Origin of the sequence: Calidifontimicrobium sp. SYSU G02091 (genome assembly GCF_022631395.1) — a bacterium.
Lineage (GTDB): Bacteria > Pseudomonadota > Gammaproteobacteria > Burkholderiales > Burkholderiaceae_C > Calidifontimicrobium > Calidifontimicrobium sediminis.
The window spans coordinates 1-97,465 of sequence record NZ_JALBGB010000013.1; the positions used below are offsets into that span (position 1 = coordinate 1).

The following is a 97,465-nucleotide window of genomic DNA, read 5'->3' on the forward strand; positions in this document are numbered from 1 at the left end:
TGGCGGGACGGCACCCACCGCCGCCAGCGCGGGCATGGGCGCGGGCGCCCGCGCCGCGACATCGGCGCGCAGCGCGCGCGCGATCAGCGCGAGCCACTGCGCCTGCAGTGCGGCGTCGGCCGTCTCGAGGCGCACCGTGCCGGTGGCCGCGCTCACCGTCCAGCGGGCCTCGCGCGGCGGATGCAGCCGCGCCGCGAGCACGTCGTTGCGCAGCAGTCCGCGCACGCGCACGCGCACCCAACCCCGGCCGCGCCCGACCTCGACGATGTCGATCCGCTCCTCTCCCATCTGACCCCTCAAGGTAGGGAGACATGATGACGGTTCCGTGACAGCGGACCCCGCCGCTGTGCCGCCGTCTGCCGTCGCCGCGCACGCAGAATCGGCGCGACCGCCCACTGCCTGGAGCACGCCCGATGGCGTCGATCGAGTCCACCGGCGCGCACCTCGACGTCGCCGCCGCCCACATCGAGCCGCCGTGGCTCGTCGCCACGGTCGACGAGTCGGTCGGCGCCGTGCGCGCGCGAGCGCGCGAGGCGGCGCTGCCGCCCGGCGAAATCGTCTGCATCGTCGACGACACCGGGCGGCTCGTCGGCAGCGTCGAGACCGCACGGCTGTTCGCCAGCGCCGACGACGCACGCGTGCGCACGCTCGCGCGGCTCGACCTGCCGGTCGTGCGCGCCGATGCCGACCGCGAGCAGATGGTGTCGCTGGCGATCGAGCACGGCCTGTCGGCGGTGCCGGTGGTCGATGCGGCCGGCCACCTGCTCGGCGTGGCCGGTGCGACCGCGCTGATGGACATCCTGCGCCGCGAGCACGTCGAGGACCTGCACCGGCTGGCCGGCATCTCGCGCGAGACCGAACGCGCTGTCGAGGCACTCGAGGAGCCGCCGCTGCGCCGCGCGCGCCACCGGCTGCCGTGGCTGCTGGTGGGCTTCGGCGGCAGCGTCGTCGCGACCTTCGTCGTCAGCCGCTTCGAGGCCGCGCTGGCCGCGGTGCCGGCGATCGCGTTCTTCGTGCCGGCGCTGGTCTACCTGGCCGACGCGATCGGCACGCAAAGCGAGGCGGTGGTCGTGCGCGGGCTGTCGCTCAGCCGCATCGGCGTCGCGCGGCTGCTCGGCGGCGAGCTGCGCACCGGGCTGCTGATCGGCCTCGTGCTGGCGCTCGCGGCGTGGCCGCTGGTGTGGCTCGCGTTCGGCGACGCGCGGCTGGCCGCGGCGGTCGGGCTGGCGCTGGCCGGCGCGAGCGCGCTGGCCACCGTGCTCGGGCTGATGCTGCCGTGGGCGCTCGCGCGGCTGGGCACCGACCCGGCCTACGGCAGCGGGCCGCTGGCGACCATCGTGCAGGACGTGCTGAGCCTGGTCATCTACTTCGCGTGCGTGTCGGCGGTGGTGCTGTAGCGCGTCCGAAGCCTGCCGTCCGGGTCGTGCAATTCCGCACGTACCGTGTGGTCACTTTTAGACCAGTTAGTTCTGATACTGAACTCTTCGGTAACTTCCGCATCCGAGCAGTTGAGCTCGATCAAGGAGTCACCGATGTACCGCTGGCTGAAGTACCTGATGGCCACTTCCTGCGTCGCGTTCCTGGCCGCCTGTGGCGGTGGCGACGACGACGATCCTCCCGCAACGCCGACGACCATTGCCTCGGTCGCCACGGCCAGCGGCTTCTCCGCCCTGGTCGCGGCCGCCGACAAGGCGGGGCTGGTCGACGAACTGAGCGACACCAGCGCCAACCTGACCGTCTTCGCCCCGACCGACGCGGCCTTCGACGCGCTCGCGACGACGCTCGGCTTCGCCGACGCGACGGCGATGGTCGCGGCCCTCGACGGCCCGACGCTCGCCAAGATCCTGAGCTACCACGTGCTGCCGGCGCGCAAGACCGCCGCGCAGCTGACCGCCGGCGACGAGCCGACGCTGTACGAGTTCGAGGGCACCCCGGCGACGCTGGCCATCGGCACGACCGGTGGCGTGACGGTCACCGACGAGGTGCTCGTGGCGGCCAGTGTCACGACGCCGGACGTCGACGCCGGCAACGGCGTGATCCACGTGATCGACAAGGTGCTCGTGCCGCCCGGTGTGCTGACCGTCGTGCAGATGGCCACGCTGAATCCGGCCTTCTCGACGCTGGTGGCCGCCGTGACGACGGCCGGTCTGGACAGCCCCGTCGATGGCCTGCAGAGCGCCGGTCCGTTCACCGTGTTCGCGCCGACGAACGACGCCTTCACTGCGCTGCTGGCTCGCCTCGGCATCAGCGCCAACGACCTGCTGGGGTCGCCAAACCTCGGGAACATCCTGCGCTACCACGTGGCCTCGGGCGCCTTCCGCGCGGCCGACGTGCTCGGACTCCCGAAGCCGGCCAGCGTGCCCACGCTGCTGAGCGGCAGCAACTTGACCGTGCCGAGCAACACGCTGCCGCTGACGCTGATCGACGACGACGCCGGCAGCCCCGATGCCACGATCGCCGCCACCGACGTGCGCGCCAGCAACGGCGTGATCCACGTCATCACGCAGGTCCTGATCCCTGCACCGAACTGACGGCCCCCGCACGCCCGGCCCGACGCACCGGGCTGCTGTCTCCTCCCCGCGTCAACCGACCTCTTCACCCAGGAGTCCCCATGAAGAAGCTCATCGCCCGCACCACCCTCGTCGCTGCCGTGTCGTTGGCCGCGCTGTCGGCGCACGCCAAGGACATCGTCGACACCGCCGTCGCCGCCGGCCAGTTCAAGACGCTGGCCACTGCGTTGCAGGCTGCAGGCCTCGTCGACACGCTCAAGGGCAAGGGCCCGTTCACTGTCTTCGCGCCGACCGACGAGGCGTTCGCGAAGATCCCGAAGGCGCAGCTCGACGCGCTGCTGGCCGACAAGGCCAAGCTGACCGCGGTGCTGACCTACCACGTCGTGCCGGGCAAGGTGATGGCCGCCGACGTCAAGGCCGGTGCCGTCAAGACGGTGCAGGGCGCGGCGATCAACGTCTCGACCACGGGCGGCGTGAAGGTCAACGACGCCAACGTCGTCAAGACCGACATCGCGGCCGACAACGGTGTGATCCACGTGATCGACACCGTGATCCTGCCGCCGATGTGAGCGGCCGCAACGGCCCGTGATCGCAAGGGGTGGCGCGAGCCGCCCCTCTTTCATTGCCGTCCCGCCGCCGTGGCAGGATGCGCGGCCATGCACTTGTCGATCCTCGACCAGTCGGTGGCCTGCGCCGGGCGTGGCGAAGACGACGCGCTGCGCGACACTGTCGAGCTCGCCGCGCACGCCGAAGCGCTCGGCTACCGCCGCTTCTGGGCGAGCGAGCACCACGCGCTGCCCACCATCGTCGGCACCGCGCCCGAGATCGTGATGGCGGCCATCGCGGCGCGCACGCGGCGCATCCGCATCGGCAGCGCCGGCGTGATGCTGCCGCACTACAGCGCCTTCAAGGTCGCCGAGCAGTTCCGCGTGCTCGACGCGCTCGCGCCCGGGCGCATCGACCTCGGCGTCGGCCGCGCACCGGGCGGCGACATGCGCACCGCGCTGGCGCTGAACCCCAATGCGCACCACGCCGCCGACGCGTTCCCGCAGCAGGTGCACGACCTGCTGCGCTGGGTGGCCGGCGAGCGCCACCAGGGCACCGTCGCGCACCCGCGCCCGCCCGAGGGCAGCGGCGTCGAGCGCGCGCCCGAGGTCTGGATACTCGGCAGCTCCGACTACGGCGCGCAGCTCGCCGCGCACTTCGGGCTGCCGTACGCATTCGCCTACTTCTTCATGGACGGGCGCGGCGTCGAGGAGGCGCTGCACCTGTACCGCACGCTGTACCGGCCGAGCGAGCGCCATCCCAGGCCGCGGGCCACGATCTGCGTGTGGGCGCTCGCCGCCAACAGCGACGACGAAGCCCGCCACCACGCGCTGTCGCGCGAGCGCTGGCGGCTCGACCGCGCGCGCGGCGTGCTGCAGCCGATCGCACCGCCCGACGAGGTCGCGCGCCGCGGCTTCACGGCCGACGAGCTCGCGCAGCTCGAGCCGATGCGCCGCAAGGCCTTCGTCGGCCGCGCCGACCGCGTCGCCGAGGCGCTGCGTGCGCTCGCGGCCGAGCTGCAGCTCGACGAACTCGTCGTCAACACCTGGGCGCACGACCCGGCGGTGCGCCGGCACTCGTATGCGCTGCTCGCGCGCGAGTTCGGGCTGAGCACCGGCGACGCTACAGCTTCATCTCCAGCCGCAGCTGCCAGCTGACGACGCCGCGCGTGACGGTGGTGGCCGTCTGCCGCACGTCGTCGTAGGCGACGGCGCGCAGCGACTCCGTGTCGCGCGGCCACGCATTGCCCACCGACAGCCGCCACGCCAGCGCCGGGCTCACGGTCCACAGCGCGTAGGCGTCGAACACGCGCCGTGTGTCGACCTCGACCCACTCGGTGGCCGACAGCCGCGTGCGGTAGCCCGGCGTCCAGTTCAGGTTGCCGCCCAGTGTCAGCGGCCAGCCGGCCACGCGCCAGTCGGCGCCGACGTTGGCCGTGACGCCCGGCTGCTCGTCGAGCCGGTTGTCGGGGCCGGGCACGCCGTCGACGCGCGAGCGGTACACGCTCGCGTTGGCGCGCAGGTCCACGCGCGGCGCCGCGTCGGCGTCGCCGCCCCAGGCCGCGACGAGGTCGCGCCAGCGGCCCTTGGCCTCGAGCTCGAGGCCCTGCGTCGTCGCGTCGCCGACGTTGGCCGGGCGGCTGACCCAGCGCGGCGCGTCGGCCCACGGCACCGTCTCGAGCGTCGTGCGCGTGCGGATCAGGTCGGCGATACGGCGGTGGAACACGCCCGCGCTGAGCACGCCGCCGCCGGCAGGGTAGCGCTCGAACGCGACGTCGACGCCGGTGGCCAGCTCAGGGCGCAGCGCCGGGTTGCCGACGCGGTCGGGGCGCGTCGGGTCGTTGGTGCCGGGCGGCGGGAACGTGGTGTCGATCGCGGGCAGCGCGACGAGCTGCGCGAGCGACGGCGTGCGGTAGCTGCGCGTGACGCTCACGCGCACCTGGTCGCGCGCCTTCGGGTCGGGCTTCCACACCGCGTGCAGCAGCGGCGTCAGCACGACGCTGCGCTGTCGCGGCGCCGGCTCGTCGCCGGCGGCGGCGCCGCGCACCGTGATCGCCTCCCAGCGCAGCCCGGCGTTGAAGGCCCACTGCGGCGTGGCCTGCCACTCGTCCTGCACGTAGACGGCGCGGCGCGACAGCCGCGCGTCGAGCCCACCGCTGACGTCGGCCGCCAGCGGCACGCCGTCGAGCCGCAGCGTGCGCGACTCGCGCCGCTGCTGCGCCTCGGCCTCGGCGCCGGCCACGAGCTGGTGGCCGTTGTCGAGCAGGCGCTGCGCCTTCACCGACGCCGTCAGCGTGCGCTGCATCGCGTCGCTCGCGTCGTCGCGCGTGCGCAGCGGCACGCCGTCGGCATCGAACTCGACGCGACGGCCCTCGGCGGTCGAACGCGTGTGCCAGCCGTTGAGGTTCCACTCCAGGCGCGTGCCGTCGCCGAGCAGGTGCCGCCACTGCGTGTTCAGCCGCGTCAGCGCGAACGTGCCTTCGCCGTCGCTCGCGCTCGTCGCGTACGGCGCCGGCTCGGCGCCGACGTCGCGCACCAGCGTCGAGCGCGACGCGCTGTCGCTCGCGGAGCGGACCAGGAACGGCGCGAGCACGAGCGAGGTGCCGTCGCCGAGCCGCCACTGCGCCCGGGCCCCCAGCCGCAGCCCCTGGCGCTCGCTGTGGCTCGTCGACGTCTCGCGGTCCAGCCGCAGCAGCTCGCCGTCGTCGAGCGCCTCGACGGTGGTCGTCGTCACGCTGCGCCCGGCGCCCTGGCTGCGGAACAGCGCGCCAAACAGGTTGTAGGTCAGGTCGCCCGCGCTGTCGTTGCGCGCGAAGTTCAGCTCGGGCTGCGCGCCGGCGCCCACGGTGCCGACGCTCAGCTTCACCTCGTTGAGCCGGCGCCGCAAGCCCTCGCGCGTGACGATGTTGACGGTGCCGGCGATCGCGCGCGCGCCGGTCTCGGCGGTCGGTGCACGGTAGACCTCGATGCGCTCGATCTGCTCGGGGCTCAGCGCGTCGAGCGAGAAGCCGCGCGGCAGCCGCTCGCCGTCGAGCAGGATCTGCGTGTAGCCGCTGCCGAGCCCGCGCATGCGCGGGCTGCCGCCGCTGCCGGCGGTCACGCCGGGCAGGCGCTTGAGCAGGTCGCCCACCGTCGCGTCGCCGTAGCGCTCGATCTCGTCGCGGCCGACGACGATCTTCGCCGCCGTCGACTCGCGGCGCTCCTGCTCGTCGCCGGCGCGCGCGCCGGTGATCTCGACGCGCTGCGGCGCCGGCTGCGGCGGCAGGGGCGGCGCAGTGCCGGTCTGCGCGCGCACGGCCCCGGCGCCAGCGAGCGCGGCGCCCAGCGTGGCCACCATCGCGAAGTGCCGCAGCACCTTCATCAGAACACCAGCGCGACGACGAACAGACCGATCATCGCGAACGCGATCACCACCTTGGCCACCAGCCCGGCCATGATGCCGAGCCACGTCGCCGCACCGACGTGCGCCGCACGGCGGTGGTCGCGCCCGGCCAGGTACTCGCCGAGCGCCGCGCCCACCAGCGGCATGAACAGCACGCCGACCAGCCCCATGAACACCCCGGCGACGGTGCCCACCGCCGCGCCGGCCACCGCCTGCCGGCTGGCGCCCACCTTCTTCGCGCCGAGCAGCCCGGCGACGTAGTCGAGCACGAAGGCCAGCGCCGCCAGCACGGCGCACGCGGCCACCGTGACCGCGCCGACGCGCGTGAAGCCGTCGATCCACGCGCCGAGCACGATGCCCGCGAGCACGAAAGCCGTGCCCGGCAGCGCCGGCAGCACGGTGCCGGCGACGCCGACACCGATCAGCGCCACCGCCAGCACCCACCACAGCCCATCGACCAAGACCGCCTCCCGCCGCACCAACCGGGGGCGGATGATGCCCGAGCGCCGAGTCCGCACGGCGGCGGCGGGAACTTCCGCGCGCTGCCGCGCATCCGAACCGTGGCGGCCACAATCCGCGCCGCTGTCCCCGGCCCGCCCGGGGTTCGCCGACCCGACCACGACACACCGAGGAAACGACGACGATGAAGAACTGGCTGATCGCCGCCACCGTGGCCGGCCTGGCCGCCGTGTTCACCCCGATCGAGGCCGAAGCCAAGCGCTTCGGCGGCGGGAAGTCCAGCGGCATGCAGCGCGACATGCCCGCGCAGCGCAACGCCACGCCCGACGCGCCCACGACGGCGCCCACCGCCGCCGCGCCGGCCGCCGCTGGCGCCACCGGTGCGGCGGGGGCGGCCGCCGCCAGCCGCCCGGGCTGGATGGCGCCGGTCGCCGGCCTGGCCGCCGGCCTGGGCATCGCCGCGCTCGCGAGCTACCTGGGCTTCGGCGAGGAACTGGCGAACTTTCTGATGATCGCGCTGCTGGCGGTGGCTGCCCTCGTCGTCGTGCGGCTGCTGATGCGCCGCTTCGCCGGCGGCTCGCCGCAGCTCGCCACGGCTGCTGCCGGCCCGGCCGGCGGTGCGCAGGGCGCGATGGCGCGCAGCAGCCTGCAGGGCGCGCCGACGCCGGCGTGGAACCCCGCGCCGGTGCAGCCCGGCGCCGCCGCCGACCCGGTGATGCCCGTGGCCGGCGCACGCGCAGCGGCCGCGTCGGTGCCGGCCGACTTCGACCGCGACGGTTTCGAGCGCATCGCGAAGATGATCTTCATCCGCATGCAGGCCGCCCACGACGCCGCCGACCTGAACGACCTGCGCCAGTTCACGACGCCCGAACTGTTCGCGTCGGTGCGGCTGGACCTGCAGGAGCGCGGCGCCGCGCCGAACCACACCGACGTCGTGCGCGTCGACGCCGAAGTGCTCGACGTCGCGCAGGAGGCCGAGCGCCAGGTCGTGAGCGTTCGCTTCCACGGCCTGATCCGCGAGGAACAGGGCGCCGACGCGCAGCCGTTCGACGAGGTCTGGCACCTCGTCAAGGCCGACGGTGCGAACTGGGCCATCGCCGGCATCCAGCAGCGGCACTGACGCGCCGCGCCGGATGCGGCGCGCGACGGCGACCGGGCGGGGGCTGCGGCCCCCGTCGTCATTGCCGAGCCGCTATCGCCTGCGTGCCCAAGAAAAAAACCGCGGCCTCGGCCGCGGTTTTCGTGTCCCGGTGCGAGACGGTACTTACAGCGGGCGAATGTTCGCGGCCTGCAGGCCCTTCTGGCCCTGCTTGACTTCGAACTCGACGCGCTGGTTGTCCTGCAGGCTCTTGAAGCCGTCGGCGCGGATCTCGCTGAAGTGGGCGAACAGGTCCTTGCCGCCGCCGTCGGGCGTGATGAAGCCGTAGCCCTTGCCGTCGTCGAACCATTTGACGATGCCGGTTTGCGTGGTGCTCATGGAGTTTTCCTCGAGTGAAAGTGGATGACGAAACCCCGCTCCTGTGCGCGACGCGAACACGCGAGCACGCCCCGAGCGAGGACAGAAACACTCAAGAAACGCCAGGCGGGAGATTCAAACCAGGCCGGCCGTCGGGGACAGCGCCCCGGGGCGGTAAAGCTGAAAAGACCTTGTGGAAACGGTCTTGGTATGTCTGTGCCCGTAATGTAGCCGATCCGCGGGCCGCGTGCCGGCCCGCGGTTAGAGGGCGCACCTCAGACGGCGCACCGGCCTGCCCGAAGACGGGTTGGCCCCACGGGGATCCTCATGGCACCGGCCGCGCCACGCGCAGCGCCTCGCGCAGCACGTCGCGATCGCCGACGTGGTTGGCCAGCACGAGCACGAGGCGCGCGTTCATCAGCGCGCACTGCTCGTCGTCGAGGTCGCGCTGGCTGGCGATCAGTTCCTCGTAGAAGCCGTCGGGGTCGGCGATATGGGGCTCGCGGATCAGGGGCATCGTCGTCTCCGTGGGTGGGGCGAATCAGGCCGCGTGGCCGAGCGCGCGCGCGAGCGCGGCCTCGATGTCGGTGGTGTCGAAGCCGCGCCAGCGCGCGGCCACGTGCTGGTCGGGGCGGATCAGCACGACGGTGCCGGGGCGGCCGTCGTAGCGCTCGGCGAGCACGCCGTCGACGTCGTGCACGTCGCTGCCCACGTGCAGCACGCGCGCCTCGACGCCGCCGCAGCGCACCGCGTCGGTGGCCGGGCGGCGGCCGAACGCCAGCAGCGTGAAGCCCTCGCCCAGGTGCTCGAGCAGCCAGCCGCGGCGCCCGCCGGCCTGGACCGGCGCGTCGGCGCACACGCTGCCCGGCCGCAGCGTGCCGCCGAAGTGGGCCTCGTCGGGCGTGTTCAGCGGCGAGTGCAGGTACGGCGTCGGCGTCGACAGCCGCCCGCTGTTGACGAGCGGGCGCGCGAACGGCTCGGTCTTGGCCAGCCCGAGCACGGCGTCGCGGTACAGGCGGCTCGCGCGGCTCTTCGGCGTGATGAAGTCGGTCGAGCGTGTCGAGGCGCGCAGGTTGTCGTCGGCCGCCCACGCGCGCTCGTCGTGGTAGCTGTCGAGCAGCGACTCGGGCGCGAGGCCCTGGATCACGTAGGCCAGCTTCCACGCGAGGTTGTCGACGTCCTGCACGCCGGTGTTGGCGCCGCGCGCGCCGAACGGCGACACCTGGTGCGCCGCGTCGCCGGCGAACAGCACGCGGCCGTGGCGGAAGCGGTCGATGCGCCGGCACGCGAACTGGTAGACCGAGACCCACTCGAGCTCGAACTCGACGTCGTCGCCGAGCGCGGCGCGCACACGCTGGCGCACGCGCTCGGGCTGCTTCTCGACCTCGGGGTCGGCGTCCCAGCCGAGCTGGAAGTCGACACGCCAGACGTCGTCGGGCTGCTTGTGCAGCAGCACGCTCTGGCCGCGGTGGAACGGCGGGTCGAACCAGAAGCGGCGCTCGGCGGGCATGTCGCGCTTCATCACGATGTCGGCGATCAGGAAGCGGTCCTGGAAGAACTGGCCGCTGAAGCCGGCGCCGACCATGCGGCGCAGCTCGCTGTTGGCGCCGTCGCACGCGACGACCCACTGCGCCTCGGTGCGGAAGATGCCGTCGGGCGTCTCGACCTGCAGCACGACGTGGTCGGGGTGCTGCGCGAGGCTCAGCACGCGGTGCTTCCAGCGCAGGTCGATGCGCGGGTGCGCGTCGCACGCGGCCACCAGCATCTCCTCGAGGTGGTACTGCTGCAGGTTGATCATCGCGGGCATCTTGTGATGCGCCTCGGGCAGCAGGTCGAACGTGTAGACGAGCTCGTCGCGGAAGTACACGCGCCCGAGCTTCCAGCTCACGCCGCGCTCGACGAAGCGCTCGCCGAGCGTCGGTGCGCCGCTCCCGTCGCGGCCGATGCGGTCCCAGATCTCGAGCGGGCGCTTGGCGTAGCACACGGCGCGCGAGCCGACGCTGACGGTGTCGTTGTCGTCGAGCACGACCACGTCGAGCCCGCGCTTGGCGCAGTCGAGCGCGGCCGTCAGCCCGATCGGCCCCGCGCCGACGACGACCACCGGGTGGCGCTGCGGCCGCCCGCTCTTCTGCTCGTCGCTTTGCCGGTACGCGAACTTGGGCCAGGTGTAGGTCTTGAGCATCGCGCGCCCTCCGCGTCAGTCGGCAGCCACATCGGCGAACTCGCCCTCGTGCAACCACGCGGCGTGGCGCGGCGCGCGCTTCGTGCGGCTCCACTCGTCGATCATCGCGTGCTTGACCTCGTCGAGGCGCCGGTACATCTCGGGCGTGCCGGTGGGCGCGGCGAGTTCGAGGCGGTGGCCGTTGGGGTCGAAGAAGTAGATCGACTTGAAGATCACGTGGTCGGTGATGCCCACCACGTCGATGCCGGCAGCCTCGAGCCTGGCCTTCGTCTTCTCGAGCGTCTCGACGCTGTCGACCTCGAACGCGATGTGCTGCACCCAGTCGGGCGTGTTCGGATCGCGGCCCATCGGTGGCGAGTTCGGCAGCTCGAAGAACGCGAGCACGTTGCCGCCGCCGGCGTCGAGGAACAGGTGCATGTACGGGTCGGGCGCCTTCGTCGACGGCACGCGGTCCTCGGCGATCGCGAGGATCAGCTCCATGCCCAGGTGCTCGCGGTACCAGTCGACGGTCTGCTTGGCGTCGCGGCAGCGGTACGCGACGTGGTGGATCTTGCGGATCAGCATCGGGGTCTCCTCAGTCGGCGCGCAATCGTAACGCTTGTGACGATCTTGGTGATGGCACGACGATACCAGGGCCCGCATTGCAGATAACAAAGTTTGCGCTGGATCAAATGCACGTCAGCGCGGGCCTTTCCGTCACTTTCGTTACCATCGGCGCATGGACCTGCAGCAGTTCTTCCCCTACCGGCTCGCGGTGCTGGCCGAGGCCGTCAGCCGCGCGATCGCCGACGTCTACGGCGAGCGCTTCGACCTCACGCGCGACGAGTGGCGCGTGCTCGCGGCGCTGGCCGGCGGCCCGATGAGGACGGGCGACGTGATCGCGCACACGACGCTCGACAAGATGCAGGTCAGCCGCGCCGTCAACCGGCTCGAGGCCCACGGGCTCGTCGGGCGCGAGCAGGTCGCGGGCGACCGGCGCGCGCGCGTGCTGCGGCTGACGCCGGCCGGGCGCGCGCTCTTCCGCCGTATCGCGCCGCTGGCGCGCGCGCGCGAGGCCTTCCTGCTCGACGCGCTCGACGCCGACGAGCGCCGCGTGCTCGACCGCGCGATCGACAAGCTGCGCGAGCGTGCGCGGCTGCTCGCACAGACGGGCTGACGGTGATCGTCCACGCCGACGACGCGCTCGTCGTCGCCGACAAGCCCGCCGGGCTGCTCGCGGTGCCCGGCCGCGGCGAGCACAAGGCCGACTGCCTGTGGGCGCGCGTGCGCGAGCGCTTCGCCGACGCGCTCGTCGTGCACCGGCTCGACCAGGCCACGTCGGGCCTCGTCGTGTTCGCGCGCGGCGCGGCGGCGCAGCGCGCGCTGTCGCGCGCGTTCGCGGCGCGCGAGGTCGCCAAGGTCTACGTGGCCGTGGTCGCCGGCGAGATGGCCGGCGAGGCCGGCGAGATCGACCTGCCGCTGGCCGCCGACTGGCCGAACCGGCCGCGCCAGGTCGTCGACCGCGAACGTGGCAAGCCGTCGCTGACGCGCTGGCGCGTGCTGGCGCACCGCGTGGGCACGACGCGACTCGCGCTCGAACCCGTGACCGGCCGCTCGCACCAGCTGCGCGTGCATCTCCAGGCGCTCGGCCACCCGATCGTCGGCGACATGCTGTACGCGCCGCCGGGCGTCGCCACCGCGGCGCCGCGGCTGCTGCTGCACGCCACGCGCCTCGCGTTCGCGCACCCGGCCAGTGGCGGCGCGGTCGCGTTCGAGTCGCCGCCGCCGTTCTGACCCCGCGCGGAACCGGACGCCGGCCCGCGGCTCACAATGGCCGTTCAAGGCCACCGGGAGCCGTCGATGCGTACCGAAATCCCCCGCCGCCGCGTGCTGCACCTGGCCGCCGGTGCCGCGCTGATCGGCGCGCCAGCCGTCTGGCCCGGCGCGCTCGCGCAGTCGCGCCCGCTGCGGCCGACGCCGTCGCAGACCGAAGGCCCGTTCTACCCGCTCGACATCCCCGACGACCACGACGCCGACCTGCTGCGCCACGGCGCGCTCGTGACGACGCGCGGCACGCCGGCCACGGTGGAGGGCAGCGTCGTCGACCTCGACGGACGTGCGGTGCGCGGCGCGGTCGTCGAGATCTGGCAGTGCGACGTCGATGGCGTCTACAACCACCCCGGCGACCCGCGTCGCCACGACCCGGCGTTCCAGGGCTTCGGGCGCACCCCGGTCGACGCCGACGGGCGCTGGCGCTTCCGCACGCTGCGCCCCGTGCCCTACAGCGGACGCACGCCGCACATCCACGTCAAGGTCCGGCTCGGTGCCCGCGAGCTGCTGACGACGCAGCTCTACGTCGAGGGCGACCCCGGCAACGAGCGCGACTTCCTGTGGCGGCGGCTGCGCGACGACGAGCGCGCGCTGATCACGGTGCCGTTCCGCCCCGCCGCCGACGGCGTGCGCGCGACCTTCCCGATCGTCGTGCGCGCCTGACGCCCCGCGTCAGCCGCCGGCGCGCAGGCGCTGCCGCCCCGCGCGCGACCGCACCCCCATGAGCAGCGCCAGCGCGAGCGCCAGGATGACCGCCATCGACGGCTCGGGCACCACGGTCAGCACGACGCGCCCGTCGTCGAAGACAACCGCGAAGCGGTAGGCGACGTCGTCGAACCACGCGTCGACCCATGCGCCCGAGCCGAAGGCGCCGACGAGCGGGCCGCCGGCGGTCAGGATCTCGAACGCGTCGCCGACCGTCGGCGCCGACAGCAGCGTGACCAGCAGCCGGCCGAACAGCCGGGCCTCGCCGTCGACGACGAGCCGGTCCGCGAGGCCGGCCGCGCCGTCGACGTCGATCGCGAGCACGCCGTCGACCTCGAGGTCAAGCGCGCCGACGCCGAACGTGCCGATGCGCCCGTCCTCGCCGGGCGCGAGCGTGCCGCCGGCGGCGACGACGACCTTGCCGCCGACGGCGCCATCGCCACCGAGCGTCGCGCCCGCTTCGACCGTCGTCGTGCCCAGCGCCGTGCTGATGCCCGACAGCACCGTCGTGCCCGACGCGATCCGCACGACGTCGAACGCCGACAGCACGCCGTCGTAGGCGAAGCGGTGGCCGGCGCCGAGGTCGAACACCAGCGTGTTGCGTCCGGTGCCACCGTGCACGTCGCCGACGATCGCCGCCTGCGGACCGACGACGTGCAGCGTGTCGTCGCCGGCGCCGAGGTCGATCGCCTTGCCGCCGTTGCCGTGGATGCGCCCGGCGTTGACGACGACGTCGTCGCCGCCGCCGGTCTGCACCGCGGCGTCGCTGCCGCCTCCGCGCAGGAGGCCGGTGACGCCGTTGACGATGCGGTCGGCGAAGTTGCCGATGGCCTTGAAGGCGTAGCCGGTGACCCCGCGCACGAGACCGTCGTTGATCAGCTCAGTGGCTGCGAACGCGTTGCCGCCGCTCGAGTCGTCGACGAGGATGCCGTTGCCCCTGGCCGCAGTGCCGCTGGCGGCCGGGTTCTCGCCGGTGATCTCGGCACCGACGCGGTTGACGATGCGACCGCCGCCGATCGAGATGCCCTCGGCGTTGTTCGGCTGCCCGTCGGAGCCATTGCCGCCGGCGCCGATGCCGCGGATCACGCCGGCGTTGTCGATGTGGGCGATGCCGTCGACGTCGATGCCGTCGCCGTCGCCGACGTCGAAACGTGCCCAGTCGAAGCGCCCGACGATGGCGCCGCGGTTGACGATCGTCGCGACCGACGCGGCGTTGTCGATGTTGATCCCCGAGCCGTTGACGCCGGTGATGCTGCCGCCGGCCTCGTTGGTGACGGTGATCGTGATGGCGGCCGACCCGCTGCCGCCGGTGATGCCGTGACGTCCCGAGATCGACCCCGCGTTGGTGACCGTCACGCCCGACCGCGTCTGCGTGTCGATGCCGTCGCTGCCGCTGGCGCTACGGTTCGGTGCCGTGCCTTCGAGGGCGGGCAGCGCCTCGATCGTGCCGGCATTGACGATGATGCCGTTGGCGCCCGGACGCACCGCGTCGGCGGCGGTGGCGCGGATCAGGCCGCCGGCGTGGTTGCGCAGCGTGTTGCTGCCGGTCGTGATCGCGTTCCAGTCGATCGCCTGGTTGCCGCCGCCCGACGGGTTCAGCGAGACGATGCGGCCGAAGTTGTCGAGCACGACGCTGTTGGCCGCCTGGTTCATCTGGAACGCATCGGCATCGGCCGCCTGGATCAGTGCACCCACGTCGTTGGTGACCGTGATCGTGAACGTGCTGCCGTTGTTGTTGCGCAGCGCACGCCCGGTCGACGAGTTCAGGATCGTGCCGCGGTTGACGAGCGTCGCGGTACCGCTGAGGTTGATCGACTGCGACGTGTTGGCCACGTCGAGCGTCGCGCCGGCGGTGACGGTGCCCGTGCCCGAGGCCAGCGTCTGCGCCGTGCTCACCGTGCCGGTGATCGGGTTCGGACCGGGTTTGAACTGGGCGTGCAAGGTCATCGGTGCGGCCAGCGACGACAGCAGCAAGGCTCGCCACAGGGGCGACAGGCAGGGGTTCGACACGGATTTCCTCTTCATCGGTTGCAATGACGCAACGCCGACGCACGCACGAAGCTCGCGCGATCGGCGCAGGTCTCCTCGTCTGCAACGCATGTGCCAAGCGCGCGCGACGTCGTGATCACCGAGCGCGCGACGCTGGCGCATCAAGCACTTGCCATGCGCCCCGCCGTCGCTGTCATGCAACGGTCACATGTGCCGCAGCCGCCGTCGCGCGACTGTCAAGACCTCCGACAGATCGACACGCACGGACCGCCACGCAGCCGGCCCGCTGTCACATCACGGTCACGCGCATGCGCTAGGCGGCGTGGGACATCATGGCGCCGCGTTCTTCAGCGGCATGCGCAGCCGCGCGTCGAACTCGGCCGGCGCGACGTACTGCAGCACCTCGCGCCCCTCGGCGTCGATCGTCACCGCGAGGCCGCGTTCGGGGTACAGCCAGTGCTCGAGCCGCGTGCCGGTGCGCACGCGCTCGGCCGGCTCGCCGAAGCGCTGCGCGACGGCCGCCGCGTCGAGCTGCGCGGCGGGGATGAAGGTCAGCCCGGTGATCGGCGCCTGCCGCGCCGCAGCCAGATCGGTGGGGGCGAGGCGGTGCCGCCACGTGCCTTCGCCGCCCGGGTCGCGCTGCGTCGAGCGCGCGCGCCACGCGCGGCGCTGCGCCTCGTCGGCGGCCGCGGCGATCACGAGGCGGCCTTCGACGAAGCCGGCCTGGAAACGCTCGACGTAGCCCTCGAGCACGCCGGGCTCGTCGCCACGCGCGACGAGCGCGAGCTGCAGGTCATCGTCGCGCCGGCTCGCGGCGGCGAGCGGGCTCGCGCCGAGCGTGAGCCCGAACACGCGCGTCGCGCCGCCCGGCAGCACCTCGACCTGCCACGGCAGGCCGTGCGCGTCGGCCGGTGCGGCCGTCGTCGCAGCCGGCGCCTGCGTCGCGCGCCAGGCCTGCCACAGCGGCGGCAGCAGCGCGGCGGCGAGGACCGCGACACCGGCGGCCAGCGCGACGAGCCACGGGCGGGTCCACCATGCCTTCATCGCGCCATTGTCCCGCCCGGCGACGGCGTGCCACCGTGCCCGCGCGCCGCTATGCTGTGCCGATGAGCATGCACCTGACCGTGATCACCGGCGCCTCGCGCGGCCTCGGCCGCGCGATGGCCGCGCAGCGGCTGCACGAAGGCCACCACGTGCTGACGATCGCGCGCCACCCCGACGCGACGCTGGCCGCACCCGCCGGCGCCGTGCTCGAGCAGTGGGCGGCCGACCTCGCGCAGCCGCTGGCCGTCGCGCAGCGTCTCGAGGCCTGGCTCGGCACGCTCGACGGCGCGCGCTTCGCCAGCGCCGCGCTCGTCAATAACGCCGCGCTGCTGACGCCGCCGGGGCCGATCGGCGCGACGCCGGCCGAGGCGCTGTCGGCGGCGATGCGCGTCGGGCTCGAAGCGCCGGTGCTGCTCGCGCAGGCCTTCCTGCGCGCGACCGCCGCATGGCCCGGCGCGCGCAAGCTGCTGAACATCTCGTCGGGGCTCGGCCGCTTCGCGATGGCCGGCAGCGCACCGTACTGCGCCGTCAAGGCCGGGCTCGACCACTTCAGCCGCGCGCTCGCGCTCGACGAGGCGCTGAATGCCCACGGCGCCAAGGTCGTGTCGCTCGCCCCCGGCGTGATCGACACCGACATGCAGGTGCAGCTGCGCAGCGCCGACGCGGCCGTGTTCACCGAACGCGAGCGCTTCGCGCAGCTGCACGCGCGCGGCCAACTCGACAGCCCCGCGGCCGCCGCCGCGAAGGTGCTGGCCTGCCTCGACCGCGCCGACTTCGGCGCGCAGCCGGTGGCCGACGTGCGCGACGCCTGAAACGCCACGCCAGCGCGGCGCTCAGCGCGCGCCGCCCGGGCGCTGCGCGCGCTGCTCGTCCTCGTGCATGTGCGAGACGAAGAAGCGCACGTAGAACACGCCCATGCCGAGCATGAAGGCGATCACGCCGGCGCTCATCAGGCCGTAGTCGGTGGAGAAGAAGTCGATCAGCGCGTGCATTGCGAACTCCGGTCCGTGAACCACGGACGGCATCTGAACCCCCATCGCCGCCAGCGGGTTTGATCCAGACCAAGGCCGGTCCGCAATGTCGGCGCCATCTGATCGTCGTCAAACCCGTGGCGGCCCGCGTGCCTCGCCAGCGACGGCGCGGCTGGCGTCGCCCCGCCCGACGCCGTGGCGAGGCAGGCCCGTACACTGCGTGGCCCACCAGCCGTTCGCGCCGATCGTGGCGACCTCGATCGAGGCCCCGACCGACGGCGCGGCCACCCCGAGGGCTTCGACGCGATGACGACCACCCCCCGGCTCGAGTCGGTGCTGACGTGTCCCGTGTGCGGCCACGCCCGGCGCGAGGTCATGCCGACCGACGCCTGCCAGTTCTTCTACGAGTGCGCGCACTGCAAGACCGTGCTGCGGCCGAAGCCGGGCGACTGCTGCGTGTTCTGCTCGTACGGCTCGGTGCCGTGCCCGCCGGTGCAGCAGCAGCGCGGCGGCACCGGTTGCGGCGCCGGCTGCTGCGGCTGAACGGCGCCGCAGTCGCCGCCGCTGCGCCGGCGGGCACCGTTCAGCGCGACAGCGCCGACCGCCGCGCCCGCGCCGCCTTGCGGCCCCAGACGACCACGTAGTCAGCGCCCGACCACACGATCGTCGCGAGCGTCACGACGAGCAGCGCGTCGAGCCACGCACCGTCGGGCACGAGGCCGGCACCCGCGGCCAGCACGCCGAGCAGCAGCGCGAATTCGAGCCCGGTGTTGAGCTTGGACACGCGGCTCGGCGCCACCTCGAACGCGCCGTGCCGCAGGTGGTACGTGAGCGCGCCGCCGACGATCAGCACGTCGCGCGCGACCACCGCGAGCGCGAACCACCACGGCAGCGCCCCCTGCCCCGCGAGCAGCACCGCGACGACGAACATCGTCAGCTTGTCGGCCAGCGGGTCGGCGACGGCGCCGAAGCGCGTGCGCAGGTTCCAGCGTCGGGCGATGAAGCCGTCGGCGACGTCCGACAGCGCCGAGACGACGAACAGCGCGCACGCGCGCGCCCACGCGTCGGTGAGCAGCGCGTGCGCGATCGCCGGCACGAGCGCGAAGCGCACGAGCGTGATCGCGTTGGGCACGTTGAGCGCGGCGGGCATGGACGCAAGCCTACGCCAACGCGGCGTGCCGCGGCGCGCGGCTAGCATCGCGCCACGATGGACGAGGTGTGGAGCGGGCTGCGCGCGCTGGTGCTGCTCGGTGCGGCCAACGCGGCGCCGGTGGTGGCCAAGCGGCTGCTCGGCACGCGCTGGAGCGCGCCACTGGACGGCGGACTGCGCTTCGTCGACGGCCGGCCGCTGCTCGGGGCGGCGAAGACGGCGCGCGGCGTCGTCGCCGCCGTGCTCGCAACGACGCTGGCCGCCGCGCTGTTCGGCCTGCCGGCGGCGCTCGGTGCAACCGTCGGCGCGGCGGCGATGGCCGGCGACGCGCTGTCGAGCTTCGTCAAGCGGCGCTTGGGCGTCGCGCCCAGCGGCCGCGCGACGGGGCTCGACCAGGTGCCCGAGGCGCTGCTGCCACTGCTCGTGGCGCGCGGCGCGCTCGACCTGTCGTGGCTGCAGGTCGCGGCGGTGACGGCGGCGTTCTTCGTGCTGCAGCAGCCGGTCGCGTGGCTCGCGCACCGGCTCGGGCTGCACGAGCGGCCGTACTGACGGCCGTGTCGGGCGCCCGGTGTCAGGCGCGGCGCAGCCGGTGCAGCGTGACCTCGGGCGGACAGTTCAGCCGCACGTCGACCACCGACGCGCCGCAGCCCACCGACGTGTAGCCGCGCATGCCGTGGTGCTGCCAGGGCCCGCGCGCGAGTGCGCGCGGCGCGTCGGAGTCGGTGAGGATCGGCACGCCGCCGGGCAGGCAGATCTGGCCGCCGTGCGTGTGGCCGCTGAGCATCAGCGCGAAGCCGGCGTGCGCGGCCTGGCGGTACGGCTCGGGCGTGTGCGACAGCAGGATCGCGCAATCGCCGGCGTGCAGGTCGGCCGCGGCCGCGTGCAGGTTGTGCGTGCGGAAGTAGTGCGCGTCGTCGATGCCGGCCAGCACGATCGACGCGCCGCCGCGCTCGAGGCGCACCGACTCGTTCATCAGCACGCGGATGCCCAGCGCCTCGATGCCCGGCACCATGCGGATCGTGTCGTGGTTGCCGAGCACGGCCCACACGCGCTCGCCCAGGTGCGGGCGCAGGCGCGCCAGCGCCGCGAGCGCGGGCGCGTAGGGGCCGAAGGTGCGGAAGCGGAAGTCGCCGGTGAGCACGCACGCGTCGTGCGCGAGGCCGCGCACGCGCGCGATCAGGTGGTCGACGAAGGCGTCGCTCAGGTCCAGGTGCAGGTCGCTCAGGTGCAGCAGCGTGAAGCCGTCGAACGGCGCCGGCAGGCCCGGCAGCGGCACGTCGTGCTCGCGGCGGCGGATGTCGAGCACGTTGCGCCGCCCGCGCCCGTGCAGCCCGGCCAGCGTCAGCACGCCGCGGATCAGCCCGTGCACCGAGTACCAGTTCTCGAGGTGGAAGAAGTGCGTGCCGGGCCGCACGACGTGCGCCTCGTGCTCGCCCTCGAGGCCCAGGCGCTGGCGCAGGTGCGTGCGGCCGATGCGCGCCTCCAGGCGTGCGAGCCCCGCCTGCTCCTCCTCGCTGCAGTCCGACAGTTGCATCGTGCGTCGCCGCGGCGTCGCGGCCGCGGCTGGCGTGCGACTCTACCGGAGCGCGACAGCGCGCCGGCCGGATGGCGCGGGCATCATCGCCACATCGCCAGCCACCCCGCCGCGTCGCCATGCGCCAGTCGCACACCACGCTCGAGATCGCCACGCCGGGCCGCGGCCTGACCGACATCACGCCGGCGGTGGCGCGCTGGGTCGCCGCCACCGGGATCGCGACCGGGCTGCTGACCCTGTTCATCCGCCACACGTCGGCCAGCCTGCTGATCCAGGAGAACGCCGACCCCGACGTGCAGGCCGACCTCGAGCGCTTCCTCGCGCGCCTCGCGCCCGACGGCGACGCGCTGTGGCGCCACCGCAGCGAAGGCCCCGACGACATGCCGGCGCACGTGCGCGCCGCGCTGACGGCCACCCAGCTCGCGGTGCCCGTCGTCGCGGGGCGGATGGCGCTCGGGACCTGGCAGGCGGTCTACGTCTTCGAGCACCGGCGGCGCGCACACGTGCGGCAGGTGGTGCTGCACCTGATCGGCGAGTGAGACGCCGAGCGCCGGTCGGCGGCCGTGGTCAGCCGCCCTGCCCCTCGAAGCGCAGGCACTGCCGGCGCACGACTTCGGGCAGGTAGTGCTCGTCGGCCTGGATCGCGCGCAGCCAGTTGGCGTCGGTGCCGTGGTGGCTCGCGAGCTGGTCGCGGATCAGCGCCAGCCCGCGCTCGGCGCGCAGCTCGATCGCGTGCATCTCGACGTCGCGCAGCGTCTGCGCGATCAGCGTGCGCAGCGTCTGGTGCTCGGCGGTGCGCGGGTCGACGACTTCGCCGTCGAGGCCGAAGCGGCAGGCCTGGAAGCGGTTGTAGGTGTAGGCGAGGTAGTCGTCCTCGTGCGGCTCGAACGGGCGCTCGAGCACCAGCCAGCGCGCGACGCACTGCAGGTACACCGCGATCGCGGCGGCCTTCTCGACCGTCAGCGGCGTGTCCATCACACGCACCTCGATCGTGCCGAACTCGGGCTTCGGGCGGATGTCCCAGTAGAAGTCCTTCATCGACTCGACGACGCCGGTGCGCGTCATCTTCTCGAAGTAGGCCTTGAAGCCGTCCCAGGTCAGCACGTACGGCGCGCGGCCCGACATCGGGAACGCGAACACCGAATTGAGCCGCGCCGAGTGGAAGCCGGTGTCGTAGCCCTGCACGTACGGCGACGACGCCGACAGCGCGATCACGTGCGGCACGAAACGGCTCATCGCGTGCAGCAGCCACAGCGCCTGGTCGGGGCTCGGGCAGCCGATGTGCACGTGCTGGCCGAACACGGTGAACTGCTTCGACAGGTAGCCGTACAGCTGCGAGACGTGGTGGAAGCGCGGCGTGTCGAAGATGCGGCGGCGGCTCCAGTCCTGGAACGCGTGCGTGCCGCCGCCACACAGGCGCAGGTTCTGCTGGCCAGCGCATTCGACGAGCACGTCGCGCACCTCGCGCAGCTGCTCGATGACCTGCGGGTGGCGCTCGCACACGCCGGTCGACAGCTCGATCATGCTGCTCGTGATCTCGGGCTTCACGTCGGCGGCCATCTTGTGGCGCTCGACGAGGCGCAGCAGGTCGGCGGCGCCGGGCGTCAGGTCGTAGTCGTGGCGGTTGACGATCTGCAGCTCGAGCTCGACGCCGAGCGTGAATGCCTTCGAGGCCGCGAACTCGCCGAGGCTCATGCGGCCCTCCGCGGCGCAGCGACGTCGGGGGTGTCGGTCAGGTCGAGCTCGCCGGCGGCGCGCAGCGCGTACCACAGCACCAGCGGGCCGACGAGCTCGACGAGGACCAGTACGGTCAGCAGCAGCGGCATCACGACGGCGCCGGTCTCGGGGTGCGCGGCGCTGAAGTCGATCGCCAGCACCCACGCGGTGGCCGACATCGGCAGCAGCCCGGCGCTCAGGCTCGCCGCCTGCCGCCACGCGAGCCCCGAAGGCCGCGCGAGCACGAACACCGCGGCCGCCTTGGCCACCCAGCGCGCCGCGAGCAGCGCCGCCGCCAGCCCGACGAGCGCCGGCGCGTCGGCCGGCGACCACGCCGAACCGACCGCGACGAACAGCGCCAGCACGAGCACGCCGCCGGCGCTGCCGAAGTGCCGCGGCCACACCCACGGGCGGTCGGTGCGGTTGCGCAGCCACAGACCCGCGAGCAGCGGCACCAGCAGCGTCGACAGGTGCAGCGCCTTCGCGGCGACGATGGCCAGCAGCACGAAGCCCAGCAGCAGCACCACCGCGTTCTCGTTGCGCAGGTCGAGCCGGCGTGCGATCCACGCGATCGCCGAGCCGAGCGCGACGCCGAGCAGGAACGAGCCGGCCAGAGAGATCGTCACCGCCGGCAGTGCGGCCTGCCACGTGTCGGGCCGGCTGAGCAGCAGACCGGCATTGAGCGCCTTCATCGCCAGCACCGCGAGCAGCGTGTTCAGCGCCGTCAGCGCGAGCAGGCGCTCGGTGACCTGCCCGGCGGCGCCGCACTCGCCGACGACGCGCTGCACCACGGCCGGCGACACGCTCATCGCGATCAGCGCCAGCACGGCCGAGACCTGCAGGCCGAGCCCGAACGCGCGCGCCGTCAGATACACCGCCACCGCCGACAGCACCGCCTCGAGCAGCCCGCTGGCCAGCAGCCACGGGTTGCGCACCAGCCAGCGCAGGTTCAGCCGCGCGCCGGTCTCGAACAGCAGCAGCGCCAGCGCGACGTCGATCACCAGCCGCACCGCCGGCTCGTCGGGGTCGGCGCGCACGCCAGCCAGCGCCAGCACGACGCCGACGGCGACGTAACCCATCAGCCGCGGCCAGCGCAGCGCGCGCCACAGCAGCTCACCGAGCAGCGCCGCGAGCACGAGCAACAGCGCCGCGCCGAGCAGCGTGTCGGGGCGCAGCGACCACGGGCTCGCGACCCACGACGACCACAGCTCGGCCGGCGTCATCGCAGGCGCTCGCGGCACGGGCCGCGCGGTGGCGTGGATCGACAGTGAGGCGGTGGCATCGGGGGCGGTGGAGCTCGTCGGTGAGGCGGGGGTGCGACCATACACCGCATCGGCACCGCTGCGCACGATGCCCCCGCATCGCGTTCGGGCCGGCATCGTGCAGACAACGGCGCTCTTCTGGCGCCAATTCGTTTCGCACCGCGCGCATCCGCGTGGCCGCGCGGCGCGCCGGGGCACGGGCGCCGCGGCAGCGGGTTCGCATAATCGGCCGCCTTGCCGCCGCCCGCCGCCCACGCCCGCGAGGACGCACCATGACCGCCAGCACGCGCACCCTGCTTCGCATCTTCGCCACCGGCCTGCTCGCCGCGCTCCCGCTGGCCGCGACGATCCTCATCTTCGTGTGGGCCGCCAGGCTGCTGCTGGGCTGGCTCGGCCCGGGCAGCCTGTTCGGGCAGGTGCTCAAGGCGATCGGCTTCGGCGTCACCGGCTCGGAACTGATCGGCTACCTGGTCGGCGTGGGCATCGTCGCGGCCGCGATCTTCGGCCTCGGCCTGCTCGTCGAGGCCGGCCTGCAGCGCGGGCTGGCACGACTGGTCGACGCGCTCGTCACGCGCATCCCGCTCGTCAACACGGTCTACGGGCTGATCCGCCGCATGGTCGAGCTGGTGTCGCAGCGCGGCAACGCGGCCGAAGGCGGCCTGAAGTCGATGCGTCCGGTGTGGTGCCACTTCGGCGGGCCGGGCGGCGCGATCGCGCTGGCGCTGCTGTCCAACGCCGAGCCGGTGCTGATCGACGGGCGACGCTGCATCGCCGTGCTCGTGCCGACCGCGCCGGTGCCGGTCGGCGGCGGGCTGCTGTGGGTGCCCGAGCACTGGGTGACGCCGGCCGAGGTCGGCATCGAGGCGCTGACGAGCATCTACGTCTCGATGGGCGTCACGTCGTCGCAGTACCTGCCGCGCGCGACGCAGCCGGCCGACCGGCCGGCCTGAGCGAGCGGGCCTGCGCCGGCGCCGCCATCGGGCGCGGGAGGCGTGACGAGTAGAGAGCCCTCTCGGCGCGCAGCGCCGATCGCACGGCGCGCGCCGCGGTCAAATCGCGCGTGTTTGGACGGATCTCGATGAACGCCACCGCTTGCTCCGCGGACCTGCTCGAGTGGGTCGACTTCAAGTGGCTGATGGCCGCAGCGGGCCACCCGGTACACCTGGAGCGCCTGCAGGCCGACCGCGACTATGCGCGCCACTGCCTGCAGCTCGGCATCGCGTCGCCCTGCGCGACGCTGCGCGAGCGCGCGCGCCGGCTGCTGGCCACGCTGCCGGCCTGAACGCCGGCGGGCGCGCGCGCCGCGTCAGTGACCCTCGGGTCCCTGGAAGCCGCCGGCGCGGCAGGTCAGCACGAGCGTGTCGCGAAAGCCGGGCCGCGCCGCGTCGAGCGGCTGGATCGGCGTCGTCTCGTGGATCACGCGCGCGTCGTCGAGCCACAGCACGCTCCACGGCTCGGCGAGCGTGAAGCGTTCGCCGCGCGGGCCGTCGGCGTCGAACACGCGCGTCTCGCCACCCTTGACGCCGACGCGGCGCACGAGGATCACCGCGACCAGGTCGACGCCGTCGCGGTGCGCGCCCTCGGGCGTCGGGCGCCCGATGCCGGAGGCGGTGTCGATGCGAAACGGGTGCGCCTCGACGTGCCAGCGCCGTGCGCCGCGCAGCGCGCTCGCGCGCGCGGCCGTCACCGCGAGCAGACGCGTCCACAGCGGGTCGGCAACCAGCGCCGGCTCGATCGGCTCGAACCAGCGCTCGATGCCGCCGTGCAGCGCGTTGTACTCGACCGGCTGCCAGTGCGCGCGGTGCGGCACCGGCTCGACGACGTCGCCGTCGACGACGAAGCACGAGTGGCGGCGAAAGCGGTAGCGCCCGCCGTCGCGAAGGTGCGTGTCGGGCGGCAGGCGGTCCCAGAACGGCCACCACGCCTCGAGCCGCGCCGGGCCCACGTCGGGCCCGAGCAGCGCGCACAGCCCGGCGGCGTCGAGCACGGCGAAGCCGCGCTCGCGCAAGACGGCGTCGACCTGCGACGGCGCGACCACGCGCAGCGGCAGCAGCGCGTTCATCGGCTGACCAGCCGCTCGCGCGCCAGCGCCGCGCCTTGCACGAGCGCGCGCAGCTTGGCCTCGGCCACGGCGCGGTCCATCGGCGCCATGCCGCAGTTCGTGCACGCGATCAGGCGCTGCGCCGGCACGTGGCGCAGTGCGGTGGCGATCGTCGCGGCGACCTCCTCGGGCGTCTCGACCGTGTCGCTGGCGACGTCGATCACGCCGACCATCACGTCCTTGCCGGCCAGCAGCGCCATCAGCTCGGGCGGCACGTGCGAGTGGATGCACTCGAGGCTGACCTGGTCGATCGTGCTCTTCGCGAGCGCCGGGAACACGCGCTCGTACTGGCGCCACTCGTCGCCGAGCGTCTTCTTCCACTGCACGTTGGCCTCGATGCCGTAGCCGTAGCAGATGTGCACCGCAGTCTTGCACGTCAGCCCCTGCGCCGCGCGCTCGAGCGCCTTGATGCCCCAGTCGGCCGCCTCGGCGAGGTAGACGTTGAACGCGGGCTCGTCGAACTGGATCACGTCGATGCCGTCGGCCTGCAGCGCGAGCGCCTCCTGGTTCAGCAGCTCGGCGAACGCGAACGCCATCGTCACGCGGTCGCCGTAGAAGCGGTCGGCCACCGTGTCGACGATCGTCATCGGCCCGGGCAGCGTGAACTTGGTCTTGCGCGTCGTGTGCGCGCGCAGCAGCCGCGCCTCGACGGCGTGCACGCGCCCCTTCAGGCGCAGCGGCGCGACAACCTGCGGCACCATCGCCTTGTAGCGGTCGGCGCGGATGCCCATCTCGACCTTGTGCTCGAAGTCGATGCCCTCGACGTGCTCGAGGAAGCCGTGCACGAAGTGCTGGCGCGCCTGCTCGCCGTCGCCGATCACCGTCAGCCCGGCGTCTTCCTGCCGCTTGATCCACAGCAGCGTCGCGTCGAGCTGCGCCTCGGCCAGCGCGTCGCCTTCGAGGCGCCACTGGGGCCACAGCTTGTGGGTCTCGGCCAGCCAGCCGGGCTTGGGCAGGCTGCCGGCGATCGCGGTGTCGAACATCGTCGGGTCTCCTCGGGGGCCCGCAGCATAGCCGGTGCCGGCGCGTGACCCAGCGCACGGCCGTGCGCGCGTCGGCCGCGCCGCACGGCGCGACGGCTAGGCGCGCACGCAGCGCCTCGGTAGACTGACCGCGCGCCGAGCCGGCGTGCCCGCCGTTCCAGTCCTCGCGCGATGACCGCTCCCGATGCCTCGACGTCGCCCTGGCGCGACGCCATCGACGCATGGCTGACGCTGCCCGACTGCGCCGTCGCGCTGCTCGACGCGCAGGCGCGGGTGCAGTGGCTGAGCCCCGGCGCGGCGGCACTGGCCGGCGTCGAGGCCGACTCCGCCCGCGGGCGGCCGCTGCCCGAGCTGCTCGGCTGGTCGCAGCCGCGCGCGCTGCTTGAGGCACTGGCCGGTGACGGCCGCCTCGACGCCGCGGTGTTCGAGACCGCCGACGGCCGCGGCGGCGCGCGTGCGTACCGCGTGCACCTGCGCCCGCTGGCGGGTGCGGGCGAGCGGCGCTTCGTCGCGTCGCTGGCCGACGTGAGCGAGCAGCGCCAGCTCGCCGACCGGCTCGACCTCGTGCAGGAGTTCGGCCGCATCGGCATCTGGGAGCGCGACGTGCGCACGCTCGCGGGCCGGTGGGACCGGCACATGTTCCGCTTCTGGGACATGGAGCCGACCGAGGGGACGCCGAACTTCGCCGCGGCGATCGCCCGTGTGCCGCCCGAGGACCGGCTCGACGAGACGTTCCGCGCGTCGCTGCAGCGCGCCGGCACCTACAGCGCGCGCTTTCGCGTGCGGCGCGCCGACGGCGGCGTGCGCCGGCTGCGCTCGCAGTGGCACGTGATCGACGGCGCCGACGGCCGGCCCGAGCGCGTCGTCGGCATGTTGATGGACGACACCGAGACGTTCGAGCTCGCGCGTTCGGTCGAAAGTGCGCAGCAGCAGTTGCGCCTCGCGCTCGACGTGGCTCGCATCGGCGTGTGGCGGCACGACCTGCGCACCGACCGCGCGTACTACGACGCGCGCGCGTTCCAGATCCTGGGCCTGCCGATCCGCCCCGAGGGCATCGACCTGGCCGAGGTGCGCTCGTGGATCCACCCCGACGACCTGCCGGCCGTCATCGCATCGTCCAAGCGCACGTACGCCACCGGTGAACCGAGCGACGAGCAGGCGCGCTTCCGTCACGTCGACGGGCGCTGGCGCTACCTGTTCATGCGCCGCGTGCTCGAGCGCGACGCCACGGGCCAGCCGGTGGCCTTCGTCGGCGTCGCGCTCGACATGACCGAGCAGGTCGAGCGCACCGCGCGCTCGCTCGAGCTGGCCACGCGGCTCGACGCCGCCGCGCGCGCAGCGCGCGTGGGCATCTGGTCGACGACGGTCACGACCGAGGAGACCGACTGGAACGCACAGATGTACGAGCTCTTCGACATGGTCGGCGAGCCGCGGCCGCCGTCGCTGTCCGAATGGGTCGGCCGCTGCGTGCACCCCGACGACCGCGAGCAGGTGCTCGCACGCGCGAAGGCCTACCTGAAGGGCGGCGACGAGCCGCTCGAGGTTGAGCTGCGCACGCTGCGCCGCGACGGCAGCACACGCTGGATCGTGCTGCGCGCCGACGTCGACCGCCAGCGCACCGACTGCCGGCGGCTGTTCGGGGTCGCGCTCGACGTCACCGAGCAGCACGAGGCGATGCAGGCGCTGCGCCGCGCCCACGAGCGCGCCGACCTGATCACGCGCGGCGTGGGTATCGGCACCTGGGAGGTCGACCTCGACACCGGCGAGGCGACGTGGGACGCGCAGATGTTCGCACTGCGCGGGCTGCCGCCCAGTGCGCGCGCGCTCAGCGACGCCGAGCGGCTCGCGCTCGTGCACCCCGACGACCTGCCGCGCGTGCAGGGGCTGTATGCGCGCGCCAACCTCGCGCAGCTGCCGACGCAGGTCGAGTTCCGCGTGCGCTGGCCCGACGGCAGCTGGCGCTGGCTGGCGTCGCGCTCGGTGCTGGTGCCGGCCGCCGAAGGGCGCGGCGCGAGGCGCATCGGCATCAACTGGGACGTCACCGAGGTCAAGACCGCCGAGGCCGCGCTGCGCGAGAAGCTCATCGCCCAGCGCGAAAGCGAGGCCAAGAGCCGCTTCCTCGCGCGCATGAGCCACGAGCTGCGCACGCCGCTGAACGCCGTGCTCGGCTTCACGCAGCTGCTGATCCACGACGCCGGCCGCGGCGACGTCGCGTCGCAGCTCGGACGCCTGCGTCACATCGAGTCGGCCGGGCGCCACCTGCTGTCGCTGATCAACGACGTGCTCGACCTGTCGCGCGTCGACAGCGGCGAGCTGCGGCTCGAGCCCGGCGCCGTCGTGCTCGAACGCCTCGTCGTCGAGACGCTGCCGCTGGTCGAGCAGACCGCACGCGCACGCGACGTGAAGATCGAGCTCGGCGCGCTCGCCGTGCGCGTGCACGCCGACGCGACGCGGCTGCGGCAGATCCTCGTGAACCTGCTGTCCAACGCGATCAAGTACAACCGCGCCGGCGGCTGGGTGCGCGTCGAGGCCACGATCACCGGCGCCGAGCCGCGGCGCCGCGTGCGCATCACCGTGGCCGACAGCGGCCGCGGCCTGACCGCCGCGCAGCGCCGCCACCTGTTCGAGCCGTTCAACCGCCTCGGCGCCGAACGCGAGGGCATCGAGGGTACCGGCATCGGGCTGGCGATCGTCAAGGCGCTGGTCGAGCGCATGGACGGGCGCATCGGCGTGAGCAGCGAACCCGGCGTGGGCAGCCGCTTCGAGGTCGAGCTGCCGGCCGCCACGGCCGACGAGCCCGAAACGGTGCCGGCGCCGCTGTTCCAGGATACGCCGACGACCGCGGCGCCGGCCGGGGCGCGCCGCAAGCGGCTGCTCTACATCGAGGACAACCCGGTCAACCTGATGATCGTGCAGGAGCTGATCGCGCGCCGGCCCGATCTGCGCCTGGACAGCGCCGCCGACGGCGAGGGCGGCGTGCGCGCGGCGCAGGCACAGCACCCCGACCTGATCCTCATCGACATGCAGCTGCCCGACTTCGACGGCCACGAAGTGCTGCGCCGGCTGCGTGCCGACCCGCGCACCGCCGACATCCCGTGCATCGCGCTGTCGGCCAACGCAATGCCGCAGGACATCGAGCGCGCGCTGGCCGCCGGCTTCGCCGACTACTGGACCAAACCGCTGGACTTCCGCGCGTTCATGAAGTCGCTCGACCTGCTGTTCGGCCCCGCGACGCCGGACTGACGCGCGATGCCGCCGGCGCGGGCCACGGCGCTGTGGCACAGTGCGCGCGCCCGCCCCTCACCGCGATGACGCCTGCCATGCCGCCGACCGCCAAGCCGCACCCCCACGGCCGCGACCGGGTGCGCCGGCCCGCCGGCACGCTCACGGGTCACCGATGGCGCTGAAGTCGACCGTCTACAAGGCGCAGGTCGCGATCGCCGACATGGACCGCGCGCTGTACGCCGACCATGCGCTGACGCTGGCGCGCCACCCGTCGGAAACCGACGAGCGGCTGATGGCGCGGCTGCTCGCGTTCGCGCTGCACGTGCCGGCCGACGAAGCGCGCGGGCGGCTCGAGATGGCGCGCGGCCTGTCCGACACCGACGAGCCGGACCTGTGGCAGCACGACCTCACCGGTGCGATCGTGCACTGGATCGAGGTCGGCCAGCCCGACGAACGCCGGCTGCTGAAGGCGTGCGGGCGCGCCGAGCGCGTCACGGTGCTGGCCTACAGCGCGTCGGTGACGCTGTGGTGGGCGCCGCTGGCCGCGCGCGTCGCGCGCTGCACGAACCTCGAGGTCTGGCAGCTGGCCAGCGGCGCGTCGCGCGTGCTCGCCACCCTCGCGCAGCGCTCGATGCAGCTGCAAGTCACGGTGCAGGACGGCCACGTGTGGGTCGGCGACGGCGAGCGTGCCGTCGAGCTGGTGCCGCGGCGGCTGTTCCCGGCCTGAACGTCACGGACCCGACGACGATGGACATCGTGCACCGCCCCGAGCGCTCGCGCTTCGAGATCCTCTCGGACGGCCATCTCAGCGTGTGTGCCTACCGCCGCCAGGGCGACGTGCTGCTGATGACGCACACCGAAGTGCCGCCCGAATTGCAGGGCCGCGGCATCGCCGCCCGGCTCGTCCAGGCCGCGCTCGACTGGGCGCGCGCCGAGGGCCTGCGCGTGCGGCCGCTGTGCAGCTACGTCGCCGTCTACATGCGGCGACATCCCGAGACGCAGGACCTGCTCGACAGGTGACGGCAGCCCGGCGCGGCCGCCGCCGGCAGCCGCGCCACACCCCCGAGACGGCACGGGTCGCGCCGCCCAGCTTCGACCTAATCGCCGCCCTCGTCGAGTTCGCGCAGCTTGCGGTACAGCGTGCGCACGCTCACCCCGAGCTGGCGCGCGAGGTCCTGCCGGCTGCCGCGGTGCGCGGCGACGGCGGCGCGAAGCGCCTCGCGCTCGGCATCGCGCAGCCGCGCCGGGCGAGCCAGCGGCGCCGCTGCCGAAGGCGGCGGCGCCGGCCGCGAAGCGGTCGGTGGCGCGCCGATCACCAGTGCGCGCGCGACCGTCTCGGCGCCGATGACGTCGCCGTCGGCGAGCAGTGCCGCACGCTCGAGCACATTGCGCAGCTCGCGCACGTTGCCCGGGAAGTCGTGTGCGGCCAGCCGCTGCAGCGCCACCGGCGCCAGCGCGAGGCGACGCTGCGGGGCCACCCGCTCGAGCAGCGCCTTCGCCAGCAGCGGGATGTCCTCGCGCCGCTCGCGCAGCGGCGGCAGGCGGATCGGGAAGGTCGACAGCCGGTAGAACAGGTCCTCGCGAAAGCGCCCCTCGGCCACCATCGTCGGCAGGTCGCGGTGCGTGGCCGACACCAGGCGCACGTCGGCGCGGCGCAGCTCGGTGCTGCCGACGCGGCGGTAGGTGCCGCTCTCGAGCAGGCGCAGCAGCTTGACCTGCATCGGCAGCGGGATGTCGCCGACCTCGTCGAGGAACAGCGTGCCGCCGCTCGCGGCCTCGACCAGCCCTGGCTTGGCGGCGTGCGCGCCGGTGAAAGCGCCCTTCTCGTGGCCGAAGACTTCGCTCTCGAACAGCGTCTCGGGCAGGCTCGCGCAGTCGACGACGACGAGGGGGTGCGCTGCGCGCGGGCTCGCCTCGTGCACCGCCCGGGCGACGAGTTCCTTGCCGGTGCCCGACTCGCCGAGCAGCAACACGCTCGCCTGCGACGGGCCGACGCGCGCGACGAGGTCGAGCATCGCCTGGAACGCCGGCGAGCGCCCGATCAGCCCCTCGGCCGCGGGCTCGCCCTGCGCGACGCGCAGCGGCTCCATCTTCTCGACGAAGTACGCCGCGTCACCCCGGGCGTCGCGCAGCGGCACGAGCTCGATGTTGACGTAAGCCTCGCCGTGCGGCGTGTGGTGCAGGTGCAGCACGCGCTCGCGCTGGCCGCTGGCGCGCGAGCGCGCGAGTGGGCAACTCTCGCCGGCGCGGTCGCACGGCACGTCGAAGCGGTGCGAGACCTCGTAGCAGGTGCGCCCGACCACCGACGCGCGCGGGCTGAACTGCGCGCGGTACGCCGCGTTGGCCGCGACGATGCGGTAGTGGCGGTCGAACACGATGTGCGGCTCGGGCAGGCCTTCGAGGTACGAGACCAGTTCGGGCAGCACCACCGGATCGCGGTCGGCGACAGGGGCAGGCGTGGCGGTCATGCTGCCAGACATGCTGCCACAAATGACACTCCACGCCAATGCTGCCAGCGGTCAGGACGGCAGCCACACCGGCGCGACGACGCGCAAGTGCTTGTCAGTTCGCAGCTTTTTCTGCGGGGGTCGCGCTGGCACGGGTCTTGATACACGGCCGGGTATCCATGCGCCACCAGAAGGAGCCAGCGATGTCCGACCATCCCCTGCCCCCGCAAACGGCCACCGACCCCGAACGCCGTACCTGGCTGATCGCCGCCAGTGCCGCCGGCGGCGTGGCTGCCGTCGCCACCGCGGTGCCGTTCGTCGCCTCGTTCACGCCGAGCGAGCGCGCGCGTGCGCTCGGCGCCGCGGTCGAGGTCGACATCTCCGACATCCCGCCCGGCGGCATGAAGACCGTCGAGTGGCGCGGCAAGCCGGTGTGGATCGTGCGCCGCACGCCGGAGATGGTCGCCGCGGTCCAGACGCCGAGCCCCGACCTCGCCGACCCCGACTCGGCGAAGCCTCAGCAGCCGCCCTACGCGCGCAACGCGACGCGCTCGATCAAGCCCGACGTGTTCGTCGCGGTCGGGATCTGCACGCACCTGGGCTGCTCGCCGACCGCGGTGCCGGCCGGCAGCAACAACCCGAGCGTCGGCGCCGACTGGCCGGGCGGCTTCTTCTGCCCCTGCCACGGCTCGACGTTCGACGGCGCCGGCCGCGTGTTCAAGAACAAGCCGGCACCGACCAACCTCGAGATCCCACCGCACCGCTACGTCGGCGACACGCGGCTGCTGATCGGCGAGGACAGCGCCGCCTGAGGCCGCGAGGAGCCGATGATGCAAACCCCCTACGCCTTCGTCGTCGAGCTCGACCAGCCGCTGCCCGCGGCGCTCGACGCCCTGCGCGGTGCGCTGGCGGCCGAACAGATGGGCGTCGTCAGCGAAGTCGACGTGCAGGCCACGCTGAAGACCAAGCTCGGCCTGGACGTGCCACCGCACATGCTGCTCGGCATCTGCAGCCCGCGCATCGCGCACGACCTGATCCGCCAGGAGCCCGACATCGGTGCGCTGCTGCCGTGCGGCGGCAGCGCGATCGAGCACGAGCCCGGGCGCACGCGCATCGCGCTGCAGGACCCGCGCGTGATCGCGGCGCTGGCCGCCAACCCGGCACTGCGCTCGGCCTGCGAACTCGCGCGTGCCGCGCTGCGCCGCGTGGCCGACCGCCTCGCCGTCACTGCCTGAGGAGACCGTCGTGAGCGTTCCGATCTCTGAGCCGCTGGCGCTGCGCCCCGCGTCACGGCTGCAGCACCTGCCGGTGTCGTTCTTCGCCGTCGTGATGGGTCTTGCGGGGCTCGCGATCGCGTGGTCGCGCGCGGCGACCGTGCTGCCGTGGGCGCCGGCGGGACTCGGCGCGGCGATCGGCTGGATCGCCGCCGGCGTGTTCGCGCTGCTCGCGCTGCTGTACGCGGCCAAGGCGGTGCTGCACGCCGACGCCGTGCGCGCCGAGTTCCGCCACCCGGTGCGCCTGAATTTCTTCCCGGCGGTCTCGATCAGCCTGCTGCTGCTGTCGGTCGTGTTCCTGCGCTCGGCGCCCGACGCGGCCCGGCTGCTGTGGCTGATCGGCACGCCGCTGCACCTCGGGTTCACGCTCGTCGTGATGAACCGCTGGATCCACCACCCGGGCATCGAGGTGGCGCACGTCAACCCGGCGTGGTTCATCCCGGTGGTCGGCAACGTGCTGGTGCCGGTGGCGGGCGTCGCGTTCTACCCGGCGGACCTGTCGTGGTTCTTCTTCGCGATCGGCATCGTGTTCTGGATCGTGCTGATGACGATCGTGATGTACCGGCTGTTCTTCCACGCCCCGCTGCCCGAGCGGCTGACGCCGACGCTGTTCATCCTCGTCGCGCCGCCGGCGGTGGGCTTCGTCGCGTACGTCAACCTCGTCGACACGGTCGACGCCTTCGCCCACGTGCTGTGGTCGACGGCGCTGTTCCTCACGCTGCTGCTGGCCACCAACGCGCTGCGCTTCCTGAGGCTGCGCTTCTTCCTGTCGTCGTGGGCCTATTCGTTCCCGCTCGCCGCGATGACGATCGCCACGCTCGCGATGGCGCACCGCACCGGCGGCGCCACCTACGCGGTGCTCGCCACCGCGCTGCTCGCGGTGCTGTCGGCCGTGCTCGCGGCGCTCGCCGCGCGCACGCTGCTGGCGGTGGCGCGCGGCGAGATCTGCCAGCCCGAGTGAGGTCGACCCGATGCCTGCCCGCCTCGCCACGCGCCCCCGCGCCCCGCACCCCCTGACCGCCCGTGCATCATGGACCTGATCGGCCTGTACCCCACCTGGTTCGAGCCCGGCCTCGGCAGCGGCTGGGTCGTCGGCCTCATCGCCACCGCGCACGTGCTGTTCTCGCACACCGCGGTCGGCGCGGCGATCTTCTTCGCCGGCCTCGCGGTCTACGCCAACCGCACCGGCAAGCTCGAGTACCTCGAGTTCATCCGCCGCTACGGGCTGTTCCTGCTCGTGTTCTCGTACGTGCTGGGCTCGATCACCGGCCCCGGCATCTGGTACAGCACGACGGTGGCGAGTCCGCGCGGCATCTCGGCGCTGATCCACAGCTTCGTCTGGAAGTGGGCCACCGAGTGGGTCTTCTTCGTCATCGAGGTGGTCGGTGTCTACATGCTGACCTACCTCGCGACGCGGCTCGATGCGAAGACCTACCTGCGCATCGCCGTCATCTTCGGCCTGACCTCGTACACGACGATGCTCGTCATCGTCGGCATCCTGTCGTTCATGATGTGGCCGGGGCAGGAGCGCTGGTTCACCGAAGGCGGCTACCTCAACGGCTTCTACGGCCCGAACACGTTCGCGCAGCTGGGCATGCGCACCGCGTTCATGTTCACGATGACGGCGGTGGTCGGCGGCATCGTCGCCGCGCGCTTCGACGACGCCGCGTTCAAGAAGGCCGTGCTCGCGCGGCTGGCGTGGCTGGGCCTGGCGAGCACCGCCGCCGGCGCCGCGATGCTGCAGTGGTACCTCGGCACGCTGCCCGAGTCGGCCGAAGTCGTGATGGCCAACCGCCTGCCCGAGCACTTCGCGCCGACGCTGCTCGCGGTGCTCGGCGGCGTCGCGGCGTACTTCGTCGTCACGCTCGTGCGCCCGCGCTGGCTGACGCCGGCGCTCGCGTCGGTGGCCACGCTCGCGATCCTCGTCTTCGGCCTGTGGCCCGAGGAGGTGGCGCGCGAGTCGATCCGCAAGCCCTACGTGGCCGGCCAGTACGTCTACTCGAACCAGATCATCGGCCGCGACGTGCCCGGCATGGGCATCGCGAGCGAGATCCCGACGATCGAGGCGCACGGGCTGCTGAAGACACACGTCTTCACGCCCGAGCCGCTGCGCACTGTCACGCCGGAAAACCGGCTCGAGGTCGGCCGCTTCCTGGCGCTGACGACGTGCTCGAACTGCCATTCGCTGAGCGACTCGGGCATGCGGCCGCTGGCGCGCTACTTCGGCGGCAGCACCGACGTGCCGGCGATCGCCGAATACCTGCAGGCGGCGCTGGCCACCGGCGCCACGATCTACATGCCGCGCGTACCGCTGAAAGACGACGAGGCGCTCGCGCTGGCCAGCTACATCGCGAGCCTGGCCGGCCCCGCGCCCGCAGTGCGCACTGCACAACAAACGACGAGGACCGAGCGATGAACGCCGAGATGCTCTACGCGCTGCGCGACCCTGCCGGCATCCCGTCGCACCCGCTGCTGTTCCTGCTGCTGGGCGTGCTGACCTTCGCACTGCACATTGCCGCGGTGCAGGTGATGCTCGGTGCCGGCGCGCTCGTGCTGCGCGGCGCGTTCAGCGCCGACGCGCACTGGCGGCGGCTCGCCGCGACGATGCTGAACACGTCGAAAGTCGCGGTGTCGGTGGCGATCGTGATCGGTGTGGCGCCGCTGCTGTTCGTGCAGGTCACGTACGACCCGTTCTGGTACACGTCGAACGTGCTGTCGGCGTGGTGGGTGATCGGCTTCGTCGTGATCCTGATCGCGGGCTACCTCGCGATGTACGGCTTCTACTGGCGCAACCCCGACCTCACGTCGCAGCCCACGCGCTCGGGCTGGATGATGGTCGCCTCGTTCGCGCTGCTGCTCGCGGTCGGCTTCATCATGCACGTGCTGAGCTACCAGATGCTGTGGCCCGAGCAGTGGCAGGCCTGGTACGCCCCGGGCGGCCGCGTCGACCCCTCGGGCCGGACGCTGCACGCGTGGAGCCTCGCGCGCTTCGGCTTCTTCATCGCGCTGGCGGCGCCGGTCACCGGCGCGTGGCTGATCGCGGTACGCCGCTACCTGCAAGGCGCTGGCGAGCGCGACGCGCGCTACCTCGACTTCCTTGCCCGGCTCGGGCGCCAGCTGATGCTCGCCGGCGGCGTCGTCGCGCTCGCGTTCGGCGCGGCGTGGATCGCGACGCTGCCCGAGAAGATGGCGTTCTTCGCGACGTCGCCGTGGATGCTCGGCGCGCTGGTGCTGCTGCTCGTCGCGGTCGCGCTGCCGGCGCTGCTCGGACGGCGCCTCGACGAGGGTCTGTGGGGCTACGCCGTGTTCGGCGTCGGCGCCGTCGCGCTGATCGCGGTGGCTGCCGCGCGCGAGGCGCTGCGCTACACGCTGCTGGCCGGCACGCACGGCTACGACGCGCTCGACTACCGCGTGAACATGGACTGGTACTCGACGCTGACGTTCTTCGTCACGTTCGGCGTGCTCGGCACCGTCGCGCTCGGCTACCTGCTGACGGTGGCCTGGCAGGCCGGGCAGCACCGCGGCGCGGTGTTCACGCCGTCGCCAGCGGTCACGCGGCTCGGCCAGGTCTCGATCGGGCTGCTCGTGCTGTGGATCGTCCACTACTTCGCGATCGGCCTGTGGGTCATGGGGAAGTGAGATGAAGCGACTTCTCGTGGCCTTCCTGCTCACCGGCGCCGCGGCCTCCACCGGCCTGCTGCTTGCGCAGACCGTCACCGCGCGGTCGCCGGCCCCCGCCCAGTCCAGACCCGCCACGCCGCCGGCGCTGCCGCCGGTGTCGGGCGAAGCGCTCGCGCACACCTGCGCCGCGTGTCACGGCACGCAGGGGCGGCTCGGCGACGAGGCCTTCATGCCGCTGGCCGGCATGCCGGCGGCGCAGTTCGTCGCGACGATGCGCGACTTCCGCAGCGGCGCGCGCCCGTCCACGCTGATGGGCCACGTCGCGCGCGGCCTGAGCGACGACGACTTGCGCACGATGGCCGCCTACTTCGAGCGCCAGAGCCCGGCCCCGGGCTCGGCGGCGGCGCTGAACCCCCTGCGACCCGGAGCCCCGCGATGAAACGACGCACCCTCCTCCGCGCCGCGGCGCTGGCCGCGGCCGCACCGCTCGCCGCCCCATTCGTCGCCCGCGCGCAGGGCGCCGGCCACGTCGTCGTGGTCGGCGGCGGCGTCGGCGGCGCGACGGCGGCCAAGTACCTGAAGCTGTTCGACCCGGCGCTGAAGGTCACGCTGATCGAGCGCCAGCCGGTCTACGTCCGCCCGTACGGTTCGAGCGAGGTGCTCACCGGTCACGTCACGATGGCCGACCTCGAGGTGCGCTACGACACGCTCGCGAGCCGCTACGGCGTCGAGGTGCTGATCGACACCGTCGTCGGCGTCGATGCCGCCAGGCGCACCGTGCACACCGCCGGCAAGCGCAGCCTCGCCTACGACCGCCTGATCGTCTCGCCCGGCATCGAGCTGATGTACGACGCGATTCCCGGCTACAGCGAGGCGGTGGCGCGCACCGCGATGCCCAGCGGCTGGATCCCCGGCGAGCAGACCGCGCTGCTCGCGCGCCAGCTGCAGGCGATGCGTGCGGGCGGCACCTTCGTGCTCGTCGCACCGCCGAACCCGTACCGCTGCCCGCCCGGCCCCTACGAGCGCGCGGCGCTGGTGACGGAGTGGCTGCAGAAGCACAACCCGACGGCGAAGGTGATCATCGTCGACCCGAAGGACAGCTTCGTCACCGACCAGACGATGATGCTCGGCTGGAACCGGCTCTACGGCTTCGACCTGCCCGACGACTACGTGCAGAAGATGGCGGGCAAGGTCGAGATCCAGCGCCACGGCCGCCCCGGCATGCTGAGCTGGGTGCGCGCGAAAGACGGCGGCCGGGTGCTGAAGGTCGACGCCAGGCGCATGCGCGTCGAGACCGAGGGCGACGTGATCGCCGCCGACGTCGTCAACATCGTGCCACCGATGCGCGCCGGTGCGCTCGCACGCCAGCTCGGCCTCGCCGATGCGAGCGGCTGGTGCCCGGTCGAGCGGCGCACGTTCGCGTCGACCCAGCTGCCGCACGTGCACGTGATCGGCGACGCGAGCATCGCCGACGCGATGCCCAAGAGCGGCTTCTCGGCCAACACGCAGGCCAAGGCCACGGCGCGCGCGATCGTCGAGGAACTCGCCGGCCGCCCCGCCCCCGAGCCCGTGTGGGAGAACACCTGCTACGCGCTCGCCGGCAAGGACTATGGCCTGTTCGTCGCCGACGTGTTTCGCATCGTCGACGGGAAGATCGCGCGCGTCAACGGCGAGGCGCGCTACCTGCCGCTCGACGCCAGCCCGACGCAGATCCGCCTCGGCGCGCGCTACCAGCAGGCGTGGCTGCGCACCTTCACGCAGGACGTGTTCGCATGAAGCCGCTCTCAATGCCCCTTGCGGCGACCGCCGCGCTGCTGCTGGCCGCGGCCGGCCCCCTCGTGCCGACGCCGACCCGCGCTGCCGACGCAGCGGCGCATTCCACGGCGACGACAGCCGCCCTGACCCCCGCCGAGCTGCGCCGCGAGCTCGCCGCGATGCCCGCCGGCGACGCCACCCGCGGCGAGCGGCTGTACGCGCAGCAGTTCTGCGCGTCGTGCCACGGCGCGCAGGGGCTGACGCCGAGCGTCAACTGGCCGAGCGTGGCCGGCCAGCGCGCGGCCTACACCTACAAGCTGCTGCTCGACTACCAGGCCGGCCGCCGCCACGAAGGCGAGCGCGCCGCGCTGATGCGCGACGCCGTCGTCGGCCTGACGAACCAGGACCTGGCCGACCTCGCCGCCTACACGGCGCGCCTGCCGCGGCCGGTCGCCGACGCGCCGACCGCGAGGGCGACACCGGGCGCGATCGAGACGCTCGTGCGCCACGGCGACCGCCAGCGCCTGCTGACCGCCTGCGCGAGCTGCCACGGCGCGCGCGGCGAAGGCGGCACGAACGGCCAGCCCGCGCTGGCCGGCCAGAACCCGGCCTACCTCGTGCGCACGCTGCTCGACTACCACGGCGGCACGCGCGCCAACGACCCCGCGCGCGGCATGCGCGCCTTTGCCGCCAGGCTCACGCGCGACGAGGTCGACGCGCTGGCCGCCTACTACGCCAGCCTGCCGACGCGGCGCTGATGCCCGAGCCCCTTACCCAACCCTCGAAAGGATCCCACGATGACCCTGCGCCACACCCTGCTCGCCGCCCTCGCCGCCTCGACGCTCGCCGCCGGCGCCCATGCGGCCGACCTCTTCGTCTCGATCCACAGCGGCAGCGCGATGGCACAGGGCGCCGGCCTCGTGCTCGCGAGCCAGGCGCTCGAGCAGAAGGCCAGCGTGCGCGTGCTGCTGTGCGATGCCGCCGGCGACATCGCGGTCGCCGGCAAGGAGCTGCCGACGCTCAAGCCGCGCAACGTCACGCCGCAGCAGATGCTGCAGGGCCTGATCCAGGCCGGCGCGAAGGTCGAGGTCTGCGCGCTGTACCTGCCCAACACCGGCCGCCAGGCGAGCGACCTGCTGCCCGGCGTCACGCCGGCCAAGCCCGCCGACGTCGCCGCGCACCTGCTCAAGCCCGGCGTGCAGACGCTGGCGTTCTGAACGCGTTGACTGCGCGCCGCGGCGCCATAGCCGACGGACGGCTGGCCGCAACTGCCTGCACTCTTCGAGACTGCCGGGCGCACGCCGCGCTTTCGGCTGGAGCACCTGCGCGCGCTGCTCGACGACGCGCAGGCGCAGGCGCTGGCCACGGTGCACGCGCAGGTGCTCGCCGAGCTGAACCTCGGCCGCCACCGCGCGAGCAGCGACGCGCGCGCGCTGCAGCTCGTGCTGCGGCGGTTGCGCACGGCGCGCTGATCCCGCCCGACACGGCGCGGCGACAATAGCGGCTCCGCGCGGCCCCGCGCCCCCTGCGCGCCGCCCCAACCCCAGCGAATCCCATGGCCACGATCCTCCAAAGCCTGCCCGCCGGCCAGAAGGTCGGCATCGCGTTCTCCGGCGGTCTCGACACCAGCGCCGCGCTACTGTGGATGCGCAAGAAGGGCGCCGTGCCCTACGCCTACACCGCCAACCTCGGCCAGCCCGACGAGCCCGACTACGAAGCGATCCCCAAGCGCGCGCTGGCCTACGGCGCCGAGCGCGCACGCCTCGTGGACTGCCGCGCGCAGCTCGTGGCCGAGGGCATCGCCGCGCTGCAGTGCGGCGCGTTCCACATCTCGACCGCCGGCGTGACCTACTTCAACACGACGCCGATCGGCCGTGCCGTCACGGGCACGATGCTGGTGGCGGCGATGAAGGAAGACGACGTCCACATCTGGGGCGACGGCAGCACCTACAAGGGCAACGACATCGAGCGCTTCTACCGCTACGGGCTGCTCGCGAACCCGGCGCTGAAGATCTACAAGCCGTGGCTCGACCAGACCTTCATCGACGAGCTCGGCGGGCGCAAGGAGATGAGCGAGTTCCTGATCGCGCACGGCTTCGACTACAAGATGAGCGTCGAGAAGGCGTACTCGACCGACTCGAACCTGCTCGGCGCGACGCACGAGGCCAAGGACCTCGAGCACCTGGACAGCGGCATACAGATCGTGCAGCCGATCATGGGCGTGGCGTTCTGGCGCGACGACGTCGACGTGAAGCGCGAGACGGTGACGGTGCGCTTCGACGAGGGCCGGCCGGTGGCGCTCAACGGGCAGACCTTCGACGACCCGGTGAGCCTGATGCTCGAGGCCAACCGCATCGGCGGGCGCCACGGGCTGGGCATGAGCGACCAGATCGAGAACCGCATCATCGAGGCCAAGAGCCGCGGCATCTACGAGGCGCCGGGCATGGCGCTGCTGTTCATCGCCTACGAGCGGCTCGTGACCGGCATCCACAACGAGGACACGATCGAGCAGTACCGCGACAACGGCCGCAAGCTCGGCCGCCTGCTGTACCAGGGCCGCTGGTTCGACCCGCAGGCCATCATGCTGCGCGAGGCCGCGCAGCGCTGGGTCGCGCGCGCGATCACCGGCGAAGTCACGCTCGAGCTGCGCCGCGGCAACGACTACTCGATCCTCAACACCGAGAGCCCGAACCTGACCTACCACCCCGAGCGGCTGACGATGGAAAAGGGCGAGTCGATGTTCACGCCGGCCGACCGCATCGGCCAGCTGACGATGCGCAACCTCGACATCGTCGACACGCGCGACAAGCTGGGCATCTACGCGCGCGCCGGGCTGCTGTCGCTCGGGCACGGCGCACCGCTGCCGCGGCTGGGCGACGGCAGCGACGGGCGCTGACGCAGCCGCCGCTGCTGCCGCTTCAGCGGAACCCCATCCGCCCGGCCTCGACGACGCAGTAGTCGACACCGTCCTCGGTGTCGCCGAGCAGGCCGTCGGTGGCGTCGACGTACAGCGTCGTACGTCCCGGCACGACGAGGGCCGCCGTCAGCGGCAGCGTCTGCGTCGCGGCCGGCCCGCCGCTGCGCGCCTGCGCCGCCGCCGGCTCGGTCGTCGCGAAGAAGTGCACGCGGTCGACGACGGGTGCACCGCGCGAGCCGCGCGCGGCGATCGTGGCGCCAGCCAGGTCGCGAAACGGCGGATCGCCGCTGCGGTACAGGTCGGTGACGTGTTCGACGCCGGCGCGACAGCGGCCCGGAAACGCCGCCTGGGCGACGGCGTCGGGCACGACGGCGAGGTGGTCGTCGGCTTCGAAGACGATGCAGCGGTACGTGCCCGGCGGCGGCGAGCCCTCGAACAGCGTCGGCGCGGCGACGAGGTCGAACTCGCGCGGCGGATCGAAGACCTGCACCGTCAGGTACGGACCGCTGCAGTCGGCGTTGGCGCTGAGGCGCAGCGCGTGGAAACGCATCTTCAGCACCGTGGGCGAACCCGCGGTCGTCACGTCGGCGTGCACGACACCGAGGCCGGCCAGCGCCAGCAGGCGCTGCCACCACGACGCCGACACCGTGGCCACCGCCGAGGCCGATCCCTTGACGACCAGCGTCGGCGCATCGCCGCCCCCACCCCCGCAGCCGGCGAGCGACAGCGCCAGCACGCCGGCCACGATCTTCAACGCCGGCTTGCACCACGTCCCCATCCCTGTTCTCCCCGTCGATTGCCACACTGACGCCTGCACGGCGCGGCCGCGGCGACCACGACGTGCCCTTGCACGTTAGGGACAAGCGATTCGCCCCGGAAGGCCTCAAAAAGGGTCCCGCCGGCCGACGGCCCTCCGGCCCTGTGCACACTCAGCGGCGCCGCGGCGGCCAGGGACGGATTTCCTGCGGATGCAGGCGCACGTACTCGATGAGGGGTGCGCGCTTCTCGGCGCCACGCCGCGGCAGCGCGCCTGCCGGCGGCGGCGCGTGGCCGAGCACGGCGTCGGCGCGCGCGTGGATCGCCCGCCAGCGCTTGTGCAGCGTGTGCGGCGACACGCCCAGCGCCAGCGCGATGCTGCGGTCGTCGGCGCCCAGCACCGCGAGCTCGAGCACGTCCTGCTGCGCCGGCGTCAGCCCCAGGCGCGGCGCATCGCGCACGAACAGCGGCTGCAGCACGTGATACGGTGCTTCGGCGATGCGCTGCGCATCCAGCCACAGCAGCTGCGTGCCGCTGCGCGAGCACGGCGCGGTCTCCGCACAGCCCATCGCCCGCAGCGATGCACGGTAGGCCGGCGCCTTGCCCTCCCAAGGCCGCACCTCGGCGAGCATCAGCGCCAGACCGTAGCCGCTGTGCGCCTGCACGAAAACCGTCTGCGCCAGCGCCGCCACCGCGTCGGCGGGTGTCCCGGGCGCCGTGTCGATCGCGAAGTTCAGCGCCACGCCGGCCAGCGCGGCCGCTGCGCGCCAGTGCGCCTGACCGGCACGGTCGAGCAGCGCTGGTGCCGCCCCACCGCGGCCGGCGCCGAGCAGGGCCTCGACCCAGTCGCCGGCGCCCTCGCGCAGCGCCTGCGTGGCCCGCGCGGCCGGCACGAAGCCGCTGATGCCGCAGCCGCGCACGACCACCCGGGACCCGGCGGCCTCCTCGAACACGTACCACAGCAGCCGGCGCTGCGCCAGCAGCGACTGCAGCCGCGCGACGTCGAGCCAGGCGCCACGCGCGCCCTCGTGTGCCAGCAGCTCGACGCAGGCGGGCACGTCGCCGGCGCGTGCCGGCCGTGCGCGCAGGCGCGCCGCGACCATCGCCGGCCGTCTACACGACCACCGGCTCGGGCTCGAGCCGGATGCCGAAGCGCCCGTAGACGCTCTCCTGGATCGCGCGTGCGAGCGTGACGACTTCGGCGCCGCTCGCGCCACCGCGGTTGACGAGCACCAGCGCCTGCTTGTCGTAGACGCCGGCGCGGCCGATCGACTTGCCCTTCCAGCCGCAGGCATCGATCAGCCAGCCGGCAGCGAGCTTGCAGCGCCCGTCGGGCAGCACGTAGTGCACGACGTGCGGGTCACGGCCGATGATGTCGCGGCACTGCTCGGCCGTGACCACCGGGTTCTTGAAGAAGCTGCCGGCGTTGCCGAGCTGCGCCGGGTCGGGCAGCTTGGCGCGGCGGATCGCGCACACCCAGTCGAAGATCGTGCGCGCGTCGGGCGCCGTGACGCCGGTCTCTTGCATCTTGCGCTCGAGGTCGAGGTAGCCGAGCACCGGCTGCCACGGCCGCGGCAGCCGCAGGCGCACGCGCGTGATCAGGCTCTTGCCCGCCAGCCCGCCGAAGCCTTCGTGCTTGAACACGCTGTCGCGGTAGCCGAAGCGGCACGCCGCGGCGTCGAGCGTGACGCTGCGGCCGGTGACGAGGTCGACCGCGTCGAGCGACTCGAAGCGATCGGCCAGCTCGAGCCCGTAGGCGCCGATGTTCTGCACCGGCGCGGCGCCGGCGGTGCCGGGGATCAGCGCCAGGTTCTCGAGCCCGGGCAGCCCTTCGTCGAGCGTCCACGCGACGAACTCGTGCCAGTTCTCGCCGGCGCCGGCCTCGACGACGACGGCGTCGTCGCGCACCTCGACGACGCGCCGCCCGCGCACCTCGACCTTGAGCACGACGTGCGGCACGTCGCGCGTGAGCACGATGTTGCTGCCGCCACCGAGCACGAGCTTGCGCCGCCGCCCGAGCTCGGGGTCGGCGAGCAGCCGGCGCACGTCAGCGTCGCTCGTGATGCGCACCAGCGCGCTGGCGACCGCCGGCAGTCCGAACGTGTTGAACTCACGCAGACTGACGTTGCGCTCGACGGCGAGGTCGCGGGCCGCGGGATCGTGCATGGCAGAATTTTCGTCGATCGTCCCTATCCGACTGCCGCGATGCCCAGCTTCGACGCCGTGCTCGAACCCGACCTCGTCGAGGTGCGCAACGCCGTCGACCAGGCCGGCAAGGAGATCGGCACGCGCTTCGACTTCAAGGGCACGAGCGCGAAGGTCGAGCTCGGCGACAAGGGCAAGGAAGTCACGCTCTACGGCGACAGCGACTTCCAGCTCGGTCAGGTCAAGGACGTGCTGCTGGCCAAGCTCGCCAAGCGCGGCGTCGACGTGCGCTTCGTCGACGACGGCGCCAAGGTCGAGAAGATCGGCGGCGACAAGGTCAAGCAGGTGCTGCGCATCAAGGCCGGCATCGACGCCGAGCACGCGAAGAAGATGCAGGCGCTCGTCAAGCAGAGCAAGCTCAAGGTGCAGGCCGCGATCCAGGGCGACGTCGTGCGCGTCAGCGGCGCCAAGCGCGACGACCTGCAGGCCGCCATCGCGCTGCTGCGCAAGGAAGTGGCCGACCTGCCGCTGTCGTTCACCAACTTCCGCGACTGACGATGCGACGCGCCGCCTGCCTGGCCTCGGCCGCACTGGTCTTCGGCGCCGGCGCCGCGGCGGCGCAGTCGGTATCGCTGAGCGGCAGCATCGGCGAGCGCGCCGCGCTGCTCGTGATCGACGGCCAGCCGCGCACCGTCGCGGTGGGCAGCACGGTGCAGGGCGTCAGGCTGCTCGCGTTGCAGGGCAGCGAGGCCGAGGTCGAGGTCGGCGGGCGCCGCCAGCGCCTGCGCATCGGCGGCGCCCCGGTGTCGGTGGGCGACGCCGGCAGCACCGGCGCCGCGTCGACGATCGTGCTGACCGCCGGCCCCGGCGGGCACTTCGTGACGCTCGGCGCGATCAACGGCCGACCGGTGCAGTTCATGGTCGACACCGGCGCGACGACCGTCTCGCTCGGCCGCGACGAGGCCGAGCGCCTGGGCGTGCCGTGGCGCGAGGGGCGCCCCGTCGTCACGCGCACCGCCAATGGCGACGTGCAGTCGCACGCGGTGACACTGCGCTCGGTGCGCGTCGGCGACGTCGAGGTCGGCCAGGTGGCCGCCACCGTGCTGCCGGTGTCGATGCCCGTCGTGCTGCTGGGCAACTCGTTTCTCACGCGCTTCCAGATGACGCGCGAGAACGACGTGCTGCGGCTCGAGCGCCGCCCCTGACGCGGCGGCGGCCGCGCTCACGCGCGCTCGACGCGCGCGTAGGCACTGTGGTTGTGAATCGACTCGAAGTTCTCGACGTCGACCGCGTAGCGGCCGATGCGTGCGTCGGCGTTCAGCCGCAGCGCGACGTCGCGCACCAGGTCCTCGACGAACTTCGGGTTCTCGTACGCGCGCTCGGTGATCCACTTCTCGTCGGTGCGCTTGAGCAGCGGCCACAGCTCGCTCGAGGCGCTGTCCTCGGCGAAGCGCACCAGCTCGTGCCACTCGACGGGCGCCAGCAGCTCGGCGCGGATCGTCACCTGCGAGCGCTGGTTGTGCGCGCCGTAGTCGGCGATCTCCTTCGAGCACGGGCACAGGCTCTTGACCGGCACCGCGACTTGCGCCCACACCGCCGTCGCGCCGCCGCGCGTCTCGGCGATCCAGCGGCCCTCGTAGTCGAGCAGGCTCGCGACGCCCGACACCGGCGCGCGCTTGCGCACGAAGAACGCGAAGCCGACCTCGACGCGGCCCTCGTCGGCGTGCAGCCGCTCGAGCATCGCCGCGAGCTGCTGGCGCAGCGTCAGCGCATCGAACACGACGCCGCCGGCGGCCAGGTCGTCGAGCCAGGCGACGAAGCGCGACATGTGTGTGCCCTTGCGTTCGGCCGGCAGCGCGACGTCGAGGCTCCAGGTGCCCTGCACCGGCTGCACCGCGCCGCCGACGCGCACCTGCAGCGGATAGCGCACGCCCTTGACGCCGACGCGCTGGATCGCGACGCGACGGTGGTCGCGCTCGCTTTGCGTGTCGGGGATGTGCAGGGAGTCGGTGGGATGGCTCATCGAACGCATGGGGCCGCGTCGTGGCGTGCGCGCGGCCGGGCAAACCCGTAGCTTCGCACCAAAACGGCGCCCGTGCCGACCTGGGTCCTTTGACGCGGGGTGTCAGGCGCGCGACGCGACGACGACCGGCGTCGCGCGCGGCGGGCGAAGTCCGAAGCGCTCGACGATCGAACGCTCGATGCCCGCGGCGTCGAGGCCGAGCTTGGCCAGCAGCTTGCCGGCGTCGCCGTGCTCGACGTACTCGTCGGGCAGGCCGAGCGCGAGCACGGGGGTGGCCACACCGGCCGCGTGCAGCGCCTCCATCACGGCAGCGCCCGCACCGCCGGCCACGCAGCCTTCCTCGACGGTGACGAGCGCCTCGTGCGTGCGCGCGAGCTGCTCGACCAGCGCCGTGTCCAGCGGCTTGACGAAGCGCATGTCGGCCACCGTCGCGCCGAGCCGCTCGGCGGCCTCGAGCGCCGGGTGCAGCAGCGTGCCGAACGCGAGGATCGCGATGCGCTCGCCCTGGCGGCGCACGACGCCCTTGCCCCACTCCCACGCGGCGAACGTCGGCTCGACCGCCGCGCCGATGCCGACGCCGCGCGGGTAGCGCACCGCCACCGGGTGGTCCTGGCGGTACGCGGTCGTCAGCGCCTGGCGGCACTCGTTCTCGTCCGACGGCGCCAGCAGCGACATGTTCGGGATGCAGCGGATGTAGGCGATGTCGAACGCGCCGGCGTGCGTCGCGCCGTCGGCGCCGACGATGCCGGCGCGGTCGAGCGCGAACATCACCGGCAGGTTCTGCAGCGCGATGTCGTGGATCATCTGGTCGTAGCCGCGCTGCAGGAACGTGCTGTAGATCGCGACCACCGGCTTGAGCCCCTCGCACGCGAGCCCGCCGGCGAACGTGACGGCGTGCTGCTCGGCGATGCCGACGTCGAAGCAGCGGCGCGGGAAGCGCCGCTGGAACTCGACCATGCCCGAGCCCTCGAGCATCGCGGGCGTGATCGCCACCAGCCGCTCGTCCTCGGCGGCCATGTCGCACAGCCACTGGCCGAAGACCTGCGTGAAGGTCGGTTTGCCCGGGGCCGCCGGCTTGACGAGCCCCTGCGCCGGATCGAACTTGCCCGGGCCGTGGTAGGCGATCGGGTCGGCCTCGGCGAGCTTGTAGCCGAAGCCCTTCTTCGTGATCACGTGCAGGAACTGCGGGCCGGGCTTGCCGCGCAGGTTCTCCAGCGTCGGGATCAGCGCGTCGAGGTCGTGGCCGTCGATCGGGCCGACGTAGTTGAAGCCGAACTCCTCGAAGATCGTGCCCGGCACGACCATGCCCTTGGCGTGCTCCTCGAGGCGGCGCGCGAGCTCGAGCAGCGGCGGCGCGTTCTTCAGCACCTGCTTGGCGCCCTCGCGCGCGGCGGCGTAGAACTTGCCACTGATCAGCCGCGCGAGGTACTTGTTCAGCGCGCCCACCGGCGGGCTGATCGACATGTCGTTGTCGTTGAGCACGACGAGCAGGTTCGCCGGCACGCCGGCGTGCGGCACGCCGGCGTTGTTCAGCGCCTCGAACGCCATGCCGGCGCTCATCGCGCCGTCGCCGATCACGGCCACCACCTTGCGCTGCTCACCCTTGAGCTGCGACGCGATCGCCATGCCCAGCGCCGCCGAGATCGACGTCGAGCTGTGCGCGGTGCCGAAGGTGTCGTACTCGCTCTCGTCACGGCGCGGGAAGCCGCTGATGCCGCCGAGCTGGCGCAGCGTGGCCATGCGCTCGCGCCGGCCGGTCAGGATCTTGTGCGGGTAGGTCTGGTGGCCGACGTCCCACACGATGCGGTCGTGCGGCGTCTGGTAGACGGCGTGCAGCGCGATCGTCAGCTCGACCGTCCCGAGGTTGCTCGACAGGTGGCCGCCGGTCTTGCTGACGCTGTGCAGCAGGAAGCTGCGCAGCTCGTTGGCCAGCGTCGCGAGCTGGTCGCGCGACAGCCGGCGCAGGTCGGCGGGGCTGTCGATCGTCTGGAGCAGCGGATAGGCACTCATCGTGGCAACTCGGACACTTCGGTGATGCCGGGTCAGTGCACGCGGTCGACGACCCGGTGCGCCAGCGCGCGCAGCCGCCCGGCGGCCAGTCCGCTGCACTCGAGCGCGGCCAGCGCCTGCTCGCGCAGCGCCGCGGCCTGCGCGCGCGCCGCGTCGAGGCCGAGCACCGAGACGTAGGTCGGCTTGTGCGCCTGCTCGTCCTTGCCCGCCGTCTTGCCCAGCGTCGCCGACGGCTGCGTGACGTCGAGAATGTCGTCGACGACCTGGAACGCCAGCCCGACGGCGGCGCCGTAGTCGGCCAGCGCCGCCCAAGCTGCCGGCGTCGTCGTGCCGCAGGCGGCGCCCATCAGCACGCTGCCCTGCAGCAGCGCGCCGGTCTTGCGGCGGTGCATCTCGCGCAGCGCGTCGGGGTCGAGCACGCGGCCGGTGTTCGCGAGATCGATCGCCTGGCCGCCGGCCATGCCGGCGTGGCCGGCCGCGCGCGCGAGCAGGCCGCACAGCCGCGCCTGCAGCACCGGCGGCAGGTCGGCGTCGTCGTCGGGGGTCAGTATCTCGAATGCGAGCGCCTGCATCGCGTCGCCGGCGAGCATGGCCTGCGCCTGCCCGAACTGCACGTGCACGGTCGGCTTGCCCCGGCGCAGCACGTCGTTGTCCATGCACGGCATGTCGTCGTGCACCAGCGAATAGGCGTGGATCAGCTCGACCGCCGCGGCCGCGCGCAGCGCCGCGGCGGGGCGCCCGCCGACGGCCTCGCTCGCGGCCAGCACCAGCAGCGGACGCAGCCGCTTGCCGCCGTCGAGCACCGCGTAACGCATCGCGGCCCCGAGGCCGGCCGGCGCGTCGGCCGGCACCCAGCGCGACAGCGCCTGCTCCACGTCGCGCAGCGCGTCGTGCATCCAGGCGTCGAAGTCGCCGCCCGCGGCCGTCACGGTGCCGTCCATGGCTTGAGTTGCCCCTCCTCGAGCACCTTGACCTGCTCCTCGACGGCCTGCAGCTTCTGCCGGCAAAAAGCCAGCAGCTCGGCGCCGCGGCGGTAGCTCTCGAGCAGACGGTCCAGCGGCATCTGCCCGGCCTCCATCGCCTGCACGAGCTGTTCGAGCTCGGCCAGCGCCTGCTCGTAGGTCGGCTCGGCGGGGGCGGGAGCGGGACTGCGCGGCATTTCGGAGGGTGAAATCGAAGCGTCCGATTGTAGTCACCGCCTCCTGTGGAGAGGGCGCTCGGGGAACCCGTGCGGCACCGCCGATGTCGCATGGCCCGTCTGGGCATCGGCGCCAGCGAGCCGCCGAAGGCCCCGCTGGCTACAATCCCGGGCCCCGCGCCGGCGCCCACCGGTACGGGTATCAGCCCTGCGCGCCGGCGGACGTCGTGCCGGCCGGGCGTGGCAGGCGGGTTGACATCGGTTTTTGGAGATCCTGAGGATCATGTCCGACCTGAGCATCGCGCTCGACGCGCTCGAGCGCAGCCGTTCGCAGCTGTCCGTGTCCGCCTACTTCGACGAGGGCCTGTTCCGCAGGGAACAGGAGCTGATCTTTCAGCACGCCCCGCGCTACCTCGGGCACGAGCTGGCGGTGCCCGAGGTCGGCGACTACTACGCGCTGCCGTTCGAGGGCGAGGGCCGCGCGCTGCTGCGCACACCGCGCGGTGTCGAGCTGGTCTCGAACGTGTGCCGCCACCGGCAGGCGGTGATGCTCAGGGGCCGCGGCAACACGAAGTCGAACATCGTCTGCCCACTGCACCGCTGGACCTACGACCTGCACGGACAGCTGGTCGGCGCCCCGCACTTCGCCGACGACCCGTGCCTGCACCTGAACAACTACAGGGTGCGCACGTGGAACGGCATGGTGTTCGAGGACAACGGCCGCGACGTGGCCGCCGACCTCGCGACGCTGGGCCCGCGCGCCGAGCTCGACTTCACGGGCTACGTGCTCGACAAGGTCCACGTCCACGAGTGCGACTACAACTGGAAGACGTTCATCGAGGTCTACCTCGAGGACTACCACGTCGCGCCGTTCCACCCGGGGCTGGGCCACTTCGTGACCTGCGAGGACCTGCGCTGGGAGTTCGGCCCGCACCACTCGGTGCAGACGGTGGGCATCCACGCCGCGCTGGCCAAGCCGGGCTCGGAGACGTACCGCAAGTGGCACGAGCAGCTGCTCGCGTACCGCCACGGCGAGCCGCCGGCGCACGGCGCGATCTGGCTGACCTACTACCCGACGATCATGGTCGAGTGGTACCCGCACGTGCTCGTCGTCTCGACGCTGTACCCGAAGGGCCCGCAGAAGACGACCAACGTCGTCGAGTTCTACTACCCCGAGGAGATCGCCGCGTTCGAGCGCGAGTTCGTCGAGGCCGAGCAGGCCGCCTACATGGAGACCTGCGTCGAGGACGACGAGATCGCTCTGCGCATGGACGCCGGCCGGCGCGCGCTGTACGAGCGTGGCGACGACGAGGTCGGCCCCTACCAGAGCCCGATGGAAGACGGCATGCAGCACTTCCACGAGTGGTACCGCGCGCGCATGGGCATGGGGCGCACGCGCGCGTGATGCGGCCGCGCGCGGGGCCGCACGGGTCCCGCGCGCATGCCTCGGCACCGCGCCGCCGGCGCGGCGGCGCTGGCCGACAATGCGCGGCATGTCCGCGCCTTGGTTGATGGTCGGCGCCTCGTTCCTGTTCGCGACGATGGGCGTGTGCGTGAAGCTCGCGTCGGCCACCTACACGGCCGGCGAGATCGTGTTCTACCGCGGGCTCGTCGGCGCGCTCGTGATCACCGGGCTGACGCGCTGGCGCGGCGGCTCGCTGCGCACGCCGGTGCCGGCGATGCACTTCTGGCGCAGCGCGGTCGGCGTCGGCTCGCTGATGCTGTGGTTCTACGCCATCGGAGCGCTGCCGCTGGCCACCGCGATGACGCTGAACTACATGTCGTCGGTGTGGATGGCGCTGTTCCTGATCGGTGGTGCGGTGCTGCTCGGCTCGGCGCGCGTCGACGGCCGCCTGGTGGCCGCGGTGCTGGTGGGCTTCGCCGGCGTCGCGCTCGTGCTGCGCCCGACGATCGACGACCGCCAGCTGTGGCACGGCCTGGCGGGGCTCGTGTCGGGCATGCTCGCCGCGCTCGCGTACCTGCAGGTCACGGCGCTGGGCCGCGCCGGCGAGCCCGAGTCGCGCATCGTCTTCTACTTCTCGCTCGGCAGCATGGTCGCCGGCGCGGCGACGATGGGGGTGCACGGTGCGAGCGCGCACACCGCCCGCGGGCTGGCGCTGCTGCTGGCGATCGGCACGCTGGCCACCGTCGCGCAGATGATGATGACGCGCGCCTACGCGATCGGGCGCACGCTGTCGAACGCGAGCCTGCAGTACCTGGGCATCGTGTTCGCGTTCGTCTACGGCGTGCTGCTGTTCGACGACCCGGTGACGTGGATGGCGCTCGCCGGCATGGCGCTGATCGTCGCCGCCGGCATCACCGCCACGCTGCTGCGCGCCCGCGCGACGCCGCCCGACGCGCGCGGCCCCGCCACCGAATCGTGAGCCGAGGAGACTGCCGATGGCCGAGCCGCGCCCCGCGCCCCTGCGCACGCTGATCGACGCGAACGCGCTGCTCGCGCTGCAGCGCGGCGGCACACCGCTCGTGCTGCTCGACTGCCGCTTCGACCTGTTCGACGCCGGCGCCGGCGAACGCGCCTACGCGCAAGGCCACCTGCCCGGCGCGCACCATCTGCACCTCGAGCGCGACCTCTCGGGCCCGAAGCACGACGCCGCAGGGCGCTTCCGTGGCCGCCACCCGTTGCCCGAGCGCGCGGCGTGGGCCGCCACCGTCGGTCACCTCGGGATCGCCCCGGGCGTGCCGGTCGTGGCTTACGACGCGCAGGGCGGCCCGTACGCGGCGCGCGCGTGGTGGCTGCTGCGCTGGCTCGGCCACGACGCGGTGGCGGTGCTCGATGGCGGCGTCGCGGCCTGGATCGACGCCGGCGGCAGCCTGTCGGCCGACGTGCCGCCGCGCCGCGACGCCGCCCCGTATCCGCAGCGGCCTGTGGCGATGCCGGTGACCGACGCCGATGCGCTCGCCGCACGGCTGGGCCGCGTGTGCATCGTCGACGCGCGCGCCGGCGAGCGCTTCCGCGGCGAGGTCGAACCGCTCGATGCCGCCGCCGGCCACATCCCCGGGGCGCTGAACCGCTTCTTCCAGCTCAACCTGCGCGCCGACGGCCGCTTCAAGGACGCGGCGACGCTGCGCGCCGAGTGGCAGCCGCTGGTGGCCGGCCACGGCGCCGATGCGGTCGTGCAGCAGTGCGGCTCGGGGGTCACCGCGTGCCACAACCTGCTCGCGCTCGAGCACGCCGGCCTGGGCACGAGCGTGCTGTACCCGGGGTCGTGGAGCGAGTGGTCGTCCGACCCGGCACGCCCGATCGCCATCGGCTGACGCGCCACCGCCGCACGGGCGGCGGGTCGCGCACAACTTGACGTGCCTCAATCCGTGGGGGCGCGCCGGTGCGACACTCGCCGGCACCGCACACCCACCGAGGAGAACGCCATGTACAAGCACATCCTGGTCCCCACCGACGGCTCGGAGATCTCGGCCAAGGCCGCCGAGCACGCGATCGCGCTGGCCAAGCTGACCGGGGCGGCGCTGAGCGTGATGAGCGTCAAGGAGCCGTTCCCGTACAGCGCGATCTCCGAGATGCAGCCGACGCCGCCGCAGGAGTTCTACGACGCGCAGGAGCGCATCGCCAGCGCACGCGTCAAGGAAGTGGCCGACAAGGCCGCTGCCGCGGGCGTCAAGTGCACCTCGACGACGATCGAGGCGCTGCACCCGTGGGAGGCGATCTGCGAGCACGCCAAGGCGCAGAACTGCGACCTGATCGTGATGGCCTCGCACGGGCGGCGCGGCGTCGCGGCGCTGCTGCTCGGCAGCGAGACGCAGAAGGTGCTGACGCACACGACGACGCCGGTGCTCGTCGTCAAGTAACGGCGCGCGGCGTGCGGGCCGCTCGCCGTCAGGCGGCGTGCTTGAGCGCCATCGCGCCGAGCGCGACGCCGAGCCCGACCGCGATCCACAGCACCTGCGCGAGCGTCTCGCGCAGGTGCAGCCGGCGCTGCAGCTGCGGCAGCAGGTCGGCCACCGCGACGTAGACGAAGCTGCTCGCCGCGACGACGAGCAGGTACGGGAACACGTCTTCCCACGGCCGGATCAGGAAGTAGCCGATCAGCCCGCCGGCCACCGCGGCGGCTCCCGACAGCGCGTTGTACAGCAGTGCGCGCGAGCGGCTGAAGCCCGCGTTGACGAGCACGATGTAGTCGCCGACTTCCTGCGGGATCTCGTGCGCGGTGACGGCCAGCGCCGTGACCCACCCCAGCGTCGGGTCGGCGAGGAACGCGCCGGCGATGATCAGCCCGTCGCAGAAGTTGTGGATGCTGTCGCCGAGCAGCACGCTCCAGCCGCCGCGGCCGGCCTGCTCGGCGTCGAAGCCGTGTGCGTGGTGGTGGTGCGGGTCGTCGCCCTCGTGGTGGTGGCTGTGGCGGTACAGCTCGACCTTCTCGAGCAGGAAGAAGAACAGCAGCCCGGCCAGCAGCGCCGCGAACAGGCGATCGGCGCCGGCGTCGCTCTCGAACGCCTCGGGCAGCAGGTGCAGCAGCGACGTGCCCAGCAGCACGCCGGCCGACAGGCTCACCAGGCCCTTGACGATGCGGCTGAGCACGCCCACCGTCAGCGCGGCGGCGATCACCACCGACAGCACGCCGCCGAACAGCGTCGCCGCGATGATGTAGCCGAGCGTCATGTCCGTTCTCTGGTCGAAGGCAAAAAAACAACCGCGCCCGAAGGCGCGGTGGCGTCGCCGAAGCGTGGCCTGCTCAGGCCACGCCTTGGCTGCGGAACCAGGCCAGGCAGCGCTTCCAGCCGTCCTCGGCGGCCTGCCTGCGGTAGCTCGGCCGGTAGTCGGCGTGGAACGCGTGCGGCGCGTCGGGGTAGACGACGAACTGCGACGCCCGCGCCGCCGGCCCGCCCTGGGCAAGCGCCTGTTTCATCTTATCGACCGTGTCAAGGGGGATGCCGGTGTCGGCACCGCCGTACAGCCCGAGCACCGGCGCCTTCAGTGACGCGGCCACGTCGACCGGGTGCCGCGGCTGCAGCGGGTTCGACTCGCCGACGAGGCGGCCGTACCACGCGACGCCGGCCTTGACCGCCGGGTTGTGCGCCGCGTACAGCCACGTGATGCGCCCGCCCCAGCAGAAGCCGGTGACGCCGAGCTTGGTCGCGTCGGCGCCTTGCGTCTTCGCCCACGCGGCACAGGCGTCGAGGTCGCCCATGACCTGCTCGTCGGGCACCTTGCTGATCACTTCGGCGATCAGGCGCGCCAGCTCGCCGTACGACATCGGGTCGCCCTGGCGCACGAACAGCTCGGGCGCGATCGCGAAATAGCCCTGCTTGGCGAAGCGCCGCGCGACGTCGGCGATGTGCTCGTGCACGCCGAAGATCTCGCTGACGACGAGCACCACCGGCGCGCCGGTCTTGCCCTGCGGGCGCGCGACGTAAGCGGGCAGGTTGAAGCCGCCGACGGGGATCATCGCCTCGCCGACCGTCAGGCCGCTGGCGTCGGTCGTGATCGTCGACTGCGCCAGCGTCGGCAGCACCGCGGCGGCGAAGCCGGTGCCGATGCCGGTGCGCACGAAGTCGCGGCGGCTGAACGCCCGACTCGGCGTGAGGCTGTCGATGTCCTGTTCCAGCATGGCGTGTCTCCTGCGAGCGGTGGAGCGGCGATTCTAGGAATGCGGCCTTCGAAGCCGGCGGAGTGCACGGCGAATGCCCGCACAATGCGCTCATGGGTACATCGCCGCCGCCCCGCACCGCCGGCCTGCTCGCGGCGGTCGACATGGGCTCCAACAGCTTCCGGCTCGAGATCGGGCAGATCGCGCATGGCCGCTACCGCCGCATCGACTACCTGAAGGAGACCGTGCGTCTGGGCGCCGGTCTGGACGCCAACGGGCTGCTCACCGACGCGGCCGCGCAGCGCGGCCTCGACTGCCTGGCACGCTTCGCGAGCCGGCTGCGCGGCTTCGCGCCGTCGCAGGTGCGTGCGGTGGCCACGCAGACGCTGCGCGAGGCGCGCAACCGCGACGCCTTCCTGCTGCGCGCGCAGGGCGTGCTCGGCCACCCGATCGAGGTGATCTCCGGGCGCGAGGAAGCGCGGCTGATCTACGCCGGCGTCGCGCACGTGCAGCCGTCGGAAGGCCGGCGGCTGGTCGTCGACATCGGCGGACGCTCGACCGAGATGATCGTCGGCCAGGGACGCCTGCCGCTGGAGGCCGAGTCGTTCCGCGTCGGCAGCGTCAGCCTGTCGCAGCGCTTCTTCGGCGACGGGCGGCTCACCGAGGCGGCGTTCCGCGCCGCGCAGGTGGCCGCCGGCGCCGAGCTCGAGGAAGCGATGACGACGTTCGCGCGCGGGCGCTGGAGCGAGGCGCTCGGCTCGTCGGGCACCGTCAGCGCGGTGTCGCAGCTGCTGGTGGCCAGCGGCGTGACCGGCGGCGAGATCACGCCGGCGGCGCTGCGCTGGTGCATCGCGCGCTGCATCGACGCCGGCCACGTCGACCGCCTGAAGCTGCCCGGGCTGCGCGACGACCGCCGCCCGGTGCTCGCCGGCGGGCTGTCGATCCTGTACACGCTGGCAGCGCACTTCGGCATCGATGCGCTGCACCCGACCAAGGGTGCGCTGCGCCAGGGCGTCATCGTCGACCTGCACGAGCGCCTGATGGCCAGGCAGCGCGCCCGCGGCGGCGACATGCGCGACGCGTCGGTCGCGCAGCTGCAGCGGCGCTTCGACGTCGACGTCGCGCAGGCGCAGCGCGTGCGCCGCGTCGCGATGGCGCTGTACGAAGGCGTCGCCCCCGACGGCGGCGCCGACAGCCGGCGCGAGCTCGGCTGGGCGTGCGACCTGCACGAGATCGGCATGATGGTCTCGCACCACGACCACCACCGCCACAGTGCGTACCTGCTCGCGCACGTCGACGCGCCGGGGTTCTCGCAGAGCCAGCAGCGGCGCATCGGCGAGCTCGTGCTCGGCCAGCGCGGCGGACTGCGCAAGATCGAACACGCCTTCGTCAACGACACCTTCACGTGGCAGGTGCTGTGCCTGCGGCTGGCCGTCATCAAGTGCCACGCGCGCGGCGAGGTCGACCCGCACGCGCTGCGCCTGGCGCGCGCCGGCTCGCGCGCGACGCTGTCGTTCGGCGCCGACTGGGCCGCCGCGCACCCGCGCACCGTGTTCCTGCTCGAGGAAGAAGCCGAGACCTGGAACCGCTCCGGCCCGCTGCAGCTCGTGCTCGTGAGCTGAGCGCCGCAGCCCCCTCGACAATCGCGGCGCCGCCGGCACGCCGCCGCCCGCGCCCACCGCTGCCATGGACCACACCTTCGCCTCGGCCCTGATCCTGCTGCTGCTGGTGCTCGACCCGTTCGGCAGCCTGCCGATCTTCATCTCGGTGCTGCGCGGCATCGACCCGGCGCGGCGCAACGCCGTCGCGCTGCGCGAAGGCGCGATCGCGTTCGGTGTGCTGCTGGCGTTCATGGTCGGCGGCCAGGCTTTCCTGCACGTGATGCGGCTGTCGGAGCGCTCGCTCGAGGTCGCCGGCGGCGTGATCCTGCTCGTCATCGCGATGCGCATGGTGTTCGGCAGCAGCACGCAGATCTACGCCCAGGACGGCGCCGCGAAGGAGCCGTTCATCTTCCCGCTCGCGGTGCCGCTGCTGGCCGGGCCGTCGGCGATGGCCACCGTGCTGCTGCTCGCGTCGCGCCAGCCGGGCCAGCTGTGGCAGTGGGTCGGCGCGCTGACCGTGGCGATGGCGGTGTGCACCGTCGTGCTGATCACGGCCGACCGCATCCGCCGCCTGCTCGGCGACTCGATGGTCACCGCGATGGAAAAGCTGATGGGGCTGGTGCTGACGGCGATCGCCGTCGAGATGCTGCTGGCCGGCGTCAAGCGCTACTTCACCGGCTGATCGCACGCCCGTCGCCGCCGCATGGCCAGATTTGACAGTCCGCTGGCGGCACTCCTCGAGGGGGAGCGCCGAAGCCGCGACGGGGGTGGCGCTCTTCAGACGTTGTCGGGGCCGCGCACCGTCACCAGCACCACTTCGCGCTGGAGCAGGCGCTGGCGCGAGCGCAGCCACCACACCGCGGCCTTCTTGACGCTCCACGGCTGCATCACGCCGGCCATCAGGTACGCCGCCGTCAGCCCGAGCGTCGGCTGGTGGCCGACGACGAGCACCGGCTCGCGCGCATCGGGCCAGCGCACCGCCGCGAGCAGCGACTCGACGGTGCCGTCGGGCGCGAGCGCCGGCACCGTCTTGAACTTGCGGTCCAGCGCCTGCGCCGTCTGCTGGCAGCGCTTGGCCGGACTCGCCAGCACCTTCGTCGTCGACGGCAGGTGACGCCCCAGCCACTCGGCCATGCGCCGCGCCTGGCGCTCGCCCTTGGGCGTGAGCGCGCGGTCGAGGTCGTCGCCGCTGTCGGCAGTCTCGAAGGCCTCGGCGTGGCGCCACAGGATCAGGTCCACCGCACCGCCTCCACTAGCCGCCGTAACGGCGCATCAGCGCCTGCTGCGCACTGACGGCCTCGCCGCGCTGCGGCCGCACGCGCTCGTAGTGGCCGTCGGCGTGCAGCTCCCACGCGTCGAGCGTGTCGTACAGGTAAGGCACCAGGCACTCGTCGATCACGCGCTGCCGCATCGCGGCATCACGCACCGGCCACGCGACCTCGATGCGGCGGAACATGTTGCGGCTCATCCAGTCGGCGCTGCTGAGGTACAGCACCTCGTCGGCGTCGCCGTCGCCCCACGCGAAGTAGATCACCCGCGTGTGCTCGAGGAAGCGCCCGACGATCGAGCGCACGCGCACGCGTTCGGTGAACCCGGGCACGCCCGGCGGCAGCATGCACGCGCCGCGCACGATGAGGTCGATCTGCGCGCCGGCCTGCGCCGTGGCCACCAGAGCCTCGATCAGCGCGACGTCGGTCAGCGCGTTGACCTTGACGACGACGCGCGCGCGCCGGCCGGCGCGCGCGGCGTCGGCCACCTGCTGCAGGTGGCGCAGCATGCGCCGGTGCAGCACGAACGGCGCCGTCAGCAGGTGGCGCGGCGCGCGCACCTTGACGAGGCTCGCGAGCTGCTGGAACACGGCGTCGGCGTCGGCCGTCAGGTCGGGATCGGCCGTGAGGTAGCCGACGTCGGTGTACAGCCGCGCCGTCTTCGGGTTGTAGTTGCCGGTCGACAGGTGCGCGTAGCGGCGCAGCCGCTGCCCCTCGCGGCGCGTGACGACCATCAGCTTGGCGTGCGTCTTCAGCCCGACGATGCCGTAGACCACCTGCGCGCCGACCGACTCGAGCCGCTCGGCCCAGTTGATGTTGGCCTCCTCGTCGAAGCGCGCCTTCAGCTCGACGACGGCGAGCACCTCCTTGCCGCGGCGCGCCGCCTCGAGCAGCAGCTCCATCAGCACGCTCTGCTCGCCGGTGCGGTAGATCGTCTGCTTGATCGCGAGCACGTCGGGGTCCTGCACCGCCTGGCGCAGGAACTCGACCACCGGCTCGAAGCTCTCGAACGGGTGGTGCAGCATCACGTCGCCGTCGCGCAGCCGCTCGAAGATCGGCCGCTCGCGCGGCAGCCGCCGCTCGGGCCAGCTCGGCTCGTAGCGGGGGAAGCGCAGGTGGTCGGCGTCGGCGGCGTCGATCAGCCGCGTCAGACGCACCAGGTTGACCGGGCCGTTGACGCGGTACAGCGCCTCCTCGGGCAGCGCGAACTGGCGCAGCAGCAGCTCCGCCAGCTCGTCGGGGCAGCTGGCGACGACCTCGAGGCGGATCGCCTGCCCGAAGTGCCGCCGCGTCAGCCCCGAGCGCATCGCCTGGCGCAGGTTGGTCACCTCGACGTCGTCGATGTCGATGTCGCTGTCGCGCGTGACGCGGAACTGCGAGAAGAACGTCACCTCCCGCCCCGGGAACAGCTCGCCCAGGTGGGCGCGGATCACGCTGGTCAGCAGCACGAACACCTGCTCGCCGTGGCTGACCTCGTCGGGCAGCCGGATCACGCGCGGCAGCACGCGCGGCACCTTGACGATGGCGATGCTGTTCTCGCGCCCGAACGCGTCGCGCCCGCCCAGGCGCACGATGAAGTTCAGGCTCTTGTTGGCCACCTGCGGGAACGGATGCGCCGGGTCGAGCCCGACGGGCACCAGCAGCGGGCGCACCTGCTGCTCGAAGAAGCGCGCGACCCACGCGCGCTGCGCGTCGTCGCGCTCGGCGTGGTTGACGATGCGGATGCCGGCACGCGCGAGCGCGGGCATGACCTCGTCGTTGAACAGCGCGTACTGCTCGTCGATCAGCCGGTGCGCCTCGGCGGCGACGTCCTTGAGGTCGCGCTGCGACACGCCGGTGCCGGGCTGGCGCGCCATCTCGAGGTAATCGGCGAAGCGCACCTCGAAGAACTCGTCGAGGTTCGACGAGACGATCGTGATGTAGCGCAGCCGCTCGAGCAGCGGCACGTCGGCGCGGCGCGCCTGCGCGAGCACGCGGCGGTTGAACTCGAGCGTCGAGCGCTCGCGGTTGAGCAGCGTCAGACGCGGCGGCGCCGCCGCAGCGGCCGCGGGCGTGGAGTCGGCAGCGCGGTCGAGACTCATCGGGCGGATTATCGGACGCCGCCCGCGGGCGCGCCGGCGGCACTCAGGCCGTCTGGCGGGCCACGGGCAGCGGCTCCTGCGCCGGCGCCGAGGCGGGCGGCTCGACGCCGACGGGCCGCGGCGCGGACGCCGCCAAGAGGCGCGGGCGGCCGTGGCGCTGCGACCAGTCGACGATCTCGAGCCGGCCGTCGGCGTGCTCGACGAGCGCGGTCAGGCTCTCGACCCAGTCCCCGTCGTTGGCGTAGACGATGCCGTCGACCTCGCGCAGCTCGGCGTGGTGGATGTGGCCGCACACGACGCCATGCACGCCGCGGCGCTTGGCCTCGCGCGCGACCGCGTGCTCGAAGTCGCTGACGTAGCTGACCGCGCGCTTGACCTTGAGCTTCAGGTACTTCGACAGGCTCCAGTACGGCAACCCCAGGCGCGCACGCAGCGAGTTCAGGTGCCGGTTGAGCTTGAGCGTGAACTCGTAGGCCGAGTCGCCGACGTAGGCCAGCCACTTGGCGCACTGGATCACGCCGTCGAAGTGGTCGCCGTGCGTGATCCACAGCGCGCGGCCGTCGGCGGTGTGGTGCACGGCCTCGTCGACGACCTCGATACCGCCGAAGTTGTGCTGCACGTACTTGCGCGCGAACTCGTCGTGGTTGCCGGGCACGAAGACGACGCGCGTGCCCTTGCGCGCCTTGCGCAGCAGCTTCTGCACGACGTCGTTGTGCGCCTGCGGCCAGTACCAGCTGCGCCGCAGCTGCCAGCCGTCGACGATGTCACCGACGAGGTACAGCGTGTCGCAGCGCACGCGCTTGAGGAAGTCGAGCAGCGCCGCCGCCTGGCAGCCCGGCGTGCCCAGGTGCAGGTCCGAGATCCAGACGGTGCGCACGCGCAGCACGTCGACCAGCGGGTCGTCGTGCTCGTCGTGGTCGCCGGGCAGGGCGTGCAGGTACGGGGGCAGGTCGCGCTGCATGCGCGCATGCTCGGCCGCCGCCGTGACACGCCCACGTCGAGCCCGTGACGCGACCGTGACGTGTGGCGCTGGCGCGACCCGCGGCCCAGGAACCGCGCCGCGTCAAGCGGCCGCCGCGGATCCGGCTCGGCCGGTCCGCTGGCGGGCCTTGCAGGCCGCGCCGGGCCTTGCGGTCCGGCCCCTCGCCAGGTACCGAACGTCCACAGGACCTTCGGTGTCCGGGCTCGGCCCCCTCGAGGGGGAGCGCCGAAGGCGCTGCGGGGGTGGTCAATATCAGTGCGCCTGGTCCCAGTTCGCCCCGACGCCGACCTCGGCGAGCAGCGGCACCTTCAGCCGCGCGACACCGGCCATCAGCCGCGGCACTTCGGCGCGCGCCCAGTCGAGCTCGGCGTCGGGCACCTCGAACACGAGCTCGTCGTGCACCTGCATGATCATCCGCGTGGCCCTGCCCTCGCGGTCGATCGCGCCCTGCACCGCGATCATCGCAAGCTTGATCAGGTCGGCCGCCGTGCCCTGCATCGGCGCGTTGATCGCCTGCCGCTCGGCCGCGGCGCGCCGTGGGCCGCTGCCGCCCTTGATCTCGGGCAGCCACACGCGGCGGCCGAACAGCGTCTCGACGTAGCCCTGCTCGGCGGCGCGCTGGCGCGTCTCGTCCATGTAGCGCTTGACGCCGGCGAAGCGCTGGAAGTAGCGGTCGATGTAGTCCTTGGCCGCCTTGGTCTCGATGCCGAGGTTGCTGGCCAGCCCGAACGCGCCCATGCCGTAGATCAGGCCGAAGTTGATGACCTTCGCGTAGCGGCGCTGCTCGGCGCTCACGGCCTCCAGCGGCACGCCGAACACCTCGGCGGCGGTGGCGCGGTGCACGTCGAGCCCCTGCTCGAACGCGCGCAGCAGGCCGGGGTCGTCGCTGATGTGCGCCATGATGCGCAGCTCGATCTGCGAGTAGTCGGCGCTCAGGATCGCGTGCCCCGGCGGCGCGACGAAGGCCTCGCGGATGCGCCGCCCCTCGGGCGTGCGGATCGGGATGTTCTGCAGGTTCGGCTCGTTGCTCGCGAGCCGCCCGGTCACCGCGACCGCCTGCGCGTAGCTCGTGTGCACGCGGCCGGTGGCCGGGTCGACCATCTGCGGCAGCTTGTCGGTGTAGGTGCCCTTGAGCTTCGCGAGGCTGCGGTGCTCGAGGATCTTGGCCGGCAGCGGGTAGTCGGCGGCGAGTTCGGTCAGCACGTCCTCGTCGGTCGAGGGCGCACCGCTGGCGGTGCGCTTCTTGACCGGCAGGCCGAGCTTGCCGAACAGCACGTCGCCGATCTGCTTCGGGCTGCCGAGGTTGAACGGCTGGCCGGCCAGCGCGTGCGCCTCGCGCTCGAGCGCGACGAGGCGCTCGGCGAGCTCGCGACTCTGCTGCTCGAGCAGCCGCGTGTCGATCAGCACGCCGTGGCGCTCGATGCGCGCGAGGATCGCGCTCACCGGCAGCTCGATGTCCTGGTACACGTAGCGCAGGCCCGGCTCGGCCTGCAGGCGCGGCCACAGCACCTGGTGCACGTGCAGCGCCATCTCGCTGTCCTCGCCCGAGTACTCGGTCGCGCGCTGCACGTCGACCTGCGAGAACGGGATCTGGTTCGCGCCCTTGCCGCACAGGTCCTCGTAGCTCAGTCCCTTGCGGTGCAGGTGGCGTTCGGCGAGCTTTTCGAGGCTGTGCGCGAGGTGGGCTTCGAGCACGTAGCTCTCGAGCAGCGTGTCGTGCGCGATGCCCGCGAGCGCGATGCCGTGGTTCGCGAACACGTGCGTGTCGTACTTCAGGTGCTGGCCCATCTTCGGTGCGCGCGCGTCCTCGAGCCAGGGCTTCAGGCGCGCGAGCACGTCGGCCAGCGGCAGCTGCGCCGGCGCGTCGGCGTAGTCGTGCGCGAGCGGCACGTACGCCGCCTCGCCCGGCTGCACCGCGAAGCTGATGCCGACGATGCGCGCGCGCATCGGGTCGAGCGAGTCGGTCTCGGTGTCGAGCGCGACGAGCTCGGCCGCGGCGATGCGCTGCAGCCAGTGTTCGAGCCGCTCCCAGGTCAGCACCGTCTCGTAGTGGCGCGCCAGCGGCGCCGAGTCACCGGCCGCCGTCGGGGCCGCCGCGGGCGCGCCGCCGAGCGCCTGCTCGAGCTCGCGCTTCCAGGTGCGGAACCCGTAGCGGTTGTAGAAGTCGAGCAGCCCCTCGCGGTCGACGTCGCGCAGCGCGAGCGCGTCGAGCGACGGCCAGCCGGGCACGGCGGCCGACAGGTCGCAGTCAGTGGCCACCGTCACGAGGCGGCGCGCCTGCGGCAGCCAGTCGAGCGCCTTCTTCAGGTTCTCGCCGGCGGCGCCCTTGATCGTGTCGGCGGCGGCGATCACGCCGTCGAGCGAACCGTGCTCGGCGATCCACTTGGCCGCCGTCTTCGGGCCGACCTTCTCGACGCCGGGCACGTTGTCGACCGCGTCGCCGACCAGCGTCAGGTAGTCGACGATGCGCTCGGGCGGCACGCCGAACTTGGCCTTGACGCCTTCGACGTCGAGCGTCTCGTTGGTCATCGTGTTGACGAGAGTGACCTGCGGCGTCACGAGCTGCGCGAGGTCCTTGTCGCCGGTCGAGATCACGACGCGGTGGCCCGCCTCGGCGGCACGCCGCGCGAGCGTGCCGATCGTGTCGTCGGCCTCGATGCCCGGCACCTCGAGGACCGGCCAGCCGAGCAGGCGCACGACTTCGTGGATCGGCCCGATCTGCTGCGCCAGCGCCTCGGGCATCGGCGCGCGGTGCGCCTTGTACTCGGGGTACAGCGCGTCGCGGAACGTCGGGCCCTTGGCGTCGAAGACGCACGCGGCGTGCGCGGCCGGGATCTGCTCGCGCAGACGCCTGAGCATCGCGATGAAGCCGTGGATCGCACCGGTCGGGAACCCGTCGGGCGCGGTCAGGTTCGGCATCGCGTGGTACGCGCGATAGAGGTAGCTCGAGCCGTCGACCAGCAGCAGCGTGTCTTGCGTCATGCCGGCATGGTACGGCCGCCGCCGCGGGGCGCGCCGATAGAATCGCGGCATGCTCCGCCGCTGCGCCGCCCTCTTCGCGCTGTCGTGCGCCGCCGGTGCGGTGCACGCGGCCACGCCGGCGGCGGCGCCGGTTTCGCCGGTGCCCGAGCCGCAGGTGCGCACGACCGTGATCGAGGACGACGCCGTGCGCGTCGAGGAACTGCGCGTGCGCGGCGAGGTGCGCCAGATCACGGTGCACACCAAGGGCGAGCGCGGCGGCACGTACCACGTCGTGCCGGCCGACGGCGCGCGGGACATGAGCCCCGGCCCCGCGTCGGGGCGCGGCGCGGCCGGCCAGCGCGTGTGGACGATCCTGCGCTTCTGAGATGGCCGTCTTCACCGAGGTCTCGCTCGACGAGGCACGCGCCTTCGTCGCACGCCTGAACGTCGGCACGCTGACCGCGCTGCGCGGCATCACGGCCGGCATCGAGAACACCAACTACTTCGTCACCACCGACCGCGGCGAGTGGGTGCTGACGATCTTCGAACGGCTGACGTTCGAGCAGCTGCCGTTCTACCTGCATCTGATGAAGCACCTGGCGCGCAAGGGCATCCCGGTGCCCGAGCCGCGCGCCGATGCCAGCGGCGAGATCCTGCACACGCTCAAGGGCAAGCCGGCGGCGCTCGTCGACAAGCTCGCCGGCCGCCACCAGCTCGCGCCCGACGACCACCACTGCGCGCAGGTCGGCGAGATGCTCGCGCGCATGCACCTGGCCGGGCTCGACTACCCGCGCCACCAGCCCAACCTGCGCGGGCTGGCGTGGTGGACCGAGACGGTGCCGGTCGTGCTGCTGTTCGTCGACGCCGCGCAGCGCGAGCTGCTGACCAGCGAACTCGCGTTCCAGCAGGAGCTGGCCGCGTCGGCGGCCTACGCGGCGCTGCCGCGCGGGCCGATCCACGCCGACCTGTTCCGCGACAACGTGATGTTCGACGGCCTGCCCGGCCGCGAGCGGCTCACCGGTTTCTTCGACTTCTATTTCGCCGGCGTCGACACTTTCCTGTTCGACCTCGCGGTGTGCCTGAACGACTGGTGCGTCGACCTCGACAGCGGCCGTGGCGTCGACACGCGTGCCGCCGTGTTCGTTGCCGCCTACGAGCGCGTGCGCCCGCTCACCGGCGGCGAGCGGCGCCTGCTGCCCGCGCTGCTGCGGGCGGCGGCGTTTCGCTTCTGGCTGTCGCGGCTGTGGGACCTGCACCTGCCGCGCGACGCGAGCCTGCTCAAGCCGCACGACCCGACGCACTTCGAGCGCGTGCTGCGCGAGCGCATCGCCACGCCGTGGCACCCTCCGCCGGCCGAATAGCCGCACGATGGCGCTGCGCCTGCACACCGTCGCCGCGCGCCAGGGCCTGGCGTGGCTGCGTGCGGCCTTCGCCACCTACGCGAAGCGCCCGCTCGGGCTGACGATGCTGTTCGTCGTCTTCCTGTTCAGCGCGATCCTCGTGCTCGCGCTGCCCTACGTCGGCCAGATCGTCGTGATGGGTTCGCTGCCGCTGCTGTCGCTGGGCTACATGATCGCCACGCGCGCCGTGCTCGGCGGCGGCACGGCGCAGCCGGGCCATCTCGTCGAGGGCTTGCGCGGCGACACCCGTCGCCGCGCGGCGCTGCTGCAGCTGAGCGCCGTCTACGCGCTGGCCACCGTCGTGATCCTGCTGCTCGCCGACGCCGTCGACGGCGGGCGCTTCGAGCGCGTGCAACTGCTGCTGGCCACGCCGGAGCGCACGCCCAGCGAGAACGCCGAACTCGACGCGCTGCTGGCCGACGACCGGCTGACCTGGGGCCTCGTCGTGCGCTTCGGCCTGGCGGCGCTGCTGGCGATCCCCTTCTGGCACGCGCCGGCGCTCGTGCACTGGGGCGGGCAGGGCGTGCTGCAGTCGCTGTTCTCGAGCACGCTGGCGGTGTGGCGCAACCGCGGTGCGATGACGGTGTACGTCGTCGCCTGGGTCGGCATGATCGCGCTGTTCAGCGTCGCCGTCGGCGCGCTGTTCGGCCTGCTCGGCACGCGCCAGCTCGCCGGCCTCGTCGCGCTGCCGGCCGGGCTGATGTTCACCTGCGTGTTCTACGTGTCGCTGTACTTCACGTTCGTCGACGTGTTCGGCGGCGACGGAGCCGATGGCCGCGACGCGCTGCATCGTCCCCCGCCGCCCGGGACACTGTCAGACAGCTGACACATCGGCGTCACGCGGCTTTCACGGCCGCTGCGGACCATCCGGGGCTTCGTGTTGTTCCACCCCGGAGAGTGCGCATGTCCCACAGCCTTCGCGACGACGACGGTGTCTCGAACCCGTCGCGCAACCTGACCCTGAGCGACGTCGTCGACCGTGCGGTCGCGGTCAACCCGTCGCGCCGCCGCCTGATGCTCGGCGGCCTCGGCGCCGCCACGCTGCCGTTCTTCGCCGGCCTGACGGGCTGCGGCGGTGGCGGCAGCGACGCCGCCGCATCCGAACGCATCCTGGGCTTCACGCCGGTCTCGACGTCGACGGCCGACACCGTCGTCGTACCCGCCGGCTACGTGGCCACGGCCTTCCTGCCCTGGGGCGAACCGATCAATCAATTCGCGCCCGCCTGGAAACCGGACGCGAGCAACACCTCGGCCGAGCAGGAGCAGCAGGTCGGCGACAACCACGACGGCATGGCGTTCTTCGGCTTCAATGCCGCCGGCAACGGCTTCGGTGACCGCAGCGACGAAGGCCTGCTCGTGATCAACCACGAGTACATCAATCCCGAGTACTTCTACGCGCCCGGCAGCGACCCCGACGACTGGCTCGCGCCGTTCACGTTCGAGAAGGCGCGCAAGGGCCAGGCCGGGCACGGCATCACGGTCGCGCACATCAAGCGCAACGCCGACGGCAGCTGGACGCACGTGAAGAACTCGCCGTACAACCGGCGCATCCACGGCAACACGCCGATCACGATCCAGGGCCCGGCCGCCGGCCATGACCTGTTGAAGACGGCCGCCGACCCGCTGGGCACCGAGGTGCTCGGCACGCTGAACAACTGCGGCAACGGTCGCACGCCGTGGGGCACCTACCTGACCTGCGAAGAGAACTTCAACGGCTACTTCGGCTGGAACGGCGCGCGCACGCCGACGGCGCTCGAACGGCGCTACGGCATCACACAGAACGGCTTCGGCTACCTGTGGCACACGGTCGATCCGCGCTTCGATGTCAACGCCAACCCCAACGAGCCGAACCGCTTCGGCTGGGTCGTCGAAGTCGACCCGTTCAACCCGGCAGGCAAGGCCGTCAAGCGCACCGCGCTGGGCCGCTTCAAGCACGAGAACGCCGAACTCGTCGTCGCACCGAACGGCAAGGTCGTCGTCTACATGGGCTGCGACGAGCGCAACGAATACATCTACAAGTTCGTCTCGAGCGGCACCTTCGACGCGGCCAACCCGACGAGCGCGGCCAACCGCAACCTGCTCGCGCAGGGCACGCTGTACGTCGCCCGCTTCGATGCCGGCACGACGGCAGGTGACAAGATGGGCACCGGCGAATGGATCCCGCTGACGCCCGGCACCGTCGGCCTCAACGGCCAGGCACTGCGCGACAACCCGAACTTCACCGGCGCCAACGACGACGAGGTGCTGGCGAACATCATGATCAAGGCCCGCCAGGCCGCCGACGCCGTGGGCGCGACGATGATGGACCGGCCGGAATGGGTGGCTGCCAACCCGAAGAAGCCGGGCGAGGTCTACGCCACGCTGACCAACAACAACCGTCGCGGCTCGGCGGACCCCGCGACCTCCAACAACGCCGACGGCACGACCACCGCCGGCTCGGCGCGACCCGCCGTCGACGAGGCCAACCCGCGGGCGAACAACGTCTGGGGACACATCATCCGCTGGAACGAGACAGGCGGCGACGGCACGGCGACCACGTTCACGTGGGACATCTTCGTGCTCGCCGGCCAGCCGTCGGTCACCGGCGCGCGCGCGCCGTCGGCGAACGTCACGCTCGACAACCTGTTCAACAGCCCCGACGGCCTGGCGTTCGACAGCTTCGGCCGCCTGTGGATCCAGACCGACGGCAGTTACGCCAACAGTGGCGACTTCGCCGGCAACGGCAACAACCAGATGCTGGTCGGCGACCCCGAGACAAAGGAAATCCGTCGCTTCCTCGTCGGCCCGGCGGGCTGCGAGATCACCGGCATCACCTGGACACCGGACCGCAAGACGATGTTCATCAACGTCCAGCATCCGGGCGAAGTGGGCAGCCACCCGAACAAGCCGGCGGCGTACACCGGCGACAACTGGCTGGCGCGCAACCCGACCAGCTTCTCGCAGTGGCCCACGGCCGGCGCGCGTCCTCGCTCGGCGACGGTGATCGTGCGGCGTACCGACGGCGGCGTCGTCGGCGGCTGAGCGTCACGGCGCGCGTGTCGTCCAGGGGAGCCTGCGGGCTCCCCTTTCTTCTTTCTTTTGAGTCAGGGTACCGCCACGCACCGACCGGTACGCCGCCGCAGCGACGCCAGATGCAGCGCGCTTGTGGTCGCTCGTCCCGGCGCCCACCGACGGCTGTGGGGCAGCCGCGGGCACAACCGTCACGGTGGTTGACACAAGGCATTCGACGCGGCCGATCTGCGCCGCTGCGGATGCGGGCATGATCGAGCCCATCGAACACGTCGCCCCGCTGCCGAGTTGCCTCTGGAACGCGCCGAGGGACGACTGGACGGCCATGCGCTGAAGCCCGCACGAGGGAGCCGACGCTGTGACATGAAAGTCGACACCCGACAGGAACGCCGCCACGTCGCGCCAGCCACCGACCTCGCCGGCACGATGCGCCGACGGGCCGACGGCGACGCAGGAGCGATCACGTGACGACGGGACGACACCGCTGGGGGCCGTGGCGCACGCTCGGCGCGGCCATCGTCGTCGCCGGCACCGCGATGGCGGCGCACGCCGACATGCAGCTCGCCTCCGACAAGGGCTGCTACAACTGCCACGGCACCCCGCCGAGGAAGAGGGCGCCGACGTTCGCGCAGCTCGCCGCCGACTACGCCAGGTACCGCGGTGACGACGGCGCGGTGCGCCAGCTCGCCGACAAGCTGCGCAGCGGCTCGATCTTCGGCCACATCGACGCACACGAGCGCCTGAGCGCCGCCGACGCCGAGCGCCTCGTGCGCTGGATCGTCGACGGCGCGCCGCCGTCCTGATCGGCTCCCTCCCCCCGAACGCCGCCGGTGGGAGGAGCCAGCGCTTGACTCACCTCCGATATTTCGAGAAAAATCGAATAACATGACACGGACAGACACAGCCCGCGACCCGTCGCCAACTGCCCACGCACGATGTCCGACGCCCCGATGACCGAGAACACCGCCGTGCTCGCGCTCGCCGCGCTGGCGCAGAACATGCGCCTGCGCGTGTTCCGTGCCCTCGTCGGCGCCGGGCCGCAGGGCCTGACGCCGGGAACGCTGTCGGCACTGCTCGGCGTGCCGGCGTCGACGCTGTCGTTCCACCTGAAGGAACTGCTGCACGCCGGGCTCGTCACGCAGGAGCGCGACGGCCGGCACCTGATCTACCGCCCGGCGCTCGCGCAGATGAACGCGCTGCTGGCATATCTGACGGCGCACTGCTGCCACGGTGCCGGCTGCGACGTGCCCAGCGGCTGCACCGAATCGCCTTCCACTCCCACGACGACCCGGAGATCCCGATGAAGCGCTTCCACGTCCATCTGCACGTCGACGACCTCGCCCGCAGCATCGGCTTCTATTCGAAGCTGTTCGCCACCGAGCCGGCGCGCGTCGAGAGCGACTACGCCAAGTGGATGCTCGACGACCCGCCGGTCAACTTCGCGATCTCGACGCGCGGCGAGCGCCCCGGCATCGACCACCTCGGCATCCAGACCGACGACGCGGCCGAGCTCGCCGCGATGAAGGCGCGCGCGCAGGCCGCCGACATGACGCTGCTCGACGAGGGCGAGACCACCTGCTGCTACGCCCGCAGCGAGAAGCACTGGGTCACCGACCCGCAGGGCATCGCGTGGGAGCACTTCCACACGCTGGCCGACATCCCGGTGTTCCGCGAGAAGCAGGCCGGGGCAGCCGAAGGCGCGTGCTGCGCGCCGCGCGGCAAGCCGGTGGGCATCGCGGTCAAGCCTGCCGATTCGTGCTGCTGAGGCCGCGCGTGCTGCGATGACGACGCACGTCCTGATCCTGTGCACGCACAACTCGGCGCGCAGCGTGCTCGCCGAGGGCATGCTCAACCACTGGGCGCGCAAGCTCGGGCGCGACGTCGTCGCGCACAGCGCCGGCAGCGCACCGAGCGGGCGCGTCAACCCGTTCGCGCTCGAGGCGCTCGCGCGCGCCGGCGTCGACACCACCGGTGTGCGCAGCAAGAGCTGGGACGAGTTCGCCGCTTCGGGCGCGCCGCCGCTGGCGATCGTGATCACGGTGTGCGACAGCGCCGCCGCCGAGGTCTGCCCCGTGTTCGTCGGTCGCGCCGGCGAAACACCCGTCAAGGTGCACTGGGGCTACCCGGACCCGTCGAACGCCGAGGGCGGCGACGACGCCAAGCGCCGCGCGTTCGAACTGACGCGCCAGGCCATCGGCTACCGCATGCTGCAGCTGCTCGCGCTGCCGCTCGAGACGATGGACCGCGCCGCGCTGCAGCGCGCGCTCGAAGAGATCGCCCGCAACTGACCCACCCCCTTGCGATGAGCACGCAGACCCTGCCCCAATCCGGCGCCGCACCGGCGCCGATGACCGTCTTCGAGCGCTACCTCACGCTGTGGGTGTTTCTGTGCATCGTCGCCGGCATCGTCGTCGGCCAGCTGTTCCCGGCACCGATCCAGGCGATCGGACGCATGGAGGTGGCGCAGGTCAACCTGCCGGTCGGGCTGCTGATCTGGGTCATGATCATCCCGATGCTGCTGAAGGTCGACTTCGGCGCGCTGTCGCAGGTCAGGACCCACTGGCGCGGCATCGGCGTGACGCTGTTCATCAACTGGGCCGTCAAGCCGTTCTCGATGGCGCTGCTGGCGTGGATCTTCATCCGCCACGTCTTCGCGCCGTACCTGCCGGCCGACCAGCTCGACAGCTACGTCGCCGGCCTGATCCTGCTCGCCGCCGCACCGTGCACGGCGATGGTGTTCGTCTGGAGCCGGCTCACCGGCGGCGACCCGATGTTCACGCTCGGCCAGGTCGCGCTCAACGACACGATCATGGTGTTCGCGTTCGCGCCGATCGTCGCGCTGCTGCTCGGGCTGTCGGCGATCACGGTGCCGTGGGACACGCTGCTCACGTCGGTCGTGATGTACATCGTGATCCCGGTGATCCTTGCGCAGGCGTGGCGGCGGCGCCTGCTCGCGCGCGGCCCGGCGGCGCTCGAGGCGGCGCTCGCGAAGCTCGGGCCGTGGTCGATCGCCGCGCTGCTGGCCACGCTCGTGCTGCTGTTCGGCTTCCAGGGCCAGGCGATCCTCGAGCAGCCGCTCGTCATCGCGATGCTCGCGGTGCCGATCCTCGTGCAGGTGTTCTTCAACTCGAGCCTCGCGTACTGGCTCAACCGCCGCGTCGGCGAGAAGCACAACGTCGCGTGCCCGTCGGCGCTGATCGGCGCGAGCAACTTCTTCGAGCTCGCGGTCGCGGCAGCGATCAGCCTGTTCGGCTTCGAGTCGGGTGCGGCGCTGGCCACCGTCGTCGGCGTGCTGATCGAGGTGCCGGTGATGCTGCTCGTCGTGCGCGTCGTCAACGCCTCGAAGGGCTGGTATGAACGCGGCCGCGCGGCGGCGGGCTGAAGGCGCGGCCGCCACAACGGCGCGTCCCGGTCAGGCGACGGGAGCCGCCGCGCCGGCGCGGCGCGCGACGCGCCGGCTCTTCAGTCCACCGGCGTCAGCTTGGCCACCGCGAGCGCGAGCCACTTCGTGCCGTGGCGGCCGAAGTTGATCTGCGCGCGTGCGTCGGTGCCGCTGCCCTCGAGCGTCACGACGACGCCCTCGCCGAACTTGTTGTGGAACACGCTCTGGCCCACGCGCAGCGCCACGCCGTCGCTCGTCGCTGCGGTGCGCGTGGCCGGCGCCGGCTCGACGCGGCCGGCGCCGACGATCGAGCCGAGCCCGCTGCCGCGCTGCCAGGCCTGCTGGTAGTCGCGCGCGAAGCCCGAGCCGAAGCCGGTCACGCGCGGCGTCAGCCACTTGAGCGACTGCTCGGGCAGCTCGTCGAAGAAGCGGCTGCGGATGTGGTAGCGCGTCTGCCCGTGCAGCAGCCGCGTCTGGCTGAAGCTCAGGTACAGGCGCTGGCGCGCGCGGGTGATCGCGACGTACATCAGGCGCCGCTCCTCCTCGAGCCCGTCGGCATCGCTCAGCGCGTTCTCGTGCGGGAACAGCCCCTCCTCGAGCCCGGTGATGAACACGGCGTCGAACTCGAGCCCCTTGGCCGCGTGCACCGTCATCAGCTGGATCGCGTCCTGCCCGGCCTGCGCCTGGTGGTCGCCGGCCTCGAGCGCGGCGTGCGTCAGGAACGCGGCCAGCGGGCTGACGATCTCGCCGGTGTCGGCGTCGGGCGCGAGCTCGATCGCCGCCGGCGCCGGCGGTGAGCCCGCGGCGATCGCCCCGGGCGACTGCTCGTCGAGCGGCAGCGCCACCGCGTCCTTGCCGAAGCCTTCCTGCGTCACGAAGGCCTCGGCGGCGTTGACGAGTTCGTCGAGGTTCTCGAGCCGGTCGGCGCCTTCCTTGTCGGCGCGGTAGAAGTCGCGCAGCCCGCTGGCGTCGAGCACGTGCCCGATGATCTCGCGCAGCGTCAGCCCCCTCGTCGCGTCGCGCATCGCGTCGACGAGCGCATTGAACGCGGCGAGGTTCGCGCCGGCCTTGCCGGCCACCGCGCCGACGCTCTGGTGCAGGCTGCGCCCGCTCGCGCGCGCGGCGTCCTGCAGCTGCTCGATGGTGCGTGCGCCGATGCCGCGCGGCGGGAAGTTGACGACGCGCAGGAAGCTCGTGTCGTCGTTGGGGTTCTCGAGCAGGCGCAGGTACGCGAGCGCGTGCTTGACCTCGGCGCGCTCGAAGAAGCGCAGCCCCCCGTAGACGCGGTACGGCACGCCGGCGTTGAAGAGGGCGCTCTCGATCACGCGGCTTTGCGCGTTGGAGCGGTACAGCACGGCGATCTCGCTGCGCGGCATGCCGGCGCGGTGCAGCTGCTGCGCCTCGTCGAGCAGCCACTGCGCCTCGGCGTAGTCGCTGGTGGCCTCGTAGACGCGCACCGGCTCGCCGGGACCGGCGTCGGTGCGCAGCGTCTTGCCGAGACGCCGGCGGTTGTGGCTGATCAGCGCGTTCGCGGCATCGAGGATGTGGCTGAACGAGCGGTAGTTGGTCTCGAGCTTGATCACGCGCTCGACGCCGTATTCGCGCTCGAAGTCGGCCATGTTGCCGACCTGCGCGCCGCGGAAGGCGTAGATGCTCTGGTCGTCGTCGCCGACGGCGAACACGCCCTGGCCGCCGCCCCCCTGCGAAGGGGGCGGGGCGAACATCTTCAGCCACGCGTACTGCAGCCGGTTCGTGTCCTGGAACTCGTCGACGAGCACGTGGCGGAAGCGCCGGCGGTAGTGCTCGCGCAGCGGGTCGTTGTCGCGCAGCAGCTCGTAGGTGCGCAGCATCAGCTCGGCGAAGTCGACGACGCCCTCGCGCTGGCACTGGTCCTCGTAGGCCTGGTAGATCTCGACGAGCTTGCGCGTGTGCGCGTCGCGCACGTCGACGTCGCGCGGGCGCAGGCCGTCCTCCTTGCAGCCGGCGATGAACCACGCGACCTGCTTGGGCACGTAGCGCTCCTCGTCGAGGTTCATCGCCTTGATCACGCGCTTGACGGCGGCCGCGCTGTCGGCCGCGTCGAGGATCTGGAACGTCTGCGGCAGGCCGGCCGCCTTCCAGTGCGCGCGCAGGAAGCGGTTGCACAGGCCGTGGAAGGTGCCGATCCACATGCCGCGCACCGGCACCGGCAGCATCGCCTGCAGGCGGGTGAGCATCTCCTTGGCCGCCTTGTTGGTGAAGGTCACCGCCATCACGCCGCCGGGCGAGACCTGGCCGGTCGCGATCAGCCACGCGATGCGCGTCGTCAGCACGCGCGTCTTGCCCGAGCCGGCGCCGGCGAGGATCAGCGCCGGCTGGGCGGGCAACGTCACCGCGGCGAGCTGTTCGGGGTTCAGGTGGCGCAGCAGCGGATCGTCGGCCATGGCGCATTGTTCCGCAACGCGGCGCAGCGGCCCGAGACGCGCCAAGCCGCCTGCTACAGTGCCGGCGCCTTCGCCGGTCCGCCTGTGTGATGACACCCCCTGCCCCGCCCCTGCCGGCCGCGGCGCCGCTGCCGGCGTGGCAGCGCATCGCCGTCGTCGCGCTGCCGCTGCTGACCTTCCTGCTGTCGCTGGGCAGCGCGCCGCTGTTCGACGTCGACGAAGGCGCGTTCTCGGAAGCCACGCGCGAGATGTTCGAGCGGCGCGACTTCCTGTCGACCTGGCTCGACGGCGAGCCGCGCTTCGACAAGCCGATCCTCGTCTACTGGCTGCAGGCGCTGGCGGTGCTGGCGGTGGGCATCGACGAGTGGGCCTTCCGCCTGCCATCGGCGCTGGCGGCGTGCGGCTGGGCCTGGGCGGTGTGGGTCTTCGCGCGGCCGCGCTTCGGCAACGACGTCGCGTGCGGCGCGCTCGTCGTCACCGCGACGGCGCTCGGGCCGTGGGCCATCGGCCGCGCCGCCACCGCCGACGCGCTGCTCAACCTGTGGCTGGTGCTGACGCTGTTCGACGCCTGGCGCCACCTCGAGACGGGGGCGCGCGCGCCGCTGCGGCGCGCCTACGTCTGGATCGGCCTGGGCGTGCTGACGAAGGGGCCGGTGGCGATCGTCGTGCCGGCGGCCGTCACGCTGCTGTACCTGCTGTCGCGCCGGCAGTGGCGCGACTGGCTGCGGCTCGTCTTCGACCCCGTCGGCTGGGTGATCCTGCTCGCGCTGACCGTGCCGTGGTACGCCGCGATATTGGCGGTGCACGGGCAGGCGTTCATCGACGGCTTCATCATGAAGCACAACGTCAAGCGCTTCACCGGCACGCTCGAGGGTCACGCCGGCAGCATCTTCTACTACGTGCTCGTGCTGCCGGCGCTGCTGCTGCCGTGGACCGCGGCACTGTTCGCCGCGCTCGCGCGGCTGCGCGCCGAGTTCGCGCAGCCGCTGCCGCGCTTCCTGTGGCTGTGGTGCGGCTTCGTCGTCGCGTTCTTCTCGCTGTCGGGCACCAAGCTGCCGCACTACGCGCTGTACGGCGCCACACCGGTGTTCCTGCTCGTCGCGCTGCACGGGCGCGCGATGACGCGCGCGCTGCCGGTGCTCGCGGTGCCCACCGCGATGTTCGCGCTGTGCATCGCGCTGCCCGCGCTGTTCGCGCACCTGTCGACGACCGACGCCGGCAACGCGTTCTTCCGCGGCCAGATGTCGCGCGCCTTCGAGGAAGCCGGCCGCAGCTACTTCGTCGTCACCGGCGCGGCGCTCGCGCTGTGGCTCGCGATCGCGCTGCAGCGGCGCTGGAGCGTGTGGACGCGGCTCGCGGCCGGTGCCGTGCTGCAGGCGCTGCTGCTCGCGACCACCGTCGTGCCGTGGAGCGCGCGCGTGCTGCAGGGGCCGGTCAAGGAGGCGGCGCTGCTGGCGCGCGAACTGGGCGCGCCGGCGGTGCGGCTGCGCTTCGACGCGCCGAGCTTCAGCCTGTACCGGCAGGCGGTGACGCCGTCGCGGCCGGCGCAGCCGGGCGAGCTCGTGATCACGCGCGTCGACCGCGTGCCGCCCAGCGGCCACGAGGAGCTGTACCGCAAGGGCGGCGTCGTGCTGCTGCGGCGCACCGCCGACTGAGCGCCGCGCGTAGAATCAGTCACCGGGCCCAAATTCTGGCGCCCGGTTTCTTTTTGGCGCCCACTCGCCGCGCGATCGCGCGCGCCGCGCCACGCGACCGGGTCCCCAGGTCAAGTGCTCGCCGTTCGACTCCCGGAGCCTGGCCATGGACATCTTCGACTACGACAACATCCTGCTGCTGCCGCGGCGCTGCCGCGTCGAGAGCCGCAGCGAGTGCGACCCCTCGGTCGAGTTCGGCGGCCGGCGCTTCAAGCTGCCGGTCGTGCCGGCCAACATGCGCACCGTGATCGACGAGTCGATCGCCGAGTACCTCGCGGCCAACGGCTACTTCTACGTGATGCACCGCTTCGACCTCGACAGCGTCGCGTTCGCGGCACGCATGCGTGCGAAGGGCTTGCTGGTGTCGATCAGCTCGGGCGTCAAGCCGGCCGACTTCGCCGTCATCGACCGCCTCGCGGCCGAAGGCATCGGCGCCGACTACGTGACGATCGACATCGCGCACGGTCACGCCGACAGCGTGCGCCGCACGATCGAGCACATCAAGACGAAGCTGCCGCAGGCGTTCGTGATTGCCGGCAACGTCGGCACGCCCGAGGCGGTGATCGACCTCGAGAACTGGGGCGCCGACGCGACCAAGGTCGGCATCGGCCCGGGCAAGGTCTGCATCACGCGGCTGAAGACGGGCTTCGGCACCGGCGGCTGGCAGCTCTCGGCGCTCAAGTGGTGCGCGCGCGTCGCGACGAAACCGATCATTGCCGACGGCGGCATCCGCCACCACGGCGACATCGCCAAGAGCGTGCGCTTCGGCGCCGCGATGGTGATGATCGGCTCGCTGTTCGCCGGCCACGAGGAGAGCCCGGGGCAGACGGTCGAGGTCGACGGCAAGCTCTACAAGGAGTACTACGGCAGCGCGTCGGACTTCAACAAGGGCGAGTACAAGCACGTCGAGGGCAAGCGCATCCTCGAGCCGATCAAGGGCAAGCTCGCCGACACGCTGCGCGAGATGCGCGAGGACCTGCAAAGCAGCATCAGCTACGCCGGCGGGCGCGTGCTCGCCGACCTGAAGAAGGTCAACTACGTGATCCTCGGCGGCGAGAACGCGGGCGAGCACCTGTTCATGTGACGCGGTGCGGCGCACAGGCGCCGGCCCGCTCACGCAACCAGTCCAAGACCTTCGCCTCGGCCACGTCGAGCCGCCGGCGCGCCGCGTCGCCGAGCCCTTCGCCGAGCGCGAAGTCGCGCCCCTCGATCGCCAGCAGCCACGCCGCCGGCGGTGGCTGCCGCTGCACCTGCGCGTAGACGGCGAGCACCGCCTGCGGGCGCAGCGCGTGGCTCCACAGCGGCGCCGCGGCGTCGGCCGCGACCGGCTGCAGCGCGACGCCGTCGACGGTGCCCGGCCGCGCCGCGTCGACGAACAGCACGGCACGGCGCCCGACGAGGTCGAGCGCATGCTCGACCTGCAGCTGGAAATCGACGAGCAGTTCCACGGTGCCGTCGGCGTCGACACCGGCCGCGCGCAGGCGCTCGACCAGCGCGGGGCCGAGCGCGTCGTCGCCACGGCTCGGGTTGCCGACGGCGACGATCAGCAGCGGTGCGGCCACCGCGGCCCCTGCCGCGTCACGGCAGCGCGCGCTCGACGCGCCCGTCGCCGTGGCGCACCAGCGTGCCGCGCCAGTCGTCTTCGCCCGGGCCGACGACGGTGATCTCGAGCGGCATCGCGCCCAGCGCATGCGTCGCGCAGCTCAGGCACGGGTCGTAGGCGCGCACCGCGACCTCGACGGCGTTGAGCAGCGCGTCGTTCGGCTCGCGGCCGTCGAACACCTGCGCCGCGACGCTCTTCACGGCCTCGTTCATCGCCTGGTTGTTGTGCGTCGTGCTGACGATCAGGTTGCACCAGGTCACGAGGTCGTCGTCGCCGATCGCGTAGTGGTGGATCAGCGTGCCACGCGGCGCCTCGATGACGCCCACACCTTCACGCGTCGCCGGCCGCGTGGCCGGCAGCGGCGCGGTGAGCTCGCCGCCGAGCAGCGCGTCGTCGCCCAGCAGCCGCGCAATGACTTCCATCGCGTGCAGCATCTCGATCATGCGCGCCCAGTGGTAGGCCAGCGTCGCGTGCACGAGGCCACCACGGCCGTGCGCCGCGAAGCGCTGCCGCGCGGCCTCGGCACGCGGCGTGTCGATGAAGCTGCAGTTCTGTACGCGCGCGAGCGGCCCGACGCGGTACCAGCCGGCGTCGCGGCCGAGCGACTTCAGGTACGGGAACTTCATGTAGCTCCACGGCCGCGTCTCTTCCTCGATCAGCTCGAGGTAGCGCTGCACGCTGCGGCCATCGAGCAGGATCGCGCCGTCGGCGTCGCGTGCGCGCAGCACGCCGTCGTAGAGCTCCATCGCACCGTCGCGCTCGCGCACGATCGACAGGAACGACGAGCGGAACGTGCCGAAGCCGTCGTACAGCGCCGGCTGCTGCGCGTGCAACGTGGCCACGAGCTCGACGGCCTGCTCGCACCACGCGAGCATCTGCGGCACCTCGGCGGCCAGCGCGTCGCGCTCGTCGCGCGTGAGGTGGCGGTTGACGCCGCCGGGCACCGAGCCGGTGCCGTGCACGCGCTTGCCGGCGGTCAGGCGGATCACCTCCTGCCCGTACTTGCGCAAGAGAACCCCCTGGCGTGCGATGTCGGGGTGCGCGGCGGCGACGCCGACGATGTTGCGCTTCGTGACCTCGCTGTCGAAGCCGAACAGCAGGTCGGGCGAACTCAGGTGGAAGAAGTGCAGCGCGTGCGACTGCAGGATCTGGCCGTAGTGCATCAGCCGGCGCATCGCCTCGGCGGTGGGCGGCACCGCACCGACGCCGAGCGCGACGTCGATCGCCTTGCTCGCCGCGAGGTGGTGCGACACCGGGCAGATGCCGCACAGCCGCTGCACCATCACCGGCACCTCCCAGTACGGGCGGCCGACGATGAAGCTCTCGAAGCCGCGGAACTCGACGATGTGCAGACGCGCCTGCTGCACGCGGTTGTGCTCGTCGAGCAGCAGCGTGACCTTGCCGTGGCCCTCGACGCGCGACAGCGGGTCGATCGCGACGCGGCGCAGCTTGCCGGGGTCGGTCGTCGTGTCCATCAGTCGTAGTGGATCAGGCCGTGGCCGAGCGTCGGCGCACGCCCCGCGAGCAGCGCGGTGATGCAGGCCCAGATCGCGTCGGCGCTCGGCGGACACCCGGGCAGGAAGTGGTCGACGTGCACGACCTCGTGGATCGGGTGCACCCTGGCCAGCGGCAGTGGCAGTTCAGGGTCGTTGGGCACCGTGCTGCCGGCGGCCAGCCCGGGGCGGCCGCGGTCGTAGACGTCGAGCAGGATGCGGCCGACGTCGAGCGCGTTGCGCTGCGCCGGCAGCCCGCCGTTGATCGCGCACGCGCCCACCGCCACCAGCACCTTGCAGCGCGCGCGGAACTCGCGCAGCACGTGCACGTTCTCGGCGTTGCACAGCCCGCCCTCGACGAGGCCGATGTCGCAGTCGCCGCAGTGCTTCAGGTCGGTCAGCGGGCTGCGGTCGAACGTGACGAGTTCGGCGAGCTCGAACAGCCGCTCGTCGATGTCGAGGAACGACATGTGGCAGCCGAAGCAGCCGGCGAGCGAGACGGTGGCGATGCGCGGCTTCGCGCGCGCGGTGTCGGCGCGCGTGCCGTCAGCGCCCATGGCCGCCCTCCCCATCCCCCTGCGGTTCCACCTGCGCAGACACCGGCGCGCAGTCGAAACGCCGCTGCCCGATCGGCACCGCGAAGCCGCGGCGCTTGGGCAGGATCGCGCCGACCGGGCACACCGTCGCGGCGAAGTCGCTGTCGGCGAACGCGCTGTCGCCGAGCCTGCCGCTCGGCGAGTTGACGAGCAGGTGCGCGCCGACGCCGTGGCCGCCGATCGCGAACACCGCCTTGCCGTCGACCTCGGTGCTCGCGCGCACGCACAGCTTGCACAGGATGCAGCGGTTGAGGTCGAGCCACATCGTCGGGTGGCTCGCGTCGACCGGCCGGTGCTGGTAGAACTCCTCGAACTGCGGCCCCGTCATGCCCATCTCGTACGCGGTGGCCTGCAGCAGGCAGTCGCCGCTCTTCTCGCAGCTCGGGCAGAAGTGGTTGCCCTCGACGAACAGCAGCTGCAGCAGCAGGCGCCGCTGGCCGTCGATCGCCGGCGTGCGGTTCTCGACGACCTGCCCGGCGGCCGCGCGCGTCGTGCACGCCGCGGCCCAGCGGCCGTCGACGCGCACGGTGCAGACGCGGCACGCGCCGCTTTGCCCCAGGCGCGGGTGCCAGCACAGGTGCGGCACGTGGTGGCCGGCACGCTGTGCAGCGGCGAGCAGCGTGTCGCCGTCGTCGAACGGGACGTCGACGCCGTCGAGCTTGAAGGTGCCGGCACTCATGCGTCGCGCTCCAGGTGCGCCAGCGCGTCGTCGCGGCCGGTCACGCGGCGCGCCGGCTCGAGCTCGGCGTCGAGGTCGAACGCGGGCACGAAGCGCGGGCGCTGCAGCCGGCGCTCGTACGCCGGGCGGAAGCGCTGCAGCGTGTCGCGCAGCGGGTTCGTCGCCGACGAACCGAGGCCGCAGTGCGTCGTGCGGTGCAGCAGCGCCTCGAGCTGGCGCAGCTCCGCCTCGTCGAACACCGAGCCGAAGCCGTCGGCGAGCTTGTCCATGCGGCGCACGACGAGCTCGGTGCCGACGCGGCACGGCGTGCAGAAGCCGCAGCTCTCGTGCGCGAAGAAGTGCGCGAAGCCGCGCGCGACCTCGAACAGGTCGCGCGTCGCGTCGAACACCATGAAGGCGCCGGCGGTCGGCACGTCCTCGAACGCGAGGCGGCGGCCGAACTCGTCGCGCGCGAGGCACACGCCCGACGGGCCGCCGACCTGCACCGCCTGCGCATCCGAGGCGCCGGCGTCGTGCAGCACCTGCCCGACGGTGACACCGAACGGGTACTCGTAGACGCCGGGGCGCGCGACGTCGCCGCTGACGCTGTGGATCTTCGTGCCGCTGCTGCCCGGCGTGCCGAGCGACGCCCACCAGGCGCCGCCGCGCAGCGCGACGTGCGCCGCGGCGCAGAACGTCTCGACGTTGTTGACGACGGTGGGCTGGCCGAGGTAGCCGCGCTCGACCGGAAACGGCGGGCGAATGCGCGGCGTGCCGCGCTTGCCTTCGAGCGACTCGATCAGCGCCGTCTCCTCGCCGCACACGTAGGCGCCGGCGCCGAGGTGGATCTCGATGTCGAAGTCGAAGCCGTCGGTGCCCGCGATGCCGCGCCCGAGCAGCCCGCGCGCGCGCCGGCGCGCGAGCACCGCCTCGAGCCGCTCGAGCATCCAGCGGTACTCGCCGCGCAGGTAGACGAAGCCGCGCGCGGCGCCGAGCACGCGCGCGGCCACCGTCATGCCCTCGACCACGGTGTCGGCGTGGCGCGCGAGCAGCACACGGTCCTTGAACGTGCCGGGCTCGCCCTCGTCGGCGTTGCAGACGACGACGCGCGTGCCGCCCTCGGGCACCGGCGCCTTGCGCGCGAGACGCCACTTGGTCGCCGTCGCGAAGCCCGCGCCGCCGCGCCCGCGCAGCCGCGACGCCTCGAGTTCGGCCAGCGTCGCGTCGGCGCCGCGCGCGAGCACGGCGTGGATCGCGTCGCCGCGCAGCGGCGCGCTGGCGAGCAGCACGTCGGCGCGGCGGACCTGATCGTCGACCGCGAACCACTCGGGTGGCCACTGCGCGATGGGCACGTCGGCGCGCACGTAGTCGGCGAGTTCGTCGATGCGCTCGGGCGTCATCCGCGTCAGCGTGTGGTGGTGGTTGACGAGCAGCGCCGGACCCTGGTCGGGCAGCCCGGTGCACGACGTGAAGCCGACGCTCGCGCGGCCGTCGGCGCTCGCCTGCCCCGGCGCGACACCGAGCCGCTCGCCGAGCCGCTGCGCGAGCGCGCGGTTGCCGAGCATCCGGTCGGTCACGTTGTCGCTGAACAGCAGGTGGTAGCGGCCGACCGGGCGCAGGTGGAAGAAGCGGTAGAAGCTGGCCACGCCTTCGACGATCGCCGGCGTCAGCCCGACGCCGCGCGCCACCGCGGCGAGCACGGGCCGGGGCAGCCAGACGGTGGTGGCCTGCACCTCGCGCAGGATCTGCACGAGCGCGTCGCGACGGTGCTGCCAGCGCGCGAGCGCGGCATCGACCGCGGCGGCAGCGTCGGCAGTCAGTCCCGGTTCCACGCACCCATTGTGGCGACGGCGCATGACGGACCGGCCATGACCGAGCGGTCTGCATGGGCACCGCGCCGCTGCGCCGTGCCTACGCGCTGCGGAAGCGGCTCAGCCGGATGAACGCGATCGCGACGAACGGCAGCACGAAGCCCAGCGTCGTCGTCGTGATCAGCAGGTGGCCGAGCTGGCTGTAGTCGGCCGGCACGCTGACGACGCCGGTCAGCGGGTCCTTGACTTCGCGCGTCACGGTGAACCACTGGTTCAGGTACTTCGTGCCGAGCTGCGACGCCGACAGCGCGAGGTTCGTGAACGAGGCCATCACGGCGAAGTAGGTCGCCTTCAGCCGCTCGGGCGCCGAGCGCGCGATCCACGCGAGCATCGGCACCATCGCGATCTGCCCCAGCGGCGACTCGAGCGCGGTGTCGACGATCGCGATGAAGCGCGCGTCGACGACGCCGCCGGTGTGCGCCGCGGTCCACTCGTGCAGGCCGTAGTACATGCCCACCGTCGGCAGCGCGAGCACGGTGCCGACGACGGTCAGCATCGCGACGATCTGCGTGATCGAGTGGTCGCCCATGTAGCGGCGGAACAGGAACAGCCCCGCGAGCGTCAGCACGCTGGCGATCAGCGACAGCGTCGCGAGGAACTGCTGGTCGAAGCCCAGCACGTCGATCATCCACCACGTCGAGCCGGCGCCGGGGCCGGGCAGCGCGCGGAACACGAACACGACGATCGCGGTGCCGATCAGCGTGTGGCGCGCCTCGGGCGTGAGCTCGCCGGTGAGCTTGACGATCAGGAACACGATGATCGCCATCGACAGCGCGAACACGATCTCCTGCGCGGCGGGGATCTTCGCGACGCCGAGCCCGACCGAGACGACGGCGAACAGCAACCCGCCGCCGAGGATCCACCAGTTGACCGGCGGCGGCTCGGGCTGCGCGGCCAGCAGCCGCAGCGCGTCGTCGTGCGCGACGCCGCTGGCCTTCAGCCGGCCGAGCTCGCGCCGCCAGACCCAGCGCGCGAGCACGACGCCGGCCACCGAGACGACCGGGATCACGAGCGCGAGCTCGTACACCCGCGTGTAGATCGCGACCTTCTCGGCCTCGGGCAGCGCCGCCGCGCCGGCGAACATCACGACGTTGACGAGCGACACGAGCACGCTGCCGCCGATGATCGCGACGCGCCCGAGCGTCTGCACCGTCGTGTTCATCAGCCGGCGCTGGTCCTCGGGCAGCGGCTGGCCGCGCTCGTCGACGCGCGGCACGGCCTCGACGGTCATCGCGTCGGCGACGACGTCCTGCAGCACGTAGCCCACCGGCCCGAGCAGCGCCGAGATCACGAACCAGGTCTCGACCGGCAGCACCGCGGCCATCGCGGCACGTTCGGCCAGCAGGCCGATCATGATGAACAGGCTCGCCGCGAGCAGCAGCGCGCCGAGGTAGATCAGCCCGGCCTTGTAGCGCCACATCAGGTCGACGAGGTGGCCCACCGGCATCTTCAGCGCCCACGGCAGCCCGGCCCAGAAGCCCAGCGCGGCGAGGAACTCGGCCGACAGGCCGAGGTACTCCTTGACGAAGAAGGTGCCGACGATGCCGGTCAGCCCCGAGATGCCGGCCGCGACGTAGACCATCAGCGGCGGCAGGTACGACAGCCGCATCTCGCGGCCGAGCTCGAGGATGTTGGCGTCGAACCAGCGCGCGAGCGCGTGGGCCCAGCGGTGCGAGACGGTGGCGGGGCGGGTCATCGAAAGCGGCGGGGCGTCGTCCAGGGGCGGCGGTCGCGAAGCGTAGCGTCGCCCGCTGCGTTGGCACAGCGCAGGGGCATCACGCGGCGCCCAGCCGCGCGACGACTTCGTCGCCGATCGCGAGGCACGCGGTCAGCCCCGGCGACTCGATGCCGAACAGGTTCACGAGGCCCGGCACGCCGTGGTCGGCCGGGCCGGCGATCACGAAGTCGGCCGCCGGCTCGCCGGGGCCGGCGATCTTCGGGCGCACGCCGCTGTAGGCCGGCTGCAGCGCACCGTCGGGCAGCGCGGGCCAGTAGCGGCGGATCGCGGCGTAGAACGCGTCGCCGCGCGCCGGGTCGACGCGGTAGTCGATCGGCGCGCCGTCGGGCAGCCACTCGGTGTCGGGGCCGAAGCGCGCCTGCCCGGCGAGGTCCAGCGTCAGGTGCACGCCGAGCCCCGCGGCGTCGTGCAGCGGATAGACGAGGCGCGAGAACGGCGCCTTGCCCGAGAGCGCGAAGTAGCTGCCCTTGCAGAAGTGCGCGCGCGGCACGTGCTGCGCATCGAGCCCCGCCAGCCGCGCCGCGAGCGCCGGCGCGTCGAGGCCGGCGGCGTTGACCACGGTGCGCGCGCGCAGCGTCATCGGGGCGTCGCCGCCGACGTCGAGCTCGATGCCGCCCGCGACGACACGGCCGCCGAGCACCGGGCTCGCGAACGCGAGCACCGCGCCGCACCGCTCGGCGTCGCCCTGCAGCGCGAGCATCAGCGCGTGGCTGTCGACGATGCCGGTCGACGGCGAATGCAGCGCGGCGACGGCGTGCAGCGCCGGCTCCATCGCGAGCACCTCGTCACGTTCGAGCCATCGCACGTCGGCGACGCCGTTCGCGTGCGCCTGCGCCTGCAGCGCGCGCAGCGCGCCGAGCTGGCCCGCGTCGGTCGCGACGATCAGCTTGCCGCAGCGCCGGTGCGCGACGCCGCGCTCGGCGCAGTACGCGTAGAGCTGCTCGCGCCCGCGCACGGCGAGCCGCGCCTTCAGCGAACCGCTCGGGTAGTACAGCCCGGCGTGGATGACCTCGCTGTTGCGCGCGCTGGTGACGGTGCCGACCGCGGTCTCGCGCTCGACGACGACGACGTCACGCCCGGCGAGCGCGAGCGCACGCGCGACCGCCAGCCCGACGACGCCGGCGCCGACGACGACGGCGTCGACCGCTTCGACCGTCATCGTCAGCGGTCGCGGAACGTGGGCTTGCGCTTCTCGAGGAACGCCGCGACGCCCTCGCGGTAGTCGTGCGCGCGGCCGAGCTCGCGCTGCAGGTCGGCCTCGAGCCGCAGCGCATCGGCGTAGCTCAGCTGCGCCGCCGTGTCGATCGCGCGCCGCGTGTCGGCGAGCGCCTTCGTCGGCATCGCGGCGAGCCGCTGCGCGAGCGCCTTCACGGTGTCGGCGAACGCGTCGTCGTCGACGCACTGCCAGATCAGGCCCATCGCCTGCGCGTCGGCGGCGCTGAGCTTGTCGCCCGTCATCGCGAGCGCCAGCGCGCGCGCGCGGCCGACCAGGTGCGGCAGCAGCCAGGTGCCGCCGCAGTCGGGGATCAGCCCGATCTTCGAGAACGCCTGGATGAAGCTCGCCGAGCGCGCCGCGACGACGATGTCGCAGCCGAGCGCGAAGTTGGCGCCGGCCCCGGCGGCCACGCCGTTGACCGCGGCGATCACCGGCACCGGCATCGAGCGCACGCGCAGCGCGAGCGGCCGGTACAGCCGCTCGATGACCTCACCGACGTCGACGTCGTCGCCGGCCATCCCGGCGTCATTGAGGTCCTGGCCGGCACAGAAGCCGCGGCCGGCGCCGGTGACGACGACGCAGCGCACCGCGGCGTCGTTCGCCGCCGCGTCGAGCGCGGCGCGCAGCTCGGCGTGCATCGCGGCGGTGAAGCTGTTGAGGGCGTGCGGGCGGTTCAGCGTCAGCGTGCGCACCGCGCCGTCGGTCGCGGCGAGCACCAGCGGTTCACTCATCGGGACGTCTCCTGCGGGGTCGGGTGCCGGATCGTACCGGCACGGCCGCCGCGCCGGCATCGGCATCGACCGCAGCTTCGGCCTCGGCGAGGATGCGCGCGAGGCGGTCCTTCAGCTTCTCGGTCGTCAGCTGCTCGCGCAGCCGCTCGACCATCAGCGGCAGCGCGAACGGGCTCGGTGCGGCGAGCTCGACGAAGTCCCGCGGCGCGGCGGCCATGCGGCGCAGCACGGCCTCGAGCCGGCCGATCTCGAGCTCCTGCGCGAGCACCTCCTGCTCGGCCTGCGCGAGCAGCAGGTTGCCGGCGTCGTACCGGCGGAACACCTCGTAGAACAGGCTGGAGGAGGCCTGCAGCTGGCGCAGGCTCTTCGGCGCGCCGTGGTAACCGCTGAAGACCAGCCCGGCCACGCGCGCGATCTCGCGGAAGCGCCGCTGCGCGAGCGCGCCGCTGCCCAGGCTCGCGAGCACGTCGGCCAGCAGGTTGGCCGTCGAGAACAGCGAGCCGTCGTGCAGCGGCGCGAGGTCCAGCGGCTTCGCGGCGACGATCTCGAGCCCGTAGTCGTTGATCGACAGCGAGTACGTGTTCGGCGCGGTGCGCGCCAGGCGCCACGCGAGCAGCTGCGCGAGGCCGCCGTGCACGAGGCGCCCGCCGAACGGGTAGAGGAACAGGTGCTCGCCCTCGCGCGAGCGGTAGCGCTCGACGAGCAGCCGGCCGGCGCGCGGCAGCTTCGAGCGCTGCTGCTGCGTCGCGAGCATCGGCGCGGCGGCCGCGATCTCGGGCTCTGCGCGGTCGACGAGGTCGCCGCGCGCGAAGCCTTCGAGCAGTGCCTGTACGGCGTCGGCCATCTCGCTCGACAGCGGCATCTTGCTGCCGGCCCACGACGGCACGATGCCCTTGGGCTTCGTCGCCCGGCGCACGTAGGCCGTCATCTCCTGCGTGCGCACGTATTCGAGCACGCGGCCGGCGAACACGAAGTGGTCGCCGGGCTTCAGCCGCGCGATGAAGCCCTCCTCGATCGTGCCGATCGTGCCGCCCGAGAGCCATTTGACCTGCATCGACGCGTCGCTGACGATCGTGCCGACCTGCAGCCGGTGGCGGTGCGCGATGCCGCGGTCGACGACGCGGTACACGCCGTCGTCGCCGCGCTGCACGCGGTGGTACTCGGGGTACGCCGCGAGGCTCGCGCCGCCCTGCACGACGAAGGCGAGCGCCCAGTCGAACTCGTCGCGCGTCAGACCACGGTACGCCGGCGCGGTGCGCACCTCGTCGAACAGCGCGTCGGGCTCGAAGCCGCCGCCGAGCGCGACGGTGACCAGGTGCTGCACCAGCACGTCGAGCGGCTTGTCGGGGTTCGCGCGCGACTCGACGCGGCCGGCGAGCGCCGCGCGGCGCGCCGCCGCGGCCTCGACGAGCTCGAGCGTGTTGGTCGGCACCAGCGTCACGCGGCTCGCGCGCCCGGGCGCATGGCCGCTGCGCCCGGCGCGCTGCAGCAGGCGCGCCACCCCCTTCGCGCTGCCGATCTGCAGCACGCGCTCGACGGGCAGGAAGTCGACGCCGAGGTCGAGCGACGACGTGGCCACCACCGCCTTCAGCCGCCCGTCCTTGAGCCCGAGCTCGACCCACTCGCGCACCGCCTTGTCGAGCGATCCGTGGTGCAGCGCGACGACGCCGGCCCAGTCGGGCCGCGCCTCGAGCAGCAGCTGGTACCAGATCTCGGCCTGGCTGCGCGTGTTCGTGAACACCAGCGTCGTCGACGAACGCTCGATCTCGTCGACGACCGGCGGCAGCATCTGCGCGCCGAGGTGCCCGCCCCAGCTGAAGCGCCCGGGCTCGTGCGGCAGCAGCGTGTCGATCACGAGTGGCTTGTCGAGCCGGCCCTGCACGAGCACGCCGCGGTCGTCGCCGACGAGCGTGGCCATCGCCTCATCGAGGTTGCCCAGCGTCGCGCTGAGTCCCCAGGTGACGAGCGCCGGGTTCCAGCGCTTCAGGCGCGCGAGCGCGAGCTGCACCTGCACGCCGCGCTTGTTGCCGATCAGCTCGTGCCACTCGTCGACGACGACGGTGTGCACGCCGGCCAGGCGCTCGCGCGCATCGGCGCGCGTGAGCAGCAGGCTCAGCGACTCGGGCGTCGTGACGAGCGCAGCGGGCAGCCGGCGGTCCTGGCGCGTGCGCTCGGCGGCGGGCGTGTCGCCGGTGCGCAGGCCGACGGTCCACGCTGGCGCGAGGTCCGCCAGCGGCTCGCGCAGTGCGCGCACCGTGTCGGCCGCGAGCGCGCGCATCGGCGTGAGCCACAACACCCCCAGCGGCGGCGCCGCGCCGCGCATCGGCACGCCGAGTGCGGCGGCGCGCTGCAGCGCGCCGAGCCACGCGGCGTGGGTCTTTCCGCTGCCGGTCGTCGCGTGCAGCAGGCCGCTGGCGCCCGCGGCCATCGCGGCCCAGACGCGGCGCTGGAAGTCGAACGGCGTCCAGCCGCGCGCGGCGAACCAGGCTTCGGCGCTCACGGTCGGCACCGACAAAGGCGCACGCGACGCCCGTGCGATGCGCGCGGCGCGGACCCGCGCGTCAGTTGCCGGCGGTGCGGTCGCGCGGGGGCTCGCGGCCCCCACTTCGCACTTCGCGCGCCTCGACGTCGATCACGTCGCCCGGCATGTCGCGGCGCGCGCGGCCGGCCTGTGGCTGCGGCGCGGCGCGGCGGGCGCGAAACATCCAGCGGCCGTCGGGGAACGGCACCAGCGTCGGCCGCCGCCCGGTCAGCAGCGACCACAGCAGCAGCACCGCCGAGGCAATCAGTGCTGCGATCATCGCGCTGACGAAGAACAAGGCCCCGGCGACGATCAGCACGATCCGCGCGAGCAGCGCAAGCACACCGCCGACCACACCGGCGACCCCCCGACGTTGGCGCGACTTGCCCATCCGCATTCGACGCCCCGACCCGCGGCCGGTTCCCGGCGCGAGTGGGCCTCGGCGGCTGGCGCGCATGCCGCCCGCCCGCCGTCATGGCCCGGCGGGCGCACCGAGGCGCAGCCCGACGCGCGCGATGCGCCCGCCGTCTAGGGCGCGCACGCTGAACTGCGCGCCGGCCCACTCCGTCGTGTCGCCGACCACCGGCGGGCGGCCGAGCCGCCACGCGAGCCAGCCGGCGAGGTCGCGTGGCCCCTCCTCGGGCAGCGGCAGGCCGTAGAAGCTGCACAGGTCGGCCAGCGGGGTACCACCGTCGAGCACGAAGTCGCCGAACAGCGCGCGGTGCGCCGGCTCGTCGGCGACGTCGGGCAGGTTGACGCCGAAGCGCTGCGCGGCCCAGCGCATCGTCGTGCCCTGCAGCAGCAGCGACGCGAGCACGACGACGAACGCGACGTCGAACAGCAGCCGCGCCTGCGGCACGCCGGCGACCATCGGGAACACCGCCAGCACGATCGGCACCGCGCCGCGCAGCCCGACCCACGAGACGAACGCGATCTCGGCGGCCTTGAACCGCAGCGGCGCGAGGCACAGCCACACCGCCACCGGCCGCGCGACGAGCATCAGCACCGCAGCCACGCCGAGCGCCGGCAGCAGATGGTCCATCAGGCGTGTCGGCGTCACGAGCAGCCCCAGCAGCAGGAACATCGCCGCCTGCGCGAGCCACGCGTAGCCGTCCATCGCCGCGAGCGCGCTGAGCACGAGCGCCTCGGCGCGGTGGCGCACGACCAGCCCGTACAGGTACACCGCGAGGAACCCCGAGCCGCCCGCCATGTTCGCGCCGGCGAACACCGCCACCCCCGACGACAGCAGCAGCAGCGCGCCGAGCGCCTCGAACTCGCCGACGAGGCGGATGCGGTTGAGCAGGCTGCCGACGATCCAGCCGCCGGCCAGCCCCACGACGAGGCCGCCACCGGCCTGCTGCGCGAACAGCAGCGCCAGCGACGCCGCGTCCTGGCCCTGCGGTGTCGTGATCCAGGCGATCAGCATCATCGTCAGGAACACGGCCATCGGGTCGTTGATGCCCGACTCGATCTCCAGCGTCGTGGCCATGCGCTCGTTCAGGCGCAGCTGGCTGGTGCGCATCAGCGAGAACACCGCGGCCGCGTCGGTCGAACCGACGATCGCGCCGGCGAGCAGCCCGAGGCGCCAGTCGACGCCGAGCAGCCACGCCGCGGCCGCGCCGGTGAGAGCGGCGCTGACGACGACGCCCACCGTGGCCAGCCCCAGCGCCGGCTTCAGCCCGGTGCGGAAAGTGCCCAGCGCCGTGCGCAGCCCGCCGTCGAGCAGGATCACCGCCAGCGCCGCGTTGCCGACCCAGAACGCGAGGCGGAAGTCGTCGAACTCGACGCCGCCGGGCCCGTCCTCGCCGACGAGCATGCCGGCGCCGAGGAACACGAGCAGGAACGAGAACCCGGCGCGCGCCGAGAACAGCCCGGTGAGCACGCTGGCGAACACCAGCGCCCCGGCCACGAACAGCACGAGGTTCAGGACGTCCACGCCGCCTCCGGCGTTGCCGCCCGCGCGGTCTGCGCACCGACGATCCAGCCCTCGACCGGGTCGACGTCGGCCGGCAGCCCGTAGCCCGGCTGGCGCGACGCCCACGCCACCTCGACGAGGCACAGCACGGCGTCGAGCCGGTCGCCCGAGGCGTCGGCCGTCAGCGCGTCGCGCTGCGCGTGCGTGAGCTTCAGCCGCAGGCCCAGCGGCGAGCGTCCCTGCTCGAGCGCGTCGACGAGGTCCTTGCGCGCGATCAGCGTGTCGGCGCCGTCGCGGTTCTTGTACGGGCGCCGGCCGATCAGCGCATGCGCGAGCCAGCCGGGATAGGCCTCGAGCGCGACGCGCGCAGTGTCGCCGGCGCACAGGCCGGGCACGTCGACACCGGCGGCCACGAGCCGCGCAAAGCCCTCGTAGTACATGAAACCCACCGGCACGTAGCGCGTCTGCAGCGGACTCGTCGAGCTGACACCGGGCAGCGCGGTGTCGGTCGCGCGGTGCAGCAGGCGCCGGCCGGGCGGGCGGGCGTTGCCCCACGCGTCGATCAGGGCGCGCCAGGCCATGCGCGTCTCACAGCGGCGGTGCAGCTCGGCAATCACCGAGCGCGCGTCGCCGCCGAGCGCGAGCGCGTCGACGAACGCGCGCGGCAGCCCGAACGGGAAGTCGAACGCACCGAGCCACGGCCCCGGTGCCGCGAGCAGCGCCTCGAAGCCGGCCAGCGTCGTGATCTCCTGCAGCGACTGCAGACGCAGCACGTCGCCCGCCCGCGTGCCGTGCGCGGCCACGATCGGCTTGCGCCGGCCGGGCGCGCAGGTGAAGTCGACGCCGAGCAACGAGGGCGGAACGGGCGGGGGGTGCATCGGGGCATTGTCGGGTCTTGCGCCGCCGCACGCCGCTACAGTGGCCCCCCATGGACGCGAACCCGGTCCTCGTCGACGTGTGGCGCGGCACGCTCGTCGAGTCGCGCCACCGCGGCGCGCTGACGGTCGTCGACGCCGACGGCCGCGTCGTCGTCGCGCTCGGCGACGTCGAGCGGCCGGTGTTCCCGCGCTCGGCGGTCAAGCTGCTGCAGGCGCTGCCGCTCGTGGCCAGCGGCGCGGCCGACCGCTTCGGCCTCACCGACGACGAGCTCGCGCTCGCGTGCGCATCGCACAGCGGCGAGCCGGCGCACGTGCGCACCGCGGCCACGATGCTGGCCAAGGCCGGGCTCGACGCCGGTGCACTCGAGTGCGGCGTGCACTGGCCATCGCGCGAGGCGGTGCAGCGCGCGATGGCGGCGGCCGGCGAGGCGCCGGGCGCGCTGCACAACAACTGCTCGGGCAAGCACGCCGGCTTCGTCTGCCTCGGCTGCCTGATGGCCGCGGCGCGCGGTGCCGACGCGCGCGCGTTCGTGCGCGGCTACGTGCAGCGCGACCACCCGGTGATGCGCGAGGTGACCGCGGCGCTGCAGGCGGCCACCGGCTTCGACCCGGCCACGGCGCCGGTGGGCACCGACGGCTGCTCGATCCCGACCTACGGCATCGCGCTGTCGCAGCTGGCGCTGGGCTTCGCGCGCGTGGCCACCGGCACGGGCCTGTCGGCCGCGCACGCCGCCGCGGCGCGGCGTCTGCGCCGCGCCGTCGCCAGCGCGCCGTTCATGGTCGCCGGGACCGACCGCTTCGACACGCGCGTGATGCAGCGCCTGGGCGAGCGCGTGTGCTGCAAGGTCGGCGCCGAGGGCGTGTACTGCGCCGCGCTGCCTGCGCGCGGGCTCGGCGTCGCGCTCAAGGTCGACGACGGCGCGACGCGCGCCGCCGAGGTGGCGATGGCCGCGGTGATCGACGCGCTGGTGACGCTCGACGGCGACGAGCGCGCGTTCATGCGCGGCCTGGCCGAAGTGAAGCTCGTCAACTGGAACGGGCTCGAGGTCGGTGCGCTGCGTGCGACCGACGCGCTGCGCGAGGCGCTGGCCGCCGCGGTCTGACAGCCTCGCATCCGCGCGCCACTTCGGGTCCCGTCACCCCTTTGCCCATCGCGCGCCGATGCGACGGGCTTCCCCTTGAACACGGGCATCGCCGGCCGCGCGTGTCACAGCCGCTTCACCAACCGCCTACAGCATCACGCCCCGATGTCAACCACCAGGAGCGTGCATGTCCTCACAGAACCCCGATTTTTCGCGTCGCCGACTGCTGCAGGGCAGCGGTGCCGCCGTCGCCGCGGCCTTCGGCGGGCCGATCGCCGCACTGGCCACGCGTGTGGCCGAAGCCTCGGTCGCACCGTCGTGCCAGGCGGCCACCGCCTCGGCGCTGATCGACAGCCCCTATGGCCCGACGGCCCCCGTCGCCGACCTGACCACCGGGCTGGAGCTGATCGAGCTGCCGCCGGGGTTCAGCTACAAGAGCTACGGCTGGACCGGCGACACCATGTCTGACGGCCTGGTCACGCCGGGTGCACACGACGGCATGGGTGTCGTCGTCTCGCGCCGCGTCGGCCGCAGCCAGGAAATCATCCTCGTGCGCAACCATGAGCGCTCGACCAGCAGCAACGCCGCCAACATCGTCGGCGCAGGGCGCAACAGCGTCAGCAAGTACGACACCGGCACGACGGCGGGCGTGTACCAGATCGGCGGCAACACGAACCTGGTCTGGCGCGACGGCAACTGGGTCGGCAGCTTCGCCAGCCTCGGCGGGCTGAATCGGCCCTGCGCCGGCGGCGCGACGACGTGGGGCTCGTGGCTGAGCAACGAGGAGATCCGTTCCAACAGCGTCAGCACGACGGGCAAGCGGCACGGCTACATCTTCGAGGTGCCCGCCGACATCAGCCTGCGCGCCGCCAACCCCGAACCCATCGTCGCGATGGGCCGCATGGCGCACGAGGCCAGCGCGCTCGACCCCGAAACCGGCTACTGGTACCTGACCGAAGACCAGGGCAATGCGAACACGCTGTACCGCTTCCGCCCGCACAACCTGCAAGGCGGGCTGGATTCGCTGCACGCCGGCGGCACGCTGCAGGGGCTGGCAGTGCGCGGCGTGGCGAATGCCGACCTGCGCATGACCACGCTGTGCCAGGAGTACATCTGCGAGTGGGTCGACATCGCCGATCCCGACCTCGATGGCGCGACCGTGTTCTCGTCGGCCACCGGCGGCAACGTCTCGATGAGCGGCCCGTTCCGCCAGGCCTGGGCCAACGGCGCGGCGACCTTCGGTGCGAACGAAGGCTGCTGGGTCGCCAACGGCGTCGTCTACTTCACCGACAAACAGGTCAGCACCAGCGCGCCGGGCGCACGCGCCGGCCGCATCTGGGCGCTGCACCTGGCGTCGATGACGCTCAAAGCCATCTTCGTCAGCAACAGCCTGCAGGTCGGCAACTCGCCCGACAACATCTGCATCAGCCCGCGCGGGGGCCTGATGTTCTGCGAGGACGGCGGCACCAGCGGGCCGGGCAACGTGCCGGCGATCACGTCGCAACACCTGAAGGTGCTGCATCCCAACGGCAGCAGCTACGTGTTCGCGAAGCACAACTTCAACTTCACCAGCGCGCAGCTGACCGCCGTGGGCAAGAGCGGCTCGCTCGCCGGCGACCGTCGCAACACGGAGTGGGCCGGATGCGTGTTCAGCCCCGACGGCCGCGTGCTGTTCGTCAACCTCTATACCCCCGGGATCACGCTGGCGATCACGGGCCCGTGGGAACGCGGCACGCTGTGAGCATCCTTCTCGTCAGGACCCTCGAACCATGATCATGAGACTCCACTCCCTCGCACTGGCCGCCGCGCTGGCGGCGGCCGCCGCGCCGGCCTCGGCGCTGGTGCTGGTGCAATCGCAGACGGTCGGCGCGACCGCCGTCGCCGATTTCAGCGCACCCGGACAGCTGGCCTTCGACGTCGACTTCCGCAACACTGCCCCAGTCACGCTGACCTTCCGCGTCGAGGCGGACGACCTGCTCGCACCGCTGGCCTTCGACGCGGTGCTGCTCGCGCCCGGCACCGGCTTCGACGTGCTGGGCTTCGCGCTGCACGGCGCGAGCTTCCAGAGCATCGGTTCCGTGACGCCGCAGTTCGGCGGCCGCATCGATCGCATCGTCGTCGGGAGCGACTTCGCCAACGTCTACTTCGCAGCGCCGGAGTTCCTCGGCGTCGAGGTGGGGGACGCGTTCGGACCGCCGTCGTCGAAGACCGACTGGACGCTGTCACTGGCCGGTCTGAAGGTTGGTGACACCTTCCGCATCACGGTCGCGACGAACGCCGTGCCCGAGCCCGCGACGCTGGCGATGGCGCTGACCGGCCTCGGGCTGCTGGGCTGGTCGCGCCGCGCAGGCCGCGCGACGTCGACGAACGCCTGATCGGGGGCTGGCATGCCGCGCAGCCGCTGACCGCGCGGCTGCGCGGACGGTTGCCGGCGCCGCGCTGCGACGGTATCGTTGATCGTGAACAGGGCGGGCGACGCCATCGCGATGTCGCCCGTCCCGGCCGACCCGAACCGGAGGGCGAGCAGTGACGATGCGCCCCTGCACCCCCAAGCCCATCGCACGCGCACTGTGTGCCGCCGTGTTCGCGCTCTCGTTCCTGCCTGCACAGGCAGCATGGGTCGACCACACGTTCACGGTGCACTTTGGCGACCTCGGTCCGCTGGCCGGGCGCACGGGACAGATCACGGTCACGCTGGACGCAGTCGCCACGCCCCGAGACCCCGGCATGACTTTGCTGCAGGTGCTGGGCTACGCGAGCACCGACCTCGCCTACCGGTCGGATCTCGGTCTCGAGGATGCGTTTGCGCGGCTGCTCGGCCGCGACGGGGAGGGTGAACCGACCGGCATCGTCGTCGGGCAATGCGAGCCGTCGCTCGAGTGCCGCCTCGACGTGCCGACCGACGAGCCGGTGTCGGTGCCTTTCTACCTGCGGCTGTTCGATAACGTCAACGAGTTCGTCTATCTCACCGGCGACGCCAACGCCGGCTACACCCGCCAGGACGGCCGCATCATCGATTGGCAGCGCGATGTGCGCGCCATGCCGGCCCCGGGCGCGGCGGCGACCCTGCTTGCCGCCGTGATGGGCTGGGCCGGCGCGGCCGCAGCCAGCGACCGGCGACGACGCCACGCGCGCACGGCACCACGCGACTGAGTGAATCGAAGGCCGTTGCGCCTACAGGTTCAGAACACGCCCAGCACGATGCCGCTGGCCAGCGCCGCACCGAGTTCGGCGCAGCGTGCGCGATTGGCCTCGCCGATGCGCTTGGGCGCCGCGATCGCCGCAGGCGTCTGCGCGTGCGTGCACACGACGAGCGGCGGCGCCACCGCGCGCAGGCGCCAGCCGGTGGCGATGCGCTCGAGCTGGCGCGCGGCCCCCGTGCCATCGCTGCCGGCGCACACCAGCGCCGCGTACGGGCGACCCTCGACGCGGCCGAGCACCGGGTAGTAGCAGCGGTCGAAGAAGTCTTTCATCAGCCCGGCCATTGAGGCCAGCATCTCGGGCGTCGCGAAGAGGTAGCCGTCGGCGGCGAGCACGTCGGCGGGGCCGGTGTCGACGGCACGCTGCAGCCGCACCGCGAGCGCCGGCTCGGCCGCGCCGGCGGCCTCTGCCGCGGCGCGTGCCATCTGCGCCGTGCCGCCGGTGTGCGAGTGGTAGACGATCAGCAGCGTGCGGGGCGTGGCCATGCGCGAGCATAGCCAGCGGCGGGCGGCTGACGATCGGCGCATGGCCGATGTCGCCCCGCCTGCCGGCGCCGTGTTCACGCTGCACCGCGGCACGATGCCGCTCGTCGTCAGCGTACCGCACTGCGGGCGCGAACTGCCTCCTGGCGGACTGCGCGAGCGGCGGTGCTGCGGGCGCTCGACGTCGAAGACACCGACTGGCACCCCGATCGCCTGGGCTGAACCGCCCCGGGAATCGAGGAAGCTTCTTCGTTCGAGCAGATGCAGCCGACATGAGGGAGTCCTCCGAAGTCTTCCCCGAAGGCCGTCGAGCGTGCGGTGCACATGGTGTTCGAGACCAAGGACCCGTCCCCGTCCCAGGGGACGGCCCTCGAGTCCATCGCGGGCGAGATCGGCTGCCCCGCCGGGACCCCTGCGTGATGGCCCTACGGCGGCCGAGCAGCAGCGCCTCGAGGAGCCCGAGCACGAGCTGCACCGCGCCAACGAGATCCTGAAGCTGGCCTGCGGCGCCCTTGCCGGATCGATCCCGCCCCAGGCCTTGTACGAGTCCGCCGAGCAGTACCGCGATCGCTTCGGGGTTGAACCCGTCGAGCGGCTGATGCGTGCCCGCAGCTGGCGTGGTGTCGTCGCGGCAAGGCCGTGCGCGCGACGGTGCCGGATGCGAAGGTGCCGTACCCGCTGGACCGTGTCAGCCGCCCGCTCAGGGCCAAGCGGCCGATTCACCGGCGTGGGCCGGGGAAGGCGCACGAAGCCGTCGAGCCCCTTGAGTGGTTCGCGTGATGGCCGCCCCAAGCCGCTACCATAGCGTGCCCAAAAGCGCTGGGGATCGCACTTGCGATCGACAGCGTACAGACTCTCGCGGTATGGGGACGCTGGCGGTCATTTGTTTGCTCACCTGTTCGGTCGCCATCATGGCCTTGCGCCCCTTTTCACGCGCCGTCGGCCTGCTCGACCGCCCTGGGGGACGCAAGACGCACGAGGGTCACGTCCCGCTCGTCGGGGGGCTGGGCATGTTCATCGCCGTCGCGGTCGGTATGTGGCTGATGCCCGCGACGGATATTCATACCCCCCTCCTGATCGGTGCCTGCGCGCTTCTCGTCGGTGTAGGCGTTGTCGACGATCGTTTCGACATTGCTGCACGGGGTCGGCTCATCGTCCAGCTGGTGGCCGCGCTGATCGTCATCCTGGCGCTTGGGACCGACTTGGCACTGTCGTTCGGCCGCGCGTTCGGCACCTCGCAGGCACTGGTCCTTTCCGGTTTGCCAGCCATTGCGGCATCGCTGCTGCTGATTGGAGGCGCGATCAACGCGTTCAACATGATCGACGGCATGGACGGACTGGCCGGCAGCATGGCCTTCATCGCCCTCGCAGGGTTCGGCTGGCTGGCCACGCATGCGCACGACGCCTATACGGCACAAGTCTGCTTCATCGCGCTGGGAGCCACCGCGGGGTTCCTGATGTTCAATCTCCCGCTCGTCGTCAACCGTCCCTGGCGGGTTTTCATGGGCGATGCGGGCAGCACACTGCTCGGCTTCCTGACCGCAATCGTGGCCCTGCGGCTGACGCAGGGTCCCGCAGCGGTCGCCCCGGTGACCGTGCTCTGGCTGGCCGCACTGCCGGTCTGCGACCTACTGGTCACCGTGCTGCGACGCATCCTCGGCGGCCGCTCGCCATTCCATGCCGACCGCGGCCACTTCCATCATCGCCTGGCAGATGCCGGACTCACGGCACCCGCGACACTGCTCGTCCTGTGCGTCACGGCCGCGTGCCTCGCGCTCGCCGGCCTGTGGATGCACGCCGTGCGGGTCCCGGAAGCGCTCCAGCTCGGCGCGTTCTTCGGTGTGATGGCGCTGCTCGCCTTTGCTTCATCGACGGCCTCACGCTGGACGGCATTCCTGCCGGCCTGGAGCCAAAAAGAAAGGTAATTCCTAAGCAAACCGGACCAAATCTGAGAGGATTTGGTCATGGAGCGATGTCCCGGATGTGCAGGTTGTCGGCACTATCGCCTG

Annotated in this window: 95 protein-coding genes; 51 read left to right on the plus strand and 44 right to left on the minus strand. The window is 72.7% G+C overall.

Features of this window, described 5'->3' with window-relative positions:
- The coding region (locus MOJ79_RS09615) for a hypothetical protein (protein WP_241923959.1) at positions 1–288 on the minus strand (288 nt) is incomplete at its 3' end.
- 125 nt (positions 289–413) lie between these two features.
- Between MOJ79_RS09615 and MOJ79_RS09620 the strand changes: the two genes are divergently transcribed.
- From MOJ79_RS09620 to MOJ79_RS09635, 4 genes are all read left to right on the plus strand, one after another.
- Complete coding sequence (locus tag MOJ79_RS09620) at positions 414–1,397, plus strand: magnesium transporter (protein ID WP_241923960.1); 984 nt, start codon at positions 414–416, stop codon at positions 1,395–1,397.
- Positions 1,398–1,532: 135 nt separating this feature from the next.
- Positions 1,533–2,531 (plus strand): fasciclin domain-containing protein, encoded by a 999-nt coding sequence (locus MOJ79_RS09625; protein WP_241923961.1) that lies wholly within the window; start codon positions 1,533–1,535, stop codon positions 2,529–2,531.
- An 80-nt stretch (positions 2,532–2,611) separates the two neighbouring features.
- Positions 2,612–3,079 carry a fasciclin domain-containing protein gene (locus MOJ79_RS09630; RefSeq protein WP_241923962.1) on the plus strand — a complete coding sequence of 156 codons (468 nt, stop codon included), beginning with the start codon at positions 2,612–2,614 and terminating at the stop codon, positions 3,077–3,079.
- A gap of 87 nt (positions 3,080–3,166) precedes the next feature.
- A complete protein-coding gene (locus tag MOJ79_RS09635; RefSeq protein WP_241923963.1) occupies positions 3,167–4,213 on the plus strand; it encodes an LLM class flavin-dependent oxidoreductase in 1,047 nt (348 codons plus the stop codon).
- On the opposite strand, the gene MOJ79_RS09640 is transcribed toward MOJ79_RS09635, so the two are convergent.
- Both MOJ79_RS09640 and MOJ79_RS09645 read right to left on the minus strand, forming a co-directional pair.
- A complete protein-coding gene (locus tag MOJ79_RS09640; protein ID WP_241923964.1) occupies positions 4,179–6,416 on the minus strand; it encodes a TonB-dependent receptor plug domain-containing protein in 2,238 nt (745 codons plus the stop codon). The two genes, MOJ79_RS09635 and MOJ79_RS09640, sit on opposite strands and share 35 nt — an antisense overlap.
- Complete coding sequence (locus MOJ79_RS09645; protein WP_241923965.1) at positions 6,416–6,898, minus strand: DUF456 domain-containing protein; 483 nt, start codon at positions 6,896–6,898, stop codon at positions 6,416–6,418. The genes MOJ79_RS09640 and MOJ79_RS09645 overlap by 1 nt, the downstream gene beginning before the upstream one ends.
- Before the next feature lie 182 nt (positions 6,899–7,080).
- Between MOJ79_RS09645 and MOJ79_RS09650 the strand changes: the two genes are divergently transcribed.
- Positions 7,081–8,016 (plus strand): Tim44 domain-containing protein, encoded by a 936-nt coding sequence (locus tag MOJ79_RS09650; protein ID WP_241923966.1) that lies wholly within the window; start codon positions 7,081–7,083, stop codon positions 8,014–8,016.
- A 144-nt stretch (positions 8,017–8,160) separates the two neighbouring features.
- Here MOJ79_RS09650 and MOJ79_RS09655 read toward each other — a convergent pair whose 3' ends face one another.
- From MOJ79_RS09655 to MOJ79_RS09670, 4 genes are all read right to left on the minus strand, one after another.
- On the minus strand, positions 8,161–8,373 hold the full coding sequence (locus MOJ79_RS09655) for a cold-shock protein (protein WP_119287826.1): 213 nt from the start codon (positions 8,371–8,373) through the stop codon (positions 8,161–8,163).
- Between the two features lie 304 nt (positions 8,374–8,677).
- Positions 8,678–8,869 carry a DUF2783 domain-containing protein gene (locus tag MOJ79_RS09660; RefSeq protein ID WP_119353604.1) on the minus strand — a complete coding sequence of 64 codons (192 nt, stop codon included), beginning with the start codon at positions 8,867–8,869 and terminating at the stop codon, positions 8,678–8,680.
- 24 nt (positions 8,870–8,893) lie between these two features.
- Complete coding sequence (locus MOJ79_RS09665) at positions 8,894–10,534, minus strand: FAD-dependent oxidoreductase (RefSeq protein ID WP_241923967.1); 1,641 nt, start codon at positions 10,532–10,534, stop codon at positions 8,894–8,896.
- A gap of 15 nt (positions 10,535–10,549) precedes the next feature.
- Positions 10,550–11,098 (minus strand): VOC family protein, encoded by a 549-nt coding sequence (locus tag MOJ79_RS09670; RefSeq protein ID WP_241923968.1) that lies wholly within the window; start codon positions 11,096–11,098, stop codon positions 10,550–10,552.
- Positions 11,099–11,252: 154 nt separating this feature from the next.
- Here MOJ79_RS09670 and MOJ79_RS09675 point away from each other — a divergent pair, with 154 nt between their 5' ends.
- The 3 genes from MOJ79_RS09675 to MOJ79_RS09685 all read left to right on the plus strand — a co-directional run bounded on the left by MOJ79_RS09675 (position 11,253) and on the right by MOJ79_RS09685 (position 13,006).
- The gene (locus MOJ79_RS09675; protein ID WP_241923969.1) at positions 11,253–11,690 is read left to right on the plus strand and encodes a MarR family winged helix-turn-helix transcriptional regulator; all 438 of its coding nucleotides are present in this window, start codon (positions 11,253–11,255) and stop codon (positions 11,688–11,690) included.
- Positions 11,691–11,692: 2 nt separating this feature from the next.
- On the plus strand, positions 11,693–12,307 hold the full coding sequence (locus tag MOJ79_RS09680; protein WP_241923970.1) for an RluA family pseudouridine synthase: 615 nt from the start codon (positions 11,693–11,695) through the stop codon (positions 12,305–12,307).
- A gap of 66 nt (positions 12,308–12,373) precedes the next feature.
- Positions 12,374–13,006: a protocatechuate 3,4-dioxygenase gene (locus tag MOJ79_RS09685; RefSeq protein WP_241923971.1), complete on the plus strand. Its 633-nt coding sequence runs from the start codon at positions 12,374–12,376 to the stop codon at positions 13,004–13,006.
- A 9-nt stretch (positions 13,007–13,015) separates the two neighbouring features.
- On the opposite strand, the gene MOJ79_RS09690 is transcribed toward MOJ79_RS09685, so the two are convergent.
- Positions 13,016–14,995 carry a beta strand repeat-containing protein gene (locus tag MOJ79_RS09690; RefSeq protein WP_241923972.1) on the minus strand — a complete coding sequence of 660 codons (1,980 nt, stop codon included), beginning with the start codon at positions 14,993–14,995 and terminating at the stop codon, positions 13,016–13,018.
- 372 nt (positions 14,996–15,367) lie between these two features.
- Positions 15,368–16,081: a hypothetical protein gene (locus MOJ79_RS09695; protein ID WP_241923973.1), complete on the minus strand. Its 714-nt coding sequence runs from the start codon at positions 16,079–16,081 to the stop codon at positions 15,368–15,370.
- A 62-nt stretch (positions 16,082–16,143) separates the two neighbouring features.
- Between MOJ79_RS09695 and MOJ79_RS09700 the strand changes: the two genes are divergently transcribed.
- A complete protein-coding gene (locus MOJ79_RS09700; RefSeq protein ID WP_241923974.1) occupies positions 16,144–16,893 on the plus strand; it encodes an SDR family NAD(P)-dependent oxidoreductase in 750 nt (249 codons plus the stop codon).
- Between the two features lie 21 nt (positions 16,894–16,914).
- Here MOJ79_RS09700 and MOJ79_RS09705 read toward each other — a convergent pair whose 3' ends face one another.
- A complete protein-coding gene (locus tag MOJ79_RS09705; RefSeq protein ID WP_241923975.1) occupies positions 16,915–17,073 on the minus strand; it encodes a DUF3149 domain-containing protein in 159 nt (52 codons plus the stop codon).
- A gap of 285 nt (positions 17,074–17,358) precedes the next feature.
- Between MOJ79_RS09705 and MOJ79_RS09710 the strand changes: the two genes are divergently transcribed.
- Entirely contained in the window at positions 17,359–17,595 is a 237-nt protein-coding gene (locus MOJ79_RS09710; RefSeq protein WP_241923976.1) for a GDCCVxC domain-containing (seleno)protein, read from the plus strand.
- Positions 17,596–17,635: 40 nt separating this feature from the next.
- Here MOJ79_RS09710 and MOJ79_RS09715 read toward each other — a convergent pair whose 3' ends face one another.
- A complete protein-coding gene (locus MOJ79_RS09715; RefSeq protein WP_241923977.1) occupies positions 17,636–18,202 on the minus strand; it encodes a CDP-alcohol phosphatidyltransferase family protein in 567 nt (188 codons plus the stop codon).
- Between the two features lie 57 nt (positions 18,203–18,259).
- Between MOJ79_RS09715 and MOJ79_RS09720 the strand changes: the two genes are divergently transcribed.
- Positions 18,260–18,751 carry a CDP-archaeol synthase gene (locus tag MOJ79_RS09720; protein WP_241923978.1) on the plus strand — a complete coding sequence of 164 codons (492 nt, stop codon included), beginning with the start codon at positions 18,260–18,262 and terminating at the stop codon, positions 18,749–18,751.
- Between the two features lie 22 nt (positions 18,752–18,773).
- Here the strand turns inward: MOJ79_RS09720 and MOJ79_RS09725 are convergent, their stop codons facing one another.
- On the minus strand, positions 18,774–19,736 hold the full coding sequence (locus MOJ79_RS09725; RefSeq protein WP_241923979.1) for a metallophosphoesterase: 963 nt from the start codon (positions 19,734–19,736) through the stop codon (positions 18,774–18,776).
- A gap of 119 nt (positions 19,737–19,855) precedes the next feature.
- Here MOJ79_RS09725 and MOJ79_RS09730 point away from each other — a divergent pair, with 119 nt between their 5' ends.
- Positions 19,856–20,275 (plus strand): secondary thiamine-phosphate synthase enzyme YjbQ, encoded by a 420-nt coding sequence (locus MOJ79_RS09730; protein ID WP_241923980.1) that lies wholly within the window; start codon positions 19,856–19,858, stop codon positions 20,273–20,275.
- 28 nt (positions 20,276–20,303) lie between these two features.
- On the opposite strand, the gene MOJ79_RS09735 is transcribed toward MOJ79_RS09730, so the two are convergent.
- Together MOJ79_RS09735 and MOJ79_RS09740 are read right to left on the minus strand one after the other, a co-directional pair.
- The gene (locus MOJ79_RS09735; protein WP_241923981.1) at positions 20,304–21,431 is read right to left on the minus strand and encodes a YbdK family carboxylate-amine ligase; all 1,128 of its coding nucleotides are present in this window, start codon (positions 21,429–21,431) and stop codon (positions 20,304–20,306) included.
- Complete coding sequence (locus tag MOJ79_RS09740; protein WP_241923982.1) at positions 21,428–22,675, minus strand: cation:proton antiporter; 1,248 nt, start codon at positions 22,673–22,675, stop codon at positions 21,428–21,430. The genes MOJ79_RS09735 and MOJ79_RS09740 overlap by 4 nt, the downstream gene beginning before the upstream one ends.
- Positions 22,676–22,986: 311 nt before the next feature.
- On the opposite strand from MOJ79_RS09740, the gene MOJ79_RS09745 reads away from it, so the two are divergent.
- Positions 22,987–23,664 carry a DUF502 domain-containing protein gene (locus MOJ79_RS09745; RefSeq protein WP_241923983.1) on the plus strand — a complete coding sequence of 226 codons (678 nt, stop codon included), beginning with the start codon at positions 22,987–22,989 and terminating at the stop codon, positions 23,662–23,664.
- Positions 23,665–23,792: 128 nt separating this feature from the next.
- Positions 23,793–23,996 (plus strand): hypothetical protein, encoded by a 204-nt coding sequence (locus tag MOJ79_RS09750; RefSeq protein WP_241923984.1) that lies wholly within the window; start codon positions 23,793–23,795, stop codon positions 23,994–23,996.
- 24 nt (positions 23,997–24,020) lie between these two features.
- Here MOJ79_RS09750 and MOJ79_RS09755 read toward each other — a convergent pair whose 3' ends face one another.
- Positions 24,021–24,776, minus strand: a complete 756-nt coding sequence (locus MOJ79_RS09755) for a 2OG-Fe dioxygenase family protein (protein WP_241923985.1) — start codon at positions 24,774–24,776, stop codon at positions 24,021–24,023.
- On the minus strand, positions 24,773–25,798 hold the full coding sequence (locus MOJ79_RS09760; RefSeq protein WP_241923986.1) for a methionine synthase: 1,026 nt from the start codon (positions 25,796–25,798) through the stop codon (positions 24,773–24,775). Before MOJ79_RS09760 ends, MOJ79_RS09755 begins: the two co-directional genes overlap by 4 nt.
- Positions 25,799–25,969: 171 nt before the next feature.
- On the opposite strand from MOJ79_RS09760, the gene MOJ79_RS09765 reads away from it, so the two are divergent.
- The 3 genes from MOJ79_RS09765 (at position 25,970) to MOJ79_RS09775 (ending at position 30,043) form a co-directional block, all read left to right on the plus strand.
- Positions 25,970–29,041 (plus strand): PAS domain-containing protein, encoded by a 3,072-nt coding sequence (locus MOJ79_RS09765; protein ID WP_241923987.1) that lies wholly within the window; start codon positions 25,970–25,972, stop codon positions 29,039–29,041.
- A gap of 154 nt (positions 29,042–29,195) precedes the next feature.
- A complete protein-coding gene (locus MOJ79_RS09770; RefSeq protein WP_241923988.1) occupies positions 29,196–29,750 on the plus strand; it encodes a YaeQ family protein in 555 nt (184 codons plus the stop codon).
- 20 nt (positions 29,751–29,770) lie between these two features.
- A complete protein-coding gene (locus MOJ79_RS09775; protein ID WP_241923989.1) occupies positions 29,771–30,043 on the plus strand; it encodes a GNAT family N-acetyltransferase in 273 nt (90 codons plus the stop codon).
- Positions 30,044–30,120: 77 nt separating this feature from the next.
- Here the strand turns inward: MOJ79_RS09775 and MOJ79_RS09780 are convergent, their stop codons facing one another.
- Entirely contained in the window at positions 30,121–31,491 is a 1,371-nt protein-coding gene (locus MOJ79_RS09780; RefSeq protein ID WP_241923990.1) for a sigma-54 interaction domain-containing protein, read from the minus strand.
- Positions 31,492–31,673: 182 nt separating this feature from the next.
- Here MOJ79_RS09780 and petA point away from each other — a divergent pair, with 182 nt between their 5' ends.
- The 10 genes from petA to argG all read left to right on the plus strand — a co-directional run bounded on the left by petA (position 31,674) and on the right by argG (position 41,016).
- On the plus strand, positions 31,674–32,282 hold the full coding sequence (petA, locus tag MOJ79_RS09785) for a ubiquinol-cytochrome c reductase iron-sulfur subunit (RefSeq protein WP_241923991.1): 609 nt from the start codon (positions 31,674–31,676) through the stop codon (positions 32,280–32,282).
- A gap of 18 nt (positions 32,283–32,300) precedes the next feature.
- Positions 32,301–32,705, plus strand: a complete 405-nt coding sequence (locus MOJ79_RS09790) for a DUF302 domain-containing protein (RefSeq protein WP_241923992.1) — start codon at positions 32,301–32,303, stop codon at positions 32,703–32,705.
- A 10-nt stretch (positions 32,706–32,715) separates the two neighbouring features.
- Positions 32,716–33,705, plus strand: coding sequence for an SLAC1 anion channel family protein (locus MOJ79_RS09795; RefSeq protein WP_241923993.1), 990 nt, complete (start codon positions 32,716–32,718; stop codon positions 33,703–33,705).
- A 69-nt stretch (positions 33,706–33,774) separates the two neighbouring features.
- Positions 33,775–35,160: a cytochrome c gene (locus tag MOJ79_RS09800; RefSeq protein WP_241923994.1), complete on the plus strand. Its 1,386-nt coding sequence runs from the start codon at positions 33,775–33,777 to the stop codon at positions 35,158–35,160.
- The gene (locus MOJ79_RS09805) at positions 35,157–36,383 is read left to right on the plus strand and encodes a hypothetical protein (RefSeq protein ID WP_241923995.1); all 1,227 of its coding nucleotides are present in this window, start codon (positions 35,157–35,159) and stop codon (positions 36,381–36,383) included. The genes MOJ79_RS09800 and MOJ79_RS09805 overlap by 4 nt, the downstream gene beginning before the upstream one ends.
- Before the next feature lies 1 nt (position 36,384).
- Entirely contained in the window at positions 36,385–36,804 is a 420-nt protein-coding gene (locus MOJ79_RS09810) for a c-type cytochrome (RefSeq protein WP_241923996.1), read from the plus strand.
- Positions 36,801–38,141: an NAD(P)/FAD-dependent oxidoreductase gene (locus tag MOJ79_RS09815; protein WP_241923997.1), complete on the plus strand. Its 1,341-nt coding sequence runs from the start codon at positions 36,801–36,803 to the stop codon at positions 38,139–38,141. The genes MOJ79_RS09810 and MOJ79_RS09815 overlap by 4 nt, the downstream gene beginning before the upstream one ends.
- Positions 38,138–38,878, plus strand: coding sequence for a c-type cytochrome (locus MOJ79_RS09820; protein WP_241923998.1), 741 nt, complete (start codon positions 38,138–38,140; stop codon positions 38,876–38,878). The genes MOJ79_RS09815 and MOJ79_RS09820 overlap by 4 nt, the downstream gene beginning before the upstream one ends.
- A gap of 39 nt (positions 38,879–38,917) precedes the next feature.
- Positions 38,918–39,337 carry a hypothetical protein gene (locus MOJ79_RS09825; RefSeq protein ID WP_241923999.1) on the plus strand — a complete coding sequence of 140 codons (420 nt, stop codon included), beginning with the start codon at positions 38,918–38,920 and terminating at the stop codon, positions 39,335–39,337.
- Positions 39,338–39,675: 338 nt separating this feature from the next.
- Positions 39,676–41,016 carry an argininosuccinate synthase gene (gene argG / locus MOJ79_RS09830; RefSeq protein ID WP_241924000.1) on the plus strand — a complete coding sequence of 447 codons (1,341 nt, stop codon included), beginning with the start codon at positions 39,676–39,678 and terminating at the stop codon, positions 41,014–41,016.
- Between the two features lie 22 nt (positions 41,017–41,038).
- Here argG and MOJ79_RS09835 read toward each other — a convergent pair whose 3' ends face one another.
- The 3 genes from MOJ79_RS09835 to murB form a co-directional block, all read right to left on the minus strand.
- Positions 41,039–41,791: a hypothetical protein gene (locus MOJ79_RS09835; RefSeq protein ID WP_241924001.1), complete on the minus strand. Its 753-nt coding sequence runs from the start codon at positions 41,789–41,791 to the stop codon at positions 41,039–41,041.
- Positions 41,792–41,966: 175 nt separating this feature from the next.
- A complete protein-coding gene (locus MOJ79_RS09840) occupies positions 41,967–42,896 on the minus strand; it encodes a hypothetical protein (protein WP_241924002.1) in 930 nt (309 codons plus the stop codon).
- Between the two features lie 10 nt (positions 42,897–42,906).
- Positions 42,907–43,959 (minus strand): UDP-N-acetylmuramate dehydrogenase, encoded by a 1,053-nt coding sequence (murB, locus tag MOJ79_RS09845; protein ID WP_241924003.1) that lies wholly within the window; start codon positions 43,957–43,959, stop codon positions 42,907–42,909.
- 39 nt (positions 43,960–43,998) lie between these two features.
- Here murB and MOJ79_RS09850 point away from each other — a divergent pair, with 39 nt between their 5' ends.
- Together MOJ79_RS09850 and MOJ79_RS09855 are read left to right on the plus strand one after the other, a co-directional pair.
- Positions 43,999–44,493, plus strand: coding sequence for a YajQ family cyclic di-GMP-binding protein (locus tag MOJ79_RS09850; RefSeq protein ID WP_241924004.1), 495 nt, complete (start codon positions 43,999–44,001; stop codon positions 44,491–44,493).
- 2 nt (positions 44,494–44,495) lie between these two features.
- Entirely contained in the window at positions 44,496–45,143 is a 648-nt protein-coding gene (locus tag MOJ79_RS09855; RefSeq protein ID WP_241924005.1) for a retropepsin-like aspartic protease family protein, read from the plus strand.
- A 17-nt stretch (positions 45,144–45,160) separates the two neighbouring features.
- On the opposite strand, the gene folE2 is transcribed toward MOJ79_RS09855, so the two are convergent.
- From folE2 to MOJ79_RS09875, 4 genes are all read right to left on the minus strand, one after another.
- Positions 45,161–45,961, minus strand: coding sequence for a GTP cyclohydrolase FolE2 (gene folE2, locus MOJ79_RS09860; RefSeq protein WP_241924006.1), 801 nt, complete (start codon positions 45,959–45,961; stop codon positions 45,161–45,163).
- A gap of 102 nt (positions 45,962–46,063) precedes the next feature.
- Positions 46,064–47,971, minus strand: coding sequence for a 1-deoxy-D-xylulose-5-phosphate synthase (dxs, locus tag MOJ79_RS09865; protein WP_241924007.1), 1,908 nt, complete (start codon positions 47,969–47,971; stop codon positions 46,064–46,066).
- A 32-nt stretch (positions 47,972–48,003) separates the two neighbouring features.
- A complete protein-coding gene (locus tag MOJ79_RS09870; protein ID WP_442863106.1) occupies positions 48,004–48,912 on the minus strand; it encodes a polyprenyl synthetase family protein in 909 nt (302 codons plus the stop codon).
- A complete protein-coding gene (locus MOJ79_RS09875) occupies positions 48,897–49,130 on the minus strand; it encodes an exodeoxyribonuclease VII small subunit (protein ID WP_119292143.1) in 234 nt (77 codons plus the stop codon). Before MOJ79_RS09875 ends, MOJ79_RS09870 begins: the two co-directional genes overlap by 16 nt.
- A 262-nt stretch (positions 49,131–49,392) precedes the next feature.
- Here MOJ79_RS09875 and MOJ79_RS09880 point away from each other — a divergent pair, with 262 nt between their 5' ends.
- The 4 genes from MOJ79_RS09880 to MOJ79_RS09895 all read left to right on the plus strand — a co-directional run bounded on the left by MOJ79_RS09880 (position 49,393) and on the right by MOJ79_RS09895 (position 52,931).
- Positions 49,393–50,514, plus strand: a complete 1,122-nt coding sequence (locus MOJ79_RS09880; protein ID WP_241924008.1) for an aromatic ring-hydroxylating oxygenase subunit alpha — start codon at positions 49,393–49,395, stop codon at positions 50,512–50,514.
- Between the two features lie 88 nt (positions 50,515–50,602).
- Positions 50,603–51,493, plus strand: a complete 891-nt coding sequence (locus MOJ79_RS09885) for a DMT family transporter (RefSeq protein ID WP_241924009.1) — start codon at positions 50,603–50,605, stop codon at positions 51,491–51,493.
- Between the two features lie 16 nt (positions 51,494–51,509).
- On the plus strand, positions 51,510–52,385 hold the full coding sequence (locus MOJ79_RS09890; RefSeq protein ID WP_241924010.1) for a sulfurtransferase: 876 nt from the start codon (positions 51,510–51,512) through the stop codon (positions 52,383–52,385).
- Positions 52,386–52,496: 111 nt separating this feature from the next.
- The gene (locus MOJ79_RS09895) at positions 52,497–52,931 is read left to right on the plus strand and encodes a universal stress protein (protein WP_119292152.1); all 435 of its coding nucleotides are present in this window, start codon (positions 52,497–52,499) and stop codon (positions 52,929–52,931) included.
- A gap of 28 nt (positions 52,932–52,959) precedes the next feature.
- Here the strand turns inward: MOJ79_RS09895 and MOJ79_RS09900 are convergent, their stop codons facing one another.
- Together MOJ79_RS09900 and MOJ79_RS09905 are read right to left on the minus strand one after the other, a co-directional pair.
- Positions 52,960–53,742 (minus strand): ZIP family metal transporter, encoded by a 783-nt coding sequence (locus tag MOJ79_RS09900; protein WP_241924011.1) that lies wholly within the window; start codon positions 53,740–53,742, stop codon positions 52,960–52,962.
- A 73-nt stretch (positions 53,743–53,815) separates the two neighbouring features.
- Complete coding sequence (locus MOJ79_RS09905; RefSeq protein WP_241924012.1) at positions 53,816–54,691, minus strand: dienelactone hydrolase family protein; 876 nt, start codon at positions 54,689–54,691, stop codon at positions 53,816–53,818.
- Positions 54,692–54,783: 92 nt separating this feature from the next.
- Between MOJ79_RS09905 and ppx the strand changes: the two genes are divergently transcribed.
- On the plus strand, positions 54,784–56,292 hold the full coding sequence (ppx, locus tag MOJ79_RS09910) for an exopolyphosphatase (protein WP_241924013.1): 1,509 nt from the start codon (positions 54,784–54,786) through the stop codon (positions 56,290–56,292).
- A 64-nt stretch (positions 56,293–56,356) separates the two neighbouring features.
- Positions 56,357–56,953 carry a MarC family protein gene (locus MOJ79_RS09915; RefSeq protein WP_241924014.1) on the plus strand — a complete coding sequence of 199 codons (597 nt, stop codon included), beginning with the start codon at positions 56,357–56,359 and terminating at the stop codon, positions 56,951–56,953.
- 95 nt (positions 56,954–57,048) lie between these two features.
- On the opposite strand, the gene MOJ79_RS09920 is transcribed toward MOJ79_RS09915, so the two are convergent.
- From MOJ79_RS09920 to polA, 4 genes are all read right to left on the minus strand, one after another.
- Complete coding sequence (locus MOJ79_RS09920) at positions 57,049–57,510, minus strand: SixA phosphatase family protein (RefSeq protein WP_119292161.1); 462 nt, start codon at positions 57,508–57,510, stop codon at positions 57,049–57,051.
- A gap of 13 nt (positions 57,511–57,523) precedes the next feature.
- On the minus strand, positions 57,524–59,620 hold the full coding sequence (gene ppk1, locus MOJ79_RS09925; protein WP_241924015.1) for a polyphosphate kinase 1: 2,097 nt from the start codon (positions 59,618–59,620) through the stop codon (positions 57,524–57,526).
- A gap of 43 nt (positions 59,621–59,663) precedes the next feature.
- Positions 59,664–60,581 (minus strand): UDP-2,3-diacylglucosamine diphosphatase, encoded by a 918-nt coding sequence (locus MOJ79_RS09930; RefSeq protein ID WP_241924016.1) that lies wholly within the window; start codon positions 60,579–60,581, stop codon positions 59,664–59,666.
- Positions 60,582–60,854: 273 nt separating this feature from the next.
- The gene (gene polA / locus MOJ79_RS09935) at positions 60,855–63,584 is read right to left on the minus strand and encodes a DNA polymerase I (protein WP_241924017.1); all 2,730 of its coding nucleotides are present in this window, start codon (positions 63,582–63,584) and stop codon (positions 60,855–60,857) included.
- A 49-nt stretch (positions 63,585–63,633) separates the two neighbouring features.
- Between polA and MOJ79_RS09940 the strand changes: the two genes are divergently transcribed.
- From MOJ79_RS09940 to arsB, 9 genes are all read left to right on the plus strand, one after another.
- Positions 63,634–63,948 carry a DUF2782 domain-containing protein gene (locus MOJ79_RS09940; protein ID WP_241924018.1) on the plus strand — a complete coding sequence of 105 codons (315 nt, stop codon included), beginning with the start codon at positions 63,634–63,636 and terminating at the stop codon, positions 63,946–63,948.
- Between the two features lies 1 nt (position 63,949).
- On the plus strand, positions 63,950–64,924 hold the full coding sequence (locus MOJ79_RS09945) for a homoserine kinase (RefSeq protein ID WP_241924019.1): 975 nt from the start codon (positions 63,950–63,952) through the stop codon (positions 64,922–64,924).
- A gap of 7 nt (positions 64,925–64,931) precedes the next feature.
- Complete coding sequence (locus MOJ79_RS09950; protein ID WP_241924020.1) at positions 64,932–65,789, plus strand: BPSS1780 family membrane protein; 858 nt, start codon at positions 64,932–64,934, stop codon at positions 65,787–65,789.
- A gap of 77 nt (positions 65,790–65,866) precedes the next feature.
- Positions 65,867–67,984: a PhoX family protein gene (locus tag MOJ79_RS09955; RefSeq protein ID WP_241924021.1), complete on the plus strand. Its 2,118-nt coding sequence runs from the start codon at positions 65,867–65,869 to the stop codon at positions 67,982–67,984.
- Between the two features lie 452 nt (positions 67,985–68,436).
- Positions 68,437–68,775 carry a c-type cytochrome gene (locus MOJ79_RS09960; protein WP_241924022.1) on the plus strand — a complete coding sequence of 113 codons (339 nt, stop codon included), beginning with the start codon at positions 68,437–68,439 and terminating at the stop codon, positions 68,773–68,775.
- A gap of 147 nt (positions 68,776–68,922) precedes the next feature.
- Positions 68,923–69,276 carry an ArsR/SmtB family transcription factor gene (locus tag MOJ79_RS09965; protein WP_241924023.1) on the plus strand — a complete coding sequence of 118 codons (354 nt, stop codon included), beginning with the start codon at positions 68,923–68,925 and terminating at the stop codon, positions 69,274–69,276.
- Entirely contained in the window at positions 69,273–69,737 is a 465-nt protein-coding gene (locus MOJ79_RS09970) for an ArsI/CadI family heavy metal resistance metalloenzyme (RefSeq protein ID WP_241924024.1), read from the plus strand. Before MOJ79_RS09965 ends, MOJ79_RS09970 begins: the two co-directional genes overlap by 4 nt.
- A gap of 16 nt (positions 69,738–69,753) precedes the next feature.
- Entirely contained in the window at positions 69,754–70,260 is a 507-nt protein-coding gene (locus MOJ79_RS09975; RefSeq protein ID WP_241924025.1) for an arsenate reductase ArsC, read from the plus strand.
- Between the two features lie 14 nt (positions 70,261–70,274).
- Entirely contained in the window at positions 70,275–71,354 is a 1,080-nt protein-coding gene (arsB, locus tag MOJ79_RS09980) for an ACR3 family arsenite efflux transporter (RefSeq protein ID WP_241924026.1), read from the plus strand.
- 80 nt (positions 71,355–71,434) lie between these two features.
- Here arsB and MOJ79_RS09985 read toward each other — a convergent pair whose 3' ends face one another.
- Positions 71,435–73,777 carry a UvrD-helicase domain-containing protein gene (locus MOJ79_RS09985; protein WP_241924027.1) on the minus strand — a complete coding sequence of 781 codons (2,343 nt, stop codon included), beginning with the start codon at positions 73,775–73,777 and terminating at the stop codon, positions 71,435–71,437.
- A gap of 89 nt (positions 73,778–73,866) precedes the next feature.
- Between MOJ79_RS09985 and MOJ79_RS09990 the strand changes: the two genes are divergently transcribed.
- Together MOJ79_RS09990 and MOJ79_RS09995 are read left to right on the plus strand one after the other, a co-directional pair.
- Positions 73,867–75,432, plus strand: a complete 1,566-nt coding sequence (locus MOJ79_RS09990; RefSeq protein ID WP_241924028.1) for an ArnT family glycosyltransferase — start codon at positions 73,867–73,869, stop codon at positions 75,430–75,432.
- Positions 75,433–75,577: 145 nt separating this feature from the next.
- The gene (locus MOJ79_RS09995; protein ID WP_241924029.1) at positions 75,578–76,555 is read left to right on the plus strand and encodes a GMP reductase; all 978 of its coding nucleotides are present in this window, start codon (positions 75,578–75,580) and stop codon (positions 76,553–76,555) included.
- Here MOJ79_RS09995 and MOJ79_RS10000 read toward each other — a convergent pair.
- The 12 genes from MOJ79_RS10000 to MOJ79_RS10055 all read right to left on the minus strand — a co-directional run bounded on the left by MOJ79_RS10000 (position 76,548) and on the right by MOJ79_RS10055 (position 90,691).
- On the minus strand, positions 76,548–77,033 hold the full coding sequence (locus MOJ79_RS10000) for a hydrogenase maturation protease (protein WP_241924030.1): 486 nt from the start codon (positions 77,031–77,033) through the stop codon (positions 76,548–76,550). The two genes, MOJ79_RS09995 and MOJ79_RS10000, sit on opposite strands and share 8 nt — an antisense overlap.
- 16 nt (positions 77,034–77,049) lie before the next feature.
- A complete protein-coding gene (locus tag MOJ79_RS10005; protein ID WP_241924031.1) occupies positions 77,050–78,549 on the minus strand; it encodes a Ni/Fe hydrogenase subunit alpha in 1,500 nt (499 codons plus the stop codon).
- A complete protein-coding gene (locus MOJ79_RS10010; protein ID WP_241924032.1) occupies positions 78,549–79,124 on the minus strand; it encodes an NADP oxidoreductase in 576 nt (191 codons plus the stop codon). Before MOJ79_RS10010 ends, MOJ79_RS10005 begins: the two co-directional genes overlap by 1 nt.
- Complete coding sequence (locus tag MOJ79_RS10015; protein ID WP_241924033.1) at positions 79,114–79,842, minus strand: 2Fe-2S iron-sulfur cluster-binding protein; 729 nt, start codon at positions 79,840–79,842, stop codon at positions 79,114–79,116. The genes MOJ79_RS10010 and MOJ79_RS10015 overlap by 11 nt, the downstream gene beginning before the upstream one ends.
- The gene (locus MOJ79_RS10020; protein ID WP_241924034.1) at positions 79,839–81,653 is read right to left on the minus strand and encodes an NAD(P)H-dependent oxidoreductase subunit E; all 1,815 of its coding nucleotides are present in this window, start codon (positions 81,651–81,653) and stop codon (positions 79,839–79,841) included. The genes MOJ79_RS10015 and MOJ79_RS10020 overlap by 4 nt, the downstream gene beginning before the upstream one ends.
- Positions 81,654–81,732: 79 nt before the next feature.
- Complete coding sequence (locus tag MOJ79_RS10025) at positions 81,733–83,388, minus strand: hypothetical protein (protein ID WP_241924035.1); 1,656 nt, start codon at positions 83,386–83,388, stop codon at positions 81,733–81,735.
- 79 nt (positions 83,389–83,467) lie between these two features.
- Entirely contained in the window at positions 83,468–84,589 is a 1,122-nt protein-coding gene (locus MOJ79_RS10030; RefSeq protein WP_241924036.1) for an NAD(P)/FAD-dependent oxidoreductase, read from the minus strand.
- A gap of 2 nt (positions 84,590–84,591) precedes the next feature.
- Positions 84,592–85,377: a 2-(1,2-epoxy-1,2-dihydrophenyl)acetyl-CoA isomerase PaaG gene (gene paaG / locus MOJ79_RS10035; RefSeq protein ID WP_241924037.1), complete on the minus strand. Its 786-nt coding sequence runs from the start codon at positions 85,375–85,377 to the stop codon at positions 84,592–84,594.
- The gene (locus tag MOJ79_RS10040; protein WP_336606321.1) at positions 85,370–87,877 is read right to left on the minus strand and encodes a ligase-associated DNA damage response DEXH box helicase; all 2,508 of its coding nucleotides are present in this window, start codon (positions 87,875–87,877) and stop codon (positions 85,370–85,372) included. Before MOJ79_RS10040 ends, paaG begins: the two co-directional genes overlap by 8 nt.
- A gap of 61 nt (positions 87,878–87,938) precedes the next feature.
- Complete coding sequence (locus MOJ79_RS10045; protein WP_241924039.1) at positions 87,939–88,355, minus strand: hypothetical protein; 417 nt, start codon at positions 88,353–88,355, stop codon at positions 87,939–87,941.
- Positions 88,356–88,370: 15 nt separating this feature from the next.
- The gene (locus MOJ79_RS10050) at positions 88,371–89,834 is read right to left on the minus strand and encodes a potassium/proton antiporter (protein ID WP_241924040.1); all 1,464 of its coding nucleotides are present in this window, start codon (positions 89,832–89,834) and stop codon (positions 88,371–88,373) included.
- Entirely contained in the window at positions 89,822–90,691 is an 870-nt protein-coding gene (locus tag MOJ79_RS10055) for a DUF429 domain-containing protein (RefSeq protein WP_241924041.1), read from the minus strand. Before MOJ79_RS10055 ends, MOJ79_RS10050 begins: the two co-directional genes overlap by 13 nt.
- A 50-nt stretch (positions 90,692–90,741) precedes the next feature.
- Here MOJ79_RS10055 and MOJ79_RS10060 point away from each other — a divergent pair, with 50 nt between their 5' ends.
- The 4 genes from MOJ79_RS10060 to MOJ79_RS10075 all read left to right on the plus strand — a co-directional run bounded on the left by MOJ79_RS10060 (position 90,742) and on the right by MOJ79_RS10075 (position 94,926).
- Positions 90,742–91,794 carry an asparaginase gene (locus MOJ79_RS10060; RefSeq protein ID WP_241924042.1) on the plus strand — a complete coding sequence of 351 codons (1,053 nt, stop codon included), beginning with the start codon at positions 90,742–90,744 and terminating at the stop codon, positions 91,792–91,794.
- Positions 91,795–91,960: 166 nt separating this feature from the next.
- Entirely contained in the window at positions 91,961–93,514 is a 1,554-nt protein-coding gene (locus MOJ79_RS10065) for a PhoX family protein (protein ID WP_241924043.1), read from the plus strand.
- Between the two features lie 34 nt (positions 93,515–93,548).
- Positions 93,549–94,148: a PEP-CTERM sorting domain-containing protein gene (locus MOJ79_RS10070; protein WP_241924044.1), complete on the plus strand. Its 600-nt coding sequence runs from the start codon at positions 93,549–93,551 to the stop codon at positions 94,146–94,148.
- A 151-nt stretch (positions 94,149–94,299) separates the two neighbouring features.
- The gene (locus tag MOJ79_RS10075; protein ID WP_241924045.1) at positions 94,300–94,926 is read left to right on the plus strand and encodes a hypothetical protein; all 627 of its coding nucleotides are present in this window, start codon (positions 94,300–94,302) and stop codon (positions 94,924–94,926) included.
- Positions 94,927–94,955: 29 nt separating this feature from the next.
- On the opposite strand, the gene MOJ79_RS10080 is transcribed toward MOJ79_RS10075, so the two are convergent.
- Positions 94,956–95,459: a flavodoxin family protein gene (locus MOJ79_RS10080; RefSeq protein ID WP_241924046.1), complete on the minus strand. Its 504-nt coding sequence runs from the start codon at positions 95,457–95,459 to the stop codon at positions 94,956–94,958.
- An 860-nt stretch (positions 95,460–96,319) separates the two neighbouring features.
- On the opposite strand from MOJ79_RS10080, the gene MOJ79_RS10085 reads away from it, so the two are divergent.
- Positions 96,320–97,381 (plus strand): undecaprenyl/decaprenyl-phosphate alpha-N-acetylglucosaminyl 1-phosphate transferase, encoded by a 1,062-nt coding sequence (locus MOJ79_RS10085; protein WP_241924047.1) that lies wholly within the window; start codon positions 96,320–96,322, stop codon positions 97,379–97,381.
- Positions 97,382–97,465 lie beyond the last annotated feature (84 nt).

What these genes read in the sequence shown, in the direction of transcription:
- MOJ79_RS09620 (WP_241923960.1), top strand. Translation starts at nt 414, where the DNA reads ATGGCGTCGATCGAGTCCACCGGCGCGCACCTCGACGTCGCCGCCGCC.
- MOJ79_RS09625 (WP_241923961.1), top strand. Translation starts at nt 1,533, where the DNA reads ATGTACCGCTGGCTGAAGTACCTGATGGCCACTTCCTGCGTCGCGTTC.
- MOJ79_RS09630 (WP_241923962.1), top strand. Translation starts at nt 2,612, where the DNA reads ATGAAGAAGCTCATCGCCCGCACCACCCTCGTCGCTGCCGTGTCGTTG.
- MOJ79_RS09635 (WP_241923963.1), top strand. Translation starts at nt 3,167, where the DNA reads ATGCACTTGTCGATCCTCGACCAGTCGGTGGCCTGCGCCGGGCGTGGC.
- MOJ79_RS09640 (WP_241923964.1), bottom strand. Translation starts at nt 6,416, where the DNA reads ATGAAGGTGCTGCGGCACTTCGCGATGGTGGCCACGCTGGGCGCCGCG.
- MOJ79_RS09650 (WP_241923966.1), top strand. Translation starts at nt 7,081, where the DNA reads ATGAAGAACTGGCTGATCGCCGCCACCGTGGCCGGCCTGGCCGCCGTG.
- MOJ79_RS09655 (WP_119287826.1), bottom strand. Translation starts at nt 8,373, where the DNA reads ATGAGCACCACGCAAACCGGCATCGTCAAATGGTTCGACGACGGCAAG.
- MOJ79_RS09660 (WP_119353604.1), bottom strand. Translation starts at nt 8,869, where the DNA reads ATGCCCCTGATCCGCGAGCCCCATATCGCCGACCCCGACGGCTTCTAC.
- MOJ79_RS09665 (WP_241923967.1), bottom strand. Translation starts at nt 10,534, where the DNA reads ATGCTCAAGACCTACACCTGGCCCAAGTTCGCGTACCGGCAAAGCGAC.
- MOJ79_RS09670 (WP_241923968.1), bottom strand. Translation starts at nt 11,098, where the DNA reads ATGCTGATCCGCAAGATCCACCACGTCGCGTACCGCTGCCGCGACGCC.
- MOJ79_RS09675 (WP_241923969.1), top strand. Translation starts at nt 11,253, where the DNA reads ATGGACCTGCAGCAGTTCTTCCCCTACCGGCTCGCGGTGCTGGCCGAG.
- MOJ79_RS09685 (WP_241923971.1), top strand. Translation starts at nt 12,374, where the DNA reads ATGCGTACCGAAATCCCCCGCCGCCGCGTGCTGCACCTGGCCGCCGGT.
- MOJ79_RS09690 (WP_241923972.1), bottom strand. Translation starts at nt 14,995, where the DNA reads ATGACCTTGCACGCCCAGTTCAAACCCGGTCCGAACCCGATCACCGGC.
- MOJ79_RS09695 (WP_241923973.1), bottom strand. Translation starts at nt 16,081, where the DNA reads ATGAAGGCATGGTGGACCCGCCCGTGGCTCGTCGCGCTGGCCGCCGGT.
- MOJ79_RS09700 (WP_241923974.1), top strand. Translation starts at nt 16,144, where the DNA reads ATGAGCATGCACCTGACCGTGATCACCGGCGCCTCGCGCGGCCTCGGC.
- MOJ79_RS09705 (WP_241923975.1), bottom strand. Translation starts at nt 17,073, where the DNA reads ATGCACGCGCTGATCGACTTCTTCTCCACCGACTACGGCCTGATGAGC.
- MOJ79_RS09710 (WP_241923976.1), top strand. Translation starts at nt 17,359, where the DNA reads ATGACGACCACCCCCCGGCTCGAGTCGGTGCTGACGTGTCCCGTGTGC.
- MOJ79_RS09715 (WP_241923977.1), bottom strand. Translation starts at nt 18,202, where the DNA reads ATGCCCGCCGCGCTCAACGTGCCCAACGCGATCACGCTCGTGCGCTTC.
- MOJ79_RS09720 (WP_241923978.1), top strand. Translation starts at nt 18,260, where the DNA reads ATGGACGAGGTGTGGAGCGGGCTGCGCGCGCTGGTGCTGCTCGGTGCG.
- MOJ79_RS09725 (WP_241923979.1), bottom strand. Translation starts at nt 19,736, where the DNA reads ATGCAACTGTCGGACTGCAGCGAGGAGGAGCAGGCGGGGCTCGCACGC.
- MOJ79_RS09730 (WP_241923980.1), top strand. Translation starts at nt 19,856, where the DNA reads ATGCGCCAGTCGCACACCACGCTCGAGATCGCCACGCCGGGCCGCGGC.
- MOJ79_RS09735 (WP_241923981.1), bottom strand. Translation starts at nt 21,431, where the DNA reads ATGAGCCTCGGCGAGTTCGCGGCCTCGAAGGCATTCACGCTCGGCGTC.
- MOJ79_RS09740 (WP_241923982.1), bottom strand. Translation starts at nt 22,675, where the DNA reads ATGACGCCGGCCGAGCTGTGGTCGTCGTGGGTCGCGAGCCCGTGGTCG.
- MOJ79_RS09745 (WP_241923983.1), top strand. Translation starts at nt 22,987, where the DNA reads ATGACCGCCAGCACGCGCACCCTGCTTCGCATCTTCGCCACCGGCCTG.
- MOJ79_RS09750 (WP_241923984.1), top strand. Translation starts at nt 23,793, where the DNA reads ATGAACGCCACCGCTTGCTCCGCGGACCTGCTCGAGTGGGTCGACTTC.
- MOJ79_RS09755 (WP_241923985.1), bottom strand. Translation starts at nt 24,776, where the DNA reads ATGAACGCGCTGCTGCCGCTGCGCGTGGTCGCGCCGTCGCAGGTCGAC.
- MOJ79_RS09760 (WP_241923986.1), bottom strand. Translation starts at nt 25,798, where the DNA reads ATGTTCGACACCGCGATCGCCGGCAGCCTGCCCAAGCCCGGCTGGCTG.
- MOJ79_RS09765 (WP_241923987.1), top strand. Translation starts at nt 25,970, where the DNA reads ATGACCGCTCCCGATGCCTCGACGTCGCCCTGGCGCGACGCCATCGAC.
- MOJ79_RS09770 (WP_241923988.1), top strand. Translation starts at nt 29,196, where the DNA reads ATGGCGCTGAAGTCGACCGTCTACAAGGCGCAGGTCGCGATCGCCGAC.
- MOJ79_RS09775 (WP_241923989.1), top strand. Translation starts at nt 29,771, where the DNA reads ATGGACATCGTGCACCGCCCCGAGCGCTCGCGCTTCGAGATCCTCTCG.
- MOJ79_RS09780 (WP_241923990.1), bottom strand. Translation starts at nt 31,491, where the DNA reads ATGACCGCCACGCCTGCCCCTGTCGCCGACCGCGATCCGGTGGTGCTG.
- petA (WP_241923991.1), top strand. Translation starts at nt 31,674, where the DNA reads ATGTCCGACCATCCCCTGCCCCCGCAAACGGCCACCGACCCCGAACGC.
- MOJ79_RS09790 (WP_241923992.1), top strand. Translation starts at nt 32,301, where the DNA reads ATGCAAACCCCCTACGCCTTCGTCGTCGAGCTCGACCAGCCGCTGCCC.
- MOJ79_RS09800 (WP_241923994.1), top strand. Translation starts at nt 33,775, where the DNA reads ATGGACCTGATCGGCCTGTACCCCACCTGGTTCGAGCCCGGCCTCGGC.
- MOJ79_RS09805 (WP_241923995.1), top strand. Translation starts at nt 35,157, where the DNA reads ATGAACGCCGAGATGCTCTACGCGCTGCGCGACCCTGCCGGCATCCCG.
- MOJ79_RS09810 (WP_241923996.1), top strand. Translation starts at nt 36,385, where the DNA reads ATGAAGCGACTTCTCGTGGCCTTCCTGCTCACCGGCGCCGCGGCCTCC.
- MOJ79_RS09815 (WP_241923997.1), top strand. Translation starts at nt 36,801, where the DNA reads ATGAAACGACGCACCCTCCTCCGCGCCGCGGCGCTGGCCGCGGCCGCA.
- MOJ79_RS09820 (WP_241923998.1), top strand. Translation starts at nt 38,138, where the DNA reads ATGAAGCCGCTCTCAATGCCCCTTGCGGCGACCGCCGCGCTGCTGCTG.
- MOJ79_RS09825 (WP_241923999.1), top strand. Translation starts at nt 38,918, where the DNA reads ATGACCCTGCGCCACACCCTGCTCGCCGCCCTCGCCGCCTCGACGCTC.
- argG (WP_241924000.1), top strand. Translation starts at nt 39,676, where the DNA reads ATGGCCACGATCCTCCAAAGCCTGCCCGCCGGCCAGAAGGTCGGCATC.
- MOJ79_RS09840 (WP_241924002.1), bottom strand. Translation starts at nt 42,896, where the DNA reads ATGGTCGCGGCGCGCCTGCGCGCACGGCCGGCACGCGCCGGCGACGTG.
- murB (WP_241924003.1), bottom strand. Translation starts at nt 43,959, where the DNA reads ATGCACGATCCCGCGGCCCGCGACCTCGCCGTCGAGCGCAACGTCAGT.
- MOJ79_RS09850 (WP_241924004.1), top strand. Translation starts at nt 43,999, where the DNA reads ATGCCCAGCTTCGACGCCGTGCTCGAACCCGACCTCGTCGAGGTGCGC.
- MOJ79_RS09855 (WP_241924005.1), top strand. Translation starts at nt 44,496, where the DNA reads ATGCGACGCGCCGCCTGCCTGGCCTCGGCCGCACTGGTCTTCGGCGCC.
- folE2 (WP_241924006.1), bottom strand. Translation starts at nt 45,961, where the DNA reads ATGAGCCATCCCACCGACTCCCTGCACATCCCCGACACGCAAAGCGAG.
- dxs (WP_241924007.1), bottom strand. Translation starts at nt 47,971, where the DNA reads ATGAGTGCCTATCCGCTGCTCCAGACGATCGACAGCCCCGCCGACCTG.
- MOJ79_RS09870 (WP_442863106.1), bottom strand. Translation starts at nt 48,912, where the DNA reads ATGGACGGCACCGTGACGGCCGCGGGCGGCGACTTCGACGCCTGGATG.
- MOJ79_RS09875 (WP_119292143.1), bottom strand. Translation starts at nt 49,130, where the DNA reads ATGCCGCGCAGTCCCGCTCCCGCCCCCGCCGAGCCGACCTACGAGCAG.
- MOJ79_RS09880 (WP_241924008.1), top strand. Translation starts at nt 49,393, where the DNA reads ATGTCCGACCTGAGCATCGCGCTCGACGCGCTCGAGCGCAGCCGTTCG.
- MOJ79_RS09885 (WP_241924009.1), top strand. Translation starts at nt 50,603, where the DNA reads ATGTCCGCGCCTTGGTTGATGGTCGGCGCCTCGTTCCTGTTCGCGACG.
- MOJ79_RS09890 (WP_241924010.1), top strand. Translation starts at nt 51,510, where the DNA reads ATGGCCGAGCCGCGCCCCGCGCCCCTGCGCACGCTGATCGACGCGAAC.
- MOJ79_RS09895 (WP_119292152.1), top strand. Translation starts at nt 52,497, where the DNA reads ATGTACAAGCACATCCTGGTCCCCACCGACGGCTCGGAGATCTCGGCC.
- MOJ79_RS09900 (WP_241924011.1), bottom strand. Translation starts at nt 53,742, where the DNA reads ATGACGCTCGGCTACATCATCGCGGCGACGCTGTTCGGCGGCGTGCTG.
- MOJ79_RS09905 (WP_241924012.1), bottom strand. Translation starts at nt 54,691, where the DNA reads ATGCTGGAACAGGACATCGACAGCCTCACGCCGAGTCGGGCGTTCAGC.
- ppx (WP_241924013.1), top strand. Translation starts at nt 54,784, where the DNA reads ATGGGTACATCGCCGCCGCCCCGCACCGCCGGCCTGCTCGCGGCGGTC.
- MOJ79_RS09915 (WP_241924014.1), top strand. Translation starts at nt 56,357, where the DNA reads ATGGACCACACCTTCGCCTCGGCCCTGATCCTGCTGCTGCTGGTGCTC.
- ppk1 (WP_241924015.1), bottom strand. Translation starts at nt 59,620, where the DNA reads ATGAGTCTCGACCGCGCTGCCGACTCCACGCCCGCGGCCGCTGCGGCG.
- MOJ79_RS09930 (WP_241924016.1), bottom strand. Translation starts at nt 60,581, where the DNA reads ATGCAGCGCGACCTGCCCCCGTACCTGCACGCCCTGCCCGGCGACCAC.
- polA (WP_241924017.1), bottom strand. Translation starts at nt 63,584, where the DNA reads ATGACGCAAGACACGCTGCTGCTGGTCGACGGCTCGAGCTACCTCTAT.
- MOJ79_RS09940 (WP_241924018.1), top strand. Translation starts at nt 63,634, where the DNA reads ATGCTCCGCCGCTGCGCCGCCCTCTTCGCGCTGTCGTGCGCCGCCGGT.
- MOJ79_RS09945 (WP_241924019.1), top strand. Translation starts at nt 63,950, where the DNA reads ATGGCCGTCTTCACCGAGGTCTCGCTCGACGAGGCACGCGCCTTCGTC.
- MOJ79_RS09950 (WP_241924020.1), top strand. Translation starts at nt 64,932, where the DNA reads ATGGCGCTGCGCCTGCACACCGTCGCCGCGCGCCAGGGCCTGGCGTGG.
- MOJ79_RS09955 (WP_241924021.1), top strand. Translation starts at nt 65,867, where the DNA reads ATGTCCCACAGCCTTCGCGACGACGACGGTGTCTCGAACCCGTCGCGC.
- MOJ79_RS09965 (WP_241924023.1), top strand. Translation starts at nt 68,923, where the DNA reads ATGACCGAGAACACCGCCGTGCTCGCGCTCGCCGCGCTGGCGCAGAAC.
- MOJ79_RS09970 (WP_241924024.1), top strand. Translation starts at nt 69,273, where the DNA reads ATGAAGCGCTTCCACGTCCATCTGCACGTCGACGACCTCGCCCGCAGC.
- MOJ79_RS09975 (WP_241924025.1), top strand. Translation starts at nt 69,754, where the DNA reads ATGACGACGCACGTCCTGATCCTGTGCACGCACAACTCGGCGCGCAGC.
- arsB (WP_241924026.1), top strand. Translation starts at nt 70,275, where the DNA reads ATGAGCACGCAGACCCTGCCCCAATCCGGCGCCGCACCGGCGCCGATG.
- MOJ79_RS09985 (WP_241924027.1), bottom strand. Translation starts at nt 73,777, where the DNA reads ATGGCCGACGATCCGCTGCTGCGCCACCTGAACCCCGAACAGCTCGCC.
- MOJ79_RS09990 (WP_241924028.1), top strand. Translation starts at nt 73,867, where the DNA reads ATGACACCCCCTGCCCCGCCCCTGCCGGCCGCGGCGCCGCTGCCGGCG.
- MOJ79_RS09995 (WP_241924029.1), top strand. Translation starts at nt 75,578, where the DNA reads ATGGACATCTTCGACTACGACAACATCCTGCTGCTGCCGCGGCGCTGC.
- MOJ79_RS10005 (WP_241924031.1), bottom strand. Translation starts at nt 78,549, where the DNA reads ATGGACACGACGACCGACCCCGGCAAGCTGCGCCGCGTCGCGATCGAC.
- MOJ79_RS10010 (WP_241924032.1), bottom strand. Translation starts at nt 79,124, where the DNA reads ATGGGCGCTGACGGCACGCGCGCCGACACCGCGCGCGCGAAGCCGCGC.
- MOJ79_RS10015 (WP_241924033.1), bottom strand. Translation starts at nt 79,842, where the DNA reads ATGAGTGCCGGCACCTTCAAGCTCGACGGCGTCGACGTCCCGTTCGAC.
- MOJ79_RS10025 (WP_241924035.1), bottom strand. Translation starts at nt 83,388, where the DNA reads ATGACCCGCCCCGCCACCGTCTCGCACCGCTGGGCCCACGCGCTCGCG.
- MOJ79_RS10030 (WP_241924036.1), bottom strand. Translation starts at nt 84,589, where the DNA reads ATGACGGTCGAAGCGGTCGACGCCGTCGTCGTCGGCGCCGGCGTCGTC.
- paaG (WP_241924037.1), bottom strand. Translation starts at nt 85,377, where the DNA reads ATGAGTGAACCGCTGGTGCTCGCCGCGACCGACGGCGCGGTGCGCACG.
- MOJ79_RS10045 (WP_241924039.1), bottom strand. Translation starts at nt 88,355, where the DNA reads ATGCGCGCCAGCCGCCGAGGCCCACTCGCGCCGGGAACCGGCCGCGGG.
- MOJ79_RS10055 (WP_241924041.1), bottom strand. Translation starts at nt 90,691, where the DNA reads ATGCACCCCCCGCCCGTTCCGCCCTCGTTGCTCGGCGTCGACTTCACC.
- MOJ79_RS10060 (WP_241924042.1), top strand. Translation starts at nt 90,742, where the DNA reads ATGGACGCGAACCCGGTCCTCGTCGACGTGTGGCGCGGCACGCTCGTC.
- MOJ79_RS10065 (WP_241924043.1), top strand. Translation starts at nt 91,961, where the DNA reads ATGTCCTCACAGAACCCCGATTTTTCGCGTCGCCGACTGCTGCAGGGC.
- MOJ79_RS10070 (WP_241924044.1), top strand. Translation starts at nt 93,549, where the DNA reads ATGAGACTCCACTCCCTCGCACTGGCCGCCGCGCTGGCGGCGGCCGCC.
- MOJ79_RS10080 (WP_241924046.1), bottom strand. Translation starts at nt 95,459, where the DNA reads ATGGCCACGCCCCGCACGCTGCTGATCGTCTACCACTCGCACACCGGC.
- MOJ79_RS10085 (WP_241924047.1), top strand. Translation starts at nt 96,320, where the DNA reads ATGGGGACGCTGGCGGTCATTTGTTTGCTCACCTGTTCGGTCGCCATC.